The sequence below is a fragment of the Streptomyces sp. NPDC031365 genome (genome assembly GCF_055569765.1).
The window spans coordinates 142034-227812 of record NZ_JBVIIM010000005.1 but is presented as its reverse complement, the minus strand read 5'-3'; the positions used below and the strand labels follow the sequence as shown (position 1 = coordinate 227812).

Here is an 85779-nt window from a genome sequence, read left to right as displayed (position 1 = left end):
TCCCCCCCCCACCCAACAAGACTAGCGGAACACCCCAAGGCCACAGACAACCCCCCCCCCCCCCCCCCCCCCCCCCCCCCCCCCCCCCCCCCCCCCCCCCCCCCCCCCCCCCCACGCCCGTCCCAGGTCCCGTTGACAGGAGGAACGCCGTGTCCCGCAACCGACTAGTCCCCGGTGTTGAGGTCGTCGCCGTGCCCGGGCGGGGACTCGCCGTCCGTACCCCGGGAGGAGAGTTCTTCGCCGTGCGGACAGTCGACGCGAACGAGGACGTCCTGCTCTCCCTGCTCACGGGCGGGACCACAGCCCCGGTGGACGAGGAACTGGAGCGCCTGGCGCGGGCGTTCGAGGAGGCCGGCTATCTGACGGAAGAGCCCCGGCCCTCGCTGTGGCCCGCCGCTCGCCGGGACGTTTTGATCCTCGGCGACCCGGTGCTGACCGAGCCGCTCGCCGCGCACCTGGTCGCCCTGGGCGCGCGGCCGCGCACGACGTCGGCGGTGACCGCATCCGACGGATCACCGATGGGCATCGAGGACCTGCTCGACGGCAACCCCTGCGCGGTCGTGTGGTGCCTGGACGGGCCCGTACCCGACGGCTGGTGGGACGCCGCCGACCGGTTGCCCGAGTACGGCGTCGCGTGGCTGCGCTGCCACCGCGAGGGCTGGCAGGCGTACGTCGAGCCGGTGGCCGCCGCTCCCGGAGACGTCACGTCGGCGCACGTCCGGTCCCGTCGGCTCGCCGCCACGCCCGCTCACCGCGAACTGGCCGCCTACTGGAGCGGACCTCGTACCTCCGGCACACCGGTCAGCCTCTCCCCGCCCGCCGCCGCGCTGCTCACGGCGCTGCTCGCGGACGATCTCAGCCGGTGGGCCACCGGCGCCCCCGCGTCGGCCGGACTCCCGGCGCGGCGCCGCCTCCGACGGGTGGACCTGCGTACGCTGACCGTCACCGAGCACCCCGTCCTCCCGGTGCCCCACGTCGCGGCGATGCCGAAGAGGGACCGATGACGGCGTTCAGCACGGTGGTGGGGGGACTGGCCACCGACGTCCGGCTCCCGGCCGGTGACGGCCCCTTCCCGGCCGTCCTGCTGCGCACCCCCTACGACCGGACCCGGCATGGGGCCGAGACGCGTGGCTGGGCCCGCCGCGGGTTCGCCGCCGTCGTCCAGGACGTGCGCGGCCGGTTCGCGTCGCCGGGGGAGTGGCGCCCGTACGCGAACGAGGCCGCCGACGGAGCGGCGACCGTCCGCTGGATCCGGCGGCAGCCGTGGAGCGACGGCCGGCTGGTGGCCGTCGGCGCTTCCTACGCGGCCCACTGCGCCCTCGTCCTCGCCCTCGACGTGCCCGAGGACACCCGGCCCGACGCCGTCATCGCGGCCGTGCCCGCCCTCGGCCCGGCGGAGACGGCGCGCGAGGCGTCCGGCGTGGAGCGGCTGCTGTCCCGGGCCGGATGGTGGGCCGCCCACGGTGACCGGCGGGACTCCGACGAGAGCGCGCTCGACAAGGCCCTCGCCGCCGATCCCGGACTGCTCACCCACCTGCCGCTCGCCGGCCTCCCCGAACGGCTGGGCCGCGGCCTGCCCTCCTGGGCGGACCTGTGGCGGCACCGTGACCGGGGCCGCCTCGTGGCGAGGGCCGCACGGGCCGGCGTGCCCCTGCTCGCGGTGGGCGGCCACCACGACCACTTCACCGAGGACACGGTCGCGCTGTGGCGCGACTGGGGCGGACCTTCGGCCCGGCTGCTGCTCGGACCCTGGGGGCACTCCCTCGTCACCGCGCCCGGTCCGGACGCCCGCCCCGCCCACCGGCTGAACCTCGGCGAGCTGTACGTGCGCTGGGCCCGCCGCGCCCTGACCGGTGCACTCGCCCGCGGCCACCACGGCGCCCAAGGGCTGGGCGAAGCCGACCTGTGGCTGCCCGCCGGCACCGAGGGTGAACCGCGCACACCACGCACACGACTGGTGTACGGCTCCGCCTTCACCGCCGACCCCCGCCGGCCCGTCCGCTCCGACGACCTCACCGTCCCCACCGACGGCCCGCCCGACCGCTGCCTGCTGGTCACGCCGCCGCTGCCGCGTCCGCTCGACGTGGTCGGCCCCGTGAGCGTGCGCCTACGGGCCACCGTTCACCATCCGTCCGCGGACTGGGCCGCCCGGCTCGTCGCCCTCACGCCGGAAGGGACCGCCGAACGGCTCGCCGTCGGCGTCGTCCGGCGCGCCGGACCGGCCGGACGTGAGGCCGCCTTCACCCTCGGCCTCGGCCGCCTCACCCGCCGGCTGCCGGCCGGCACGCGGCTGCGCCTGGAGATCGCCGGACACCACTTCCCGGCCCACGCCCGCAACCCCCACACCGGTGACGACCCGATGACGGCCGGCCGGCTGCTCGCCTCCCGGCGGGAGGTCGACCCGGACAGCGTGGCGCTGACCCTGCCCGTGCTCCCGTCCCGCCCCACCCCCATCGACCCCGCCGAGGAGACCCTGCGATGACGACGCTGCCCCTGGAAGCACTCGTCGACCCCGTCTGCGGCATCGTCCGCAAGGTCAAGCCCGTCGAACACCCCACGGGCGCCCCACCCCGCTACACCGCGCTCACCGCCGAGGTGTCCGACGCCCGCAGACACGGCCTGTGGCCCGCCGACCGGGTCTCCCTCGGCACGACCTTCGGCGACCCCGGGCAAGCCCGCGTCGCCGCGATAGCCGAGGGGATGGAGCGGTACTGCGGCAACCGCGTACCACCCCCCGGCCACCCCGACACCCCCGTCCGCGCCACCGCCGCGGAACTGGTGGACAAGGGCCTGCGTCCGTACGGCCCGGGAGACCTGCCCGCCTACGCCGACTGGCAGTACGCACGCGAGAAGTTCCCCTACCGCCCCTTCGCCCCCGACACGCCGGCCCTGTGGACGCGCGGCACCGAGCGGCTGCCCGGCGGGCCGACGACGGAGGTCTGGGCGCCCGTCGCGCTCACCCACCTCAACTGGCGCCAGGGCGCACTGCGCGAACTGCCCCGCACCCACCACCTCAACTACGCGGGCATCGCCACCGGACAGGGCCTCGACGACGCCGTCGAGCGCGGCCTGCTGGAGACCGTCGAACGCGACGCCCTGGAGCTGTGGTGGCATCTGGACGGCCCGGCCCGGGGCATCGACCCGGCGAGCGTGCCCGGCCTCGCCGACGACCTGGCCGGTTCCGCGCTGGACGTCCACATCGTCGAGATGCACTCGGAGTTCGCCCCCTGCATGGCCGCACTCGTCCACGACCCGCGTCTCGGTCTGTACGCCGCCGGGTTCGCCTGCAAGTACGACCCGGCCGAGGCCGCCCGCAAGGCCGTCCTCGAAGCCGTCCACACCTGGGTCTTCACCCAGGGCCTGACCGACCCCGGCGGCTGGGTGTTCCAGGCCGTCGAGGCCGGACTGCTGGCGCGTGGCCTGTACCTGGAGCACCGGGCCGACGGCCGCTACCTCGATGTGTGCGGCGAGCAGTTCGAGCACGTGCGGGACCTGGGGGCGCACGTGCAGGTGTGGCTGGACGAACGGATGGCGGCCGAGGCCCGGCGCTTCACCGCGCCCGCGCTCGGCACCGTGTCCGTCGGCGCGGTCGAGCCCGGCAGCCGGGAGCGGCTGGAGAGCACGCTGCGCGCGGGCGGTCACCGTGTCATGACCTTCGACCTCACCACCGAGGACGTGGCCGAGACCTCGCTGCGCGTCGCCCGGGTCCTCGTCTCCGGACTCCTGCCCAACGCCCCCGCCGCGTTCGGCTACTTCGGCTGCCCCCGCCTCGCCGACGCCGCCGTCGCGCGCGGATGGCGCACGACCGCGCCGAGCACGCCGGAGGACCTCACGCTGGCGCCTCCGCCGCACATGTGAGGACCGCCGTGGAAGACCTCCGTGAGAACCGCCCGGTGGACCTCGTCGCCGCCCTCGCCCGCGCCCGCTCCCCGGAGCGTCCCGGCCCCGACGCGCCCGCCGGAACGGCCGTCCGGTCTTGGCCGGGGCCGCCGCTTCCGATTCCGCAGGCCGCCCCCGCGGCCCTCGACCTGCATGCCCTGCTGCGTCTGTCCCTGGCGGCCTCTGACGCCTCCGGACGCCTCAGGCCCGCGCCCTCCGCGGGCGCGCTGCACCCGGTGGACGCCGAACTGGTCGTGGGCGCCGACTGCTCCCTGCCGCCCGGCCGCTACGGCTACGACCCCCTGCGCCACCGCGTCCACCACGTCGGCCCGCCCCCCGACGACACGCCGCCGGGCGTGACCGCCGAACTCGACGTCACCGCACGGCGCACGGTCTCCCACTACGGCCACCGAGCCTGGCCCCTTCTGCTGCTGGACACCGGGCACGCCGCCGCGGCGCTGTTCCTGGCGGCCCGCGTCCTGGGCACGGGCGAGCCCGAGGCACGGCTGGACGGACTGGCCGAGGACCCCCTGGCCGTCGTGCGCATCCCGCCGCCCGAAGGGCGGAGCCCGACGCACCCGGCAGACGGCCCCCGCGTCCCGGAACCGCCCGCGGGTACGCCCACCCCGGCCGAACTGCTGGCGCGCCGCAGTACCCCACCGCCGTTGCCGGGCGTCCCCTCCCACGACGCACTGCGGGCAGTCCTGGCCACCGCCGAACGGGCCTGCGCCGGAGGCCCGTTGCGCTGGTGCGCCGTGGTCGGCCCGCCACGGCCCGGCCTCATGGCACTGGCACCCGACGGCACGGCCCTGCGGCGGTACGCGGCGGGGGAGGCCCGTCCGACGCTCGCGGCCTGGGCCGCGGGCCAGGCGTGGATCGCGGACGCGGGCGCCGTCCTGCTCGCCCACGGCTGCCCCCCGGACGCCGACGCCGCGCACATTCGCCGCGCCCACCTGCGGGCCGGCTTCGCCGTCCACCTGGCGCATGTCACCGCCCGGCGCCACGGGCTGGCGGCCCGGCCCGTCGGCTCCTGGCAGCAGGCGGACCTGGGCGCCGCCCTCGGAGCCGCGCCGGACCGGGACTGGGTCGTCCACGCACTGGCCCTTGGCACCCGTCACGCCGACGAGGAGTACCCCACGTGATCGTCCACCCCGAACTGCGCCGCGCCGCGGGGCGCGCACGGCGCCCCCTCCTGGCGGCCACCCTCCTGCAGGGCGCCGTTACCCTCACTCACCTGGCGCAGGCCGCACTGCTGGCCCTCGTGCTCGCCGGCCTGGCCCGCGGTGATACCGGACGGCTCCCGTGGCTGCTCGCCGGGGTGCTCGCCGTCGTCGCCGCGCGCGCCGGGCTCGCCGTGTGGCAGCGGCGCACCGCCACCCGTGCCGGGGCCCGGGTCAGGGTGGGCCTGCGGGACGAACTCCTGGCCCGCCTGGGCCGGCTGGGGCCCGCTCACCTGACCACCGCACGGGCCGGAGCCGTCCGCACCACTCTCGTCGACGGGGTGGAGGGCGTCGACGCCTACGTCTCCCGCTACCTGCCCCAGCTCCTGATCACCCTCACGGTGCCGCCCCTCGTCCTGACCGCCCTCGCCGTGGTCGAACCGCGGGCCCTCCTCGGCCTCGTCCCCGCGCTGCTCCTCGCACTGGCCGGGCCGCGCGCCTGGGACCGGCTCCTCGCCGCCCGCGGCAAGGAGCACTGGGACACCTACGAAGGGCTGGGCGCCGACTACCTGGAGGCCCTGCAGGGCATGCCCGCCCTGCGCGCCGCCGGCGCTGTCGGGCGCACCCGCGCACGCCTGGAGGAGCGGTCCGCGGCGCTGCACCGGGCGACCGTCGCCAAACTGCGGGTGTCCCTGGTCGACACCGGCATCACCGACCTGGCCATCCAGGGCGGCACCGCCGCCGCCGCGCTCCTGGCGTGCTGGTCCGCCGTCACCGGATCCACCACGGCGACCGGCACCTACCTGATGCTGCTGCTGGCCTCCGAGTGCTTCCGGCCGGTCCGCGACCTGGCCCGCGAGTGGCACGCCGGATACCTGGGGGCGTCGGCCGCGGACGGTCTCGCGGCCCTGCGCACCGCCGAGCCGGCCGTCCCCGACACCGGAACGGCACCCGCGTACTGGCAGGAACCGCCCGAACTGCGCTTCCACGACGTCCTCTTCACCTACGCCGGAGCGCCGGCGCCCGCGCTGGACGGCGTCTCCTTCACCGCCGAGGCGGGACGGACGACCGCGATCGTCGGCCCGTCCGGCGCCGGCAAGTCCACGCTGCTGGCCCTGCTGCTGCGCCACCACGACCCGCAGGCGGGCCGGATCACCCTCGACGGACGCCCCACGACCGTGTACGCGCTCGACTCGCTGCGCCAGGGCATCGCCGTCGTCTCCCAGGAGACGTACCTCTTCCACGCCACCATCGCCGACAACCTGCGCCTGGCCCGGCCGGACGCCACGGACGACGACCTCACCCGTGCGACCCGTGTCGCCGGCGTCCACGACGAGATAGCCGCCCTCCCCGACGGCTACGCCACCGTCCTCGGTGAGCGCGGCGCCACCCTCTCGGGCGGGCAGCGCCAGCGGCTCGCCCTCGCGCGGGCCCTGCTGGCGGAGGCCCCGGTGCTCGTCCTCGACGAGGCCACGAGCGCCGTCGACGAACGCCGCGAGGCGGACATCGTCCGGGAACTGCTGAACGCCGCCGGCGGCCGGACCGTCCTGGTGGTCGCACACCGGCTGGACGCCGTCCGGCACGCCGACCGCATCGTCGTCCTCGACGAGGGACGGGTGGACGCCGTCGGCGAGCATGCCGACATGGTCGGCGCCGGCGGCGTCTACGCGCGGCTCGTCGAGGCCGGAAACGCCCACCGGGGAGAACGCGCCGCATGAGCACCCCCGTCACCACCACCGCTGCGGACACACCCGCGCGGGGCGCGCTGCGCGCCCTCCTCCCCGCCCTCGCCGAGCACCGCTCCATGACGGCCCGCACCTGCGCCGTCGCGTTCCTCGAACAGGGCTCCCTCGTCGCGCTGCTGACCCTCGCCGCACACACCGTGGGCACCGCCGTCATCGAAGGGCACGCCCCCTCATCCGCCACCGTCACCGCGCTGGTGGCCCTCGTCCTCGTACGCGCCCTGGCGACCTGGCGGGAGATGGACCTCTCGCACGACCTGGCCTACCGGGTACTGGCCGCTCTGCGGGTGCGCGTCTTCGACGGACTCGCCCGCAGTGCGCCCGCCAGGGTCGCGGGCCGGCGCAGCGGCGACCTCGCCGCCACCGCCCTGGCCGACGTGGAGGCACTGGAATTCTTCTACGCCCATACGACAGCCCAACTGCTGGCGTCCGGCACGGTCTTCACCGGCGGTTCCATGGTCCTCGCCTCGGTCGAGCCGTGGCTGCTGACGGCCGTGGTCCCGGTCGCGGCCCTGCTCGCCGCGGCCCCCTTCGCCGACGCACGCGCCCGCGCCGCGCGCGGCACCCGTACCCGCACCGCCATGGCGAAGCTGTCGGCCGACGCCGTGGAGGCCGTCGACGGGCTGCGCGAACTGCTCGCCTTCGGCGCCCTGGCGGAGCACCGCCGCAAGCTCGCCGAGCGGGGGCGGCAGGTGGGCGATGCCCAACGCGCCGAGGCCACCTGGGAGGCCGTCGCGGCCGCGGTCCGTGACCTCCTCATCGTGGCCGCCGTCCTCGGCGTGGTCGCGGCGGCGGCACAGTCGGTGACCTCCGGGCGGCTGCACGGCGCGTGGGCGCCGGCGGCGATGGCCCTGTCCCTGTCCGTCCTCGGCCCGGTCGCGGAATCGGCCCGCGCCCTCAGCCAGGCCGTGGCGCTGCGTGCCGCCGCCTCCCGCGTCGACGCGGCCGTCAGGGCCCCGGCTCTCGCCCCGCCGCCCGCAGCCCCCCGCGCCCTGCCACCCGGACCGCTGGGCGTCCGGCTGCACGGGCTGCGGTTCGACTACGGCGGACGGCCCGTCCTTGACGGCGTCGAGCTGACGGTCCCTCCGGGGCGGACACTCGCCCTGGTCGGCGTCTCGGGTGCCGGCAAGTCGACCTGCGCCCACCTGCTGGCCCGGTTCTGGGACCCTTCCGCAGGCGCCGTCCAACTGGTGCCCGCCCATACCGACCCCGTGGACGTGCGGGAGCTGAGTGACACGGAACTGCGGCGTGCGGTGGTGTTGGTGGGACAGGACACGCCCCTCTTCCACGGCACCCTCGCAGAGAACCTGCGCCTCGCCGCACCCGAGGCCGACGACCGGGCGCTGGCCGTGGCGGCGCGGCTGTGCGGCGTCGACCGGATCGTTCCGATGGACACCCCCGTCGGCGAGCGGGGCGCCACGCTCTCGGGGGGCCAGCGGGCCCGCATCGCCCTGGCCCGCGCACTGCTGGTCCGGCCGCGGGTCCTCATCCTGGACGAGTCCACCGCCCACCTGGACAACACCGGCGACGCCGAACTCGCCACCGCGCTCAAGGAGGAGGGCCGCACGACGATCGTCATCGCACACCGCCTGGCCACCATCCGCCGTGCCGACCGCATCGCCGTTCTCGAGGAGGGCCGCATCACGGAAGAGGGGACCTGGGAGGACCTCACGAGCCGTCCCGGCAGCGCGCTCAACCGCATCCTCACCGCCACCCCCTCCTGAGTACGGCAACTCGCCCTGAACAGCGGACCGGTGGGGCTCGGCACTCCTGACCGCACGGTCTCCCCCCGATCCGGGTGCGGTGGGGAGGCCGGGCGGGTACGAAGGAAGATCACTACTGCACGACGACGCGTTCCCCGAAGGGCGCAGGGTGGACCTGCGTAGGGGTACGGCGGAGGAGGACCGGGTCGCCGAAGGCGGTCGGTGGGGACCCGGGCGGACGGTACGGGCAGCGGTGATCGCCGCGTTGCTGCTGGGCGTGAACACCGGGCAGCCGGGTGCGGTGGCGCGTCTGAGGCTCACCGGGGCGCGGATCTCCGGACTCCTCGACCTGGCCGGCGCGCAGATCGCCCATGCCCTCTGGCTGGAGGCGTGCTGGTTCGAGGAAGCGGTGAATCTCCTCGGTGCGTCGACGCAGACCCTTGTGTTCACGGACAGCCGGATACCCGGCATCGAGGCCGATTCGGCCCGCATCGAGGGCAATTTCTCCCTGCGACGCTCCGTGGTGGAGGGCGGTGCCCCCACGCCCTTCAACCGCGTGAGCACCGCCCTGTCGCTCACCGACGCCCGGGCGAGTGGCGGGCTGCTCCTCAACGGGCCCGGTTGATCGCACCCGACGAATGGGCGCTGTCGGCCGGTGGCCTGGCCATGCAAGGGGGCATCTTCTGCCGGAACGGGTTCGTCGCACAGGGTGAAGTCCGACTGATGGGCGCGCGGTTGCCGGGCACCCTGGCCATGCAGGGCGCCCGGCTGGGAGGATCCGGCCCACGCGGCGTGGCCCTCACCCTCGACAACGCCATGGCCTCGTCGCTCACGTTCTCCGAGGGATTCACCGCGAACGGCACGGTACGGCTGCGCACGGCCTGGTACTGGTCGAACGACAGTCTCCAGTGGCTGGCCCCCCTGCTGGTCGCCTCCGGCTGGGTGCTGACGACTGCGGTCATCGCGGCGTCACCCGCACCCTTCAGAAGAGTTGGCGGTCGACGGCTGAGTTCGGCAGTCGCCGGCAGATCAGCGCGCAGCTCAGGAGGAAGCTCCGTGGATGCCAGCGCCTGTCTCCCAGCGGATCCGCCCGGGCCGGGGCCCTACCGGCCCGAGTGGGGGAGCAGTGCCATCTCGCGGGCATTCTTGATTGCCCTGGCGAGCTGCCGCTGCTGCTGGACGGTGACGCGGGTGACCCGGCGGCTGCGGATCTTGCCGCGATCGGAGATGAACGTCCGCAGCAGATCGGTGTCCTTGTAGTCGAGGTAGGTGATGCCGGCCGCGTTCAGCGGGTTGGGGCGGGACGTCAGTGGTGTGCGGGGGCCTTGGCGCGGGGCCATGGATGCTCCTTCTCGGGTGGGTGTGGGGCCTGGGCCGGGGCGCGGCTCAGGCCTGGGCGACGGGGTCGAGGAGGGAGTCGAACGCGGCCGGCAGGTGCTTCCATGCCTCGGGTCCCGCGGCGTACTCGGCGTCGGTGAGCAAGCAGGGGTCGAGCAGCCGTGTGAGCCCGTCGCGATCGAGTCCGGGCGAGGTGAAGACGAGGTGCTGGCAGCGGTCACCGTGCTCGGCGTGCCAGTCCAGCGCGGCCGCGGCCCGGCGTACGGGCGGAACCAGGTCCCAGGCGGCGTCGGGCAGGGACGCCAGCCAAGGGCCGGCGCTCTCCACACACAGGGCTCCGCCGGCGGCGTCCCAGGCGAGCAGGGTGTCGGGGCGGTCGGCGAGCCAGAACCGCCCGCGGCTGCGGGCGGCGGCGCAACAGAGCTCCTCCAACGCCTGGTAGAGGCGTTCCGGGTGGAACGGACGGTGGCGGTGCCAGACGAACGTGGTGACTCCGGCTTCGTCCGCGTCTTGCGGGAGCAGGGCGCAGGCCGGGTGCTGGGCGGCGGCAGCCGCCTCCACGTCGAAGCCGGAGAAGGCCAGCCTGGCGAGTTCCGCAGAACCGGCGTTCACCTGGCGGGCGGTGGGGTGGAGTTGGGTGAGGAGCGCTCGGTCCTCGTCGTCGGCGTCCTCGCTCTCCACGACGGCGAGGACAGGGGCGTACTCCAGTTGCCTGGCCCAGGTGTCGCCGACAGTGCGCTGGTCGGTCGCTGCAGCCGCGAGACCTGCCTCTGCGAGATCGTCGCCGTTTCCGAGGCAGGGGAGCACGAGGGCCGGGTCGACCGCCGTGATCACGTTGGTGAGACGGACCTTGTCCGCGCCGTGGGCGACGACGGCTTCGGCCATGGCCTTGGGCTCGACGGAGTCCCACAGCTCGACGACGGCGAGCCGCGTCACGCCGCCATCGGCCAGCCGCTCCAGTTCGGGAACCAGGTCTTCGCGCAGCGCACAGCACGCGCAGTCGTTGACCAGCGGGGCATCGCCGCGGGACAACTCGCCCGACGCGTCGCGCACCTGGCGCAGGACGGTGCCTTCCGCCGCCGTGGACAGGTCGTGATGGAGGACGACACTGCCGGGGACCGTCCGCAGCAGGCCCTCCACGACCGTCCGGCGGGCCTCGGAGTGGAGCCCGCCGACGATCAGCACCGGCAGACGGCTCGCGTCCCGCATCAGTTCGCTCCGCGTCGGCCGTAGCGGCGCTCGAACCGCTCGACCCGGCCCGCGGTGTCCAGGACCCGGGCGGTTCCTGTGTAGAAGGGGTGGCTCACGTTCGAGATCTCGACGTCGACCACCGGGTAGGTGTTGCCGTCCTCCCAGTCGACCGTCTTGTCGCTGGTCATGGTGGAGCGCGTGAGGAAGGCGTAGTTCGCGGCCCGGTCACGGAAGACGACGGGACCGTACGCGGGGTGGATGCCAGGCTTCATGGTGGCGTTCCTCGGGGTCAGGGCGGATCAGTGGTTAAGGGCGTGCGGGGTCAGCGTTCCTCGCGGAAGTCGACGTGGCGTCGGGCGACGGGGTCGTACTTGCGCAGGACCATGCGGTCGGGATCGTTGCGACGGTTCTTGCGGGTGACGTACGTGAAGCCGGTCCCCGCGGTGGAACGGAGCTTGATGATCGGGCGTACTTCGTTGCGGGCCATGCGGGTACTATATGGCAATGATTTCCATTACCAACAACTGCCGTCCCGTGAAGGGTAGGTAAGACCTTGTCCGCACACTGCCAACTGACCGGCGCTCAGCCGGGATTCGGCAACACCATCTCCCACTCGCACCGGCGCACCTCGCGCCGCTTCGACCCGAACGTCCAGCGCAAGCGCTACTGGCTGGCGAGTGAGGGCCGGTACGTTCGGCTGACGCTTAGCGCGAAGGCGATCAAGACCGTCGACGGCATCGGCATCGAGGCCGCCGTGGCCCGCATCCGCGCCCGGGGAGTGAAGATCTGATGGCCAAGAAGAGCAAGGTCGCCCAGAACGAGAAGCGCAAGGCGACCGTGGAGCGGTACGCGGCCCGACGGACGGAGCTGAAGGAGACCATCCGCCGACCGTCCTCCACCGATGCCGAACGCCGGGCCGCAGTGGTGGAACTGCGGCGCCAGCCCCGCGACGCCAGTGCGACCCGGGTGCGCAACCGGGACAGCGTGGACGGGCGGCCGCGAGGCCATCTGCGGAAGTTCGGCCTCTCGCGTGTCCGTATGCGCGAGCAAGCCCATGCCGGCTTCCTTCCCGGGGTCACCAAGTCGTCCTGGTAGCACCGGCGTTCTTGCAGTGGACGGAGCTTCTGGCCGTGACTCGGCGGAGTTGCGGCCGGGACCTCGTCCAGCGCATGTCGCCCTCCGCGTCTCCGGTCGGGGCGCCCTTGCGGGTTCCCCGGGTCAAGCGCAGACCCGGGCCCGGCGGCGGTGCCCGATCGCAGGCCGAGGAAGCCTCCGTGACCGCGCCTCCGGCAGGAGACCCCAGCCCCGGCGCCATGGTGCGACCCCTACCGTGACGGCCGGGATCGGGAGCACTCCTGTGGTGCCGGACCGGCATCTGAAGAGGCGTCCCCGACTGCCTGTGCGAACTCGCATGCCCGGCCCTTCCTGGGCCGGGCTGTCCTCATGCGCTGTTTCTGTCGTGTTCGGCGTCACTCGGTGCGCAGGGCCGTGGCCGTGCGGGTCCTGGCCGCCCACCCGGCCGGGATCATCGCGCCCAGCATCGCCAGCACCACGCCGCCCAGCCCCAGCAGGAGCAGCTCGACAGGCCCGTACACATCGAGGACCGGCGACGGCATACCGGTGCCCACCGCGCGCCCCATCACCGGCAGGACGACGCCGTGCAGCAGGTACCCCGCCGGCACGCCCAGCAGCCCGCCGACCACGCCGATCGCGGACACCGAGGCGAGCACGAGGCTCACCGTCTGCCGCGGCGACATGCCGATCGCCTTGCACACGCCCAGGTCGTGGACGCGTTCGCGGGTGTCCAGGACGACGGAGTTGAGCACGCCGAGACCGGCCACGGCGATCAGTATGAGGGTGAGCAATACTGCCATCGCGTCCATGATGAGGATGACACCGCTCTGCTCCGACTCCACGACGGTCGTGGCGTCACCACCCATCGGCTGCACCACCGACGCGAGCTTCCGGGCGAACTCGTCGGCCGAGACACCAAACTTCACGTCGACAAGGAACGTCTCGGGCTGCGCCGATGGGAAGTTGGCCATGTCCGTGTGCACCTCCAGCTCATTGCCGGAGGTGTCGAAGGACTCGCCGACGATCCGCAGGTCGGCGCTCTCCTTCTCGAACGTCATCCGCACCGTGTCGCCGACCTTGGTGCTGGTCCGCTCCAGGAAACGCGTGGGCACGACGACCTGGCCCTTCCCGGTGATCCAGTGCCCCGAGAGCATCTCGTAGCTGCCGGAGCGCGAGTCGCCTTCGTAGAGGCTGGCCTCCACCCCGCCGGAGACCCCGGCCACGGCGACCTCCGTCTGGAGCTTGCCGTAGTACGACTTCAGCCCCGCCTCGGACGTGACAGCGGCCCGCACCTTCGCCGGGTCGGCCACCTTGGGCTTGGACGTGCCGGCCGGGCTGGGGGCGACGGGAGACGGGCTCGCCGCGGCTTCACCCCCCGCGGGAGGCGGTGGAGGCGGGGGAGCGATGGTGTTCAGCTTGACCGTCGTGACCGTGACCGCGGCACGGCTCTCGGGATCCTGCGACGTGCCGACCTCGTTGAGGGACGAGGTCAGTCCCAGCGCGAAGGTCGCCGCGACCGTGCCGAACGCCACCGCGAGCAGCATCGCGAGGGCACGCACCGGATGCGTGAAGGGAGTGGCGAGCCCATACGTCACCGGCCGGGGCAGCGGCAGCCGTCCCATGGCCCGGTGCGCCCACTGCCCGCGCCCCGGGCGCGGCGCCCGGCCGACCGCGATGGCCTCGACCGTGTTCAGCCGTCCGGCGCGCCGTGCGGGAATCAGCGCCGCGAGCCCCACGACGACCAGTGCGGCGGCCGGTACCGCGACGTCCACCCACCAGGCCACCGACAGTGAGACGTTGCCGTACACCGACCCGGTGTCCGCCAGCAGCGGCACCGCCAACAGGTTGCCCAGCACGACACCCAGAACGATGCCGACCGTGGCCGGGATCAGCGCTTGCGCCACATAGGCGCGGACGACCTCGCGGGGAGTGAAACCGATGGCCTTGAGGATGCCGATCCTGCGCAGACTGGTGCCGACCGCACCGCTGATCACGCTGCTGACGATGATCACCGACATGACGATGCCGAGCACGCCGAAGGCCATCACGAACGGGACGGTCGCCGCCGCGCCCTGGTCCGCGGCGTGCTTGGTGTCCAGCCAGGACTGCGTACCCAGCAGTGCTCCGGAGTCCACGGAGGAGGCGAGCTTCGCCCGGCCGGCGAGGATCTGCTGCTTCGTGCTCGCGGAGTCCAAGCGGTAGAGCATCTGGGTCGTGAGGGGGTTGCCCAGCGCCGCCAGGGCATCGACCTGCGCCGAGGTCGCCCATGCGTCGGCGGACTTGCCGACCGACACGGCGAACCCGACGACAGACAGGGTCGGGGCGTTCGGAGAGTCCGACGCCCTAAAGGTCGAGCCGATGTCGGCGGAGGGGCCCTGGAAGGACGCGTCGATCACGATCTCGCCGGGCTTCTGCGCCCACCGGCCGGACTTCAGTTCCACGCGGTCGACGTCGGCGTCCGCTGTGGACCGCCCGACCACGGTCAGCGTCGGCATCCGGAAACCCGACTGGTCCACCGGGCGGAATGCCGTGGCCACGAACGGCCCCGCGCTCGCCGTGACGCCGGCCAGCTTCTTGGTGCGCTCCAACTGCGCCGCACTCGCCTTGGCCGGATCGAACTGCGCGGTGATGTGCGCGCCCTGCTGCTTCTTGAAGGCGTCCTCGAAGGGAGCGGCCGCGGCGACCATCAGGGCCCCGGCCACCACGGCCGAGGCCACGGCCATCATCGTGGCCACGGCGATCACCAGGGTCTGCACTCGCCGCCGGCCAACCCCGGAGCGTACGACCCGGCCCAGCGCGCCGTTACCGAACAGGCTCATCGGACGGCCTGCGCGTAGGTGTCGAGGGCGAGGTGACCGTCCACCAGGTGGATCGTGCGGCTCGCACACGCCTCCGCCAGCGCCAGGTCGTGCGTCACGAGCACGATGGTCTGGCCATCGCGGTGCAGGTCGGTCAGCAGCTTGCGGACTTCCGCGCCCGAGGCGGAGTCGAGCGCACCCGTGGGCTCGTCGGCCAGCAGCAACACGGGGCGGTTGATCAACGCCCGGGCGACACCGACCCGTTGGCGCTCACCTCCGGACAGCCGGCCCGGGTAGGCGCGTGCGTGCTTCTGGATGCCCAGCATCTCCATGAGCTCACCCGCGCGGGCCGCGGCCGCGCGCCGACTCGTCCCGGTCAGCTGGGCCGGGAGCTGGATGTTGTCGATGACGGTGAGGTCGTCCAGGAGATTGAAGAACTGGAACGCGATGCCGATGTACTCGCGACGGAATGTGGCGAGGGCGTGTTCGCTCAACTGGTCGATCCGCCGCCCCGCGACGAGCACGGAGCCCTCGGTCGGCTTGTCCAGGCCGGCGATGAGGTTCAACAGCGTGGACTTGCCGCTGCCGGAAGGACCCGTCACGGCAAGAGCCTCACCCTTGGCGACGCTGAGGGTGAGCGGTCCGAGCGCCGACGCACCGGCGGTGTCGTAGCGCTTCGCCACACCTTCCAGCCCGATCACTTGATTCATGCGGGTTGTCCGTCCTTATGATCGCGAGAGACACATGCCGTTGCCGACCCCGCGAACCTAGAGGCTGCCACCCGCGCGGCGCGTCGGCCGCGGAACCAACATCGGACCCTCCCAGCGGATGATCCGGCCAGGGAGTCCTACCTGAGGAGTAGACCTCGAAGGCAATGCCCTGATCAGACAGGTGGACGCGGAGCGGGCAGCGAGCGCCTCACAATGGACGGATGGAGACGCAAGACCGTCGCCGTCAGCTCATCGACGCGCTGCGCCCCGAGGCGAAGTCCGCCCCGCAGTCGAAGCAGGCGCTGCGCCTGGACGTGGTGCTGGCGGTCGTGCTGACCGCCGTGGCTCTGTACGTGGCGGTTCGGTACCCCGGTAGCGGGCCGGTGGATGTGAACCCCCCCAAGATCGACGTCGGCACCGGCGTGCCGGCGCCGCCCTCGCCCGGCCCCGATCAGGCGCCCGCGGAGGAAGACGCTCCGCCCGTCCCCTGGGCCATGGTCATCCTGTCGACACTGCCGCTCGGACTGAGGCGCCGGTTCCCGCTGGCCACGTTCGTGACGGTGCTGGGCGCGGCGCTGGCCATTGGCGGCTCCGCATCCTGGACCACCGTTCTGGCCTGTGTCGTCGGCGCCTACAGCGCCATCGTGTACAGCCGTTACCGGATACTGGCGATCGCCGTCCTGGTGGTGGCCGCCGCGCTCTCGGGTTACGCGTTCCGTAACGCCGATCCCCTGCTCCCGGGCTGGTCCAGCCCGGGATTCGTGCTGCTGGTGGCCGGGATGCTGGCCAGCCTCGTCCGGTTCCTGCAACTGAGACTGGCGTCCAGCCGGGACCGGGTCACCGAGTTGCAGCAGGCCCAGGAAGAGGCCATGCGCCGGGCTGTCGCGGAGGAGCGTGCGCGCATTGCCGCCGAACTGCACGACGTCGTGACCCACAATGTCAGCGTGATGGTGATCCAGGCGGGCGCGGCCCGCAAAGTGATGGACGTAGTGCCCGAGCAGTCCAAGGAGGCGTTGTTGGCCGTCGAGGCAGGCGGCAGGGCCGCCATGGCCGAACTGCGGCATGTGATGGGCCTGTTGGCGGCTCCGGACCATGAGAGGCCCGACGGCCTGGAGCCGCAGCCGGGGCTGGCGCAGCTCGACGCGCTGGTCGCCCGGGTACGGGCCGCCGGGACGCCCGTGAGCGTCGGGGTGTCGCTGCCGTCGGAACCGTTGCCGTCGGGGGTGGACCTCGCGGCGTACCGGGTTGTGCAGGAGGCACTGACCAACACGATCAAGCACGCACGCGGCGCGGAGGCGTCCGTCGCCGTCGGATACACCGACGACTGCCTGGAGATCGAGGTCACGGACACAGGAGGTGTGAAGGACGCCCCGCCGGTGGAGAGCAACGGTCGCGGCCACATGGGGCTGCGGGAGCGGCTGGCCGTGTACGGAGGGGAACTGACGGCCGGTCCGACCCCGGACGGCGGCTACCGGGTCACCGCCCGCATCCCGCGGAGCGCGGCATGACCGGGGACCGGCCGCCGCTGCGCGCCGTCATCGCCGACGACCAGGCCCTCGTGCGCACCGGTTTCAAGATGATCCTGGCGGCGGACGGCATCGAGGTGGCGGCCGAGGCTGCTGACGGGGCCGAGGCCGTCGCAGCGGTGCGCCGCACACGGCCCGACGTCGTCCTCATGGACATCCGGATGCCGGTGATGGACGGCATCGAGGCCACCCGGCGCATCCTCGGCGGTGACGGGCCGTCGGAGACCCGGGTCATCATCCTCACCACGTACGACCTCGACCAGTACGTCTATGCCGCGCTCACGGCCGGCGCCAGCGGCTTCCTGCTCAAGGACGTCACCCCTGAACGCCTGGTGTCCGCCTTGCATATGGTGCAGTCCGGTGACGCCCTCCTCGCGCCCACGATCACCCGTCGGCTGATCGAACGCTTCGCCGTGCCCGACGAACCCCAGACCGTCGCACCGCACCGCGACCTCTCCGGCCTGACCCCGCGTGAACTGGAGGTGCTCCGCCTGCTTGCCACCGGCCTCAGCAACGCCGAATTGGCCTCCCGGCTCTTCCTGAGCCCGACCACGGTCAAGAGCCACGTCGGCCGCATCCTGTCCAAGCTGGATCTGCGCGATCGCGTCCAGGCCGTAGTCTTCGCCTACGAGACGGGTCTGATCGCCCCGGGCGGGGGCGCATAGAAGACTGCTGAAGATCTTGATGGGGGCCGGCCGGGCGTGGGGTCCGTCCAGCCAGTGGGATCGGACGGGACGCGCCGGCGTTCGGGCAGGCGGCGGCGGATGCCGAGTCGTTCCAAACACCGTCGTGGGGGCGCGTTGTCTCCGGCTGAACATCTTCCCGACCGGCGACGACTTCGCCGACCGACTCCGCGGCCACCGAGCCGACTTGCTGGTCATGCCGAGGGAAGCATTCGAGGAGCACGAGCAGTTCCCGCACCGGGTGCTCTTCCAGGACCGCTGTCTGGTCGGACACCGCTGGTTCCGCCAGTGCCTGATCGGTTCGGCCGAGGAGGAGCCGGCGAACCGGCCCCTGACCGCCCTGCTCCTCTGTCCGCGCGAGGCGGCTCGGCACCATCGGCATTTCGCCTCCCCCCTTCGAGGGGCAGTGCAGTGCATCGCGTCCGGTGCCCAGCCGGTCGAGGCGTTCCTTCAGGCAGTCGACATCGACTGGACCGAAAAGCACAACAGGACTCCCGTGACGCGGTGCGTATCTTCCTCGCGCGCGTCAGAAAGGTCAGCAACTGATCAGTGTGAGTCCTCGAACACCCGGCGACGGCTGACCGGACATGCCCATCGAGGTAGTCTCGGAACAACGCCCTTGACCTGCACGGACAGGCAGGGAGCAGACGAATCGGGAGTTTTTTCGTACTTCGTACAGTATTCAAGTCCAAGATCTAGCATTTGGGTGCTTTTGCAGGTCAGAGGCTTGATGGCCCCGCTGAGGTCAGCAAACGGTCAGCATCGGGCGCGGGAGCGTCCCAGCTTGCTGACGGGTGGCCGCCATGACGGGTGGCCTCGGCAGGTCTCTGGCTCCCACCAGGCCGCAGCCGGACCCACCGCGGCGGCCCTCCGCGTGACCTGCTGCGTCATGATCGCCCGCGCCCACGATCGGGGCTGGTTCCGGGTCTGCAGGGCCGCCGGTTGCCGCGCCACCTGGGGGCCGGCGCGGGTAGGCGATGTTGCGCTAAGCGCCCACGGGGTCAGATGTCCGAGTGAAGGGCGGGCGGCCGCCCGACCCGTACGTACGACAGGGGCCCCCTATCCGCCATGCCGCCGCCTCCCAGCAGCGATACTGGATGCATGGACGCGACGATCACCGCCCCCCGCGCCGAGGTGCTGCGGGACCGCTACCGCAGCCGACTGCCCGAGCGCTTGCAGGAGCTGGCCGGCCCCGTCGAGGGCGACGTGGACCTGCCGCTCCACATCGTCTGGTCCGGGCGGACCAGCTACAGCCTGGACCGTCCGAAGTCCCGCATGACGCTCTACCGGACCGTCCTCGCCGAAGGACAGAGTGAGGACCTGGTGGCCCTCCTGCACCACCGGCTGCTCGCCGAGCAGTGGCCCGTGCTGCGGCGTTTGATCAGTCCCTACATCCGCGAGGTCTGGGAGGACGCCTTCCCCGAGCTGCTCCGCACCGCTCCGGCCGACACGACCGCCGCGTGAAGCTCACTCCGCTCCACGAGCGTCTCCTCGCCGACATCCTCGACCTCGGCTCGCCCTACCCTCTGGTCCTCACCGGCGGATACGCCGTGCAGGCCCACGGCCTGGTCGAACGCTTCAGCCGTGACCTCGACGTCGCCACCGAGAACCCCGCTCCGATGCAGGAGATCGTCGCCTCACTCACAGCAGGCCTCAGCGCGCGCGGATGGCGGACCACGCACGTCCAGACCGATCCGCTCAGCGGCCGGTTCCTCGTCACCGATCCGGACACCGGCGAGGAGTGCGAGGTCGACGTCCTCAAGGAGGCGTTCTGGGCTCCGCCTGCCCAGACCCCCTACGGCCCCGTTCTTTCCCTCGACGACGTGATCGGCACCAAGGTCCGTGCCCTCGCCGACCGCGGCACCGTCCGCGACCTCATCGACGTCCAGGCTGCCTCCCGCCACCGCTCCACCGCCGACCTCGAATCCCTGGGCCGCCGTCGCGCCCATGACGAGTTCAGCCTCGAAGACCTCCGGGACCGGCTGATCGGCGCGGACTGGTACGAGGATGAGGACTACACCGCGTACGGGCTCACCTCCCGGCAGATCGAAGAACTCAAGGCGTGGGCGCTGGAGTGGGCGGAGGATCTGGGTGCACGGATCCATGACGAGAACGCCTGAGAGGCGGTCATCGCGTCCATCCCCTCTACCGCCGTTGCAACGAGAGGATGCGGTGTGGCCAGCAGGTTCCAACCCGGATTCGTCCACGGTGGGTGGCTGCCCTGCACGACGGATGTGCATGGCGGCCGCGCGATACCCCGCAGTGGACTCACGGCGAAACCGGGCTGCGGTAACGGTCAAACACCCATCCCGCTCCCACTCCCAGGTCAAGTCCGGGCCTCGACGGTCGAACTCGGTAACGGCCACCTTGAAGAATTGGTCGGAAGGCTTCCGGCTGGATCCGCTGCCGTCCTTCGGGGCGGGTGAGCAAGGCCATGTTCTGCATCGCCCGCGCCTACACCGTCACCGCGAGTCGAGGCCCACGCTGCTGGCCGTCATGTGGTTTGGTCGTCCGCCCAGAGGCCGTCCGGACGGAACTGTCGTCCTAGCGGTGCGTCAGCGAGACGAGGACGCGCAGGGTTCCTCGTTCTGCCCCGGCAGCAGCCGCAGGGCGAAGACGGAGCCGTCGGCGTGGACGGAGACCGGACCGCCCCAGTCCTTGTCGAAGGTGAGGCGGGGGCGGACGTGGCGGCTCGCGTGGACGAGGGCGCGGTACTCCTCGATGTCGCCCCTGGCGAGGAGTCGGAAGACCCCCTCGTCCACGCCGGAGAACGCCTCGACGCGGGGGCCGTTGAGGCGGAAGACGTGGTCGGTGCCGACGTACTCGTTGCCGAAGAGGGTGTGGGCGGCGTCCTGGATGCTCATGCTGGCAGCGTGTTCGAGACCGGTGTAGCGTTTGCGGCCCTGCCGGTCGGTCAGGTGGCGGGCGGTGGCGTGGCCGGAGCCGGTGAAGGCCATGAGGCCCGCCGCGGTGGTGTGGGCCAGGGACTCCTGGAACCAGGCGTAGTCCTTCGGCTGCACGTGGCAGCCCCGTACGGGCTCCGGTGCCACCAGGCCCTCGGCCGGCGGGTGGATGTCCGGCATCACGTTCGCCTGGAACGGCGGGGCGTTCCGGTTCGCTTCCCGGCCCTCTGCCGGGGACAGCCGACCGCCACTGCCCGGCGCCTGGAGGGCGTGGACGGTCATCCTGCTGCCGTCCGTCGGGAGTTGTGCGCTGAACAGCAGGCCGGGGGTCTCGTTCCATGCGCCGATGTGGACCGCTTCGGCGTGGGCCGAGGCGGAGGCCAGTTGCTCGGCGGAGGTGGCGGAGTCGCTGTGGTTGCCCTTGCAGGCGAGGGGGATGGCAAGGGACGGCTCGCCCGGCCGCCACACCTCGGCGAAGTACTGGGGACGATAGCGGTACTTCACGTTCTCGCCCTTGTCCCTGCCGGTGAGGGCCCAGCCCGCGCGTAACGCCGTATCTGCGGGGACGATCGTCACCGAATGGTCGGGGAAACGGCTGTGCAGCATGTGCTCGGCGAGCGTGAGCGCGAAGCCGATGCCGAGCTCGCTGGACTGCAGCGACTTGTAGTGGTCCGCGATGCGGTGGCCTTCGTCGGTGAGGCCGAGGAAGGAGTCACGACCGCCGGCCAGGGCCTGGGTGTACTTGAGTGCGCCCCAGTGCTCCGCCAACCCTCGGCCCGCACCGCGCCACGACAGGGCAGTGGCCCGGGCGAGGGTGTGGAGCACGTCCCAGAGGGTCACTTCGAACTGCCGGGGCAGCTCGATCGGCAGGATCGGGACGAGGGCGGGCTTCCGGCGGAGCGGATGGTCCTCGTTCTCCTTCCGCTTCTCGTCGTCCGCCGTGATGGCGGCCTTCACCTTCCCGACGAGCGCGTCGTCGGAGTGGACGGAGACGTTCGAGGACTGGGTCAGGTCCTGGAGCACTTCCTCGGTCGGCTTCAACAACTCTCCTTCACGGTGTGCGAGGGCGGTTCGCCATCGGCTGGACCGTACAGAAGGGACGAGCGGCGCACGCAAGTGCGCAGGGGCGCGTGACTTGGACTTCGGCTTGGGCGGGCCGAAGTCGGCGCCTTGGCCCCGCCTCGCTCGCGAGCCCCGCGCTGCCGAGGGGCCTCCGGCAGGCCGCAGGCAGCGAGCCGGCTTGCGGGGCGGTCGAGCGTCGACCGGCCGATGGCCAAAGGGAACCGTGCCGAACCAGAGCGATGTCGGTGCCCGACAGGTCGGTGCGTGGACGCACGTCGTCCTTGTGAGGAGCTCTTCAAAGACCTCCCGCCGGAGGAGGGTGTCGGGATGTATGGCTTCCGCCACTACTTCGCCTCGAACGCCCTCGGAAACGGGATCCCCATCACCTGCGTCGCGGAATGGATGGGCCACAAGTCCATCGAGGAGACGCACAGCACCTACCGGCACCTGATGCCGGGCAGCATCACCAAAGCCGCCCGGATCCTGGACGCCGCCCTCTGGGAAGCAGCCTGATTCACGGCGTGGGGGCAATGGAAGGCTTGCCGTCTGCTGGTGGCGCAGCAACTGCACTGCACTTGATCAGCGGAGAAGGTAGGCGTTGAGGTTTCCGAAATGCGACGGCCCGCAAACGGTCCGGATCTTGGCGGTGGGTGAAGCATGGCGGCGCTGGGTTCATGAGCACGCACCCGGAGGAGCCTCGCTGGTTCGCCAGCGAGGCTCCTTCTTCGTCCTTCAGCGGCTCACTCGGGTGCAGTTGAAGCATTGAGCTTCTTCGGCGCTTACACTCCCGGGGTGGGGGGACTGCGGCGATGGTGTCATGCGGTTGGGCGGCAGCGGAGGACGCGACTGCGGGAGCTGCTGGGGATGCCGGACGGCCGCCCCGCGCTCAGACTCGTCTGACGAGCTGCCCGCGGGACGGTGCGGTTCGGGTGATCAGGCTGCCTTGGGCTGGGAGTCGGCGAGGTCGTTCAGGACCGCGTTGGCTACGGGCCAGCACATGTCCAGGGTGTCGCGGTCGGGGGCGTGGGCCTCTCGGATTTCGGCGCGCGGATGTACGAAGTTGCGGGCCAGTGCCAGTGGCGCGTGTGCCTCCGAGGCCACGCTGTCAGCGATCCGGTCGTAGAAATTCGGCAGGGCGTTTCGGTCCCGGGGGCGCAGCACCAGCGCCGGGGCGTACGTGAGACGTGCCCCCGGCTCCGGTTCGCGGGGAGGTTGCCACTCGGCGCTGAATGTCACGGGACGCTGCAGCACGCGTTCCGCGAAGAGCGTGCACCTTCGACGAGCCACAACAGCCGTGTTCGCGCTGAAGCCCAGGCAAGAGCCTGCTTACCGGAGTGAAGCGATGTTCCTCACAATCTTCGAGTCAGGCGCGTGCCAGTTGTAGAGTGATACCGCCCTTGACCTGCAGAAAGCAGGCAGGGAGCTGCCTTCCGGGAGTCCAAAGTGCTGCGTACTCTGTTCAAGTCCAAGATCCACCGCGCCACCGTCACCCAGGCCGACCTGCACTACGTGGGATCCGTGACGATCGACGCCGAGCTGCTCGACGCCGCCGATCTGTTGCCCGGCGAGCTCGTGCACATCGTCGACATCACCAACGGGGCCCGGCTGGAGACGTACGTCATCGAGGGCGAGCGCGGGTCCGGGGTGATCGGGATCAACGGGGCCGCCGCCCATCTCGTCCGCCCCGGTGATCTGGTGATCATCATCAGTTACGCTCAGGTGACCGACGCCGAGGCGCGGGCGCTGGAACCCCGGGTGGTGCACGTGGACGCCGACAACCGCATCGTGGCCCTGGGCGCCGACCCCTCCGAGCCGGTGCCGGGATCGGACCAGGAGCGCAGCCCGGGGGCCGTCGCCACGGCCTGACCGGCGTGGACCGGGGCAAGGCAACCGAGGCAGGAGCGTGACGTGGCCATGGGTGACATAGAGATCCGTGACGACCGGGCGGTGGGACGGCTCGAAGCCGTGGCGGACGGTGAGGTGGTCGGACGGGTCGAGTACTTCGTCCTTGATGCCCCCGCCCGCGCCCTCGTGCCGGTGCACACCGTCGTGGAGCCGGCCCACGAGGGCAAGGGCATCGCGGGCTCACTCGCCCACGGGCTCTACGCTCTCGCCGCCCGCGAGGACAGCGCCGTCGCCCCGCTCTGCCCGTACGTCGTGAAGTGGGCCGAACGCCATCCCGAGCAGGCCCCGACAGCCGGTCCGGAGCTGATCCGGGCGGCGAAGAAGTGGCTGACGGCGCATCCCGAGCGGTTCTGAGGGCGCGGAGCGCTGCTCGTGCTGGCACTTCTGCACACCTCACCGGTCCACGTGCCCGTCTTCGACGCCTTGCGCGACGAGGACAGTCCCGGGCTCGAGCTGAGGCACGTCGTCGCCGAGGAACTGCTGGCACGCGCCCGCACGGCCGGTCCCGCCGCCGTCGCCGGTGCCGTACGGGTGAGGGTGCGGGAAGCCGTCGCCGGTGGTGCAGGGGCGGTGCTGTGCACCTGTTCGACGATCGGCGGAATCGCGGAGGCGGCTGCCGCCGCAGCCGGCGTTCCCGTGCTGCGCGTCGACCGGCCGATGGCGGGTGCGGCCGTGGCCGTCGGGCAGCGTGTGGCCGTGCTCGCCGCGCTGGGGAGCACCCTTCGGCCGACCGTGGCCCTGATCGAGGAGGAGGCCGCCCGGGCAGGGCGGCCCGTCGAGGTGCGGACCGTGCTGGTCGAGGGCGCCTGGGAGCGCTTCGAAGCGGGCGACGCGGCGGCATACGTACGCCGCGTCGCGGACGCGGCCGACGCGGTCACCGGCGCGGATGTGATCGTCCTCGCCCAAGCATCCATGGCCCCGGCCGAGCGGCTCACCACCGCCCCGGTCCCCGTGCTGTCCAGCCCCCGCCTCGGACTCGCGGCGGCTGCGGGCCTCCTGTAGCGGGGCGGGCCCGGATGAGCCGACCGGCCCCACACCCTCACGCGGGCGGGTGACTGGAGCGGCGGCCGTCGGGTAGGCGGGGGAGTAGTCCAGAGCCGACGTCGACCGACAGTCCGGAGGACACGCGCCATGACGAACCCGTACCCGGATCCGGTCCCGCCGGGCCCCACTCCGGGACCCACCCCGGGCCCGGACCCCTCACCCCCGGTGCCGCCCCCCGGACCGGCTCCCACACCCACACCCCCGCCTCCGCCGGGCCCGCAGCCGCCTCCGCCGGGTCCAGGCCCGCAGCCGCCCTCACCGCCCCCGGATCCCCCCGGCCCGTCCCCGTCGCCCATTCCCCCGGGCCCCGAACCGGTGCCGAACCCGGAGCCGGGGCCGCCGCTGAGCCGGGTCACCGGGCGGTGAGCCGGTCGAGGGCGGCGCCCCGCCATCGCGGCGACGGCGGGGCGGAGCGCGCAAGGTCCCGGTCCGCCACGGTCGGTGGCCTCGGTGTGCTGCGGGACCGTTCCGGAGTCCCGCGTTCACCGCTCGGCATGCGTCCCGCTGGCCCATCGCCGGCACGCGGCGCAGACGGGGCGGAGCCACCCCGGACAGAGACCCTGCCTACCTACGCCGACACCTCCGACCGGTCCCCGCCCCACAGCGTGTGGAACGAGCCGTCGCGGTCCGTGCGCCGGTAGGTGTGCGCGCCGAAGTAATCGCGCTGCCCCTGGGTGAGCGCGGCCGGCAGGCGCTCCGCGCGCAGCGCGTCGTAGTAGGCGAGCGCCGCCGCGAAACCGGGGGTCGGCACGCCCTGGCGCGTCGCCGCGATCAGCACCGCGCGCCAGTCGTCCTGCGCGTCGGCGATCTCCCGTGCGAACGTCTCGTCGGACAGCAGGCTCGGCAGGTCGGCACGGGCGTCGTACGCGGCGCGGATACGGTCCAGGAAAGCCGCGCGGATGATGCAGCCGCCGCGCCAGATCGCGGAGACGGCGCCGAGGTCGATGTCCCAGCCGTACTCCTCGCTGCCCGCGGCGACCTCGTGGAAGCCCTGGGTGTACGACACGATCTTCGACGCGTACAGCGCCTGCTCCACCCGGTCCGCGAACGCCGCCGCCTCCGACTCGCTCATCGGCGTGGCCTTCGGGCCGGCCAGCCCGCGTGAGGCCTCACGCAGCGCCGCGTGGCCGGAGAGGGAGCGGGCGAAGACGGCCTCGGCGATGCCGGACACCGGCACGCCCAGGTCGAGCGCGATCTGTACGGTCCAGCGTCCGGTGCCCTTCTGCTCCGCCTCGTCCACCACCACGTCCACGAACGGCCGGCCCGTCGCCGCGTCCACGTGGGACAGCACCTCGGCAGTGATCTCGATCAGGTACGAGTCCAGCCGGCCGGTGTTCCAGGTCCGGAAGATCTCCGCGATTCGGGCGGGGGAGTACCCGGCGACATCCCGCAGCAACTGGTAGGCCTCACCGATCAGCTGCATGTCGGCGTACTCGATGCCGTTGTGCACCATCTTCACGAAGTGCCCGGCGCCGTCCGGACCCACGTGCGTCACACAGGGCGCGCCGTCGGCGGCCTTGGCGGAGATGTTCTCCAGCATCGGGCCGAGCGAGTCGTACGACTCCTTCGGACCGCCGGGCATGATGCTCGGCCCGTGCAGCGCGCCCTCCTCGCCGCCGGAGACGCCCATGCCGACGAAGTGGATGCCCTGCTCGCGCAGTGCCTTCTCCCGGCGGCGGGTGTCGGCGAAGTGCGCGTTGCCACCGTCGATGATCATGTCGCCGGGCTCCAGCAGGGGAGCGAACTCCTCGATCACCGCGTCCGTCGGCTCACCGGCCTTCACCATGACGACCAGCCGCCGCGGCCGCTCCAGCGCCGCCACGAAGTCCTTGGCCGTCTCGGCCGCCACGAAACTGCCCTCGCTCCCGAACTCCTCCACCAGCGCGTGGGTGCGCGCCGCCGTCCGGTTGTGCACCGCGACCGTGTAGCCGTTGCGGGCGAAGTTGCGCGCGAGGTTGCGGCCCATGACCGCGAGCCCGGTGACGCCGATCTGCGCTGAACTGCTCATTGGGGTGGCTCCTAGTGACCTTGGTTCGGTACTGCTGGTGCGCGGGTACTGCCGGTGCCGCGGTACTGCCGGTCGGCGCCCAGTCCTGCCGTCGACCATCCTGACGTGCCGCACTTGCGTGCGCATGCGCGGGTCGCCCGGCCCCGCGCAGGCACATACGGGCGAAGGCCCCCGCCGTACTCAGCCGCCGTGCCCGGCACCCCGCCCGATGCGCCCACCCGGCGCACGCACCGGCGCGCCCCCGCGGACGGGCACACCCGCCCGCGCGCACGCTCCCAGTGGCATCAACGGGGGCGCAACGGGGGAAAGTTCCCGGCCATCTGGCGCATCCGTGCGGCCGATTGCCGCCTTGTCACGGCTGGTTCGCAGCGCTTACTTTTGCCCCTCCTGACGCATTGTCGAGGGGGATTCCATGGCCGTGCGCGGCCGGCACCGCCGGTATCAGCCGAACAGGATCAACCGGGCCTCGCTCACCGTCACCGCGGGCGGTGCCGGGATGGCGCTCCCGCTCATGGGCACCGGCGCCGCTCAGGCCGCCGACGTGGAGACCTGGGACAAGGTCGCCGCCTGCGAGTCCACCAGCAACTGGGACATCAACACCGGCAACGGGTACTACGGCGGGCTTCAGTTCAGCCAGTCCACCTGGGAGGCGTTCGGCGGCGCCCGGTACGCGCCGCGTGCGGATCTGGCCACCAAGGACCAGCAGATCGCCGTCGCCGAGAAGGTCCTCGACGGACAGGGGCCCGGCGCCTGGCCGGTCTGTTCGGTACGGGCCGGACTGGCCCGGGGCGGTGACACCCCCGACCTCCAGATCCAGCCGGCCACCGACAAGAGGGCCGACAGCAAGCAGGGCGACGACAAGAAGTCCGCCCGGCCCTCCGTCGAGGACGTCAAACCGCACACCACGCCCCAGTCCCGCGCGGGCCGCGCCGAGATGTACACGGTGGTCCGCGGCGACACCCTCTCCGGCATCGCGGAGGACGAGCGTCTCCGGGGCGGCTGGCGGGGGCTCTACGACGCCAATCGCTCGACCATCGGCGCCGATCCCGACCTCATCGTGCCCGGCCAGCGTCTCGCCCTGCCCGACGGGACGGCCAAGACCGCCCCCGTGAGTCCGCCGAAGACGGAGAAGAGTCCGGCCAAGCCGACCGAGAAGCAGACAGACAGGAAAACAGACAGGAAAACAGACAGAAAAGCAGAGAAGAAGACAGAGAAGAGAACGGACAAGAAGACCGCTTCGCAGCGCACCGAGGACCGTGCCGACCGCTCCACCCAGACCGGCGGCGAACGCGTCGCGCCCGTCAGCGCCGCCCTCGGCACGCCGTACCACAAGGCGGGTTCCGCCTGGTCGAAGGGTTATCACACCGGCGTGGACTTCCCCGTCCCCACCGGTACGGCCGTGAAGTCGGTCGGGGCCGGCACCGTCGTCAGCGCGGGCTGGGAGGGGTCGTTCGGCTACCAGGTAGTGGTCCGGCACACCGACGGACGCTTCAGCCAGTACGCGCACCTGTCGGCGATCTCCGTGAAGAGCGGCCAGTCCGTCGGAGCGGGTCAGCGCATCGGACGCTCCGGTTCGACCGGGAACAGCTCGGGCCCGCATCTGCACTTCGAGGTGCGGACCGGGCCCGGCTTCGGATCGGACGTCGACCCCGTCGCCTACCTGAGGGCGGGCGGCGTCAGGATGTGATGCGGGTCCTGTGCCGGTCCACCGCCGGCACAGGAATGTACGGGCCGCCGTAGAAGGGCCCGTACGACACCAGTGGTACCGGTGCCGGGTCGGTGCCCTCCACCCGGTCGTCCACCGCCGGCACCGGGAGGGCCGGGAGCCGCACGTCCTCGGGAAGCGTGAGTCCGGCCAGCAGCAGCTCGGCCGGGTCCGCCACGGACTGCTCGCCGGGCTCCGCCTCGGCCCGGCCGGCGGGGACCACCTCGGCCCCGGACTCCGGTACGCGGACCCCGGTACCGGCCGCCCGTGCCGTCTCCTGCTGCTCGCGTGCCAGCCGCTCCGTCGTGAGCAGGATCAGCCCACCGGCTGCCACCACGCCGCAGCTCAGCGCCAGCGCCGTGCCCGTTGCGCCGTAGCGGAAGGTCTCGCCGAACATGGTGATGCCGACCGCGGCCGCCAACACCGGGTTCACCACCGTCAGCGTGGCCAGCGGGGCCGCGAGGCCGGCGCCCCGGTAGGAGGCCTGGGACAGCAGCATGCCGGCCGTGGCCAGGACGCCGATCACCGCCAGGGACGGCAGGTTCGCCGCCGAGACCCCGCCCGTCCAGTCGACCGCGACGGTCTTGGTGAAGACGGAGGACATGCCGAACGCGACACCGGACGCGGTGGCCAGCAGGATGCTGCGCACCGCGGGATGCCGGTGCACGGCCCGGGACGCGATCATCAGCGCCGCGATCGCACCGGCCGTGCCCAGCGCTGCCGCCACCCGCTGCGCGCTGTCCAGCGACTGCGCGTCCGCCGAGCCGACCAGCGAGAGCAGACCCGCGAGGCCCACCGTCGCCATGATGGCGCCCCGCCACGCCGTCGCCCCGGCCTTGCGGCCGACGAACAGCGCGGCCATCGGCAGCGCGAACACGATGGTCAGCGCGCCCAGCGGCTGGACGAGGCTCAGCGGGCCATAGGCGAGTGCGACCACGTGGAGCAGTCCGCCGAGGCCGTTGAGCGCGACCGCCGCCCACCAGCCCGGCCGGCGCAGCGGTGCGTACTGCTGCGTGCCGGGTGAGGACACCGCGACCTGCTCCTGCACGATCGCTCCGCCGGCGTACGCCACGGCGGAGACGAACGACAGCAGCACGGACAACGCGAGGGCGCTCATCGGCTGCTCCTCTGCGTGAGGCCGGGGCGATGGACCCGGCGCGGCGAACGTTCGGCCTTCATAACCAACACGATGCCGTGCCGGGCTGTTCCCGTCGTCGTCCCTGAGCACTCAATAAGTCCTACTGCCGATGGAGTACGACGACAGCCCCGTCATCCCCTGGGTGGGTGCCCCGAGACGGAGGGCCCCTGGTTGCTCCCCCTAGGGGGCCTGGTACTACTGCACGTCGTGGACCTCGACCCCCGGCTCACCGCCCTCCATCGCCTCGGTGGTTTCTACGCACTGCGCACGGCGGGAGTTCCCGGCCGCTGCCTGCCCACGCTCGCCCGGGCATACGGCCCCGGGCGCCCGGACGTTCAGGACGACGCCCTGGCCTCGCGGGTCCGCAGGGTCGCCGGCGCCCTGCGGACGCCCGAGGCGCGGGTCGCCGCGTCGGTGGCCCAGCAAGGGCTCGCCGCGCGGCTGTGGTCGGTGGCCCTCGGCTGTGCCGCTCTGTACGGCGCCGTCCCCGACCTCGCCCCGCGGCTTCTGTGCTGGGACCCCGAGGGCAGCGCCCCCGACGACCTGTGGCTGACCGAGGTGCGGCCGCTGCCCGCCGACGCGGCGACGATCGCGGAACTGGTGCTGCACGGCCACCTCGAGCCCCTCGCCGTGGCCCTGCGCTCCCGCAGCCACCGCCTCGCGCCCGGTCTGCTGCGTGGCAACGCGGCCTCCGCGCTCGCGGGTGCCGCCCGGGAGCTGGACCGCTGGGGGCGCCGCCACGGCCGTACGGACGTCGCCGTCCGGGCCGGCGCCCTGGCCCGTGAACTCCTCGCGGATCCCCTGCTCGCCGGTGCCGGAAGCCTCACCGGCACCGCCTACCTGCGCCGCAGCTGCTGTCTCTACTACCGGGTGCCCGGCGGGGGCGTCTGCGGGGACTGTTGCTTCGTACGGCCGCCCCGCTCTTCCCCACGCGCCCCATCTGGGTGACCATGAGGACAACGTCCGTTCTTACAGGGGGTTCACACGTGCGAGTGGGACTGCTGACCAGGGAGTACCCCCCGGACGTGTACGGCGGCGCGGGAGTCCATGTGGAGTTCCTCGCCCGGGAGCTGAGGCCCCTGGTGGACCTGGAGGTGCACTGCTGGGGCGAGGGCCGGGCGGACGGAGTGCTCCGCCACCGCCCCTGGTCCGCGCTCGACGGGGCCAACGACGCGCTGCGCACCTTCTCCGCCGACCTCGCCATGGCCGCCGCCCTCCAGAGCCGTGAGCTCGTCCACTCCCACACCTGGTACGCCAATCTCGGCGGCCACCTCGCCAAGCTGCTGTACGGCATCCCGCACGTGATGACCGCACACTCGCTGGAGCCGCTGCGCCCCTGGAAGGCCGAGCAGCTCGGCGGCGGCTACGCCCTGTCGAGCTGGGCCGAGCGCACCGCGGTCGAGGCCGCCGACGCGGTGATCGCGGTGTCCGGTGCCATGCGCGACGACATCCTCGGCTGCTATCCGGCCCTCGACCCCGGCCGGGTGCACATCGTGCACAACGGCATCGACACCGCCCTGTACCACCCCGATCCCGCCACCGACGCCCTGGACCGGATCGGTCTGGACCGCTCCCGCCCGTACGTGCTGTTCGTCGGCCGCATCACCCGGCAGAAGGGCGTGCCCCATCTGCTGCGGGCGGTACGCGGCATCGACCCGGCCGCGCAGGTCGTGCTGTGCGCCGGGGCCCCGGACACGCCCGAGATCGACCGGGAGTTCCGCGAGCTGTACGAGGAGCTGAGCCGGGTCCGTGAAGGGGTGCACTGGATTCCGCAGATGCTGCCGCGTCCGGAGGTGATCCAGTTGCTGACCCATGCCGCCGTGTTCGTGTGCCCCTCGGTGTACGAGCCGCTCGGCATCGTCAATCTGGAGGCCATGGCGTGCGGCACCGCGGTGGTCGCCTCCCGGGTCGGTGGTATCCCGGAAGTCGTGGCGGACGGTTCCACCGGGGTACTCGTGGACGCGGACGACGACCTCGAGGCGGGCCTCGCGCGGGCGCTCGACTCCGTCCTCGGCGATCCGGCCACGGCACGGCGGATGGGCGAGGCGGGCCGGGAGCGCGCGGTCACGGAGTTCGGCTGGGACGCGGTGGCCCGGCGCACGGCCGGACTCTACGAGGAGATCCTCAAACAGGCTTAGTCCCGCGTGTTGGGGGCAGTCTTGGGAAAATTCGGCGTGAGGGGAGCGGCCATGCGTCGTGGTGGTCCTTCGGTCCTGGGAATCGTGCTGGCGGGCGGCGAGGGCAAGCGCCTGATGCCCCTCACGGCGGACCGCGCCAAACCGGCGGTCACCTTCGGCGGCACCTACCGCCTGGTCGACTTCGTCCTGTCGAACCTGGTCAACGGCGACATCCTGCGCGTCTGCGTGCTCACGCAGTACAAGTCGCACTCGCTGGACCGGCACGTGACCACCACCTGGCGGATGTCCAGCCTGCTGGGCAACTACGTCACCCCCGTCCCCGCGCAGCAGCGCCTCGGCCCGCGCTGGTACCTGGGCAGCGCCGACGCCATCCTGCAGTCGCTGAACCTGGTCTACGACGAACAGCCCGAGTACGTGGCCGTGTTCGGCGCCGACCACGTGTACCGCATGGACCCGCGCCAGATGCTCGCCCAGCACATCGAGAGCGGCGCCGGGGTCACGGTGGCCGGGATACGGGTGCCCCGCTCGGAGTCCTCCGCCTTCGGCGTGATCACCCCGGGTCCGGACGGAATGAGCGTGGAGGGTTTCCTCGAGAAACCGGCCGATCCGCCCGGACTCGCCGACGACCCCGAATGCGTGTTCGCCTCCATGGGCAACTACCTCTTCACCACCAAGGCGCTGATCGAGGCCCTCCACCGGGATGCCGAGGACGAGAACTCGGTGCACGACATGGGAGGGTCGATCCTGCCGCAGCTCACCGAGCGGGGCGAGGCGCACCTGTACGACTTCAGCTCCAACCACGTGCCCGGCGAGACCAGCCGCGACCAGGGCTACTGGCGGGACGTCGGCACGCTGGACGCGTACTACGAGGCGCACATGGACCTGATCGCCGAGCGTCCCGCCTTCAACCTCTACAACCGCCAGTGGCCCGTGTACACCCACTCAGGCCAGCTCTCTCCTGCCCGTTTCAACGCGGGCGGCATGGCGAGCGAGTCGATCATCAGCGCCGGCTGTCTGATCCGGGGGCAGGTCACGCGCTCCGTGCTGTCGCCGGGCGTGGTGGTCGATCCGGGGGCCGTGGTGCAGGGGTCGGTGCTGCATGACAACGTGCATGTGGGGCGGGGTGCGGTGGTGCGCGGGGCGGTGCTCGACAAGAACGTCGAGGTGCCGCCGGGCGCGACCATCGGCGTCAACCCGGGGCGCGACGCGGAGCTCTACACGGTGTCCAAGGGCGGCGTGATCGCGCTCGGCAAGGGGCAGCGGGTGCCGTAGGCGCTGGTGCGGTCCTGTCGACGCCGGCCCGCGTCGGCCTGTCACCGGCGACCACCTCTCCGAGCTCGACGGGGTTGCGCGCGCCGGCGTGCCGGGGAACCACGGTGCAACGCCCAGGGCACCGATGCCGAGGGCCGGCTGACCGCTCTGCCGGGCGTTCGCGCGAGGAACCTCTACTCCGACGGGCCGCACCCGTCCGGGTGGCGTCTGTCGCCCATGAGCGGTGCATACGCCGCCGGGCCCCGCGTCCGCCCCATGGCCCCGCCCCTTCCGCCGTGCCGGTGGAAGGAATGTCGCCGTCACATGCTGTTAACTATGTGTAGCCAGATCGTACTTGACCGTAATCGGCCGGGAGCGATTGACTGTTGATCCGTTCCCGTCATCGATGCGAGGCCCCGCCCATGACCGCAGACCCGCTGGCCCCTCTCGACCTGGCGTTCTGGAACATCGAGTCCGCCGGTCACCCGATGCACCTCGCGGCGCTCGGTGTCTTCTCCGCCGGCTCGCCGTCCGCCGCGGCCCACGCTGCGGACCTGCTGGCCTCCCGGGCAGCCGCTGTGCCCGGACTGCGCATGCGCATCCGGGACACGTGGCAGCCGCTCGGCCTGCGGCAGTCTCTGTCGGCGCTGCGCCGCGCCTGGCCGGACTCCGGCCAACCCCTCACCGCCGCGCTCCGGCAGCCACTCGCCTCCACAGTGCGCCGGTCGCTCGCCTTCGGCGGCGCCACCCGGGAGCCCGACCCCGGCTTCGACCCCCTCGACCACGTCCGGCTGCACCCGCCGGCCGCCGACTTCCACTCCGCGGCCGGACGGCTCATGGGCCGCCCGCTGGAACGCGCCCGGCCCCCCTGGGAGGCCCATGTACTGCCGGGGGAGGACGGTGTCTCCTTCGCCGTCCTGTTCAAGTTCCACCACGCCCTCGCCGACGGGCTGCGCGCCCTCACCCTCGCCGCCGCGCTGATGGACCCGATGGACCTGCCCACGCCCCGGCCGCGACCCGCCCCGCCCCCGCGTGGCCTGCTCCCGGACGTGCGCGAGGTGCCCGGCCTGGTCCGGGATGCCCTGTCCGACGCGGGCCGGGCCCTGGACATCGGCGCCGCCGTCGCCCGCTCCACCCTCGACATGCGCTCCTCGCCCGCACTGACCTGCGCGCCCAGCGGCACCCGCCGCACCGCCGGCGTGGCCGTCGACCTCGACGAGGTGCACCGCATCCGCAAGGGCGCCGGCGGCACCGTCAACGACGTCACGATCGCGGTTGTCGCCGGCGCGCTGCGCCGCTGGCTCGACGAGCGAGGCGACGGCAGCGAGGGCGTCGCCCCGCGCGCCCTCATCCCCGTCTCTCGGCGCCGGCCGCGCACCGCTCACCCTCAGGGCAACCGGCTCTCCGGGTACTTGATACGGCTCCCCGTCGAGGAGCGGGACCCGCTCGCCCGGCTCACGCAGGTCCGTACCGCCATGGACCGCAACAAGGACGCCGGTCCGCACCGGGGCGCGGGGGCCGTCGCTCTGCTCGCCGACCACGTGCCGCCGCTGGGTCACCGGCTCGGCGGACCGCTGCTCGGCCAGGCGGCCCGGCTCTGGTTCGACGTCCTGGTCACCAGCGTGCCGCTGCCGGGCTTCGGACTGAAGCTCGGCGGCGACCCCCTCGGCGCCGTGTTCCCGCTCGCGCCGCTGGCCCCCGGCCACTCCCTCGCGGTCGCGGTCTCCACGTACCGGGGGCGCGTCCACTACGGCCTGGTCGCCGACGGTGCGGCCGTCCCGGACCTCGACCGCCTGGCCCACGCTCTGACCGAGGAGGTGACGACACTGACCGCCCTCTGCGACCAGTGAGGGACGCGGTTTGGTGCTGCGGCCCGGCGCTGAAGTAAAATCCGCCGTTCGACAGCGGATGCGAACGGAGCGCCGCGACAGCAGAGCGGGAACGGCAGCGGCGATGACGGTGACACAGGACGGCCCCGGGGCCACGGACGCGGTGGTGCACGGGCCCGGCATCGACCCGGAGCGGCTGGCCGTCTGCCTCGGCGTGCTCGAGGAACTCGACACACTCGACGTCGACCACCCGGACGCGATCCTGGTCCGCCGGGCCACCTCGCACATCTACCGCACGGTCAAACAGCGCCGCCGCCAGGAGCGCCGGGCCGCCAAGACCGCTCACGACAAGTCCGTCACCGAGGCCACCGCCACCGGCTCCGCCGAGCGCATCGACGACGAGACCGAGGGCATCCTGCCCTCCTCCCGCGTGGAGCCTGGCCGGATCGCGGGCATACTCCAGCGCCCCCGTTCCTGCTACACCTGCAAGACCCGCTACGTCGAGGTCGACTACTTCTACCACCAGCTCTGCCAGAAGTGCGCCGCCGAGAACCGCGCGCGGCGCGACGCCCGCGCCGACCTCACCGGCAAGCGCGCGCTGCTCACCGGCGGGCGCGCCAAGATCGGCATGTACATCGCGCTGCGGCTGCTGCGTGACGGCGCCCACACCACGGTCACCACGCGTTTCCCCAAGGACGCCATCCGCCGCTTCAAGGCGATGGACGACTCCGGTGACTGGATGCACCGCCTGGAGGTCGTCGGCATCGACCTGCGCGACCCGGCCCAGGCCGTCGCGCTGGCCGACCGGGTCGCGGAGCAGGGCCCGCTCGACATCCTGATCAACAACGCCACCCAGACCGTCCGCCGCCTGCCGTCCGCGTACGCCGCGCTCGTCGAGGGCGAGAGCGCCCCGCTGCCGGCCGGTGAGCTGCCCGCCCACCACGTCATCGGCGCCTTCAACTCCGGCGCGGTGGACGGACTGACCGCGCTGCCCGTCGGGGTCAGCGGACTCGACGCGCAGAAGGTGGCCGATCTCGCCCTGGTCGCGGGCAACGCCAGCGTGCTCCGGCACCGTGACGGCACCGCCATCGACGCGGGCGGCCTGGTCCCCGACGTCGTCGACTCCAACACCTGGGTCCAGACCATCGAGCAGATCTCCCCGGTGGAGCTGCTGGAGACCCAGCTGTGCAACTACACGGCGCCGTTCATTCTGATCAGCGCGTTGCGTCCGGCCATGGCCGAGGCCGCGCGCCGTGCGTCCACAGGACGCGCCTACGTCGTCAACGTCTCCGCGATGGAGGGCGTGTTCGACCGCGGCTACAAGGGCGCGGGGCACCCCAACACCAACGCGGCCAAGGCGGCCATGAACATGGTGACGCAGACCAGCGCGCAGGAGATGTTCGACACCGACCGCATCCTGATGACCTCCGTCGACACCGGCTGGATCACCGACGAGCGTCCGCACTTCGACAAGCTTCGGCTCGCCGACGCCGGCTTCCACGCCCCGCTCGACCTGGTCGACGGCGCGGCCCGTGTCTACGACCCGATCGTGCGCGGCGAGGCGGGCGAGGACCTGTACGGCGTCTTCCTGAAGGACTACGCGCCCGGCCGCTGGTGAGGACGGCGGCCCGGGGCGGTCAGTCGACCGTGCCCAGCCGGGAGTTGCGTGCCCCGGCAGATCCAGCACGGTGCGCCGGTCCTCAAGGACACCGGTGTCGAAGCAGGCGGTGCGGGGCCTCCGCGTCCGTCGTGCGCGGGGCGAGGAGGTCGTACCCGGCGGGCAGGTCGTGCCGGGGGTGCCGGCGGACCAGAGCCGCGACGCGCTCGCCGGGCGGCTCCCGTATCGCGTCCGCCGTGCGGCCGGTTCCGGCCGCCGGTTGACCGGGCCTCAGCAGCCGGCCGGCAGGCCGGACCGGACCGGACACCTGTGGCTCCTTGTCCACGGGCCGGCCCGGCGCAGCAGCGCCGTGGTCCGCAGGGCGTGCTCGTGCGTGCGAGCGGGGTGCCGCCGCGGCCGTACCGGTCGTCCCCCCAGCGGGACCGGCAGGAGGCGTGTCCCTGCATGCCCGGAGCAGATCCATCAGCTCCTCGACGGCGCGCAGTTCCCTGCGCCGGTCCGCCCGGGTCCCTGCGCCGGTCCGCCCGGGAGACGGCCGTTGCCGTGCGGGCAGCGGAGCATGGCGGGCTTGCGGGCCGGCCAATGGGACCTGAACTGCCTCATGACCACGCGACCTTGTCGAAAACGTCGACACCCATGTAGTCCGAATGAGTGAACAAGGAAGCCGCATTCATGTTGAAATAGCATCATATTGGGGATGATTGCGCAGGCACCGTCGCGTGATTGTTACCCGGTACTTTCCAGCCCTATCGAGCGGGGGGCTGCTCATTTGGTTACTCTGATGCGGACGGACAGCAGCAAGGGTCCTACCCGCACCCACGGTCCGTCTGGGACCAGCCGGTTCACAACGGCCTGCTCTTCCCGAGTTACCGGCGCCACCGCGTCCGAACGGCTTTCGACTCAGACCCGAGCGGACGTCAGGCGCCAGGCACAGGGCCGACGCGGAACGTCCCTAGGGTGACCGACACATAAGGAGTGCGCGGTGACACCGGAGCAGACGAAAAGCGAAGAGCGCCCCAAGGAACGCCCGGAACGCCCGGAACGTCCCGGGCGCAGGCCCGGAGAGCTCGGCAGTCTCGACGTGTGGGCCCGTTCGGCCCCCATCCGCCTCGCCGGCTACGAGGACGACCTCGCCGAGCCGCACATCCTGCCCAGCGTCGACTGACGCGGGTCACACGCTCGGCCGAACCGCGGGCGTGCCGGACTCGCGCCCGTGCCGATCAGGGAAGCGTCCCCCGGTGACTGGCCGCGCGTCTGGCCGTTCTGGCACCGCATCGTCGCCGCCGGTGGAACCTGCTGTACGTCATGGGCAAGGCGCTGTGACCGTGACGGCGGACGTCAGGGGCGGATGTACGGACGGGTCATGATCTCCATGTTGTGGCCGTCCGGGTCGTCGAAGTAGGCGCCGCGTCCGCCGAAGAGGCCGTTGACCCTGCCGGGCTCCGTGTGGTCGGGGTCCGCGAAGTAGGTGACGCCGGCCGCCTCCAGTCGCGCGATCATGGCGTCGAACCGCTCCTCCGGTACGAGGAACGCGTAGTGCTGGGGCTGGACCGGTTCGTCCCTCTTCTCGTAGTAGTCGAGGGTCACGCCGTTGCCCAGGTCGACCGGGAGGAACGGGCCGAACGGGGCGCCGACCTCCAGTCCCAGGACGCCGGCGAGGAACTCGGCGGAGGTCCGGCGGTCACGGGCGTAGACGGCGGTGTGGTTCAGTTCGATGTGCTGTGCTTCGGGCATGGCTGGACGCGTCTCCAGTTCTGCTTTCCATGGTTTCCGCGCAGGGGGGCGCGGCGGGAAGGGGAACGCGGAGAAGGGGGCGGACCACGGCCTCGTGCGGGCGGGGACAGGCCCCGCACCGGTCTCACACCGAGGCCGGGAGCACCTTACGTGTATGGCCTACGGCCGACCCGGCAGTCACCCGGCCGACCCTAGGCGCTCGCGGCCGGTCACGGCAAGATCCGAACGGGATTCCTAGCAGGGCCCGCCCTCGTGGTGGCGTGCCGTCGACTCGTTCTCCTGGGCGAGCCGCCGCAGGGCCATCAGCGCCGGTTCCAGCAGGAAGGTCAGCAGTACCGCCTGCTCGGCCTTCTCCAGCGGGTCCGTGATCGCCCCGATCCGGTCCAGGTCGTGCCGGGCCGTCCGTTCCGCGAGTTCGGCGTAGGGGAGCAGCGCCTGCCAGTCGTACGCGACGTCCAGCGAGCGCAGGGTCCTCAGCGTCCGATCGATGATCCGGCGGGCCGGGTTGGACTCGGAGACCGACCAGCCCATCGCGTCGACCAGGGCGGTGGCCTCGGGGTTCGCCTCTGCCTCGGCCGTGTCCGGCACGCCCGCGGAGGGCGGCCGGATGCCGAACGCGATGCCGAGCACCTCGTGCGGGTCGCTCCGGTGCTCGGTCATCGCGTCCAGGATCTGCTTGGCCGCCGCCACGGACAGTCCGCGCACGCCGATGAGCGCGCGGATCAGCCGCAGCCTGCGCAGATGGGTCTCGTCGTACTCGGCCTGGGTTGCCGCGGTGGCCCGGCCGGGCGGCAGCAGACCCTCGCGCAGGTAGTACTTGATCGTCGCGTTGGGCACCCCGCTGCGACGGCTGAGTTCCGAGATTCGCATGTGCTTTCCCCGCTTTCCCCTGGCAATTGGGTAGTATCACTGTCTAATCTGGATAGTGTCACTCACCAACTGTGGAGGCGAGACTGTCGTGCCTACTCTTCCCTGGGTCACGCCCAACCCGGCGCGCCCCGACACCGACGCCTACGTCATGGCCTCCCGCTTCGAGGTGCGGTCACTGAAGGACGTCCCCCGCTTCTTCCTGAAGTCGCTCTCCGCCTGGGGCCAGGTCCGCAAGGCGCCCGGAGCACTGGGCGCCTCCCTCGAGGCCAGGCCCTTCGGCAAGGTCTTCTACACGCTGTCCGCGTGGGAGAGCCGGGAGGCCCTCTACGCCTACGCGCGGACCGAACCGCACAAGAGCGTCATGACCGGTGTGCGCGAGACGATGCGCGACTCGACGTTCACCTTCTGGGAGGTACCCGTCGACCGGCTGCCGATCGACTGGGACGACGCCAAGCGCCGCATCGAGAACCGGGCACGGACACGAGCCGGCACCCCGGACGGTCACGGCGGAACCCCGCACGGTCACGACACCGCGCGCTGAACGGCACCCTGGTTCGAACGGGCGGGCGCCGGGGGAGTGGTACCCCTGGTGACCACCCGACCTCAACCCCGGAGCGCCCCGCATGCATGACGACCGCAGCCTGGTCGAGGCCCGCCTCAAGCGCGTCCTCGACGAGCGCATCCGCCCCGCCGTGTATCCCGGGTCCGTACCGCTCGAGGTCGCGGTGTGGCACGCCCCGGGAGAGCCCGTCCCCGTCGCCGAGGGCCTGGCCGCCGAACCCCGGCCCGTCGAGGTGGGCACCCGGTGGGGCGCTCCCTGGGGCACCAGCTGGTTCCGGGTCACCGGGACCGTCCCCGAGGCCTGGGCCGGGAAGACGGTGGAGGCGGTCCTCGACCTCGGTTTCGACGAGAACATGCCCGGCTTCCAGTGCGAGGGTCTGGTCTACCGGCCCGACGGCACCCCCGTGAAGGGCCTGAACCCGCGCAACCAGTGGGTGCGGATCGCCGCGCCCGCCCGGGGCGGGGAGGAGGTGCGTCTGCACATCGAGGCCGCCTCCAACCCCGTCATCCTGGACTACCACCCCTTCCTGCCGACCCGGCTGGGCGACAAGGACACCGCGGGCGGCGAACCCCAGTACCGGCTCGCCCGCATGGATCTCGCCGTGTTCGACGAGACGGTCTGGCAGCTGGTGATCGACCTCGAGGTGCTCGGCGAGCTGATGGCCGAACTGCCGGCCGACGCGCCCCGCCGCTGGGAGGTCCTGCGCGCGGTGGACCGGGCCCTGGACGCCGTGGACCTTCAGGATGTGAACGGCACGGCGGAGCATGCCCGTTCGTGCCTCACCGACGTGCTGTCCGCGCCCGCGGTCGCCTCGGCGCACCGCGTCAGCGCGGTCGGCCACGCGCACATCGACTCGGCATGGCTGTGGCCGCTGCGCGAGACCGTGCGCAAGGTCGCCCGGACGACCGCCAACATGACCGCCCTGCTCGACGACGAGCCCGAGTTCGTCTTCGCCATGTCGCAGGCCCAGCAGTGGGCATGGGTGAAGGAACACCGGCCCGAGGTGTGGGCGCGGGTGAAGAAGGCGGCCGCCGGCGGACGGTTCGTGCCGGCCGGCGGCATGTGGGTGGAGTCGGACACCAACATGCCCGGCTCCGAGGCGATGGCCCGGCAGTTCGTGCACGGCAAGCGGTTCTTCCTCGACGAGTTCGGCGTCGAGAACGACGAGGCCTGGCTGCCGGACACCTTCGGCTTCGCCGCCGGACTGCCCCAGATCATCAGGGCCGCGGGCGCCAAGTACCTGCTGACCCAGAAGATCTCCTGGTCCAGGACGAACAGCTTCCCGCACCACACCTTCCGCTGGGAGGGCATCGACGGTAGCCGCGTCTTCACCCACTTCCCGCCCGTCGACACCTACAACTGCTCCATGAAGGGCGGCGAGATCGCCCACGCCGTCCGCAACTTCAAGGACAAAGGCGCGGCACGCCACTCCCTCGCACCCACCGGATGGGGTGACGGGGGTGGCGGCACCACCCGCGAGATGGTCGCCAAGGCGGCCCGGATGCGGGACCTGGAGGGTTCGGCGACGGTGACCTGGGAGCCACCGTCCGCGTTCTTCGCCAAGGCCGAGGCGGAGTACCCCGAACCACCCGTCTGGGTCGGCGAGCTCTACCTGGAACTGCACCGCGCCACCCTCACCAGCCAGGCCGGCACCAAACAGGGCAACCGCCGCAGCGAACACCTGCTGCGCGAGGCCGAACTGTGGGCGGCGACCGCCTCCGTACGGACCGGATCCGCCTACCCGTACGAGGAGTTGGAACGGATCTGGAAGACGGTGCTGCTGCACCAGTTCCACGACATCCTGCCCGGCTCCTCCATCGCCTGGGTGCACCGCGAGGCCCGCGCCACCTACGCCCGGATCGCCGGGGAACTGAACGACATCATCGACGCGGCCCAGCGCGCCCTGGCCGGCGAGGGAACGGTGCCGCTGGTCTTCAACGCGGCCCCGCACTCCCGCTCGGGCGTCCCGGCGGGCGGGGCGCGTCCCGCCTCCTTCGAGGGCCGTACGACCCTCGAAACGCGCCCCGGTGGCGGGCACATCCTCGACAACGGCCTGCTCCGGGTCGAGGTCGACGACCGCGGCCTGGTGGTCTCCGCCCACGACATCGGGGCCGATCGCGAAACCATCGCCCCGGGGCGGGCCGGTAACCTGCTCCAGCTCCACCCGGACCTGCCCAACATGTGGGACGCGTGGGACGTCGACGCGTTCTACCGCAACACGGTCACCGATCTGACCGGCACGGACGAGGTGACGGCCGGTGAGGACGGCGCCTCGGTACGGATCGTCCGCTCCTTCGGGGACTCCCGGGTCACCCAGATGCTGTCACTGCCGCCGGGGGAGCGGCGGCTGGTGGTGGACACCGAGGTCGACTGGCACGAGACGGAGAAGTTCCTCAAGCTCGCCTTCCCGCTCGACCTGCACACCGAACGGTACGCGTCCGAAACACAGTTCGGGCACGTCTTCCGGCCCACCCACACCAACACCTCATGGGAGGTAGCCAGGTTCGAGGCCTGCAACCACCGCTTCGTCCACCTCCAGGAGCCGGGATGGGGCGTCGCGGTCGTCAACGACTCGACGTACGGCCACGATGTGACCCGCACGGTCCGCGGCGACGGCGACCGCGGTACGACCACGACGGTCCGGGTCTCCCTGCTGCGCGCCCCGCGCTTCCCCGACCCGGAGACGGACCAGGGGGTGCACCGCTTCCGCCACGCACTGGTGCCGGGCGCCTCGATCGGCGACGCCGTGCGCGAGGGCTGGCGGGTCAATCTGCCCGAGCGGCGGCTCACCGGGGCCGGTGAGGTCGCCCCGCTGATCACCGTCGACCGGGACGCGGTCGTGGTCACAGCGGTCAAACTGGCCGACGACGGCAGCGGCGATGTCGTGGTCCGTTTCCACGAGGCACACGGTGCCCGCGTCCGTGCCACGCTCACCACCGGTTTCGCCGCCACCCGCGTCGAGGTGACCGACCTGCTGGAACGCCCGCTCGCGGACACGGAGGCGCCCGCTGCCGACGGCGACCGGATCACCGTGCGCCTGCGACCCTTCGAGCTGGTGACCCTGCGGCTGAGGAGGGACTGACGCGGTCGGCCCCGAGCCGGGTGCGCAGCCACTCCTCCACGCGCCCACCTGCGCCCCGGCCGCCCGCGCCGCCTCCGGGTCGCGGGCGGCCGGGGCGGGGCAGATCGCGGCATGCCCGCGCCGGGCGCGGCCGACGGCGCCTTCCTCCTGGCGGCCGTGCCGGACCCGGGCCCGGAAGGTCTGTGGGGACAGGCCCTTGAGGACCGCGGCCGTCGGTCTCGTTGCCGGTGGCCGCTGAGCTCCACGGTGGAAGGGCCAGGGCGTGGGCGAGGATCAGACCGTCCGATCCTCGGTTCGGACTGGCCGGTGCGCACCGTGGCGGCGGTGTACGGCGACGTCCTCGCCGCCGGGCGGGCACCGACCCCCACCGCCTCGACTCCACCGGACGCCACGAGTTCTTCGAGGCCGCCCCCACCCGCGTCTACGGTCTCCGGGCCGACCCCGCCAGCCGCGTCGGCGGCAGGAACTCCCGTACGTAGGTCCGCTCCCAGCACGCGCCCGTCTCCCGCAACTCCCGCCAGGTCGTGTACCGGTAGCGGAAGAGGCGGGCGCGGACGTGCCGGGGCGGCGCGTCCGCGGGGAACGGGGAGCGGCGCAGCAGCCTCAGTGTGTCCCGGTCGTTCTCCAGCAGACGCTCCACCAGCGCCCCGAACCACGGGCCGGCGTACGCGGGCGACAGCGCGGCGAACCACATCAGCCAGTCGAGCCGCAGATGGTACGGCGCGAACTGCCGCGGCCAGCGCCGCGGATCACCCGGCTTGCCCTTGAACTCGTACTCCCGCCAGTCGCCGTCCTCCCGGGGCACCTCGTCCGCCGTGCCCTCCACGACCACCTCGTAACGGATCCTGCTGACGCTGCCGAACGCCCCGTAGGTGTTGACCAGGTGCAGCGGGTCGAAGGAGCGGTTCATCACCTGGCGGCGGGAGAGCATGTTGCGGGCCGGCTGCCAGGAGAGGCCGAGCAGCAGCGCGGACACCGCCAGCACGACCACCACAAACCACAGCGGCGTTCCGGACACCGGGGGCGGATCGGCCGGGAAGGCGATCACCGGCAGGGCGAGCACGATGGTGATCCAGTTCAGCCACGCGAAGTTGCCGGACAGCACCAGCCACAGCTGGGTGACGATCATCAGCGCGGCGGCGGCCGTGGCGACCGGCTGCGGGGCGAACAGCAGGAACGGCACGACCAACTGGGTGACATGGTTCGCCGCCGCCTCGATGCGGTGCAGCGGCTTCGGCAGATGATGGAAGAACCAGCTCAGCGGCCCGGGCATCGGCTGGGTCTCGTGATGGTGGTCCAGGCAGGTCAGCTTCCGCCAGCACGCGTCGCCGCGCATCTTGATCAGCCCCGCGCCGAACTCCACCCGGAAGAGGATCCACCGCAGCAGGAACAGCACCACGACCGGCGGCGCCACCTCGTCGTTGCCGAGGAACACGGCGAGGAAACCGACCTCCAGCAGCAGCGACTCCCAGCCGAACGAGTACCAGGTCTGCCCCACATTGACGACCGACAGGTACAGCGCCCACGGCACCAGCCACAGCAGCATCCCGCCCCACAGCGGAAGCAGGGAGTCCAGCCCCGCGAGCAGAGCCGCCGACACCGCGCAGCCCGCCCACGCGCACATCGCGAAGAACCGGTCCGAGTAGTGCCAGTGGAACAGGCTCGGCGAGCGGCGCAGCGGCACCCGCTCCACGAACCGGGGCACCGGCAGCATGCCGCGCTCCCCGATCAGGGCGCGGAACTGCAGGGCCGCCGTCAGGAAGGCGATCAGGTACAGCCCGGCCAGCGCCCGCTGGAAGACCATCCGGCTCAGCCAGTAGTCGGATGCGGTGAACCACTCCATGGCCCCGCGCTCCCTCCGCGTCGTCCCGCCCGGACCTCTGTGACTCTCCGTATACCACCCGGTCGCGTGGGAAACCCGTGTGAGAGAACCGGGCAGAACCGGGCGCTGCGGTCGAAGAATCGCGTGAATCCTGGCAAGGTGGCCCCATGTCTGATCGGGGAGCGAGCCCCCTGTCACTCCCGGACGACTGGCCGGACCACCCGGATCCGATCCTGGTGCTCAACCGCATGGGCAGCTTCGACTGGGACCTGGACGCCGGGGTGCTGCAGATGGATGCCCAGGCGCACGAGATCTTCGACGTGCGCCCCGACGAGTACGACAACCGGCCCGAGACCCTGGCGATGCGGGTACCGTCGGCGGAGGCCCTGCGGCTGGACGCCGCCGTCTCTCTGGCGCTGAAGAACGGCAGCGAGAACTACGGCGCCTACTTCCGCGTCCGCCTGCGCGACGGCGCACTGCGCTGGACCCACACCCAGGGCTGCATCCGCCGGGACGAGACCGGCCGGCCCCGCCGCATCATCGGAATCATCCGGGACGCCACCCAGGAACTGAGCGACACCGAGGCCCGGCGTGCGCAGGCCGAGCAGAAGGACGCCCGCCGTCGGCAGACCAACATCGTCCAGCTCACCACCGCCGCCCTCGCCCACGCCCGCACCGTGCGGGAGGTCATCGACGCCCTCAAGGACACCCACGGACTCACCCATCTGGGCGCGACCAGTCTCGTCATGGGACTGGTCGAGGCGGGCCGGATCCGGCTCATCGCCGAGGGGCCCGACGGCAGCTTCGTCGAGGGCACCCGCGTCACCCGGATAGACGATCCCTATCCGATGAGCGAGGTGGTGCGGACGCTCGGCCCGCGCTTCATCGAGTCACCCGAGGAGTTCGCCGAACGCTATCCGGGGCTCTGGCAGAACATCTCCGGCCTGAACATCACCTCGGCCGCCTATCTGCCGCTCATCGTCCAGGCCCGTCCGATCGGCGCCATGGGCCTGCTCTACAGCGACCGGCGCGGCTTCTCCGCCGAGGAGCGCAACATATTGGTCGCCCTGGGCAGCAGCATCGCGCAGAGCCTGCAGCGCGCCAGGTTCTACGAGCAGGAGATGGACCTCGCGCAAGGGCTTCAGCAGGCCATGCTGCCGCGTACCATCCCCAGCGTGCCGGGCGCCGACCTCGCCGTGCGCTACCGCGCCGCCACCATCGGCGGCACCTTCGGCCGGGACATCGGCGGCGACTGGTACGACCTGATCCCGCTGCCCGGGAGTACCACCTCCGGGGGAGGCCGGGTCGGCGCAGTCATCGGCGACGTCCAGGGCCACGACACGCACGCCGCCGCCGTCATGGGCCAGTTGCGCATCGTGCTGCGGGCCTACGCCGCCGAGGGGCATCCGCCGGCCACCGTCATGGCCCGCGCCTCCGTGTTCCTGAACGAGCTGGACACCGACCGCTCCGCGACCTGCCTCTACGCCGAGGCCGACCTCTCCACCGGCGTGCTCCAGGTGGTGCGGGCCGGCCACATCGACCCGCTGGTCCGCCGCACCGACGGTTCCTGCCACCGCGTCCCCGTCCCCGGCGGGCTGCCGCTCGGCCTGTCCGCGGAGTTCGGAGGGCTCGACTACCCGGTCGGCACGATAGAGCTCGACCCCGGCGACACCCTGCTGCTGTGCACCGACGGTCTGGTCGAACAGCCCGGTGCCGACCTCGACGACGGCATGGAAATGCTGTGCGCGCTGATCACCGTCGGCCCCGACGACGTACGTGACCTCGCCGACCGGCTCATCGACGTCGCCGAAGAACGCGGCGGTGACGACGACGTGGCGCTGCTCCTTCTGCGCCGGCGCGCGCTGGACGGCCCGCGCTCCGGCGGCCGGCTCAAGCAGTACGTGCCGCCCGGCGATCCCGGAGCGCTCTCCGAGACCCGCCGCATGATCCGCACGGCGGTCAGCGCGTGGGGGGCGCGGGAGAGGGCCGACGAGATCGAACTGGTCGCCGACGAGATGATCACCAACGTGCTGATGCACACCGAGGGGACCGCGGTCGTCACCCTCAGGGTCCTCACCGGCAAGGACCGGCGACTGCGCGTGGAGGTCGAGGACTCCTCCAGCGCCCTGCCGCGCCGCCGCGAGGCCGGCGAGTCGGGTGTCTCCGGCAGGGGGCTGCTCCTGGTCGAGATGCTCACGGACGTCTGGGGCGTGGAGGCGCGGGGCGGCGGCAAGTGCGTGTGGAGCGAGTTCGTGGTGGACAAGGGGGCCGAACCGGTCTGATCCGCCCGCTCGCCGGTGGCACTCTGGACGTATGCCGGAACTCCCCGAGGTCGAGGCGCTCAAGGACTTCCTGTCCGAGCACCTGACCGGCCATGAGATCGTCCGGGTGCTGCCCGTGGCGATCAGCGTCCTGAAGACGTACGACCCGCCGCTCACGGCCGTCGAGGGCCGCGAGGTCACCGCCGTGCGCCGGCACGGCAAGTTCCTCGCTCTTCGCACGGACGGCGGACCGTACTTCGTCACCCATCTGGCCCGCGCGGGCTGGCTGCAGTGGAAGGACCGCCTCCCCAGCGGTCGGCCCCGCCCCGGCAAGGGACCGCTGGCCCTGCGGGTCGCCCTGGAGACCGGCGCGGGCTTCGACCTCACGGAGGCGGGAACCCAGAAGCGGCTCGCGGTGTACCTCGTGGCGGACCCGGAAGAGGTGCCGGGCATCGCCCGGCTGGGCCCTGACCCGCTGGCCGACGACTTCGACGAGCGGCGTCTGGCGGACCTGCTGGCCGGGGAGCGCCGCCGCATCAAGGGCGCCCTGCGGGACCAGAGCCTCATCGCGGGGGTGGGGAACGCCTACAGCGACGAGATCCTGCACGCGGCGGGCATGTCTCCCTACAAGCCGGCCGGTTCCCTCACCGCGGAGGAGACCACCCGCCTGTACGGGGCCCTGCGCGCCACCCTCACTGAGGCGGTGGAACGCTCCCGGGGGGTCGCGGCCGGGCGGCTGAAGGCCGAGAAGAAGAGCGGCCTCAGGGTCCACGGCCGCACCGGCGAGACCTGCCCGGTGTGCGGGGACACCATCCGTGAGGTCTCCTTCAGCGACTCCTCGCTGCAGTACTGCCCGACCTGCCAGACCGGCGGCAGGCCGCTGGCCGACCGCAGGCTCTCCCGCCTGCTGAAATGAGCCTCGGCCGGGCTCGGGCGTCAACCGGCGTGCAGCGTCACCAGGTGCTCGCCGTCCGCGGTACGTACCTCGTACCGGGCGATCTCCTCGGGGTGCATGGCGGAGCCGCTCAGCATCGTGTTGGGGCGGGCGTCGTGCCGGGGCACGCTCCAGTTGGTCACCGTCTCCTCGGAGCCGTCCCGGCCGATGACCACCAGCCGGCAGCGGCGAGGCCCCGCGCCGTCCTTGACCTTCAGTTCCACGTGGCTGCCCCAGGCCTCGTCCTGCGTCGTCACCTCAGCCCACACCCCGGACCGCTCGTCGGTCGCCGCGATGCTCACGGTGCTTTCGCCGCCGTCCCGCGCCATCACCGCGACGGCCGGCGCGGACACCGCGATCACCACCGAGGCGGCCAGCGCCAGCAGCAGCCGGCGACGCCCCGCGCGGTCGCGGGCCGCGACCTGCGACAGCAGCCGGTCCAGCATCCTCGGACCGGGCTTGGCCAGTGGGTGCACCGGTCGCGGGGTGGCGCTCCGGTACAGCATCAACTGGCGTGCCGCAGGGCCGAATTCGGTCACCTGGACGGCACAGCTCGGGCACTCCATGAGGTGGTCCTCGAAGCGGAACGCCTCCGCCTCGTCCAGCACGCCGAGCGCGTAGGCGCCGACGTCGCGATGCCTCTCCAGGGACCTCATGCCGAATCCTCGTGCCTTTGGGTGCGGGTGGGGTTACTCCTTGCTCCCACCGGTACGCACCAGTCGGCCGAATCACTCAAGCCACGTGCCGAATCGTAACCAAAGGATTCGGAGCCCTCCGGCCCGCGGATTGGTCGGATTTCCGGGGAACCTAGAAAAGGTGGATGGCGAGGTGGCCGAGCGGCAGACCGAGCTCCCAGGCCGGCGTCCACACCTTGGGCCCCTCGTCCTCGCCGCCCACCGCGCCGCCGCCCGGCACCGCGTTGAGATCCGGCGCCAGCAGCTCCGTCTCCCGCAGCCAGCGCCAGGCCTCCCGCGCCAGTTCCAGATCGGGATCGGGGGCGGTCCGGGCGGGCGCGGCGGCGTCCGCGGCCAGATCGGCCAGGCGGCCCTGCACCCACTCCTGCCACGGCTGGTCGTGCGCGGTCAGCGACAGCCAGGTCTCCAGCTGGGTGATCACCCGGATGCCGGACAGCTCGCCGTCGGTGTCGGACAGGAAGACGGTCAGCGCCAGCGCGTCCCGGCCGGCCCGGAACTCGAAGGACGCCGTCGGCATGAGGTCACCGCTGCGCAGCAGTTCGTCGGCGATGTACTCGGCGTACAACCAGGCCATGGGGACGGTCAGTTCACCGTCACCCGTGCCGTCCGTGCTCTCTCGACCTCTGTGCAGCATCCCTTCCTGCCTTCCTCCGGTGCGTGCGCGTCGCCCGAACCCGGGTCCTCGGTCCGGAACACGGATGAGGACAGCCGATTACCCAACCGGGGTCGTCGGCAAGGCGCTTTACGGAGGTTTGACCCGACGGTTGGTTTCACCGCATGTCGGAGGCGTATCCGGGAAGCACCCGGCGCAGGGCGCGCAGCGCGTAGTACGCGCGGGACTTCACGGTACCGGGCGGGATCCCGAGGGCCGTGGCGGCTTCCGCCACACTCGCCCCCTGGAAATACACGAGCACCAGGACTTCACGGTGCTCCGGAGTGAGTGTCTTCACAGCCTCGCGGACATCGAGCGTCGCCGCGGCCCGCTCGGCATGGTCGGAGATCACCCGTGCGTTCTCCAGCACGGCGTCCCCGACCTCGGCCGGACGGGCCTGCCGGGCCCGTCGGGCGTCGATCGCGAGCCGTCGCCCCACGGTCAGCAGCCAGGGCCGTACGGAGTCGAAGTCCTCGGCCCGCAGCGCCTCGGGGTGCTGCCAGGCGCGTACCAGCGTCTCCTGGACCAGATCCTCCGCACGCTGCCGGTCCCCGTCGCAGAGCCGGAGCAGCAGCGCGAAGAGGGGCCGGCCGTGCTCGCGCTGCAGTGCGGCGAGCTCGTGCTCGGCGGTCGTCCCGTTCGTGAGTGTGATTCCGGCCGTCATGGCCGTATGCCAGCGCACGGCGTCCTTCGGGGACAGGGCGTGCACAGGAGCGTGCGGCGGACGGTCGATCGCGTCGGCGAACGGTTCGACGAACGGTCGAGGTGGCCGTTCGCGCACGCCGGACGGCCTAAAGAGCGTGTCGGAGCGACCGGCGGAACGATGCGGCTTCTTACCTGTTTATCCATAAATACGACTACGGCGGGGTGAAATGATGATCACACGCAGTCGGCAGGTGGCCCTCCTCCTGACCGTCGTCCTCGCCGCGGGCGCCGCCTGCCAGGCCCGTGACCAGCGCCTACCGGAACCGGGGCGTCCGGCCCCGTCCGCGACGGGGCACCGCGGATTCACCCTGGTCGCCTCCGGCGACGTACTGCCCCACACCTCGATCATCGAACGCGCCCGCTACGACGCCGGCGGCACCGGCTACGACTTCCGGCCAATGCTCTCCGGCATCCGCTCCGTCGTCGCTCCGGCGGACATCGCGCTGTGCCATATGGAGACCGTCTACGGCGCCGACGGCGACTACACCGGCTATCCCCTCTTCAGATCCCCGCCCGAGGTGGCCCACGGCCTCGCCGCCACCGGCTACGACGGCTGCTCCACTGCCTCCAACCACACGCTCGACGACGGCGCGGACGGCATTCGCCGCACCCTGGACGCCCTCGACCGGGCGGGCGTGCGGCACGCCGGCTCGGCGCGCAGCGAACGGGAGGCCCGCACGGCGACCATGCTGCGCGCGGGCGGGGCACGTGTCGCCCATCTCGCCTACACCTACGACACCAACGGTCTCCCGCTGCCCCCGGACCAGCCGTGGGCGGTCGATCTCGTCGACGAGGCGAGGATCGTCGCGGACGCGCGGGCAGCCCGGAGGGCCGGAGCCGATGTCGTCGTGGTCTCCCCGCACTGGGGCACCGAATGGCAGGACGCCCCGGACCGGCGGCAGATCGACCTGGCCCGCTCGCTCACCGCGTCGACCACCGGCGGCCGCCCCGACATCGACCTGATCCTCGGCACCCACGCCCATGTCCCGCAGGCGTACGAGAAGGTCAACGGCACCTGGGTGATCTACGGGATGGGAGACCAGATCGCCGGTGAGATGACCAACCACGACGGCGTCCAGGACCCGCGCGGCAACCAGTCCACCCTGGGCCGCTTCACCTTCGCCCCGCCGAAACGCCCCGGCGGACGCTGGGAGGTGACCCGCGCCGAGTTCGTCCCGCAGCTCTTCGACGTGGACGCCGGACGGGCCGTCAACCTCAACCAGGCACTCGCCAGGGGCGCCGAGGTGCGGTCCGTGCGTGACCGCATCCGGGACGTGGTCCTGAGCAGGGGCGCGGCGCAGGACGGGCTCGTGATGGGGGAGTGAGCGCACTCAGCCGGCGTCCACGAGGTCCAGCGCCCCGAGCAGTCACCCGCGGTGGGCGGGACGGGGAAGCACTCCACCGGAGAAGACGCCTCACGTGGCGACCCACGACCTCAGAACCAGGTCACTAGGGAACCACCGTCACCGGCCAACGCCCGGCCTTCACGAGCCGTACCGCGACCGATCCGATGAGCCGGTGGCCCGCCTGCTCGGAGGCACCGACCACCACCGCGTCGGCCCTGAGGTCGTCCGCCGCCTTCACCAGGCCGTTGTACGGGTCGCCGCGGAAGGTGTGGAACTCCCAGCGGATGTCGTAGATCCCCTTGATCCGCTCCATCGCCTCCCGGATCTGCGTCACCAGCTCCTCGGCGATCTCCTCCGTCGTGCCGGCCACCGGCGCGCCGAGTGCCGCACCCGCCGCCAGCACCGGCTGCACGTACACGACGGCGAGCAGGGCGCCCTGACGCCGGGCCAGCCCGGAGGCGTACGCCGCCGCGCGCAGCGAGGAGTCGGAGCCGTCCACGCCGGCCACGATCACCTTCGGGCCGTCCGTGCCCCGTTCGAACCGATGGGCTCCTTGTTCCGTCACGGCAGCGAGGCTAGCGGACCGCGTCGCCCCGGCCGCCACACGTCCCTGGAGGTCCGCCGCCCCTCACTGCGCCGACCGGGTGAAAACATGCGGCCACACCGGTGTCGCCGAGGTGCGTCGGCCCTCCGAGGGGCGACTGATGAGTCATGCAGAAGGATCAGTTGCTCACCCGGCGCCGGGCCTTGCTCGCGGGCGCCGCCACCCTGGGCGCGGCGGGTGTCGCCGCGGCGCTCTCACCGGGCGCCGGGGACCCGGCCGGACCTCCGGCGCCGCCTGCCGCCGGCGCCCGGGCCGCCCGCCGGCCGCTCAAGCCCTCCGAGTACCGCCTGAGGCCCCTGACCGGCTACGGACCGCCGCGCACGACCGGCAGGACCCCTGTGCGCGAGGAACCGCTGCTGCGGGTGTCCGGACGCGGGCGCACCATGGTGCTGACCTTCGACGACGGGCCCGACCCCCGGTACACCCCGCAGATCCTGGACACACTGGCCCGCTACGAGGTGCGTGCGATGTTCTTCGTGTGCGGGGAGATGGTGGCGGGGAACCGGGACCTGCTGGCCCGGATGGCCGACGAGGGACACGTGGTCGGCAACCACACCTGGAGCCACCCCCTGCTCACCCGGCTCGGCAGCCGCCGGATCCGCTCCGAGATGGAACGCACCTGCGACATCGTCGAGAAGGCCTTCGGTGAACGCCCCGAATGGTTCCGCGCACCCTACGGCGCCTGGAACCGCGCCGCCTTCCGGATCGGCGCCGAGCTGGGCATGGAACCCATGGCCTGGACGGTCGACACCCTCGACTGGACCACGCCGGGCGCCGCGACCATCGTCGACCGGGTGGAGGGCGGCGCCGCCCCCGGCGTCGTGGTGCTCTCGCACGACGCCGGGGGCGACCGTTCGCAGAGCGTGCGGGCCCTGCGCGCCTATCTGCCCGGACTGCTGGACTCCGGCTACCACATCACCGTGCCCCGCCGGCAGTACGCCTGAGCGGCCCCCGCCCGCCCGGACGGGGGCAGCCGCTCAGCGGACCTCGGCCAGGCGGGCGAAGGCGACGACGTTCCCGTCGTACCCGTTCTGCTGGGAGAAGCCGCCGCCGCAGGTGATGACCCGCAGCTCCGCCGTCCCCTTGGAGGCGTAGACCCGGTCGCCGGGGAAGTCGTTCTTCGCGAAGACCTCGATGCCGTAGATCTCGAACACGGCCGTCTTCCCGTCCCCCCGCTCGATCTCGACGCGGTTTCCCTTCTTCAGCGCCCCGAGCCCGTAGAACACCGCGGGCCCCTGCGCGTTGTCGACATGGCCGACGACGACCGCCGTACCCTTCTCGCCCGGCGAGACCGCCCCGGTGAACCAGCCCGCGAGATGGGGGTCCTCCGGCGGCGGCGCGTCCACCCAGCCCTCCGCGTCCAGGCCCACCGGCACGACCGGCGCGTCCACCTGGATCGCCGGGATCCGGACCCGGCCCGGAGCCGCGTACGGCAGTGGCTGCATCGCCGGGACGGTGACTTCGCCGGGCGTCCGGCTGTCGGCGGCGGCCGCTCCGGCCGGCTGGGGCGGGCCCACGTCGAACTCCCCCGAACCGTTCCGCAGGAGCGCGAGGCCGGTCAGCAGAACCAGCGCTATCACGCCCCACGGGGCGCGCTTCCTCCGCCGCGCCTCCCATTCGGCTTCGTCCGGCTCGAAAGCAGACATTCGCCTTCCCCTCTCGACACGGCCGTCGCCGTACCACTCGCGCATGACGAAAACGCTAGGCGGCACTTGCGCAACCGGCGACGGGGCAGCGGCGAACGGATGACGGGGAGGAGGCGGGGTGCGCCATCCGGGGCGCGGCCGACGAAGATTTTCTGACGGTCCGTGACCTGCGGCGATATCCTCCCGCACGGCTCCCCGCGAGGGGCTCTCCTCACCGGTACGGACCATTGCCGAAATGCGGTCCGGCGCAGGGCAACTGAGGGTCTTTCTGGGAGGCGCTTTCTCGCCGATCGGACCGGGGACGGGACCCGGGGCGTCTCCCGCGGAGGATCACATGCGCAACTCACGTGCCCTGGCGGCCGCCGGTGCCGCCGTCGCCGTCCTGGGGGTCGCCGCCCCGGCGGCCGTCGCGGACTCCGGCCGGGTTCCCAACCCGTCCAACATCGTCGCCCTGCCCAGTGTCATCGCCCGTGGCGGCCAGCTGACCATCACGGTCGACGGCTGCCCCAACGGCGGTACGGCGACCTCCAACGCGTTCCCGAGGACCAATCTGACGCCCATCCACGGCGCCAACAACACCTCGAAGGGCACCGCCACCGTCGATGACGAAGCCCGCGCCGGCTCCTACGACATCACGGTCCACTGCTCCGGCAGGAGCCTGACCCGCCCGGCCGCGTTCACCGTCATCGGCGGCGTCCGCGGCGGTATCGGCGGCAGCAGCACCAGCGGGGCCACGCCCACCGACATGGCCATCGGCGGCACGCTGGTGGCCGCGGCGGTCGTCGGCAGCGGTGTCTTCTGGATGCGCCGCCGCGCCGAGAAGAGGATCTGAGCCGCTGTTCTCCTCGGTCCCGTTTCGTACGCGTTCGAAAGGCCGCGCCCCGGATCCCGCCGGATCCGGGGCGAAGCTCTGCTTCCCCGCGAGCGGGCTCAGCCGCCGAGGTGCGGGAAGAACCTCAGGAACGGGTCCGCCGACGCGGCCAGGCCCCGGCTGTACGGCGCGTCGAAGTCCCAGATGAGGAAGAGCAGGAAGGCGATCAGCGCGGAGAACAGCCCGGCGAGAACCATCTCCCGGGGGGTGCGCCGGATCTGCAGAGCGAAGATCATCCCGATGGTGATGGCGGCCCCCGAGAGCAGCCCGAACCACACCACGCCCGGCATGGTCTCCCCGGTCGACTCGGCCCGCGCGCTGCGTGCCTCGTCGGCGGCGGCCACCTGGTCCACGAGCGGCTGGTAGGCCTGCGCCTCGAAGTCCGTCCGCGGCTGGTAATCGGTGACGTCCCGGCGGAGCCGGGCGAGCAGTTCCTCGCCGCGCCCGGTGACCTCGCCCTCGTCGGCCATGGCCCGCCACTCGGTGGTGACGACGTGTCCGACATAGGCGTTGACATCATCCCGGATGCGGTCGCGCACCTCGGCGGGGTAGACCCGGACCCGCTCCGTGACCTCGTGCAGGGCCACCGCCTCCGCCCGTACGTGGTCCTGGGCCGCGCTGCGTCCCTCCCAGACGCCCGCGATGGCGAGACCGAGCACGATGGCGTACACCACCCCGATCCACATGGTCATGTACTCGATGACGTCCGGGGTCTCGCTGGTGTCCTCGTCGTCGGCGGCCCTGCGGTGCCGCAGAAGGGTGATGGCCACCACAACGGCACACGCGGCGAGCATCGCGAGGGTGAGAACAAGCCATTCCGGCAAGAGATGCCTCCAGAAGGGGTCGGGGCGGGGCGGTCCTCAGCGCGGACGGAGCGCGGCGACGGCGACCACCGCGGGCATCGTGATGAGCAGGACGAAGGTGAGCGGTGACGTGGCGCCGCCGGAGGGCTTCCGGGCCGGGGCCGCGCGGTACGCCGGGTAGTGCACCGGTGTCGCGGACGGCCGCGGCTTCGGTGCGGCCGACGGGGTCGGCGGCAAGGCCGCAGCGGGGCGTGACGGCGGCGGTGCCGGGGCGAGTGCCGGTGCCGGTGCCGGACGGGCGTGGTGCGGCGGTGGAGGGGCCGCGGGCGCCGGACGGGCCGCGGGCGGTGGAGGGGGTGAGGGGTTCCGGGTCGGGCTGGGGCTCGGGCTCGGCGGGGGAGGCGTGGTCGGCGAGGGCGGGGGCGGGGGTGTCGGAGAGGGCGTGGGGGCCGGCGCCGGGGACGGGAGAGTCGGTACGCAGGGCGGAGGGCCGGTCCAGGTGACGCCGACCGCGACCGCGACCGCCTCCGTGCCGGCCGGTCCCGTCGAGGCGTACGCGCAGGCGTCGGCCACCGCCGCGCCGGGTGCGCCGACGAGCGCCCAGACCAGCGTCGTCGCAGCCAACGCACGGGCCGTGGCGCGGGATTGAGTCGGTACGAGTGGTTGCACGACGAGGATCATGAGGCGGGAACCGTCCGGTCACGCGCGGGAGGCCGGTGATTGCCCCGAAGGAGTTAATGAAAGAAAACCGGGCCGCCGTTGAACACAACGCGTGCCTTCGTGCGTACCCATCGTCGAGCGGCGGCACAGCAGGGCGCTGCAAGACCCTGGCGATGATGTGGAGTTGACGATGAAGACCACCTGGCGTACCGCCTCACTGGTGGCGAGCGCCGCGGCGGTGCTGGCCCTGACCACCGCGTGCGGTCAGGACGCCCCGCCGCCCGCTTCCAGCCAGAACGTGGGTGCCACGGCCGCGGCCGGGGACTACGGCAGCGCCGCCAGCGGCGGTGACAAGGCCGGCGGCGGACCGGCCGCCGCGAGCCCTTCCAACACCGCGGGCGAGCTGAACGTCTCGACCAACGCCGAACTGGGCAAGGTGGTGACCGACAACCTCGGTCTGACCCTGTACCGCTTCGACCAGGACACCGCCGAGCCGCCCACGTCCAACTGTGAGGACGACTGCGCCAAGACCTGGCCGCCGGTGCCCGCGGACGACGCCTCGGCCGGCGAGGGCATCGACGAGTCGCTGCTCGGGGAGGTGGCCCGGGCCGACGGCACCAAGCAGCTCACCATCGACGGCTGGCCCGCCTACCGCTACGTCAAGGACGTCAACGCGGGTGACGTGAAGGGCCAGGGGGTGGGCGGCAAGTGGTTCGCGCTGACCCCCGAGGGCAAGAAGGCGCAGGCGGCCGTGCAGGCCGGCCTGTCCACCCGGCAGGATCCCAAGCTCGGCGAGATCGTCGTCGACAAGAACGGCAAGACGGTCTACCGCTTCATGAAGGACGAGGCCTGGCCGAAGCCTGTGTCGGCCTGCACCGGTGAATGCCTGGAGAAGTGGCCCGTGGTGGCGCCGGTCGACTTCGAGGACACCAAGGGCATCCAGAAGAAGAACTACATGATCTTCACCCGCCCGGACGGGGCCGCCCAGCAGACGATCAACTGCTGGCCCATCTACACCTTCGCCGGTGACAAGGCCGCCGGCGACACCAACGGTCAGGGAGTCGGTGGCACCTGGTACGCCGTACGCCCCGACGGAAAGCCGGTCGGCGCTTCGGAGAAGTAGAACAACCTCCCCAGGTGTCGTCCACTTCGGATGCCGCCGGCCGAGTGTCCGCCCCTCCGCAGCCCGCGGAGGGGCGGACCGTTTTGCCGTGATTCACCTGAACCCATGGAATGTCCTGCGCTTCCCCGCCTGCTTCTCCGCACGCCGGCACACTCCGGAATACCGCGGACACTTCACGTCACCGGAATGAGCAGGACGATTCGGCACGTGCCACGGGCAGTGACCGGGAACGGATGGTCAATTTCCGTTTGGGGTCGCTCCATTGGCGGGCGATCAGTAGCCTCCTGTCGAACACCGGATCGCCTACGCCTTGGAGAGATACATGGAGCGTCCCGCCTGGGCCCCCCGGAGCATCGACATCACGGTGCCCAGCGTCTCCCGGATGTACGACTACTACCTGGGCGGTTCGCACAACTTCGAGGTCGACCGCGAAGCGGCCCGCAAGGCCATGGAGTTCATGCCGGGACTGCCCAAGATCATGCAGGCGAACCGGGCGTTCATGCGGCGGGCGGTACGTTTCGCCGCAGCCGAGGGCATCACCCAGTTCCTGGACATCGGCTCCGGCATCCCGACCTTCGGCAACGTCCACGAAGTGGCCCAGGCGGCCGATCCGGACGCGCGCGTGATGTACGTGGACCACGACCCGGTGGCCGTGGCCCACAGTCAGGCGGTGCTAGGCGGCAACGACGGCGCGGACATCCTCGCCGCGGACCTCCGCAAGCCGCAGGAGATCCTGAACAGCCCCGAAGTGCGGCGGCTGATCGACCTGAATCGGCCAGTGGCGCTGCTTCTCGTTGCCATACTGCATTTCGTGGAAGACGCGGACGACCCGTATGCGGCGGTGGCCGAACTGCGCGAGGCACTCGCGCCCGGCAGCATGCTCGTGCTCACCCATGCCTCGTACGACGGGATCCCGCTGCCGCCGGAGCGGGCCGTGGGGGCGGTGGACGTGTACCAGAACATTCGCAACCCGCTGATCATGCGCACGCGCGACGAGATCGCGCGGTTCTTCGAGGGGTACGACATGGTGGAACCCGGACTGGTGCCGATGCCGCAGTGGCGGCCGGACACCGCACCGGAGGACGAGGATCCCTACGCCTTCTCCGGTTTCGCGGGCGTGGGGCGTACGGCGTGAGCGCGGAGCCGGACGGGCCGGAGGACAGACTGCGCCGGTTCGCGACGATCTGGAGCCGGGCGGTCTTCCCGGTGACCTCGACCTCGTCGACCCGCCCGGAGTTCGAGGCGCGTCTGCTGCCGCTGGCCCGCCGGCTGAGCGAGGCACTGCGGGCCAGGTCGTTCGACGCGGACGCGGGCAGGGCGGCCGGCGCCGCCCTGGTGCACGCTCACTGCACCGACCCGGAGGCGCTCAGCCGGACCCTGGACTGCGTGGACGCCTATCTCGTCCTGTACTGCGGCCAGGACGGCGACCGTGAGGATCTCAGGGCGCGCAGCGCCAGGCTCCAGCACGCCATGGCCGCGGGGTTCGCGCAGGCACTGCGCGAGCGGACGCTGGCCGAACAGGAGGCCGTCGCACGGGCCGCGCTGGAGGCACAGGGCGTCGTGGCGCAGGCGCTGCACGCCACCGAGGCCCGGTTCCGCGCGGTCTTCGAGGGCGCGGCCATAGGCATTGGCATCGCCGATCTGGAGGGCAACATCCTGCAGGTCAACGGCGCACTGCGGCGCATGTTCGGACTGTCAGAGCAGAGCCTGCGCGGCCGCAAGGTCAAGGACTGGGTGCACCCCGACGACGCCCCGCAGACCTGGCGGCTCTACGACGAGCTGGTGAGCGGCGAACGCGAGCACTACCACCTCGAGAAGGCCTTCTACCGCCCGGACGGAACGGTCCTGTGGACCAACCTGACGGTGTCCCTGCTGCGCGACCCCGACGGCGCCCCGCAGTACCAGCTCGCCCTCATGGAGGACACCACCGAGCGGCGGCTGCTCAACCTCCGGCTGCGCTACGAGGCCACCCACGACGCGCTCACCGGTCTGCCCAACCGGACGTTCTTCTTCGAGCGCCTGGAGAAGGCGCTCGGCGCCGGCGAGGGCCAGCGGTTCGGACTGTGCTACCTCGACCTGGACGGTTTCAAGACCGTCAACGACAGCCTCGGGCATGCGGCGGGCGACCGGCTGCTCGTCGAGGTCGCCGACCGGCTCCAGTCCTGCGCCACCGCGCCCGGCGAGATGGTGGCCCGGCTCGGCGGCGACGAGTTCGTGGCGCTGACCACCGGTTCCGACACCCAGCGCACGGTCGACGAGCTCGCCGCCCGCATCATGAACGCGCTGCTCGCCCCGATGAGCGTCGACGGCCGAGAGCTGACCGTGCGCGGCAGCATCGGCATCGTCGAAGGGCCGGCCGGGGAACGCAGCGCGGCGGAGGTGCTGCGCAGCGCCGACATCACCATGTACCGGGCCAAGTCGGCGGGCGGCAACCGCTTCGAGCTCGCCGATCCGGAGGCCGACGCCCGCGCCATCACCCGCCACGGGCTCACCACGGCGCTGCCGGCGGCCCTGGAGCGGGGCGAGTTCTTCATCGAGTACCAGCCGCTGGTGCACCTCGGTGACGGCAGCGTCCGGGGGGCGGAGGCGCTGGTGCGCTGGCTGCACCCGCAGCACGGGGTGCTCTCCCCGGACCGCTTCATCCCGCTCGCCGAGCACACGGGACTCATCGTGCCGCTGGGCCGCTGGGTGCTGGAGCAGTCCGTGCGCCAGGCCCGCGAGTGGCGGGACCGTCATGGGGGCGAGGCACTCGGTCCGCTGCGCATCAACGTGAACCTCTCGCCCTGCCAGCTCACCCATCCCGGCCTGGTCCAGGACACCGTGGACATCCTGGAGCGCACCGGCGTGGCCCCCGACGCGCTGTGTCTGGAGGTCACCGAGTCGGCGCTGATCGGCGCGGACGACGATCTGCTCAAACCCCTGCGCCGTCTGGCGGAGATGGGTGTCGACATCGCCCTCGACGACTTCGGCACCGGCTACTCCAACCTCGCCAACCTGCGCCGCCTCCCGGTGAGCGTTCTGAAGCTGGACCGCTCCTTCACCCAGAGCATGCAGCAGTTCCCGGCCGATCCCGTCGACCTGAAGATCGTCGAGGGTATCGTCTCCCTGGCCCACAGCCTGGACCTCGCGGTCACCGTGGAGGGTGTGGAGACCGGCGCGCAGGCCGAACAGCTCCGCATCCTGGGCTGCGACACGGCGCAGGGCTGGTACTACGCCCGTCCGGGCCCGCCGGACCGTCTCCACGAGCTGGCCCTCGTGGACGCGACGGGCTAGCCGCCCGGCGACTCGGGTCGTACGGCGGCTCCGGGTGCGCCGTGGCCGCTCGCGCGGTTCCTCGCGCCCCTGAGGCGTGCGGCCGGAACGGACGGAGAGAGATCGGGTGGGGATGAGCCAGGGGAGAGACCCGGTGCGGGCGGCGATCGCGGGGGAGCTGCGGCTGATGGACCCTGCCGTGCGGTCCTCGCGAGCCGAGGTCACACGTCTGCTGGACCCGGAGTTCACCGAGGTGGGGGCCTCGGGGCGGCGTTACACGTATGCCGAGATGATCGCCGAACTGCCCGACCACCCGGGCGGCACGGCGGACGGCCCGCTCTACGAGCCGTCGGAGATCACCGGCGTCCTCCTGGCCCCCAACCTGGTCCACCTCACCTACGAAACCCACTTCGCCGGCCACCGGGCCCTGCGCAGCTCCCTGTGGCGCAAGCACGACGACGACGCGGGATGGCGCATGTACTACCACCAAGGCACCCCAATCCCTTAGGGGCGCGGGGAACTGCGCGAACGGGGGTCTGAGGGCGAAGCCCTCAGGGACGGGACGGGAAGGGGCGGCGGGGGCGGGAAACCCCCCCGCACACCCGCGTCAGCGCTCCAGCAGCATCCGCTGCAACTCCCGAGCCGCCCGGGGCGGGGCCACATCACTGCGGTGGGCCAGGGCGATGGCCCGGTACAGACCCGGCCGCGCCAGCGGAGTGACCCGCAGCCCGTGCCCCGACCGCGCGGCGACCATCCGCGGCACCACCGCCACTCCCAGCCCCGCCCGCACGAACCCCAGCACGGCGTCCATCTCCCCGCCCTCCACCGCGAACTCCGGCTCGAACCCCTCCGCCCGGCACGCGGCCACCGTCAGCTCCCGCAGGTCGTAGCCGTGCCGGAACATCACCAGCCGTTCACCCTCCAGTTCGGCGATGCGCACCTCGTTCCGCCCCCGCCCCGGCGGCGCGGCATCCGGCGACGACACCACCACCAGGTCCTCACTCAGCAGCTCCACCGTGGTCAGCGCAGGCGACGGCGTCGGCAGCGGCAGCACCACCAGGGCAAGATCCAGCGCACCCCGCGCCAGCTCCCGTACGAGATCGTGCGAACCTCCTTCCTCGACCAGCAGCCGGACACCCGGATACCGGTCGTGGAACGCGCGCAGCACATCCGGCAGCAGACCGGTGCACAGACTCGGCGTCGCCCCCAGCCGCACCCGCCCGCCGCGCAGTTGTGCCACCTCCTGCACCTCGTGCCGTGCGGTGTCCGCGTCGGCCAGGATCCGCCGCGCCAGCGGCAGCAGCGCCTCGCCGGCATCGGTCAGCGTGATGTTCCCGCGCGCCCGCCGGAACAGATCGGCCCCCAGTTCCCGCTCCAGCACCTTGATCTGCTGCGACAGTGACGGCTGCGCCACATGGACCTGCTCGGCGGCCCGGGTGAAGTGCCGGGTCTCGGCGACCGCCACGAAGTACTGGAGCTGCTGGAACTGCATGGGCACATCATAGGCTCCCCCTATCAAAACAAGGCAGACCATGTCTTGGACCGATGGGGCCTTCCGGCCCTAGCGTCTGACGACATGGCTCTGGCAACGCGGACGGACAGACGGCCGTCCATGGCACGCACCGTGTGGGACTCGACCGTAGGCAAGAAGACTGTGATGGCGGTCAGCGGCCTCATCATGCTGCTGTACCTGGTCGCGCACATGATCGGGAACCTGAAGATCTTCTTCGGGTCGGGCGAGTTCAACCGCTACGCCCACTGGCTGCGCACGGTCGGCGAACCGTTCATGCACGACGAGTGGACGCTGTGGCTCATACGCGTCGTCCTCGTCGTCGCCGTGATCGCCCACGCCGTCTCCGCCTACCAGCTCAGCCGCCGCGACATCAAGGCGCGGCCCAGCAAGTACGTGCACCAGAAGGCGCGGGCGAGCTACGCCACGCGCACCATGCGCTGGGGCGGCATCATCCTCGCCCTGTTCATCGTCTGGCACCTCCTCGACCTGACCACCGGCACCGTGCACTCCGGCGGCTTCGAGACGGGCAAGCCCTACCAGAACGTCGTGGACACCTTCTCCACCTGGTACGGCAACGTCATCTACATCGTGGCGATGCTCGCCGTCGGCCTGCACATCCGGCACGGCTTCTGGAGCGCCGCCCAGACCCTCGGCATCGGCAGCCGCACCCGCGACCGCGCCCTCAAGACCACCGCCAATGCCCTCGCGCTGCTGCTCACGGCCGGCTTCCTCGCCGTCCCTGTGGGCGTCATGACCGGAGTGGTGAGCTGACCATGACTTCCTACACCGAGTACACGACCGGCAACCGGGTCGCCGACACCAAGGCCCCCGCCGGCCCGGTCCACGAGCGCTGGGACAGACGCCGGTTCGAGGCCAGGCTGGTCAACCCCGCCAACCGGCGCGGCAAAACCGTCATCGTCGTCGGCACCGGCCTGGCCGGTGGCTCCGCCGGTGCCACCCTCGCCGAACAGGGTTACCACGTCGTCCAGTTCTGCTACCAGGACTCCCCGCGCCGCGCCCACTCCATCGCCGCGCAGGGCGGCATCAACGCGGCGAAGAACTACCGCAACGACGGCGACTCCGTCCACCGGCTGTTCTACGACACCGTGAAGGGCGGCGACTTCCGCTCCCGCGAGTCCAACGTCCACCGCCTCGCGCAGATCTCCGTGGAGATCATCGACCAGTGTGTCGCCCAGGGCGTGCCCTTCGCCCGCGAGTACGGCGGACTGCTCGACACCCGTTCCTTCGGCGGTGTCCAGGTCTCCCGCACCTTCTACGCCCGCGGCCAGACGGGACAGCAGCTTCTCCTCGGCGCCTACCAGGCGCTCAGCAGGCAGATCGCCGCCGGCAACGTCGAGATGCACCCGCGCACCGAGATGCTCGACCTGATCGTCGTGGACGGCCGGGCCCGCGGCATCGTCGCCCGGGACCTGATCACCGGGAAGATCGACACCTACTTCGCGGACGCCGTCGTCCTGGCGAGCGGCGGCTACGGCAACGTCTTCTACCTGTCGACCAACGCCATGAACTCCAACGCCACCGCCGTCTGGAGGGCGCACCGGCGCGGCGCGTACTTCGCCAACCCCTGCTTCACCCAGATCCATCCCACCTGCATCCCGCGCACCGGCGACCACCAGTCCAAGCTCACCCTGATGAGCGAGTCGCTTCGCAACGACGGCCGGATCTGGGTGCCGAAGGCCCAGGGCGACACCCGCCCGGCCCACCGGATCCCCGAGGACGAGCGCGACTACTACCTGGAGCGCATCTACCCTTCCTTCGGCAACCTCGTGCCCCGCGACATCGCCTCCCGCGCCGCCAAGAACGTCTGCGACGAGGGCAGGGGAGTGGGCCCCGGCGGCCAGGGCGTCTACCTGGACTTCGCCGACGCCATCAGGCGGATGGGCCGGAGGGCCGTCGAGGCCAAGTACGGCAACCTCTTCGACATGTACCAGCGGATCACCGACGAGGACCCGTACCGGGTACCGATGCGGATCTACCCCGCCGTGCACTACACGATGGGCGGTCTGTGGGTGGACTACGACCTCCAGACCACCGTCCCCGGTCTGTTCGCCATCGGCGAGGCCAACTTCTCCGACCACGGCGCCAACCGGCTCGGCGCCTCCGCGCTGATGCAGGGCCTGGCCGACGGCTACTTCGTCCTCCCGGCCACCATCAACGACTACCTGGCCCGCAACCCGCACCAGGAGGAGGTGACCACGGACCACCCGGTGGTGCAGGAGGTGCTGGCCGAGACCCGGGACCGCCTCCACCTGCTCCTGTCGGCCGACGGCGACCGCACCCCCGACTCCTTCCACCGCGAGGTCGGCGAACTCATGTGGGAGTTCTGCGGCATGGCCCGTTCCGAGTCCGGGCTGCGCAAGGCACTGGAGCGGATTCCGCAGATCCGCGAGGAGTTCTGGCGGCGCATCAAGGTTCCCGGTACCGGTGAGGAGTTCAACCAGTCGCTGGAGAAGGCCAACCGCATCGTGGACTACCTGGAGCTCGCCGAGCTGATGTGCCTCGACGCGCTGCACCGCGCCGAGTCCTGCGGCGGCCACTTCCGCGAGGAGTCCCAGACACCGGAGGGCGAGGCCGCCCGCCAGGACGACGCGTTCTCCTACGCCGCCGCCTGGGAGTTCACCGGCACCGGCGAGGCTCCCGTCCTGCACAGGGAAGACCTGGTCTTCGAGTACGTCCACCCCACCCAGCGGAGCTACGCATGAAGCTCAACCTGCGCGTCTGGCGGCAGAAGAACGCCGACGCCGACGGCGCCATGTCCACGTACGAGGTGGACGGCATCTCACCCGACATGTCCTTCCTGGAGATGCTCGACACCCTCAACGAGGAGCTCATCCTCACGGGCGAGGACCCGGTCGCCTTCGACCACGACTGCCGCGAGGGCATCTGCGGCGCCTGCTCGCTGGTCATCAACGGAGACGCCCACGGTCCGGAGCGCACCACCACCTGCCAGCTGCACATGCGGTCCTTCGAGGACGGCGACACCATCGACGTCGAGCCCTGGCGGGCGTCGGCCTTCCCGGTGGTGAAGGACCTGGTGGTCGACCGGTCGGCCTTCGACCGCATCATCCAGGCGGGCGGTTACGTCACGGCCCCGACGGGCTCCGCGCCGGAGGCGCACGCCACGCCCGTGCCCAAGCCGGATGCCGACGTAGCCTTCGAGCACGCGGAGTGCATCGGGTGCGGGGCGTGTGTCGCCGCGTGCCCGAACGGGGCGGCGATGTTGTTCACCTCTGCGAAGATCAACCATTTGAACGTGCTGCCGCAGGGAGCGCCCGAGCGCGAGACGCGGGTGCTGGACATGGTGGCGCAGATGGACGAGGAGGGGTTCGGAGGGTGCACGCTTGCCGGGGAGTGCGCCACCGCTTGCCCGAAGGGCATTCCGCTGACGTCCATCACGGGGATGAACAGGGAGTGGCTGCGGGCTGCGCGCAAGGCGGGTAAGCGCTAGCGACGTGCGGCAGCGGGCCGCAGACCGGCTGCGGGCCGTCCGGAGCCGGTCGCGCCCGTGCGGCGGAGCCGCACGATGTCACCCCGCGCCCCCAGGGGGCGCTCCAGTGAGCGTTCGCCGTACGTGCGGACGGGCGGGGCCGGGAGAGGTGCTCCTTCCGGCCCCGTCTCGGTTTCGCTTCTGGGATTCAGCATCTCCACATCCGTACTCCCCGCTCCGGTCACGTACACGCCAACCCGGATCGGGAGAACGGGGGTGTCCCCACTCCCGCTCCGGTGCGTGATCAGGAGAGAGCCATGACCGGCGTGCTGACCGTCGACCAGCCCCCGCGGCCCACCACCCCCTTCCGGTACACCGTCACCCTCGCCCGCGACGAGGAGGACGTGCGCGCCGCGCAGCGGCTGCGGTACGACGTCTTCGCGGGGGAGATGGGTGCCCTGCTGTCCGGTCCGCAGCCGGCCCTGGACGTCGACCCCTTCGACGCCTACTGCGACCACCTGCTCGTGCGTGAGGAGGCGAGCGGGCAGGTCGTCGGCACGTACCGGCTGCTGCCGCCGGAGCGCGCCGGGATCGCCGGACGGCTGTACGCGGAGGGCGAGTTCGACCTGTCGGCGCTCGGTGCGATACGGCCGTCACTCGTCGAGGTCGGCCGTTCCTGTGTGCACCCCGACCACCGGGACGGCGCGGTCATCGGCCTCATCTGGGCAGGCATCGCCCGCTACATGACCGGCCGCGGCCACGCCTGGCTGGCCGGCTGCTGTTCCGTACCGCTCGCCGACGGCGGCGCGCTCGCCTCCGCCACCTGGGACCGGGTACGGGCCAGGCACCTCGCGCCCGAGGAGTACCGGGTACGCCCGCTGCTGCCCTGGCGGCCGCGGAGCGGGGCACCCGCCGCCGCCTCCGCCGGACTGCCCGCCCTGCTGCGCGGCTATCTCCGGCTCGGTGCCTGGGTCTGCGGAGAGCCCGCGCACGACCTGGACTTCGGCGTAGCCGACTTCTATGTGCTGCTGCCGATGGACCGGGTCAATCCCCGGTATCTGCGGCACTTTCTCTCCCTCGTCCCCGCCCGGTGAGCGTCTGGCTGCCGGGCGCGCCCTGTACTCCCCGGGGCTGTGTGGACTCCCCGGTGACCACCGCGGCCGTACCGCTGGCCGTGCTGCGGCTGGCGGGGGTCGGGATGGTGCTGCTCGCCGGGATCGTGCTGCTGCCGTTCGGACGGTGGATCCCGGCGGGCCCGGTGAGCCGGTGGTGCCGGTGGATCGTGCGGGCCGCCGGAGTCCGGGTCCGTATCGCCGGGGCCGCCGCACCCACGGGCGGGCTGCTGCTGGTCGCCAACCACATCTCGTGGCTGGACATCCCCCTGCTCGCCACGGTCCGCCCGGCCCGTCTGCTGGCCAAGGCCGAGATACGGCGCTGGCCCGTGGCGGGGGCGCTGGTCGCGCGCGCGGGTGTGCTGTTCATCGACCGCGACCGGTTGCGTGCCCTGCCGGACACGGTCGCCGCGCTCACCGGGATCCTGCGCGGCGGCGCGGCGGTCGCTGCCTTCCCGGAGGGCAGCACGTGGTGCGGCCGGGCCGCGGGACACTTCCGCCGCGCGGTCTTCCAGGCGGCGCTGGACGCCGGAGTTCCCGTGCAGCCGGTCCGAATCCGCTATCGGGACCCGGGGGGCCGGCCGGCCACCGCTGCCGCCTTCGTCGGGGACGACACGCTGCTCGCGTCGCTGTGGCGGGTGGTGTCGGCCCGGGGGGTGATCGCCGAGATCGAGGTGCTGGCCCCCGTCCCGCCCGGGCGGTGCACGGACCGCCGCGCCCTGGCGTGCGCGGCCCAGCCGGAGGCCGTCTCGGAGCACGAGGACGCTCCTGGGCACGGGCGCGGTCACCACAAGTGAGCACTGTCGAAAATTAAGCGGTATTTATCGCTTTTCTGCTGTTTTCGGTCAGCTGTTCAGGACAACCGGAGAGCAGCGACCCCCTGAAAGGAGGGTGATGCAAGATGATCACCCGCGAAGAGATCTCGACCCTGCTGGATCACCCCGTGTACGACGGGGACGGCAACAAGATCGGCGACGCGAAGCACGTCTTCCTCGACGACGCGAGTGGACGCCCCGAGTGGGTGACCGTCAAAACGGGCATGTTCGGTTCCAGTGAGTCGTTCGTACCCATGCGCGACGCCGCTCTCGTGCAGGACCACCTCGAGGTCCCCTACCGCAAGGACAAGATCAAGGGTGCGCCCAACGTCGACATCGACGCGGGTGGCCATCTGTCGGTGGACGAGGAGCAACGCCTGTACGACTACTACGGCATCAACTGGGACTCCGTCCTGACCGACCCCGGTGAGGACGAGCGGACCACCGGTACGGGGACGGCCGGTACGGCCGGTACGGCGGGTGCGGCCGGAGCGGCGGGCACGGCCGGGCGGCGGGACGACGCCTCCCGGGCAGCCGGCGCGCCGGGCACCGCGGGAAGGGCCGGAGCCGCGGGCACCGAGGGCCGTCGGACCGAGGCCCGCACCGGACCGCGTGACGACGCCATGACCCGCTCCGAGGAGCAGATGCGCGTCGGCGTCGAGCGGCGCGAGACCGGACGGGCCAGGCTGCGCAAGTACGTGGTCACCGAGGAGGTGCAGCAGACCGTGCCCGTGCGGCGCGAGGAAGTGCGCGTGGAGCGCGAGCCGATTACGGAGGCCAACCGGGGCGAGGCCATGTCGGGTCCGGAGATCACGGAGGCCGAGCACGAGGTCACCCTGCACGAGGAACGCCCCGTCGTGGAGACCGAGACGGTCCCGGTGGAGCGGGTCCGGATGACCACGGAGGAGAAGTCGGCGGACGAGACGGTCCGCGGCGAGGTCCGCAAGGAGCGCATCGAGGCCGAGACCGAGAAGGACGAGGGCACCGGACGCCGGGGCCGTGACGTCCCCAGGAAGGGCAGGGAGTAGTCGGCCCTCTCGCGGGCAGGACGGCGCGCCGGTGTCCCGTCACCGGCGCGCCGTGCTGACCCGGAGCCCCACGGCGGCGGCGAGCCGCCGGTAGGAGTCCAGCAACGCCTCCCGGTCGTACGTGCTGGTGGTGACGAGCACCTCCTGCGCGCCCGTGTCCGTCAGCACCGACTCCAGCCCGTGCGCCACCTCCTCCTCGGTGCCCGCGAGCTGACCGGCCAGCCCCGACTCGTAGAAGCCGCGCTCCTTGGCGGTCATGGAGAGCGACTCGACCCGCTCCGCCGACGGCAGCGGCGGGAAGGTACCGTGCGTACGGGAGTGCGCCATCGACCAGGCCTCCGGGATCAGCAGCCGCCGGGCCCGCTCGGGTGTGTCGGCCACCGCGACCGTGCCGGAGACGACGACGTACGGCTCGCTCGCCCACCAGGAGGGGCGGAACCGTTCACGGTAGTGGTCGATTCCGCGCCGCATCCGGTCGCGGTCGCGGAGGTCGCCGATGACCATCGGCAGGCCGGCCCGGGCCGCGATGGCGGCGCCCTCGCCCATGGCCAGCACGAACGGCGGCACGGTCAGTCCCTCCGCCGGCCGGGCGTGTACTCCGGTGGGGGAGGTGCCCCGGAACCAGCCGAGCAGTTCGCCTAGCTGGGCGGCGAAGTCCGCCGCGTCGCCCTTGTCGCGGCCCAGCGCCCTGCGCACCCCGTCGGTGAAGCCGACCGAACGGCCCAGGCCCATGTCGACACGCCCCGGAAACAGCGATTCGAGCACCCCGAACTGCTCGGCCACGACGAGCGGCCGGTGGTTGGGCAGCATGACCCCGCCGGTGCCGACGCGGATCGTCCGGGTCGCGGCGGCGACGGCGGCGGCCAGCACGGTCGGCGCCGAACCGGCGACCCCGGGCACCCCGTGGTGTTCGGACACCCAGAACCGGTGGTAGCCGAGCCGCTCCACCTCCCTCGCCAGGGCCACGGTGTCCCGCAGGGCCTCGGGGTCACTGTGCCCCTCGCGCGTGCGGGAACGGTCGAGGACGGAGAAGCGGACCGGGGCGATGACGGAACTCATACCGGGTTCAACACCCGGCGGCCCGCGGGATTCCGCCCGGCCGGTGACTAAGGTGGCGGTGTGACCGACCGCAACGAGCGGCCGCTGGCCGTGTTCGATCTCGACAACACCCTCGCCGGCACCGCGCACCGGCAGCACTTCCTGGAGCGCAAGCCGCGCGACTGGGACGCCTTCTTCGCCGCGGCGCCGCAGGACCCGCCGCTCGCCGAGGGCATCGCGCTGGTGCGCGAGAGCGCGCGGGAATGCGAGATCGTCTACCTCACGGGGCGGCCCGAGCGCTGCCGGCGCGACACGCTGGACTGGCTCGCCGCCCAGGGGCTGCCCGAGGGCGAGGTGCACATGCGTGGCAACGCCGACCGCAGGCCCGCCCGTCACACCAAGCTCGCGATCCTGCGCCGCCTCGCCCGCGCCCGCCGGATCCGCGTCCTCGTGGACGACGACGAACTGGTCTGTCTGGACGCCCGGCGGGCCGGTTTCACCGTTGTCCAGGCCCGCTGGACGGCCCCGTCCGGGGACTTGAAGGACGCTCAGGAGCGTGAAGGGCGGACCTGAGTCGCGGACGGGCTCAGTCCGTCTCCTCCAGGCGGAAGCCGACCTTCAACCCCACCTGCCAGTGCGCGATCCGCCCCTCCTCGATCTGGCCGCGCACCTGGGTCACCTCGAACCAGTCCAGATGGCGCAGCGTCTGCGACGCGCGCTCGATGCCGTTGCGTACGGCCTTGTCGACGCCGTCGGGCGAGGTGCCGACGATCTCCGTGACCCGGTAGGTGTGCTCCGACATGCTGCTCCCTTCCCGGCGGACCCCCGACTGTACGGGACACCGCCTGTGTCACACGTCACTCCACCGTGCCCTACCGCGCGGCGGAGCGCGAGACGTCGCCCCCGTTCGCCTGACGCCCTTGACCTACCCATTGGTCCATACCAAGATGCTGGACACCCGCCCGAGCTCCCGCTCGCCCCCCACGCCGGGCCCGCCCTGTCCGTCAGACAGAAACAGGACCCCTCGTGAGACGCCGTCTGCTCGCCCTCGTCTGTGTGTCCGCATCCCTGCTGAGCGGCTGCGGGCTGATGCCCGACAGTGAAACGCAACGGCAGACGGTCACCGTGTGGTTGATGCGGCACAGCGCCTCTCAGGAGTACCTGGACCGCTTCACCAAGGAGTTCGAGCGCGAGCATTCCGGGCTCGACCTCGACATCCGCATCCAGGAGTGGACCGGCATCGGCGAGAAGGTGGAACAGGCGCTGAAGACGCGCCGGACGGACGGGCCCGACCTCATCGAGGTCGGCAACACCCAGGTCGCCACATACGCGGAGGGCGACCGGCTGGTCGACCTCACCCTGGAGTCCATGCGGGACTGGGGTCGCGACGACTGGCTGCCCGGCCTCGCCGAACCCGGCCAGTGGGGCTCCCAGCAGTACGGCATCCCCTGGTACGCCGCCAACCGCGTCGTCATCTACCGCAAGGACCTCTTCCGGGAAGCGGGCATCACCGCCCCGCCGAAGACCGGCGACGAGTGGCTCACCGCCACCGAAAAGCTCAACACCGGCGGCACCCAGGGCATTTACCTTGCCGGGCAGGACTGGTACACGCTTGCCGGCTTCATCTGGGAAGAGGGCGGAGAACTCGCCACGGAGCGCGACGGCGTCTGGCGCGGCACACTCGACAGCCCGGCGGCGCTGCGCGGCATGGACTTCTACCGCCGGCTCCAGGCACTCGGGGACGGCCCTGTCGACTCCGATGAGGAACACCCGCCGCAGGCAGGCGTGTTCGCCGACGGCCGCGTCGCACAGATCGTGGCCGTCCCCGGACTGGCCCGGGCCATTCTGAAGCAGAATCCGGACCTGGAGGGCAAGCTGGGATACTTCCCCGTCCCCGGCAGAACGGCCGGCACACCCGGTGCCGTCTTCACCGGCGGCTCCGACCTGGTGGTTCCCGCGAAGACCGACGCCAGGGACGCCGCCATCGAGGTCGTCGCAGCACTCACCGGCGCCCGCTGGAACACCGAGCTGGCCCGCACCATGAACTACGTCCCCAACAAGCCCGGTCTCGCCGAATCGGTGGCGGGGGAGGAGGGGGTCGCGGCCATGGCGGCCGGAGCCGCACAGGGCCGGGCGACCCCCAGTACACCCCGGTGGAGCGCGGTCGAGGCGGACAACCCGATCAAGGAGTACATGACCAAGGTCCTCACCGGCGCCGACCCGGGCACGGAGGCCGAACGCGCCGCCAGACGCATCACCGAGGCGCTGGCCTTCGAGTAGGGCGACGCTTCCGGCGCTGCTCCCGTCAGCGGGCGACGCTCAGCGACAGCGCGAACCGCTGCTTCTCGTCCGTCCACCACCGGCTCAACCCGAGCCCCGCGGCCGACAGTTCCGCACGTACTCCCTCCTGCCGGAACTTCGCCGACACCTCGGTGCGCATCTCCTCACCCGCCGCGAAATCCACGGCGAGTTCCAGGGCGGGGATCTTCACCGTCTGCGCGGTGCGGGAGCGCAACCGCATCTCGATCCACTCGTGCCCGGCGTCCCACACCGCCACATGGTCGAAGGCACCCGGATCGAAGTCGGCGCCCAGTTCGCGGTTGATGACGCTCAGGACGTTCTTGTTGAACGCGGCCGTCACACCGGCCGTGTCGTCGTACGCCCGGACCAGCACCTGCTCGTCCTTCACCAGGTCGGTGCCCAGCAGCAGGGCGTCGCCCGGGGCGAGCAGGGCGCGGACGGAGGCGAGGAACGCGGCACGCTCGGCGGGCAGCAGGTTGCCGATGGTGCCGCCCAGGAACGCCACCAGCCGCGGCCCGGGAGTACCGGGCAGCGCCAGCCGGGCGGTGAAGTCGGCGATCAGCGCGTGCACGTCCAGCCCCGGGCGCTCGGCGGCCAGCGCCTGCCCGGCCCGGGTGAGGGCGCTCTCGCTGACGTCGACGGGGACGTACGTGTGCAGCCCGGTGAGCGCGTCGATCAGGTACCGCGTCTTCTCCGAAGACCCGGAGCCGAGTTCGACCAGGGTGCGGGCCCCGGACGCCTCGGCGATCTCACCCGCGCGGGCGTGCAGGATCTCGCGCTCGGCCCGGGTCGGGTAGTACTCGGGCAGTCCGGTGATCTCCTCGAAGAGCTCGCTGCCCCGGGCGTCGTAGAACCACTTCGGCGGCAGTGTCCTGGGGCTGTGCGTCAGGCCCTCGCGGACGTCGGCACGCAGGGCGGCGCCGGTGGTGTCCTCGGGCAGGGTGCGGGTGAGATGGAACGGACTCACGTAAAGGGCTCCCTCGAAGGTGCGTAGGAGTCGGCGGACGGCCACGCGTCGCCGGGCTCCTTGAGCGGGGTCAGCAGGACGTCCGTCGGACTCGCCGCGAGCAGGGTGCGGTCGGGGACCTCACACCAGTGCGGATCGTCGTCGTAGGGCTCGGAGGCCACGACGGTGCCGCCGCCGGCCCGGGTGAGGTACCACAGAGTGTCGCCCCAGGCGGTCGCGGTGACGGTGTCCCCGCCTGTGAGCAGCAGGTTGAGCCGGGCCCCGGGGGCCGCTTCGGCGACCTCCAGGACCGTGTCGGCCAGTGCCTGTCCCTCCTCGTCGCCGGCCCGCAGCCGGGCCAGCACCAGCGCCCACACGAACGCGGAGTCATTGCGGGCCTCGAGCGTCAGCACGTTCTCGGCGGGCAGGGACGGGACCAGCGGCGCGAGCGAGCCCGGCCAGCCGGGCACCGCCCCGTTGTGGCTGAACAGCCAGGTCCCGGCCGCGAACGGCGCCGCCGCGGCCTCCGCGTCGGCACCCGAGAGGGTCGCGTCCCGTACGGCGGCCAGCAGTGCCCGGGTGCGTACGACACGGGCGAGATCCGCGAACGACAGGTCCGCCCAGACGGGCCCGGCCCGGCGGTACCGGGCCGGTACCGGATCACCCTGCGCGTACCAGCCCACACCGAAGCCGTCGGCGTTGACCGTGCCGTACCGCTGCCGCCGGGGCGCCCAGGACTGCCGGTACAGCCCGTGCGGCGGCGTCACCAGCAGCTCGCCCAGCGGTTCCTCGGGCCCCACGTAGGCCACATGACGGCACATCAGAGAACCTCCGACCGTGCCGTGCGGAACCCGGAGAAGATCTGCCGCCGGATCGGCAGGTCCCAGTTGCGGAACGTGCCCCGGCAGGCCACCGGGTCGACGGCGAACGAACCGCCCCGCAGCACCTTGTGGCCCGGCCCGAAGAAAACCTCCGAGTACTCCCTGTACGGAAACGCCCTGAACCCCGGGTACGGCAGGAAGTCGCTCGCCGTCCACTCCCACACGTCACCGATCAACTGCCGTACGCCCAGCGGCGACTCACCGGCCGGATAGCTTCCGGCCGGCGCCGGACGCAGATGCCGCTGGCCGAGGTTGGCGTGCTCGGGCCCGGGCTCGGCGTCCCCCCACGGGTAGCGCATCGAGCGGTCACCGGCCGGGTCGTGGCGTGCCGCCTTCTCCCACTCCGTCTCGGTGGGCAGCCGGCGCCCGGCCCAGCGGGCGTAGGCGTCCGCCTCGTACCAGCACACGTGCAGCACCGGCTCGTCGGGCGGCACCACCTCGGTGACTCCGAACCGGCGCCGCAGCCACTGTCCGCCGTCCCGGCGCCAGAACAGCGGCGCGGTGAGGGAGTCGCGGCGGATGTGGGCCCAGCCCTCGGCGGTCCACCAGCGGGGCTCGTCGTAGCCGCCGTCCTCGATGAACGCCTGGTACGCGGCGTTCGTCACCGGTGTGGTGTCGATGTGGAAGGGCGGCACCTCGCGCCGGTGTGCGGGGCGTTCGTTGTCCAGCGCCCACGCCTCCTCCGAGGTCCCCATGGTGAACGGCCCGCCCGGCACGAGGACTTCGGACGGGCCCGTGAACAGCGGCACCGGTTCCGGATCCGGGGCGGTCAGGACCTGCGGACCCCTGCGCAGCTGATGGGTGATCAGCATCGTCTCGTCGTGCTGCTGTTCGTGCTGTGCGATCATCCCGAAGGCGAAGCCCGCCTCCGTCAGACGCGTCCCGTGGAACGCGGCGCCCTCCAGTACGTCCAGGGCCCGGACGCGCACATCGGCGGCGTACCGGCGGGCCTCCTCGGGGGGCAGCAGCGGCAGGCCCGGGCGCTCGGCGCGGGGGTGCTCGAAGGCGTCGTACAGACCGTCGATCTCGGGCCGCATCGCCTCATGGCCGGCGACGGCCCGCAGCAGCCACTGTTCCTCCTGGTTGCCGATGTGGGCGAGGTCCCACACCAGTGGCGACATCAACGGCGAGTGCTGCGCGGTCAGATCGGGCCCCTCGACGCAAGCGGTGAGCAGCGTCGTCCGGTCCCGTGCGGTGATCAGCGAGGCGGCCGCGCGCTCGCGCAATGCTTCGGCGTCGAGGGCGGGGTCGGTCATGAGGGGGTGTCCTTTCCGTACGGGCCGGTGTCGTGCGGACGCGTGCCCCGGGGGTGCCCGCCGGCGCCGGCCGTCGCCCGCAGCCCGTCGAGCAGATCGTCGGCCGGGCAGCGGCCCCGGGCGAGATGGCGGTCCCGGAATTCCGTCACCGCGTCGATGACCCCTGGGGTGGCGCCGAGCCGGGGCAGCGCGCGCAGCGCCGCCGCGAAACAGCCGATGGCCACCTCGCGCAGCTCCGGGTCGGCCGGCCCGACGCGGGCCGCGTCCCGCCAGAGCGGATTGTGCGGCGCGGGCATGCCGTGCGTCCGCTCGGCCAGCGGCTTCACCGCCCGGTAGGCGGTCTCGGCCGCCTCCGGGTCGTCGAACAGTGCCGTCGTCACGGCCAGCGGCACGATCCAGCCGTCGTCACCGGGCTGCGCGTCGATCATGCGGAGCTCCAGATGCCCGCGCGGCCTCACCGGTGGGAACAGCGTCGTGGAGTGGTAGTCGAGGTCCTCCCGGGTGGGCGGTCTGGGCAGGCCGGACCTGGTCCACTCGCGGAAGGTCAGCCCCTGCGGCACCTGCCACGGCCCGTCGTCGTCCCGCACGCACATGACCGGCGCGTCCAGTACGTGCCGGGCCCAGGCGGCGCGCGGGTCGGCGTCCAGTACCGGGCCGCCGGCCCGGCCGGGGCCGATCTGCGCCCAGCGCAGCTGCCGCGTGGACACCCAGCCGGTCGGCCGGCCGCCGGCGAGGGGGGAGTTGGCGAACACGGCGACCAGGACCGCGCCCAGTTGGTGCGCGAGCCACCAGCGCCGCACATGACCGAGGGGTCCGGGCTCCTCGTACCCGGCATCCACGCACACCTGCACGGAGGCGGTGGTGCACATCATGGCCCGGCCGGCGGGTCCGGTGCGGTCGAGACAGGCCTCCATGGCGTCGTAGCGCGGTTCGCGCAGAAAGCGGCGGGGCGCGTGCCAGGGGGCGTGGCCGAGCCCGGCAAGGGCCAGACCGTCCCGGCGCAGCACCGCGCGGACGGCGTCCAGATCGGCGGAGACGGTACCGATGCACTCCATCAGGGAGGCGGCGGGCGGCGAGCTCAGCTCCAGCTGGCCGCCGGGCTCGACGGTGAGCGCCGACCTCAGGGAAACGGTCCGCAGAGCGGCGTAAGCCGCTTCGAGTCGTTCGGGTGACACGGGGAGCCGCGGGTCCCGCAGCTCGTGGACGAGCCATTCCACCTCGACCCCGAGGAGACGCGGCGGTCCCGTCTTGAAGCAGATGCCCCCTACCAGGGCTTCCACCTCGGCTTCTGTGACGGTGGTACGTGGCTGTGTGCAGCCACCTTCCGAATCGGACATGTAGGGATCCTCCTGAGATTCCACCATGTCGCCGGCCCGGATGCCCGATGGTCCGGGCCGGCATCAACCCGTCCACCCAAAACCCTCGCGTCGCCGGACACAAGAGCGCCGGGTGGGACGTCCCGGTTCGGTCATCCTTTCGTTCTGCCTGCTCCCGGGCGGTTCTCCGTGCCTTCCCGGGCCTTTCGGGGAGGCGGAAACTCCGTTGCGCGGCATCACCAGCATCGCTCAGGATGCCTGCATGGGCACGGCGAGTGAGATCGCGCGGCGCGCGGTCACGGCGGCTACGGGGGTGGCGCCGTGAGCGCGCGCCTGCGTGGTATCGCCAAAGAGACCGAGCAGATCGTGGCGGCGGGCACCTACCGCGCACCCGGCGGACACCAGGTGTCCGTCGCGGCGGCGGTCGAGGCGGCGGCCCGCGGGACGCGGACGTACGGTCCGGAGCCACTCCCGGTCCCGGCGTTCGGCCTGGTGGAGTCCCGGTTCGAGGTCACCGGTGAGAGCAGCCTCGAGGCCGCCCGGCGGCTCGCGGACGGAGCGGCCGTACTGAACTTCGCCTCCGCCCGGAACCCCGGCGGGGGATACCTCAACGGCGCCCAGGCCCAGGAGGAGGCACTGTGCCGTGCCTCCGCGCTGTACACCTGTCTGCTGCGGGCCGCCGGCTTCTACGACCACCACCGCACCCACCGCGACCCGTTCTACACGGACCGGGTGATCCACTCACCCGCCGTGCCCGTCTTCCGCGACGACCGCGGACGCCTCCTCGACGAGCCGTTCACCGCCGGATTCCTCACCTCGCCCGCGCCCAACGCGGGCGTGATCCGGCGCACGGCGCCGGAGCGGACGGGCGATCTGCCGCACGCCCTCGTGGTACGGGCCGAGCGGGTGCTGGAGACCGCCGCCGTCCACGGCTACCGGCGGCTGGTGCTGGGAGCCTGGGGCTGCGGGGTGTTCCGCAACGACCCGGCACAGGTGGCGGGGGCCTTCCGGACCCTTCTCGCGCCGGGCGGGCGGTTCGCGGGGGCCTTCGAGCACGTGGTCTTCGGCATCCTGGACCGCACCCGTGACAGCGCGGTCCGCGCCGCGTTCGAGCGGACGTTCGCGGACCTGTTGACCGGGCCGGCGGGGATCAGTTCCAGCCGTACCGCTCCCGGAGCCGCTGACGTACGAGGTTGAACCGCATCCGGTCCAGGGCGCACGCCTCCCGGCGCATGCCGTCCTCGTGCAGCCGCAGCACCCGGTCCACGTCCACCCACGAGTCGCGGCCCGACCGGTCCCACGGCCCGCTGCCGATCGGCACCCACTCCCGGTGCCCGTCGCGCCGCCTGCTGGACAACTGCACGGCGAGGAACGTTCCGCCCGCCTCGCGGGCGACGACGAGCACCGGACGGTCCTTGCCCCGGCCGTCGTTCTCCTCATAGGGCACCCAGGTCCAGACGATCTCCCCGGGATCGGGGTCGCCGTCGTGCGCGGGCGAGTACTCGGTGCGTACCGGGCCCACGTCACGGGGCTCGGCCTCGACGGTGGCGGAAGGGCCGTGGCGGCCCGGGGCGTTCTCAGGGGTGTAGGCGGTCACAGGCGTACCGTACCGGCACACCGGCCACACCTCGCCGGGGCCCTCGGCCCCTGGACGGGAAGCCCACCGCCCACCGCGGAGGCCGCATCCCCGCCGGGCTGTTCACGCACGGCCGGCTGCCACGGGCGCCGCTCCCGGGCCGGTTCGTCGGGTACGGCCGGGGCTGCCGCAGCCCCCCGCGGGGCCGCGTTCCGAGTCGGTCCGTCGCGTGTGGCTGGGAGCGCAGGGCGTGGCAGGGGCCCTGGGCGGTGCGGGGGTGGCAGGCGAGAGTGCCTGTGCCAGTCTGCCGCGGACGCCCATCATGTCCCGGTTCGTCGCGTACGACGGGGGGCGCCGCCGCCGTGTGCCGCGCCGCCCCCATCGCAAGCCGGGCTTCACGCGCGCGGGACGGGGCCCGCCGTCCTGCTGCGGGGCCCCGTCCCGGCCCGTGCCGCTCCGCCTGCTGCCCCGGACGTCAGCCGGGCACACCCGTGAGTTCGCGGCCCGTCACCATCTCGGCCTCGATCCGGACGAACACGCCGTCGTGCATCGGCATCCAGGACTGGGGGCCGGTCCGCAGCAGCCGCTCGTGCTCGGCCGGTTCGGTGACCACGGCCGCCCGTCCCGTGACCACGACGCTCCAGCCGGCCCGGCGCTCGGCGCGGAAGTCGTCGGCCTCGAAGGCCACCACCACCCCGTCGATCGCCCGCACCAGATCGGAGGCGGCGGAGGTGCACAGCACCACGGAGGAGTCCTCGTCGAGGGAGAAGTTGACGGGCAGGACAGCGGGCAGCGCCTGGCGGGTGTAGACGACGCGACCGACCGGTGCCTTGCCCAGCAGGCGCAGGCACTCCTCCCGGTCGAGCAGTCGGAAGCCATCGGTGTGGATCATCTCTCCATGGTCCGCGACGGCACCCCGACGGAACTAGGGCCGGACGGCCCTGATGACTGCCGGTCCGGACAGCCGCTCCCGAGGGACGGGCCCGCCCAGAACGGCTCCTCGACGACGAACTCGAGCGGGTAGCTCGTCTCCTGCCACGTGCGGAGCAGGGCGGAACCGGACATGTCTGACCGTCCTGGTGAGTGGAACCCTGGTGACATGGGCAAGACCGCGCTGACCGTCATCGACATGATCAACACCTACGACCATCCGGACGCGGAACAGCTGATCCCGTCCGCCGAATCGGTCGTGCCGGCCGTCTCCGCCCTCCTGCGGCGGGCACGACAGCGGGGCGTGCCGGTGGTCTACGTCAACGACAACTTCGGCGAGTGGCGCTCCCACCACGGTGAACTGCTCGACAAAGCCCTGTCGGGACCGCACGCGCACCTCGTGGAGCCGCTGCGGCCGGACGACTCCTCCCTCTTCGTCGTCAAGGCCCGGCACTCGGTCTTCTTCGAGACCCCGCTGGGCTATCTGCTCAACCAGCAGGGAGTCGACCGGCTGGTGCTCTGCGGCCAGGTGACGGAGCAGTGCGTCCTGTACTCCGCACTCGACGCGCATATCCGGCATCTGGACGTTGTCGTCCCTCGTGACGCCGTCGCCCACATCCACGCCGACCTGGCGGACGCCGCCCTGCGGATGATGGAACGCAACATGGGGGCGCGGGTGTGCGACAGCGACGAGCTGTGGAACTGACCCTCGCGGCGGGCGGCCCGCGGCCGGCACCGGCCTCATGAGCCGTCGTCCCGTCCCGCCCCGCGAGCTCCGGTCCTACCTGGACGAACTGGTCCACCGTACCGGCGCAGTCTGCGGCTCCCACCTGGTGAGCGTCCTCGCCGTCGGATCCCTCGCGCTCGGGGACTACCGGCACGGACGCAGTGACGTCGACGTGACGGTGGTGGTGGACGGCTCGCTTCCGCACCGGGCGCTGCCCGAACTGGCCGATCGGCTGGTCCATCCCGCCCTGGAGTGTCCCGCTGCCGGACTGGAACTGGTCGTGTACCCGGCCGGTCTCGCCGCCCACCCATCCGGCGGAGCGGGATACCTCATGGATCTCAACACCGGAGCGTCCCTGCCCGAGCGGGTCAGTTACGACCCCGGGGAGGCGCTGGCGTTCTGGTACGTCCTGGACCGCTCGATCGCCCACCAGTGCGGCCTCCCGCTGACCGGCAGACCGGTACGGGACGTGATCGCCGCGCCGGGCCGGTCCGACGTGCTCGACGCGCTTCGCGCCTCCGTACGGGAGCATGCCGAGGGGGAGGGGCACCTGGCCGACAACCGGGTCCTGGGCGGCTGCCGCGCCGTGGTGTACTGCCGCACCGGCCACTGGTTCGCCAAGGGCGGGGCCGCCGAGATCGTCGCCGCCTCCGAGGCGGACTTCCGGCCGCTGATCACGGACGCGTTGCGCAGTTACGAACGCCCCCGGGGGTCGGCACTCGCGCTGCCCGGGGCGGCGGTGCGGGGCTTTCTGGGCTGGGTGGCGGACCGGGTGGACGAGGCGGTCGGGGCCGAGGGAGGGCACACCTTCTGAGCCGTGAGCGGGCGCGCCCTGCGTGCCGGTGGTGCGCGATTATCCGCTCGACAGGCGTCGGCCGGGCTGCTTAGGATCTTCCGCGCGGCATCGCGTGTCGGTCACCGGCTGGGTGAGGCATGGAGGCGCCGTGGATGCCCGTGGAGGCATTGCCACCGTGTCAGTCGAGTTCAATCACACCATCGTTCTTACCCGTGACCGGGAGAAGTCCGCCCATTTCCTCGCCGAGATCCTGGGACTGGAAGTCGGGGAACCGGCCGGAATGTTCCTTCCGGTGACGACCGCCAACGGCGTCACCCTGGACTTCGCGACCGTCGGCATCGACATCCCGGCGCAGCACTACGCGTTCCTCGTCTCGGAGGAGGAGTTCGACGCGATGCTCGCCCGGCTCGTGGACGCCGGTGTTCCCATCCAGGCCGACCCGCACGGCAGGCATCCCCGCCGCATCAACCGCAACGACGGCGGACGCGGCGTGTACTTCCTGGACCCGGCGGGCCATGGCCTCGAGGCCATCACCCGCCCTTACGGCGCCGACCCGGAGTCACCGCTGAACGGCGTCACCGAGGAGATCCCCGGAGCCGTCTAGAGACGGCATGCCGGCCGGGGTGGGGGCTCACTTCCGCCCCGGCCGGTGGGACGCGGCTGGTTTGTGTCCGGCCCAGCGGGCTACGCGGCGAGCACGGGAGTCCGGTCCGGTCATTCCCCGGGAGGTGCCCATGACCAGGCGGATACGGGACGTGATGTCCGCGGACACCGCGTCCGTCGAGCCCATGACGACGCTGGCGCGGGCGGCGCGTCTGATGCGCGAGCGGGGCATCGGCGATGTGCTGGTGGCGTACGACTGTGATCTGTTCGGTGTGCTCACCGACCGTGACATCGTGCTGAGGGGTGTTGCCGAGGGCCACGATCCCGAGGTCACGACGGTGGGGGCGCTGTGCACGCGGCCGCCGCTGGTGACGCTGGATCCCGAGGACACGACCGATCACGCCGTTGAGCTGATGCGGCGGTATGCGGTGCGGCGGCTGCCGGTGGTCGAGCGGGGCGGGTGTCCGGTGGGCATGGTCAGTCTTGGGGACCTCGCCGCTGTGGAGGATCCGCGCTCTGCCCTCGCGGAGATCAGTGCGGCGGCGGCCAACCGCTGAACGCGGAATCGTCCGGTGGTGCGTACCGCCGGACGGCGTCGTTGGCTCCCGCCCCGCCCCGCCCCGCCCCCGCCTCTGCCTCTGCTGCGGCTGTCGGGTTCAGCCGTCCACCGTGACCGCGCACGACCAGCCGTACGGGCCCGGGCCGATGCGGAGTTCTTCCCAGGCCACGGCGGTCGGGGCCGCTCCGGTGAGGCGTACGTCCGACAGCGGGGCGAGCGCCAGGCGCACGTCGAGACCGCCGTCGGCCTCGTCCGCCTCGACGTCGACCGGCACCTGGCCGTACGCGTCAAGCCGGTAGAGGATCTCGTCCAGCAGCGCGGCCAGCAGGTCGTCGTCACTGGCCTCGTCGAGCCGGACGCGGCCCGCGCCGGTCGGTCGCACCCCGGAGACGTCGGCGAAGCACTCCACCATCGCCGTGACCGCCTCCGCCAGGCAGTTCTCCCGGCTCGTCGCCCACGCCTCGATCCGTATCTCGTCCTCCTGCGCCACCGCTCGGTGCCCGCTCGCGTGCGGGCGCCGCTCCTGCCCGTAGTCGTCCGTGTCACCGGCCATGAACCACGACTGCCCGACGCCCGCGCACCCATGCCGGGTGGCGGTGCTTGAGGAGCCGGGGAGAGGGTACGCGGAGGCCATGCGGTTCCGTGATCGCCGGCAGGCCGGACGCGAGTTGGCCGCACGGCTGCGGGAGCGGCGGGACGTGGGAGCCCTGGCCGACCCGGTCGTGCTGGCGCTGCCCCGGGGCGGGGTCCCCGTGGCCGCCGAGGTCGCCGCGGTGCTGGACGCGCCGCTCGACGTCCTCGTCGTCCGGAAGGTCGGCGCCCCCTTCCACGAGGAGTTCGGCGTCGGCGCGATGGCCGGCGACGGGGCGGTGGTGTTCGACGGCGACGCCCTGCGCGGGCTGGGCCTGAGCGAGGCCGACCTCGCGCCCGTCGTCGAGCGTGAGCGCACCGAACTGCGCCGTCGCGAACGGCTCTACCGTCAGGGTCGGCCCGCTCCCGACGTACGCGGACGGACGGTGATCGTCGTCGACGACGGACTGGCGACCGGTTCCACCGCCCGCGCCGCCCTGCGTGCCCTGCGCGCGAGGGAGCCCGGGCGCCTCGTGCTGGCCGCCCCCGTCGGCTCGCCGGAGGCCGTGGCCCTGATGCGCGGCGAGGCCGACGAGGTGGTGTGCGTGTACGAGCCGGCCGCGTTCATGGCCGTCGGCCAGTGGTACGAGGAGTTCGGCCAGTTGACGGACGAGGACGTCCTGGGGGCGTTGCGCGAACGGCAGGCGTAGACGCCCCGCCGTTCAGATCACGGCGTCCGCGCGCAGGGTCTCGATGTCCTCCGGGCCGCGGCCCAGTTCCGCCAGGATCGCCTCCGTGTGTTCGCCCACGGCCGGTACCGGGTCCATGCGGGCCGGCACGCCCGCCAGGTCGGCGGGCGGAAGCAGCGCCTGCACCGTCCCGCCCGGTACCGCCACCTCGCGCCAGCGGTCGCGGGCGGCGAGCACCGGGTGGTCGAGGAACGCGGCGACGTCGTTGACCCCGGCGCAGGCGATCCCGATCGCCTCCAGGTCCTTCAGCAGTTCCTCGGCGTCGTCACGGGCGAAACGCTCCGTGATGATCGCGTTCAGCTCCTCCCGGTGCGTCACCCGGTCGGAACCGGTCGCGAACCGAGGATCGTCGGTCAGGTCGGGCCGGCCGAGGAACCGAACGCACAGGGCCGCCCACTCGCGCTCGTTCTGGATGGAGAACAGCACTTCACGGCCGTCGGCGGCCCGGTAGGTCCCGTACGGTGCGATGGTGGCGTGCTGGGTGCCCAGACGCGGGGGCTGGCCGCCGCCGTAGCGGGTGTAGTAGGCGGGCTGCCCCATCCACTCGGCCAGCGCCTCGAACAGGGACACCTCCACCGGATGGGCCGTGCCGGTGGTGGCACGGGTGTACAGGGCGGTGAGCACTCCGCTGTACGCGTACATCCCGGCGGCGATGTCGGCGACGGAGATCCCGGTACGGGCGGTCTCCTCCGGCGTCCCGGTCAGTGACACCAGGCCCGTCTGGCACTGCATCAGCAGGTCGTACGCCTTGCGGTCGGCCCATGGGCCGCTCGTGCCGTAGCCGGAGATCGTGCAGGGGATCAGCCGGGGGTGGCGGCGGGTGAGTTCCCCGGTCCCCAGGCCGAGGCGGTCGGCGGCACCCGGTGCCAGGTTCTGCACGAACACATCGGCGTTGTCGAGCAGTTGGTGCAGGATCGCCCGACCCCTGGGATCCTTCAGGTCCAGGGTGAGGGACTCCTTGGAGCGGTTGATCCACACGAAGTAGCTGGAGTGGCCGTGGACGGTGGTGTCGTACCGCCGGGCGAAGTCGCCCTCACCCGGCCGCTCCACCTTGATCACGCGTGCGCCGAGATCGGCCAGCTGCCGGGTGGCGTAGGGCGCCGCCACCGCCTGCTCCACGCTGACCACCGTCACCCCGGACAGGGGGAGTCTCCGCACGTCCACGCCTCCTCGACTGCTCCGGATCACCGGCTTCGATTAGTACGGCGGGGGCGAGCCGCTGTCAACGGCCGCCCCGTCCGCTCACCGGCCGGCCCGGTTGTACGGAGCACGGCGGGGCGGCCGCGGGACACGACGCGGGCGCCGCGCTCGCCGACGGCACGGACCTGGAGCGAGCCGCAGCCGCAGCGGGTCCACACCGTGCTGCCCGCCGCGGTGCTGTGCCGGGAGACCACCTGGAACGGCTCGGCGTCGTCCGGCCACCCGCAGAACGGGCAGGAGATGCCGGTCGTACCCGTGGCACCGGTCGTGCTGGTCATGATGACTCCCCGCTTCCTCAGCGATGTCGGTGTGCCTGTCGATGTCGCGACACGGCAAGGGTGCGTCGCCACATCCGTACACGTCCAGGTTGACTTTGCGTACGTGACCGTGAAGCGTGGACTTCATGATTGATCTGCGCCGGCTGCACGTTCTCAGGGCGGTCGCCCACTACGGCACGGTCACCGCGGCGGCCCACGCCCTCCACTTCACCCCGTCCGCCGCCTCCCAGCAGATCCGTCAGCTCGCCCGCGAGCTGGATGTCACCCTGCTGGAGCCGCGGGGGCGGGGGGTGCGGCTCACTCCGGCCGCCGAGAGCCTGCTGGCGCACGCCGACGCCATCCAGGCCCGCTGGGACCAGGCCGAACGGGACCTGAGGGCCGGCCACGGCGCCCCGGCGGGCCCGCTGCGCGTGACCGGGCTCGCGTCGGCGGTGTCGGTGCTGCTGGCCCCGATGGCCGCCCGGCTGGGCGAGCGCCATCCGCGGCTGTCGGTGCGGATCTCGGAGGCGGGGGTGCCGCAGAGCTTCGACCTGCTCTTCGAAGGGGCCACCGACCTGGCCGTGGTGGAGTCCACCCCGCTCAACCCGCCGCTGAGCGACACCCGGTTCGACCAGCAGCCGCTGCTGGACGAGCCGTTCGACCTCGTCGTCCCGGCCGGGCATCCCCTGGCCGGAGCCGGGCGGACCGACCTCGCCGAGGCGGCCCGCGAGCCGTGGATCGCGCCGGTGCCGGAGAGCCCCTGCCGGTCGCATGTGATGTCCGCGTGCGGCGCGGCCGGCTTCGCCCCGGACGTCGTGCACCACGCCATCGACTGGAACGTCACCGCCCATCTCGTGGCCCATGGCCTCGGTGTCGCCCTGATCCCGCGCCTCGCGCGGCTGACCCCGGACCTGCCGGTCACCCGGGTCCGCTGCGCGGGCAACCCGCACCGCAAACTGCTGACCTGTACCCGGGGCGGCGGCCACGCCGGCCCGGCCGTGGAGGCCGCGCTGCGCGAGCTGCGGGCACTGGTGCCCGAGGCGGTCGCCTGAGTCGGTCGCCCGAGGGGCGCTACCGCCCCGGCGCCCCCACGCGCAGGCCGTCCATGATGAGGTCCAGCAGCCGGGCGGCGCGGGGCTGCCAGTCTCCGGCGGCGTCGAGTTGCCAGAGGCCGCCCATGGCGAGTGCCAGGTCGTCCGCAGTCACCCCCGGCCGGATGACACCGGCCTCCTCGCAGCGGCGCAGCAGGAAGTCGGCCGCCTCGGTCACCGGGCTGTGGGCCGGCTTCTCGGGGCTGCCCGGCCCGGTGGTCGCCTGCCGGAGGGCGTCGGCCAGTCCGGCCTTGGCCATGGCGAACCGGGCCAGCCGGTCCATCCACTCGCGCAGTGCGCGGTCCGGCTCCCGGCACTCGAGCAACCGCGCCGCGCTGTCGGCGACCTGCTGCATCTCGTACCGGTAGATCTCCAGGACGAGTGCCTCACGGCTGGGGAAGTTCCGGTAGAAGGTGCCCTGTCCCACGCCCGCCTTCTTGGCGATGACGCTCAACGGGGTGTCCGCCGAGTGCGTGAGCTCGACGAGGGCGACCTGCAGGATCCGCTCGCGGTTGCGCTGCGCGTCCGCGCGCAGAGGCGCCTCCTTCTCGTGTCCCATGTGTCCTCCTTACGGGCCCGTGGCCGAAACCCGTCCTTGCTAAGCGGACAACTGTCCACTACGTTTTTCGAAGTAACGGACAGCTGTCCGCTTCCGGTCATCGTATCGGCGGACACGGACGGCCGCAGCATGTCCCGACGGCCGGCGTTCCCCGCCCCTCCCGCACCCCGCATGGTCCCCAACGCTCCACGTTCCGTACAGCTCACCCCACCCCGCGTCATCGACCCGTCCGCCTTCCAGATCCCTGAAAGAAGGCTGCTCATGGCTCACTCGACGTCCAGCTCCGTCACCCTGAACATCAACGGCGAGAAGCACACGCTGTCCGTCGACCACCGCACCACCCTGCTCGACGCCCTGCGTGAGCGGCTCGAGCTGACCGGCACCAAGAAGGGCTGCGACCAGGGTCAGTGCGGTGCGTGCACCGTCCTGGTCGACGGCCGCCGCACCGTGTCCTGTCTGCAACTGGCCGTCGCCTCCGACA

Annotated in this window: 85 protein-coding genes and 2 pseudogenes (1 of these 87 running past the window's edge); 53 read left to right on the top strand and 34 right to left on the bottom strand. The window is 72.1% G+C overall.

Annotated features, from left to right (window positions below; translation table 11 throughout):
• Window positions 1-149 precede the first annotated feature (149 nt).
• The 7 genes from ACZ5C2_RS11120 (at window position 150) to ACZ5C2_RS11090 (ending at window position 9109) form a co-directional block, all read left to right on the top strand.
• Window positions 150-1004, top strand: coding sequence for a hypothetical protein (locus tag ACZ5C2_RS11120; RefSeq protein ID WP_468788974.1), 855 nt, complete (start codon window positions 150-152; stop codon window positions 1002-1004).
• On the top strand, window positions 1001-2482 hold the full coding sequence (locus ACZ5C2_RS11115) for a CocE/NonD family hydrolase (protein ID WP_468788972.1): 1482 nt from the start codon (window positions 1001-1003) through the stop codon (window positions 2480-2482). The genes ACZ5C2_RS11120 and ACZ5C2_RS11115 overlap by 4 nt, the downstream gene beginning before the upstream one ends.
• Entirely contained in the window at window positions 2479-3858 is a 1380-nt protein-coding gene (locus tag ACZ5C2_RS11110) for a YcaO-like family protein (RefSeq protein ID WP_468788970.1), read from the top strand. Before ACZ5C2_RS11115 ends, ACZ5C2_RS11110 begins: the two co-directional genes overlap by 4 nt.
• Window positions 3859-3866: 8 nt before the next feature.
• The gene (locus tag ACZ5C2_RS11105; RefSeq protein WP_468788968.1) at window positions 3867-5021 is read left to right on the top strand and encodes a nitroreductase family protein; all 1155 of its coding nucleotides are present in this window, start codon (window positions 3867-3869) and stop codon (window positions 5019-5021) included.
• Entirely contained in the window at window positions 5018-6757 is a 1740-nt protein-coding gene (locus ACZ5C2_RS11100; RefSeq protein ID WP_468788966.1) for an ABC transporter ATP-binding protein/permease, read from the top strand. The genes ACZ5C2_RS11105 and ACZ5C2_RS11100 overlap by 4 nt, the downstream gene beginning before the upstream one ends.
• Complete coding sequence (locus ACZ5C2_RS11095) at window positions 6754-8505, top strand: ABC transporter ATP-binding protein (RefSeq protein ID WP_468788964.1); 1752 nt, start codon at window positions 6754-6756, stop codon at window positions 8503-8505. The genes ACZ5C2_RS11100 and ACZ5C2_RS11095 overlap by 4 nt, the downstream gene beginning before the upstream one ends.
• A gap of 148 nt (window positions 8506-8653) precedes the next feature.
• Complete coding sequence (locus ACZ5C2_RS11090; RefSeq protein WP_468788962.1) at window positions 8654-9109, top strand: hypothetical protein; 456 nt, start codon at window positions 8654-8656, stop codon at window positions 9107-9109.
• Between the two features lie 478 nt (window positions 9110-9587).
• Here the strand turns inward: ACZ5C2_RS11090 and rpsR are convergent, their stop codons facing one another.
• The 4 genes from rpsR to rpmG are packed head-to-tail and all read right to left on the bottom strand — an operon-like array spanning window position 9588 to window position 11500.
• A complete protein-coding gene (rpsR, locus tag ACZ5C2_RS11085) occupies window positions 9588-9824 on the bottom strand; it encodes a 30S ribosomal protein S18 (RefSeq protein ID WP_468788960.1) in 237 nt (78 codons plus the stop codon).
• A 46-nt stretch (window positions 9825-9870) separates the two neighbouring features.
• Entirely contained in the window at window positions 9871-11031 is a 1161-nt protein-coding gene (locus tag ACZ5C2_RS11080) for a CobW family GTP-binding protein (protein ID WP_468788958.1), read from the bottom strand.
• Window positions 11031-11285: a type B 50S ribosomal protein L31 gene (locus ACZ5C2_RS11075; RefSeq protein WP_468788956.1), complete on the bottom strand. Its 255-nt coding sequence runs from the start codon at window positions 11283-11285 to the stop codon at window positions 11031-11033. Before ACZ5C2_RS11075 ends, ACZ5C2_RS11080 begins: the two co-directional genes overlap by 1 nt.
• Before the next feature lie 50 nt (window positions 11286-11335).
• Window positions 11336-11500 carry a 50S ribosomal protein L33 gene (gene rpmG, locus ACZ5C2_RS11070; RefSeq protein ID WP_468788954.1) on the bottom strand — a complete coding sequence of 55 codons (165 nt, stop codon included), beginning with the start codon at window positions 11498-11500 and terminating at the stop codon, window positions 11336-11338.
• Window positions 11501-11566: 66 nt separating this feature from the next.
• Between rpmG and rpmB the strand changes: the two genes are divergently transcribed.
• Entirely contained in the window at window positions 11567-11803 is a 237-nt protein-coding gene (rpmB, locus tag ACZ5C2_RS11065) for a 50S ribosomal protein L28 (protein ID WP_468788951.1), read from the top strand.
• Entirely contained in the window at window positions 11803-12108 is a 306-nt protein-coding gene (gene rpsN / locus ACZ5C2_RS11060; RefSeq protein WP_468788949.1) for a 30S ribosomal protein S14, read from the top strand. Before rpmB ends, rpsN begins: the two co-directional genes overlap by 1 nt.
• Before the next feature lie 374 nt (window positions 12109-12482).
• Here rpsN and ACZ5C2_RS11055 read toward each other — a convergent pair whose 3' ends face one another.
• Together ACZ5C2_RS11055 and ACZ5C2_RS11050 are read right to left on the bottom strand one after the other, a co-directional pair.
• Window positions 12483-14906: an ABC transporter permease gene (locus ACZ5C2_RS11055; protein ID WP_468788947.1), complete on the bottom strand. Its 2424-nt coding sequence runs from the start codon at window positions 14904-14906 to the stop codon at window positions 12483-12485.
• Entirely contained in the window at window positions 14903-15595 is a 693-nt protein-coding gene (locus tag ACZ5C2_RS11050; protein WP_468788945.1) for an ABC transporter ATP-binding protein, read from the bottom strand. Before ACZ5C2_RS11050 ends, ACZ5C2_RS11055 begins: the two co-directional genes overlap by 4 nt.
• A gap of 221 nt (window positions 15596-15816) precedes the next feature.
• On the opposite strand from ACZ5C2_RS11050, the gene ACZ5C2_RS11045 reads away from it, so the two are divergent.
• From ACZ5C2_RS11045 to ACZ5C2_RS11030, 4 genes are all read left to right on the top strand, one after another.
• Window positions 15817-17103 (top strand): sensor histidine kinase, encoded by a 1287-nt coding sequence (locus ACZ5C2_RS11045; RefSeq protein WP_468788943.1) that lies wholly within the window; start codon window positions 15817-15819, stop codon window positions 17101-17103.
• The gene (locus ACZ5C2_RS11040) at window positions 17100-17786 is read left to right on the top strand and encodes a response regulator (RefSeq protein ID WP_468788941.1); all 687 of its coding nucleotides are present in this window, start codon (window positions 17100-17102) and stop codon (window positions 17784-17786) included. Before ACZ5C2_RS11045 ends, ACZ5C2_RS11040 begins: the two co-directional genes overlap by 4 nt.
• 1119 nt (window positions 17787-18905) lie before the next feature.
• The gene (locus ACZ5C2_RS11035) at window positions 18906-19268 is read left to right on the top strand and encodes a hypothetical protein (RefSeq protein ID WP_386491576.1); all 363 of its coding nucleotides are present in this window, start codon (window positions 18906-18908) and stop codon (window positions 19266-19268) included.
• Window positions 19265-19924 carry a nucleotidyl transferase AbiEii/AbiGii toxin family protein gene (locus tag ACZ5C2_RS11030; protein ID WP_073759566.1) on the top strand — a complete coding sequence of 220 codons (660 nt, stop codon included), beginning with the start codon at window positions 19265-19267 and terminating at the stop codon, window positions 19922-19924. Before ACZ5C2_RS11035 ends, ACZ5C2_RS11030 begins: the two co-directional genes overlap by 4 nt.
• A 435-nt stretch (window positions 19925-20359) precedes the next feature.
• On the opposite strand, the gene ACZ5C2_RS11025 is transcribed toward ACZ5C2_RS11030, so the two are convergent.
• Entirely contained in the window at window positions 20360-21748 is a 1389-nt protein-coding gene (locus tag ACZ5C2_RS11025) for a hypothetical protein (RefSeq protein WP_468788937.1), read from the bottom strand.
• Window positions 21749-22060: 312 nt separating this feature from the next.
• Here ACZ5C2_RS11025 and ACZ5C2_RS11020 point away from each other — a divergent pair.
• Window positions 22061-22282, top strand: a pseudogene (locus ACZ5C2_RS11020) (tyrosine-type recombinase/integrase); the annotation flags it as partial.
• Window positions 22283-22702: 420 nt separating this feature from the next.
• On the opposite strand, the gene ACZ5C2_RS11015 reads toward ACZ5C2_RS11020, so the two are convergent.
• Window positions 22703-23005, bottom strand: a complete 303-nt coding sequence (locus tag ACZ5C2_RS11015) for a hypothetical protein (RefSeq protein ID WP_468788935.1) — start codon at window positions 23003-23005, stop codon at window positions 22703-22705.
• Between the two features lie 207 nt (window positions 23006-23212).
• On the opposite strand from ACZ5C2_RS11015, the gene panD reads away from it, so the two are divergent.
• The 3 genes from panD to ACZ5C2_RS11000 are packed head-to-tail and all read left to right on the top strand — an operon-like array spanning window position 23213 to window position 24676.
• Complete coding sequence (gene panD / locus ACZ5C2_RS11010) at window positions 23213-23635, top strand: aspartate 1-decarboxylase (RefSeq protein ID WP_468788933.1); 423 nt, start codon at window positions 23213-23215, stop codon at window positions 23633-23635.
• 48 nt (window positions 23636-23683) lie between these two features.
• A complete protein-coding gene (locus ACZ5C2_RS11005; RefSeq protein WP_468788931.1) occupies window positions 23684-24028 on the top strand; it encodes a GNAT family N-acetyltransferase in 345 nt (114 codons plus the stop codon).
• An 18-nt stretch (window positions 24029-24046) separates the two neighbouring features.
• Window positions 24047-24676, top strand: a complete 630-nt coding sequence (locus tag ACZ5C2_RS11000) for an aspartate/glutamate racemase family protein (RefSeq protein WP_468788929.1) — start codon at window positions 24047-24049, stop codon at window positions 24674-24676.
• A 610-nt stretch (window positions 24677-25286) separates the two neighbouring features.
• Here ACZ5C2_RS11000 and gndA read toward each other — a convergent pair.
• A complete protein-coding gene (gndA, locus tag ACZ5C2_RS10995) occupies window positions 25287-26726 on the bottom strand; it encodes an NADP-dependent phosphogluconate dehydrogenase (RefSeq protein WP_468788927.1) in 1440 nt (479 codons plus the stop codon).
• A gap of 412 nt (window positions 26727-27138) precedes the next feature.
• Here gndA and ACZ5C2_RS10990 point away from each other — a divergent pair, with 412 nt between their 5' ends.
• On the top strand, window positions 27139-28413 hold the full coding sequence (locus ACZ5C2_RS10990; RefSeq protein ID WP_468788926.1) for a transglycosylase family protein: 1275 nt from the start codon (window positions 27139-27141) through the stop codon (window positions 28411-28413).
• On the opposite strand, the gene ACZ5C2_RS10985 is transcribed toward ACZ5C2_RS10990, so the two are convergent.
• Entirely contained in the window at window positions 28403-29548 is a 1146-nt protein-coding gene (locus ACZ5C2_RS10985) for a DMT family transporter (protein WP_468788924.1), read from the bottom strand. The two genes, ACZ5C2_RS10990 and ACZ5C2_RS10985, sit on opposite strands and share 11 nt — an antisense overlap.
• 228 nt (window positions 29549-29776) lie before the next feature.
• On the opposite strand from ACZ5C2_RS10985, the gene ACZ5C2_RS10980 reads away from it, so the two are divergent.
• From ACZ5C2_RS10980 to ACZ5C2_RS10960, 5 genes are all read left to right on the top strand, one after another.
• On the top strand, window positions 29777-30517 hold the full coding sequence (locus ACZ5C2_RS10980) for a (2Fe-2S)-binding protein (RefSeq protein ID WP_468788922.1): 741 nt from the start codon (window positions 29777-29779) through the stop codon (window positions 30515-30517).
• A 38-nt stretch (window positions 30518-30555) separates the two neighbouring features.
• On the top strand, window positions 30556-31707 hold the full coding sequence (gene glgA / locus ACZ5C2_RS10975; RefSeq protein ID WP_468788920.1) for a glycogen synthase: 1152 nt from the start codon (window positions 30556-30558) through the stop codon (window positions 31705-31707).
• 51 nt (window positions 31708-31758) lie between these two features.
• Window positions 31759-32979 carry a glucose-1-phosphate adenylyltransferase gene (gene glgC, locus ACZ5C2_RS10970; protein ID WP_468788918.1) on the top strand — a complete coding sequence of 407 codons (1221 nt, stop codon included), beginning with the start codon at window positions 31759-31761 and terminating at the stop codon, window positions 32977-32979.
• 401 nt (window positions 32980-33380) lie between these two features.
• Window positions 33381-34808 (top strand): wax ester/triacylglycerol synthase family O-acyltransferase, encoded by a 1428-nt coding sequence (locus ACZ5C2_RS10965; RefSeq protein WP_468788916.1) that lies wholly within the window; start codon window positions 33381-33383, stop codon window positions 34806-34808.
• 103 nt (window positions 34809-34911) lie between these two features.
• Window positions 34912-36405 (top strand): SDR family NAD(P)-dependent oxidoreductase, encoded by a 1494-nt coding sequence (locus ACZ5C2_RS10960; RefSeq protein WP_468788914.1) that lies wholly within the window; start codon window positions 34912-34914, stop codon window positions 36403-36405.
• An 82-nt stretch (window positions 36406-36487) separates the two neighbouring features.
• Here the strand turns inward: ACZ5C2_RS10960 and ACZ5C2_RS10955 are convergent, their stop codons facing one another.
• Window positions 36488-36712: a hypothetical protein gene (locus ACZ5C2_RS10955; RefSeq protein ID WP_468788912.1), complete on the bottom strand. Its 225-nt coding sequence runs from the start codon at window positions 36710-36712 to the stop codon at window positions 36488-36490.
• Window positions 36713-37387: 675 nt separating this feature from the next.
• Here ACZ5C2_RS10955 and ACZ5C2_RS10950 point away from each other — a divergent pair.
• Both ACZ5C2_RS10950 and ACZ5C2_RS10945 read left to right on the top strand, forming a co-directional pair.
• Window positions 37388-37570: a hypothetical protein gene (locus tag ACZ5C2_RS10950; protein WP_468788910.1), complete on the top strand. Its 183-nt coding sequence runs from the start codon at window positions 37388-37390 to the stop codon at window positions 37568-37570.
• Between the two features lie 48 nt (window positions 37571-37618).
• Window positions 37619-37699, top strand: a pseudogene (locus tag ACZ5C2_RS10945) (GNAT family N-acetyltransferase); the annotation flags it as partial.
• A gap of 44 nt (window positions 37700-37743) precedes the next feature.
• Here the strand turns inward: ACZ5C2_RS10945 and ACZ5C2_RS10940 are convergent.
• Window positions 37744-38139 (bottom strand): VOC family protein, encoded by a 396-nt coding sequence (locus ACZ5C2_RS10940; protein ID WP_468788908.1) that lies wholly within the window; start codon window positions 38137-38139, stop codon window positions 37744-37746.
• Window positions 38140-38373: 234 nt separating this feature from the next.
• Window positions 38374-39009 carry a MerR family transcriptional regulator gene (locus tag ACZ5C2_RS10935; protein WP_468788906.1) on the bottom strand — a complete coding sequence of 212 codons (636 nt, stop codon included), beginning with the start codon at window positions 39007-39009 and terminating at the stop codon, window positions 38374-38376.
• An 88-nt stretch (window positions 39010-39097) separates the two neighbouring features.
• Here ACZ5C2_RS10935 and ACZ5C2_RS10930 point away from each other — a divergent pair, with 88 nt between their 5' ends.
• Both ACZ5C2_RS10930 and ACZ5C2_RS10925 read left to right on the top strand, forming a co-directional pair.
• Window positions 39098-39550: a DUF3291 domain-containing protein gene (locus ACZ5C2_RS10930; RefSeq protein ID WP_468788904.1), complete on the top strand. Its 453-nt coding sequence runs from the start codon at window positions 39098-39100 to the stop codon at window positions 39548-39550.
• An 82-nt stretch (window positions 39551-39632) separates the two neighbouring features.
• Window positions 39633-42653, top strand: coding sequence for an alpha-mannosidase (locus tag ACZ5C2_RS10925; protein ID WP_468788903.1), 3021 nt, complete (start codon window positions 39633-39635; stop codon window positions 42651-42653).
• A gap of 421 nt (window positions 42654-43074) precedes the next feature.
• On the opposite strand, the gene ACZ5C2_RS10920 is transcribed toward ACZ5C2_RS10925, so the two are convergent.
• On the bottom strand, window positions 43075-44496 hold the full coding sequence (locus ACZ5C2_RS10920) for a lipase maturation factor family protein (RefSeq protein ID WP_468788901.1): 1422 nt from the start codon (window positions 44494-44496) through the stop codon (window positions 43075-43077).
• 146 nt (window positions 44497-44642) lie between these two features.
• On the opposite strand from ACZ5C2_RS10920, the gene ACZ5C2_RS10915 reads away from it, so the two are divergent.
• Together ACZ5C2_RS10915 and ACZ5C2_RS10910 are read left to right on the top strand one after the other, a co-directional pair.
• Window positions 44643-46757, top strand: a complete 2115-nt coding sequence (locus ACZ5C2_RS10915) for a SpoIIE family protein phosphatase (RefSeq protein WP_468788899.1) — start codon at window positions 44643-44645, stop codon at window positions 46755-46757.
• Between the two features lie 31 nt (window positions 46758-46788).
• Window positions 46789-47652, top strand: a complete 864-nt coding sequence (locus tag ACZ5C2_RS10910; RefSeq protein WP_468788897.1) for an Fpg/Nei family DNA glycosylase — start codon at window positions 46789-46791, stop codon at window positions 47650-47652.
• Between the two features lie 20 nt (window positions 47653-47672).
• Here ACZ5C2_RS10910 and ACZ5C2_RS10905 read toward each other — a convergent pair whose 3' ends face one another.
• The 3 genes from ACZ5C2_RS10905 to ACZ5C2_RS10895 form a co-directional block, all read right to left on the bottom strand.
• Window positions 47673-48326: a zf-HC2 domain-containing protein gene (locus ACZ5C2_RS10905; protein ID WP_468788895.1), complete on the bottom strand. Its 654-nt coding sequence runs from the start codon at window positions 48324-48326 to the stop codon at window positions 47673-47675.
• A 151-nt stretch (window positions 48327-48477) separates the two neighbouring features.
• On the bottom strand, window positions 48478-48999 hold the full coding sequence (locus ACZ5C2_RS10900; RefSeq protein ID WP_468788893.1) for a hypothetical protein: 522 nt from the start codon (window positions 48997-48999) through the stop codon (window positions 48478-48480).
• Between the two features lie 136 nt (window positions 49000-49135).
• On the bottom strand, window positions 49136-49681 hold the full coding sequence (locus ACZ5C2_RS10895) for a sigma-70 family RNA polymerase sigma factor (RefSeq protein ID WP_468789142.1): 546 nt from the start codon (window positions 49679-49681) through the stop codon (window positions 49136-49138).
• 211 nt (window positions 49682-49892) lie between these two features.
• Between ACZ5C2_RS10895 and ACZ5C2_RS10890 the strand changes: the two genes are divergently transcribed.
• Window positions 49893-51047, top strand: a complete 1155-nt coding sequence (locus tag ACZ5C2_RS10890) for a CapA family protein (RefSeq protein WP_468788891.1) — start codon at window positions 49893-49895, stop codon at window positions 51045-51047.
• Between the two features lie 124 nt (window positions 51048-51171).
• Here ACZ5C2_RS10890 and ACZ5C2_RS10885 read toward each other — a convergent pair whose 3' ends face one another.
• The gene (locus tag ACZ5C2_RS10885) at window positions 51172-51633 is read right to left on the bottom strand and encodes a universal stress protein (protein WP_468788889.1); all 462 of its coding nucleotides are present in this window, start codon (window positions 51631-51633) and stop codon (window positions 51172-51174) included.
• Between the two features lie 146 nt (window positions 51634-51779).
• On the opposite strand from ACZ5C2_RS10885, the gene ACZ5C2_RS10880 reads away from it, so the two are divergent.
• Window positions 51780-52616, top strand: a complete 837-nt coding sequence (locus tag ACZ5C2_RS10880; RefSeq protein ID WP_468788887.1) for a polysaccharide deacetylase family protein — start codon at window positions 51780-51782, stop codon at window positions 52614-52616.
• A gap of 33 nt (window positions 52617-52649) precedes the next feature.
• Here the strand turns inward: ACZ5C2_RS10880 and ACZ5C2_RS10875 are convergent, their stop codons facing one another.
• Window positions 52650-53318, bottom strand: a complete 669-nt coding sequence (locus tag ACZ5C2_RS10875; RefSeq protein ID WP_468788885.1) for a class F sortase — start codon at window positions 53316-53318, stop codon at window positions 52650-52652.
• 334 nt (window positions 53319-53652) lie between these two features.
• Here ACZ5C2_RS10875 and ACZ5C2_RS10870 point away from each other — a divergent pair, with 334 nt between their 5' ends.
• Entirely contained in the window at window positions 53653-54150 is a 498-nt protein-coding gene (locus tag ACZ5C2_RS10870) for a hypothetical protein (RefSeq protein ID WP_468788883.1), read from the top strand.
• Window positions 54151-54248: 98 nt separating this feature from the next.
• Here the strand turns inward: ACZ5C2_RS10870 and ACZ5C2_RS10865 are convergent, their stop codons facing one another.
• Together ACZ5C2_RS10865 and ACZ5C2_RS10860 are read right to left on the bottom strand one after the other, a co-directional pair.
• Complete coding sequence (locus tag ACZ5C2_RS10865) at window positions 54249-55013, bottom strand: bestrophin-like domain (RefSeq protein ID WP_468788881.1); 765 nt, start codon at window positions 55011-55013, stop codon at window positions 54249-54251.
• Between the two features lie 36 nt (window positions 55014-55049).
• A complete protein-coding gene (locus tag ACZ5C2_RS10860; protein WP_468788879.1) occupies window positions 55050-55229 on the bottom strand; it encodes a hypothetical protein in 180 nt (59 codons plus the stop codon).
• A gap of 262 nt (window positions 55230-55491) precedes the next feature.
• Between ACZ5C2_RS10860 and ACZ5C2_RS10855 the strand changes: the two genes are divergently transcribed.
• The 5 genes from ACZ5C2_RS10855 (at window position 55492) to ACZ5C2_RS10835 (ending at window position 60535) form a co-directional block, all read left to right on the top strand.
• The gene (locus ACZ5C2_RS10855; RefSeq protein ID WP_468788877.1) at window positions 55492-55641 is read left to right on the top strand and encodes a hypothetical protein; all 150 of its coding nucleotides are present in this window, start codon (window positions 55492-55494) and stop codon (window positions 55639-55641) included.
• A gap of 201 nt (window positions 55642-55842) precedes the next feature.
• The gene (locus ACZ5C2_RS10850; protein WP_468788875.1) at window positions 55843-56775 is read left to right on the top strand and encodes an SCO0930 family lipoprotein; all 933 of its coding nucleotides are present in this window, start codon (window positions 55843-55845) and stop codon (window positions 56773-56775) included.
• 322 nt (window positions 56776-57097) lie between these two features.
• Window positions 57098-57910: an SAM-dependent methyltransferase gene (locus ACZ5C2_RS10845; RefSeq protein WP_468788873.1), complete on the top strand. Its 813-nt coding sequence runs from the start codon at window positions 57098-57100 to the stop codon at window positions 57908-57910.
• Window positions 57907-60048, top strand: a complete 2142-nt coding sequence (locus tag ACZ5C2_RS10840; protein ID WP_468788871.1) for a putative bifunctional diguanylate cyclase/phosphodiesterase — start codon at window positions 57907-57909, stop codon at window positions 60046-60048. Before ACZ5C2_RS10845 ends, ACZ5C2_RS10840 begins: the two co-directional genes overlap by 4 nt.
• Before the next feature lie 112 nt (window positions 60049-60160).
• A complete protein-coding gene (locus ACZ5C2_RS10835) occupies window positions 60161-60535 on the top strand; it encodes a nuclear transport factor 2 family protein (RefSeq protein WP_468788869.1) in 375 nt (124 codons plus the stop codon).
• A 99-nt stretch (window positions 60536-60634) separates the two neighbouring features.
• On the opposite strand, the gene ACZ5C2_RS10830 is transcribed toward ACZ5C2_RS10835, so the two are convergent.
• Window positions 60635-61519 (bottom strand): LysR family transcriptional regulator, encoded by an 885-nt coding sequence (locus tag ACZ5C2_RS10830; RefSeq protein WP_468788867.1) that lies wholly within the window; start codon window positions 61517-61519, stop codon window positions 60635-60637.
• A gap of 120 nt (window positions 61520-61639) precedes the next feature.
• Here ACZ5C2_RS10830 and ACZ5C2_RS10825 point away from each other — a divergent pair, with 120 nt between their 5' ends.
• The 6 genes from ACZ5C2_RS10825 (at window position 61640) to ACZ5C2_RS10800 (ending at window position 67943) form a co-directional block, all read left to right on the top strand.
• Entirely contained in the window at window positions 61640-62311 is a 672-nt protein-coding gene (locus tag ACZ5C2_RS10825) for a succinate dehydrogenase (RefSeq protein ID WP_468788865.1), read from the top strand.
• 2 nt (window positions 62312-62313) lie between these two features.
• Window positions 62314-64263: a fumarate reductase/succinate dehydrogenase flavoprotein subunit gene (locus ACZ5C2_RS10820; RefSeq protein ID WP_468788863.1), complete on the top strand. Its 1950-nt coding sequence runs from the start codon at window positions 62314-62316 to the stop codon at window positions 64261-64263.
• Entirely contained in the window at window positions 64260-65009 is a 750-nt protein-coding gene (locus ACZ5C2_RS10815) for a succinate dehydrogenase/fumarate reductase iron-sulfur subunit (protein ID WP_468788861.1), read from the top strand. Before ACZ5C2_RS10820 ends, ACZ5C2_RS10815 begins: the two co-directional genes overlap by 4 nt.
• Before the next feature lie 296 nt (window positions 65010-65305).
• Window positions 65306-66082 (top strand): GNAT family N-acetyltransferase, encoded by a 777-nt coding sequence (locus ACZ5C2_RS10810; protein WP_468788859.1) that lies wholly within the window; start codon window positions 65306-65308, stop codon window positions 66080-66082.
• The gene (locus tag ACZ5C2_RS10805; RefSeq protein WP_468788857.1) at window positions 66079-66897 is read left to right on the top strand and encodes a lysophospholipid acyltransferase family protein; all 819 of its coding nucleotides are present in this window, start codon (window positions 66079-66081) and stop codon (window positions 66895-66897) included. The genes ACZ5C2_RS10810 and ACZ5C2_RS10805 overlap by 4 nt, the downstream gene beginning before the upstream one ends.
• A gap of 104 nt (window positions 66898-67001) precedes the next feature.
• Window positions 67002-67943, top strand: a complete 942-nt coding sequence (locus ACZ5C2_RS10800) for a DUF2382 domain-containing protein (protein WP_468788855.1) — start codon at window positions 67002-67004, stop codon at window positions 67941-67943.
• Between the two features lie 39 nt (window positions 67944-67982).
• On the opposite strand, the gene ACZ5C2_RS10795 is transcribed toward ACZ5C2_RS10800, so the two are convergent.
• Complete coding sequence (locus ACZ5C2_RS10795) at window positions 67983-69002, bottom strand: LLM class flavin-dependent oxidoreductase (RefSeq protein ID WP_468788853.1); 1020 nt, start codon at window positions 69000-69002, stop codon at window positions 67983-67985.
• A 60-nt stretch (window positions 69003-69062) separates the two neighbouring features.
• Between ACZ5C2_RS10795 and ACZ5C2_RS10790 the strand changes: the two genes are divergently transcribed.
• A complete protein-coding gene (locus ACZ5C2_RS10790) occupies window positions 69063-69554 on the top strand; it encodes a phosphatase domain-containing protein (protein WP_468788851.1) in 492 nt (163 codons plus the stop codon).
• Between the two features lie 13 nt (window positions 69555-69567).
• Here the strand turns inward: ACZ5C2_RS10790 and ACZ5C2_RS10785 are convergent, their stop codons facing one another.
• Window positions 69568-69783: a dodecin gene (locus ACZ5C2_RS10785; protein ID WP_468788849.1), complete on the bottom strand. Its 216-nt coding sequence runs from the start codon at window positions 69781-69783 to the stop codon at window positions 69568-69570.
• Between the two features lie 224 nt (window positions 69784-70007).
• Here ACZ5C2_RS10785 and ACZ5C2_RS10780 point away from each other — a divergent pair, with 224 nt between their 5' ends.
• Window positions 70008-71261 carry an extracellular solute-binding protein gene (locus ACZ5C2_RS10780; protein WP_468788847.1) on the top strand — a complete coding sequence of 418 codons (1254 nt, stop codon included), beginning with the start codon at window positions 70008-70010 and terminating at the stop codon, window positions 71259-71261.
• Window positions 71262-71286: 25 nt separating this feature from the next.
• On the opposite strand, the gene egtD is transcribed toward ACZ5C2_RS10780, so the two are convergent.
• The 4 genes from egtD to egtA are packed head-to-tail and all read right to left on the bottom strand — an operon-like array spanning window position 71287 to window position 75702.
• The gene (egtD, locus tag ACZ5C2_RS10775) at window positions 71287-72249 is read right to left on the bottom strand and encodes an L-histidine N(alpha)-methyltransferase (protein WP_468788845.1); all 963 of its coding nucleotides are present in this window, start codon (window positions 72247-72249) and stop codon (window positions 71287-71289) included.
• The gene (egtC, locus tag ACZ5C2_RS10770; protein ID WP_468788843.1) at window positions 72246-73049 is read right to left on the bottom strand and encodes an ergothioneine biosynthesis protein EgtC; all 804 of its coding nucleotides are present in this window, start codon (window positions 73047-73049) and stop codon (window positions 72246-72248) included. The genes egtD and egtC overlap by 4 nt, the downstream gene beginning before the upstream one ends.
• Window positions 73049-74365, bottom strand: a complete 1317-nt coding sequence (egtB, locus tag ACZ5C2_RS10765; protein ID WP_468788841.1) for an ergothioneine biosynthesis protein EgtB — start codon at window positions 74363-74365, stop codon at window positions 73049-73051. The genes egtC and egtB overlap by 1 nt, the downstream gene beginning before the upstream one ends.
• Window positions 74362-75702 (bottom strand): ergothioneine biosynthesis glutamate--cysteine ligase EgtA, encoded by a 1341-nt coding sequence (egtA, locus tag ACZ5C2_RS10760; protein ID WP_468788839.1) that lies wholly within the window; start codon window positions 75700-75702, stop codon window positions 74362-74364. Before egtA ends, egtB begins: the two co-directional genes overlap by 4 nt.
• A gap of 300 nt (window positions 75703-76002) precedes the next feature.
• Here egtA and ACZ5C2_RS10755 point away from each other — a divergent pair, with 300 nt between their 5' ends.
• Entirely contained in the window at window positions 76003-76878 is an 876-nt protein-coding gene (locus ACZ5C2_RS10755; RefSeq protein WP_468788837.1) for a TIGR02452 family protein, read from the top strand.
• Here ACZ5C2_RS10755 and ACZ5C2_RS10750 read toward each other — a convergent pair.
• On the bottom strand, window positions 76832-77278 hold the full coding sequence (locus tag ACZ5C2_RS10750; protein ID WP_468788835.1) for a type II toxin-antitoxin system PemK/MazF family toxin: 447 nt from the start codon (window positions 77276-77278) through the stop codon (window positions 76832-76834). The two genes, ACZ5C2_RS10755 and ACZ5C2_RS10750, sit on opposite strands and share 47 nt — an antisense overlap.
• A gap of 454 nt (window positions 77279-77732) precedes the next feature.
• Complete coding sequence (locus ACZ5C2_RS10745; RefSeq protein WP_468788833.1) at window positions 77733-78149, bottom strand: pyridoxamine 5'-phosphate oxidase family protein; 417 nt, start codon at window positions 78147-78149, stop codon at window positions 77733-77735.
• A gap of 207 nt (window positions 78150-78356) precedes the next feature.
• Here ACZ5C2_RS10745 and ACZ5C2_RS10740 point away from each other — a divergent pair, with 207 nt between their 5' ends.
• From ACZ5C2_RS10740 to ACZ5C2_RS10725, 4 genes are all read left to right on the top strand, one after another.
• Window positions 78357-78893 carry a cysteine hydrolase family protein gene (locus ACZ5C2_RS10740; RefSeq protein WP_468789140.1) on the top strand — a complete coding sequence of 179 codons (537 nt, stop codon included), beginning with the start codon at window positions 78357-78359 and terminating at the stop codon, window positions 78891-78893.
• Between the two features lie 37 nt (window positions 78894-78930).
• Window positions 78931-79728 (top strand): nucleotidyltransferase domain-containing protein, encoded by a 798-nt coding sequence (locus ACZ5C2_RS10735; RefSeq protein ID WP_468788830.1) that lies wholly within the window; start codon window positions 78931-78933, stop codon window positions 79726-79728.
• 157 nt (window positions 79729-79885) lie between these two features.
• Window positions 79886-80314: a VOC family protein gene (locus tag ACZ5C2_RS10730; RefSeq protein ID WP_468788828.1), complete on the top strand. Its 429-nt coding sequence runs from the start codon at window positions 79886-79888 to the stop codon at window positions 80312-80314.
• A gap of 130 nt (window positions 80315-80444) precedes the next feature.
• Window positions 80445-80870 carry a CBS domain-containing protein gene (locus tag ACZ5C2_RS10725; protein WP_468788826.1) on the top strand — a complete coding sequence of 142 codons (426 nt, stop codon included), beginning with the start codon at window positions 80445-80447 and terminating at the stop codon, window positions 80868-80870.
• A gap of 99 nt (window positions 80871-80969) precedes the next feature.
• Here the strand turns inward: ACZ5C2_RS10725 and ACZ5C2_RS10720 are convergent, their stop codons facing one another.
• On the bottom strand, window positions 80970-81425 hold the full coding sequence (locus tag ACZ5C2_RS10720) for an archease (protein WP_468788824.1): 456 nt from the start codon (window positions 81423-81425) through the stop codon (window positions 80970-80972).
• Window positions 81426-81504: 79 nt separating this feature from the next.
• On the opposite strand from ACZ5C2_RS10720, the gene ACZ5C2_RS10715 reads away from it, so the two are divergent.
• Window positions 81505-82152, top strand: coding sequence for a phosphoribosyltransferase (locus ACZ5C2_RS10715; protein WP_468788822.1), 648 nt, complete (start codon window positions 81505-81507; stop codon window positions 82150-82152).
• 12 nt (window positions 82153-82164) lie between these two features.
• Here ACZ5C2_RS10715 and ACZ5C2_RS10710 read toward each other — a convergent pair whose 3' ends face one another.
• Together ACZ5C2_RS10710 and ACZ5C2_RS10705 are read right to left on the bottom strand one after the other, a co-directional pair.
• Entirely contained in the window at window positions 82165-83355 is a 1191-nt protein-coding gene (locus ACZ5C2_RS10710; RefSeq protein ID WP_468788820.1) for a CaiB/BaiF CoA transferase family protein, read from the bottom strand.
• 20 nt (window positions 83356-83375) lie between these two features.
• A complete protein-coding gene (locus ACZ5C2_RS10705) occupies window positions 83376-83669 on the bottom strand; it encodes a hypothetical protein (RefSeq protein ID WP_468788818.1) in 294 nt (97 codons plus the stop codon).
• A gap of 125 nt (window positions 83670-83794) precedes the next feature.
• Here ACZ5C2_RS10705 and ACZ5C2_RS10700 point away from each other — a divergent pair, with 125 nt between their 5' ends.
• Window positions 83795-84700, top strand: a complete 906-nt coding sequence (locus ACZ5C2_RS10700; protein WP_468788816.1) for a LysR family transcriptional regulator — start codon at window positions 83795-83797, stop codon at window positions 84698-84700.
• A 19-nt stretch (window positions 84701-84719) separates the two neighbouring features.
• On the opposite strand, the gene ACZ5C2_RS10695 is transcribed toward ACZ5C2_RS10700, so the two are convergent.
• Window positions 84720-85298 (bottom strand): TetR/AcrR family transcriptional regulator, encoded by a 579-nt coding sequence (locus tag ACZ5C2_RS10695; RefSeq protein ID WP_468788814.1) that lies wholly within the window; start codon window positions 85296-85298, stop codon window positions 84720-84722.
• A 261-nt stretch (window positions 85299-85559) separates the two neighbouring features.
• Here ACZ5C2_RS10695 and ACZ5C2_RS10690 point away from each other — a divergent pair, with 261 nt between their 5' ends.
• Window positions 85560-85779, top strand: the beginning of a protein-coding gene (locus tag ACZ5C2_RS10690; RefSeq protein WP_468788812.1) for a (2Fe-2S)-binding protein. The gene runs 338 nt beyond the window's last position; the window shows 220 of its 558 coding nt (coding positions 1-220); it begins with the start codon at window positions 85560-85562; the stop codon falls past the right edge of the window.

Excerpts from the sequence above, each read along its gene's own strand:
- ACZ5C2_RS11115 (WP_468788972.1), top strand. The coding sequence starts at position 1,001 with ATGACGGCGTTCAGCACGGTGGTGGGGGGACTGGCCACCGACGTCCGG.
- ACZ5C2_RS11110 (WP_468788970.1), top strand. The coding sequence starts at position 2,479 with ATGACGACGCTGCCCCTGGAAGCACTCGTCGACCCCGTCTGCGGCATC.
- ACZ5C2_RS11095 (WP_468788964.1), top strand. The coding sequence starts at position 6,754 with ATGAGCACCCCCGTCACCACCACCGCTGCGGACACACCCGCGCGGGGC.
- rpsR (WP_468788960.1), bottom strand. The coding sequence starts at position 9,824 with ATGGCCCCGCGCCAAGGCCCCCGCACACCACTGACGTCCCGCCCCAAC.
- ACZ5C2_RS11080 (WP_468788958.1), bottom strand. The coding sequence starts at position 11,031 with ATGCGGGACGCGAGCCGTCTGCCGGTGCTGATCGTCGGCGGGCTCCAC.
- ACZ5C2_RS11075 (WP_468788956.1), bottom strand. The coding sequence starts at position 11,285 with ATGAAGCCTGGCATCCACCCCGCGTACGGTCCCGTCGTCTTCCGTGAC.
- rpmG (WP_468788954.1), bottom strand. The coding sequence starts at position 11,500 with ATGGCCCGCAACGAAGTACGCCCGATCATCAAGCTCCGTTCCACCGCG.
- rpsN (WP_468788949.1), top strand. The coding sequence starts at position 11,803 with ATGGCCAAGAAGAGCAAGGTCGCCCAGAACGAGAAGCGCAAGGCGACC.
- ACZ5C2_RS11055 (WP_468788947.1), bottom strand. The coding sequence starts at position 14,906 with ATGAGCCTGTTCGGTAACGGCGCGCTGGGCCGGGTCGTACGCTCCGGG.
- ACZ5C2_RS11050 (WP_468788945.1), bottom strand. The coding sequence starts at position 15,595 with ATGAATCAAGTGATCGGGCTGGAAGGTGTGGCGAAGCGCTACGACACC.
- ACZ5C2_RS11045 (WP_468788943.1), top strand. The coding sequence starts at position 15,817 with ATGGAGACGCAAGACCGTCGCCGTCAGCTCATCGACGCGCTGCGCCCC.
- ACZ5C2_RS11040 (WP_468788941.1), top strand. The coding sequence starts at position 17,100 with ATGACCGGGGACCGGCCGCCGCTGCGCGCCGTCATCGCCGACGACCAG.
- ACZ5C2_RS11035 (WP_386491576.1), top strand. The coding sequence starts at position 18,906 with ATGGACGCGACGATCACCGCCCCCCGCGCCGAGGTGCTGCGGGACCGC.
- ACZ5C2_RS11005 (WP_468788931.1), top strand. The coding sequence starts at position 23,684 with ATGGGTGACATAGAGATCCGTGACGACCGGGCGGTGGGACGGCTCGAA.
- gndA (WP_468788927.1), bottom strand. The coding sequence starts at position 26,726 with ATGAGCAGTTCAGCGCAGATCGGCGTCACCGGGCTCGCGGTCATGGGC.
- ACZ5C2_RS10990 (WP_468788926.1), top strand. The coding sequence starts at position 27,139 with ATGGCCGTGCGCGGCCGGCACCGCCGGTATCAGCCGAACAGGATCAAC.
- ACZ5C2_RS10985 (WP_468788924.1), bottom strand. The coding sequence starts at position 29,548 with ATGAGCGCCCTCGCGTTGTCCGTGCTGCTGTCGTTCGTCTCCGCCGTG.
- glgC (WP_468788918.1), top strand. The coding sequence starts at position 31,759 with ATGCGTCGTGGTGGTCCTTCGGTCCTGGGAATCGTGCTGGCGGGCGGC.
- ACZ5C2_RS10965 (WP_468788916.1), top strand. The coding sequence starts at position 33,381 with ATGACCGCAGACCCGCTGGCCCCTCTCGACCTGGCGTTCTGGAACATC.
- ACZ5C2_RS10960 (WP_468788914.1), top strand. The coding sequence starts at position 34,912 with ATGACGGTGACACAGGACGGCCCCGGGGCCACGGACGCGGTGGTGCAC.
- ACZ5C2_RS10940 (WP_468788908.1), bottom strand. The coding sequence starts at position 38,139 with ATGCCCGAAGCACAGCACATCGAACTGAACCACACCGCCGTCTACGCC.
- ACZ5C2_RS10935 (WP_468788906.1), bottom strand. The coding sequence starts at position 39,009 with ATGCGAATCTCGGAACTCAGCCGTCGCAGCGGGGTGCCCAACGCGACG.
- ACZ5C2_RS10925 (WP_468788903.1), top strand. The coding sequence starts at position 39,633 with ATGCATGACGACCGCAGCCTGGTCGAGGCCCGCCTCAAGCGCGTCCTC.
- ACZ5C2_RS10920 (WP_468788901.1), bottom strand. The coding sequence starts at position 44,496 with ATGGAGTGGTTCACCGCATCCGACTACTGGCTGAGCCGGATGGTCTTC.
- ACZ5C2_RS10915 (WP_468788899.1), top strand. The coding sequence starts at position 44,643 with ATGTCTGATCGGGGAGCGAGCCCCCTGTCACTCCCGGACGACTGGCCG.
- ACZ5C2_RS10910 (WP_468788897.1), top strand. The coding sequence starts at position 46,789 with ATGCCGGAACTCCCCGAGGTCGAGGCGCTCAAGGACTTCCTGTCCGAG.
- ACZ5C2_RS10905 (WP_468788895.1), bottom strand. The coding sequence starts at position 48,326 with ATGAGGTCCCTGGAGAGGCATCGCGACGTCGGCGCCTACGCGCTCGGC.
- ACZ5C2_RS10900 (WP_468788893.1), bottom strand. The coding sequence starts at position 48,999 with ATGCTGCACAGAGGTCGAGAGAGCACGGACGGCACGGGTGACGGTGAA.
- ACZ5C2_RS10895 (WP_468789142.1), bottom strand. The coding sequence starts at position 49,681 with ATGACGGCCGGAATCACACTCACGAACGGGACGACCGCCGAGCACGAG.
- ACZ5C2_RS10890 (WP_468788891.1), top strand. The coding sequence starts at position 49,893 with ATGATCACACGCAGTCGGCAGGTGGCCCTCCTCCTGACCGTCGTCCTC.
- ACZ5C2_RS10880 (WP_468788887.1), top strand. The coding sequence starts at position 51,780 with ATGCAGAAGGATCAGTTGCTCACCCGGCGCCGGGCCTTGCTCGCGGGC.
- ACZ5C2_RS10875 (WP_468788885.1), bottom strand. The coding sequence starts at position 53,318 with ATGTCTGCTTTCGAGCCGGACGAAGCCGAATGGGAGGCGCGGCGGAGG.
- ACZ5C2_RS10870 (WP_468788883.1), top strand. The coding sequence starts at position 53,653 with ATGCGCAACTCACGTGCCCTGGCGGCCGCCGGTGCCGCCGTCGCCGTC.
- ACZ5C2_RS10850 (WP_468788875.1), top strand. The coding sequence starts at position 55,843 with ATGAAGACCACCTGGCGTACCGCCTCACTGGTGGCGAGCGCCGCGGCG.
- ACZ5C2_RS10845 (WP_468788873.1), top strand. The coding sequence starts at position 57,098 with ATGGAGCGTCCCGCCTGGGCCCCCCGGAGCATCGACATCACGGTGCCC.
- ACZ5C2_RS10835 (WP_468788869.1), top strand. The coding sequence starts at position 60,161 with ATGAGCCAGGGGAGAGACCCGGTGCGGGCGGCGATCGCGGGGGAGCTG.
- ACZ5C2_RS10830 (WP_468788867.1), bottom strand. The coding sequence starts at position 61,519 with ATGCAGTTCCAGCAGCTCCAGTACTTCGTGGCGGTCGCCGAGACCCGG.
- ACZ5C2_RS10825 (WP_468788865.1), top strand. The coding sequence starts at position 61,640 with ATGGCACGCACCGTGTGGGACTCGACCGTAGGCAAGAAGACTGTGATG.
- ACZ5C2_RS10820 (WP_468788863.1), top strand. The coding sequence starts at position 62,314 with ATGACTTCCTACACCGAGTACACGACCGGCAACCGGGTCGCCGACACC.
- ACZ5C2_RS10815 (WP_468788861.1), top strand. The coding sequence starts at position 64,260 with ATGAAGCTCAACCTGCGCGTCTGGCGGCAGAAGAACGCCGACGCCGAC.
- ACZ5C2_RS10810 (WP_468788859.1), top strand. The coding sequence starts at position 65,306 with ATGACCGGCGTGCTGACCGTCGACCAGCCCCCGCGGCCCACCACCCCC.
- ACZ5C2_RS10800 (WP_468788855.1), top strand. The coding sequence starts at position 67,002 with ATGATCACCCGCGAAGAGATCTCGACCCTGCTGGATCACCCCGTGTAC.
- ACZ5C2_RS10795 (WP_468788853.1), bottom strand. The coding sequence starts at position 69,002 with ATGAGTTCCGTCATCGCCCCGGTCCGCTTCTCCGTCCTCGACCGTTCC.
- ACZ5C2_RS10785 (WP_468788849.1), bottom strand. The coding sequence starts at position 69,783 with ATGTCGGAGCACACCTACCGGGTCACGGAGATCGTCGGCACCTCGCCC.
- egtC (WP_468788843.1), bottom strand. The coding sequence starts at position 73,049 with ATGTGCCGTCATGTGGCCTACGTGGGGCCCGAGGAACCGCTGGGCGAG.
- egtB (WP_468788841.1), bottom strand. The coding sequence starts at position 74,365 with ATGACCGACCCCGCCCTCGACGCCGAAGCATTGCGCGAGCGCGCGGCC.
- egtA (WP_468788839.1), bottom strand. The coding sequence starts at position 75,702 with ATGTCCGATTCGGAAGGTGGCTGCACACAGCCACGTACCACCGTCACA.
- ACZ5C2_RS10745 (WP_468788833.1), bottom strand. The coding sequence starts at position 78,149 with ATGATCCACACCGATGGCTTCCGACTGCTCGACCGGGAGGAGTGCCTG.
- ACZ5C2_RS10740 (WP_468789140.1), top strand. The coding sequence starts at position 78,357 with ATGGGCAAGACCGCGCTGACCGTCATCGACATGATCAACACCTACGAC.
- ACZ5C2_RS10735 (WP_468788830.1), top strand. The coding sequence starts at position 78,931 with ATGAGCCGTCGTCCCGTCCCGCCCCGCGAGCTCCGGTCCTACCTGGAC.
- ACZ5C2_RS10725 (WP_468788826.1), top strand. The coding sequence starts at position 80,445 with ATGACCAGGCGGATACGGGACGTGATGTCCGCGGACACCGCGTCCGTC.
- ACZ5C2_RS10720 (WP_468788824.1), bottom strand. The coding sequence starts at position 81,425 with ATGGCCGGTGACACGGACGACTACGGGCAGGAGCGGCGCCCGCACGCG.
- ACZ5C2_RS10715 (WP_468788822.1), top strand. The coding sequence starts at position 81,505 with ATGCGGTTCCGTGATCGCCGGCAGGCCGGACGCGAGTTGGCCGCACGG.
- ACZ5C2_RS10705 (WP_468788818.1), bottom strand. The coding sequence starts at position 83,669 with ATGACCAGCACGACCGGTGCCACGGGTACGACCGGCATCTCCTGCCCG.
- ACZ5C2_RS10700 (WP_468788816.1), top strand. The coding sequence starts at position 83,795 with ATGATTGATCTGCGCCGGCTGCACGTTCTCAGGGCGGTCGCCCACTAC.
- ACZ5C2_RS10695 (WP_468788814.1), bottom strand. The coding sequence starts at position 85,298 with ATGGGACACGAGAAGGAGGCGCCTCTGCGCGCGGACGCGCAGCGCAAC.